We start from the raw sequence: 115343 nt of genomic DNA, 5'->3' as shown, positions 1-115343 counted from the left end.
AACATTCACGGAATCTCCGTCCAGTCCGTGTATCTTCATTGCGGAATCAAAATGGGCTGTCTTGATAAAGTTCGCCTTATGTGTTTCCGGATTGTATTCCCACACAAGAATATGAGCCTTTTCCAGAACCCTTTCCAAAACCCTCCGCTCAGCCTTCTGCTTGCGCTCCATTTCCTTTTCTTCCGTAACATCAGTGTAGCTTACATAATAGCGCACTCCTGCCGCATAAATCACGCGGCGGACGATAACATAAAAGGAGCCAAAGCCTGTCCCTGATTTTTTGCGGATATGCAGGATTCCATCAGTTTCATCACGCTTGCTCTTATCCATCTCAACAAGAGTTTTTCTGAGCCACTCCCTGTCCTCCGGCTCAAGAAAAAGATGTATTGCATCTACAGGCTCTCCGCCCAGTGCTTCCATCGGTATTCCTGTCATTGTCGTAAAATAGCGGTTTACAAAAACGCATACGAACTCGCCCGAAAAAAGCTGATACATACACAGACCTGCGGGCACATTTTCCAAAATATGCGTAAGTCTTCCGTTTTCATTCTGCTGCCGCCGCTCCTGTGTAACATCCTCAAAGGAGCCAACAAGACCTACGATTTTTCCGTCCTCGTAAAGAGGTGCCTTGCTGGCTACAATATCGCGCACCTCTCCCTTGCGTATACAATGCCCGAACTCTCTGTATGTAGAAACACCCTCCAAAACCTTTTTCTCATCATCGCGGAATTTATCAACTTCAATATTCCAGCCCAGATCCTCATCAGTTTTCCCGAGAATCGACTGTACAGACGGAAATCCATAGTAATCAAGAAAAGCTCTGTTTGCGCCAATGAAACGCCTGTCTGCATCCTTCCAGAATATTGCGGCCTCCGTCGTGCTCAGTACCTTTTCGAGAAGCAGATCCGAACGCTCCCTTGCACGGCTTTGAGCGCGGTGCATGTCCTCCTCAGCCGACACGTCCACACAGGACACATACACAAGACGGACCCCATTTTGCGGTTCACGCGGCTTTCCTGTAAAACGCAGATGCAGACATCTATTGTCTGCTCCGCGGACACGCAAACGAACCGGATACACTGCATCCGGGTGAAGTTCCACATATGAAAGCATGTTTTCAAGTGTCGCCATGTCCTCTTCGTAGACCATAAGATCCATGCCAGACTCCGTGACACGCATGCTCTTTCGCGGCAGCTTAAGCAGCTGGCAATATCCGTCACTCACCAAAAGTACATGATATTTCCATCCCACGCGCTGGAACACGCACATAGCTACCGGGAGTTCTTCTAACAGCTTCCGTTCTGTCTCAGAGAATTCAAAAGATTTCATAGGCGCAAACAGCTCCTTGTCCTGCCGTCTCCACTGTAATACTTAAAGGGTTCCAATCATTCGTATTATTTTTTCCATACGGTCTACAACAACATCTGCCTTCGATAAATCCTGGGCTCCGGAATTTGGATTGCGGTATCCGATACAACGCATACCCGCACGCTTCGCAGCCTCAACACCCAGATGCGCATCCTCCAAAACTATGCACTCAGACGGTTCAACCCCTAGTGTCTGTGCCGCCAAAAGATATATTGCAGGATTTGGCTTTGATTCCGGAAGCTCCTGTCCGCTTATGAAAGCATCAAAATACTGCCGTATTCCTGTACGGTCAACAACGAGAGAAATAAAATCCCTGCTGCTGGATGAGGCGATTGCGGTAAGCACGCCATCCCTTTTCAGCTGCTCCAGGAGCTCAGGTATCCCCTGAATCGGCTTGAGGTCTGTTTTTTCTATCATCGCATCGAACAATCTGTCCTTTGCATCGCACATTTCCTCAATTGGCAGAGATACCCCTCGTTCCTCAGCAGCCTTTAGAAAAGCCGTCCCCCGTTTTGTTCCGGCAAAGGACGCCAGTTCCTCCATGGAAATCTCAATGCCGTATTCTTCAAATATTTTTTTCAACGCAAGTGTATGGATTTGCTGGGTATCAACCAACACTCCGTCCATATCAAACAAAAAAGCCTTCACTGTTAAATCTCCGTTCTGGCGGCAGAACGATTCCCTGATTCAAACGCAAGAACAGCTTCAAGCACTGCGCCTGAGATGCATCTCGCCTTCTCCGAAATAGAAAAGCATATTCCGGGGTCATTTCTCGAATCGACCTCTGCCACTATAATATCCTTAGACAGGCAGCGATACCCGTCATGAATCAGTCCACGCAGTATCCCCGGATAAGGAGCAGAAATCTCCACATTTCTGCCGTTTTCCTCATCATACAGCTCTGCGATGACATCACCTGTCCGAAGCACATTTGAAATAGTACGCGGACTCCTGATTACTCCAACCGCGCCTGCGGTAAAAAGAGCACCCGTCTCGCTCTCAAGATCCTTTATATTGCGTGTCTTCAAAGCATGTCCTTCATATATCAGACGGCCCAAATTGTGCCCGCGCCGTGTCTCAATGACACAGTCAACATCACGATGAGCACAGAAGCCTGAGCCGAGTCCGATTACATAGTCGGCAGGGTACTGAATTCTGTTTCCTTCAATATCTCCGTTCAGAGTATTTACCAGAATATGTGGACGAAACTTTTTTATATATCTACCGTAAGCGTCCACAAGCATTGTTATTTTTTTGCTCCTGAGAAGAGCTTCTGCTGCCTTCACATTTTCCGCGCAGTAGCACGTCAGACGCTCTACAGTCTTTTCTCCGTCATAGACGGCATCTGCGAACGAAACCTCGCGGCGGATTGCTGATGGTCTTGCTTTTTCAAGAAGCAGTACATCATATCCCGCATTATGCATACGGCAGGCAATCGCCGTAGCAATCTCTCCGCCTCCGCGAATAATAATCAAATGCTTCATAAGCTGCGTCTTTCCCTTCATATCCAATTCCAACTCTAAAAGGCGTTGTTTTTTATTTATTATTTCTATCGGACGATCAACAACGCTTTCATAATATTATTCTACAAAGAAGACTTCATTCCTGCAAGCAAATGACACATATTCTTTCGAACATAACACATACTGTTCTCGTTTCGCCATATATCCCATAAAAAAAGAAGCCTCCGAATAACGCATACGGAGACTTCTCATTTATTTAACTATCCTCATACGGGCGCACACGAAGCCTTAGCCCGCGTTCATCACATATTTTTTTGCAGAGAGCGATTTCACCGTCATCCTCCACATGATCCACAACCGTCAAAACAACCTCCGGGACATACTCCTTGACATGCTGCGCAAATGAAAGCATCGCATCAAAGGAATCTATTCCGAACTCGCTCCGCGTAAGCTCAAGATAACGCTCCGCATTGGACGCGTTGAGACTTATGGAAACAGTGTCCAAAATGCCTCCGCCAAAATCCGGCGCTGTGTCCCTTTTGAAATACAAATCTGAAAGGCCGTTCGTGTTCACCCGTGTCTTTACCTGCGGCTGCACACTTTTGATATAACGAAGAAGCTCCTTGAGGACTTCCAGTCTCATCGTAGGTTCACCGAAGCCGCAGAAAACAACCTCTTCCACGTATTCCCATGGTACTCTGCCAAGCTCACTCTTAACAAGCTCTGCCGACGGCTCCTCTTTAAGCCAGAGTGAATGCTCCTCTGCCATTTTTTTCATTGTACGGAGGCAGAATGTGCATGCACAGGTGCATCTGTTTGTAAGATTTACATAAATGCTGCGTTTCCCTTCGGGATGACGCCGCAAGCTCTCCTCAACGGTAATATATTCTCCGCCTTTGTCAACGGCATAGACAATCATATCTCATTCTTCTTTCCGAATAAACTTATTTGATTCGTTTCAGTCTTGGTCTTCCAAAAACATCAACATTTTTCGGCGGTGCCGAAGTAACAAGTGTTTTAGGCGGCGCACTCTTATGCCCGATGTTAAACAGAATGCCAACTGCACCCAGGCTGACCGCAAGCGATGAGCCTCCGTAGCTTATAAACGGAAGCGGAACACCAACAACAGGGAACCATCCTCCTACCATAAGCATGTTTGCTACAGCCTGTCCGACAATCAGACAGACAATTCCTGCCGCCAGAATCTGTCCGTAGGCATCCTTCGCCGTAGCTGCAATACGCGCTCCATAATACGTAAATGCCCCAAAAAGCAGAATAACCGCGAAGGCACCCAAAAAACCGTTTTCCTGACAAAGGATTGCGAAAGCAAAATCAGTGTGAGCCTCCGGCAGATAGTGATATTTGCTTATCCCCTGTCCGAGTCCCATTCCCCAGAAGCCTCCGGAGCCGATAGCCTGCAGCGACTGGACAATCTGATAGCCGCTGTCCGTTGCATCCTGCCAGGGATTCAGCATCGTAAGCACACGATTAAGACGATAGGGCTGAAGAATACAGATTACACCGCCTGCCAGTACAATCATGCCAATAAGAGTAAGCTTCATCTGCCTCGCCATGTTTGACATGAGCAGCATACACATAGGAACACCCAGCACCAGTGCTGCTGTCGCGCCGTCAGGCTCACGCTCAATCAGTATAAAAAGCAGCAGCAGGACGCCAAGCTGGGCATGCAACATCTGGCATTTTCCTCCGATTGACACGCGCGAGGAAATATAGGCTGCCTCGATGAATATAGCCAGCATCTTGGCAAATTCAGCAGGCTGCACAGTAATACCGAGCTGAAGCCACCGCTTTGCTCCGTTAACCTCTACTCCTACAACGAGCACAGCTATCAGCATGATGACAACAATCGCAAAAATACCGACAATCCATGAGCGCCATCTATGATAGTCAACAAGTGCGCCCACAAAAAAGCAGACACACCCCACAAATACATTGATACCGTGCCTTGACAAAAAGAAGTACGGAGTATCGTAATAGGTCTCCGAAAGCACAAAGCTGGAGCTGAATACATTTATTGTTCCGATAATAAGAAGCAGGACGACAATACCAAGGATTGCCTCCCTGTCATTCATCCAGAATTTCCAGGAGTGTTTCTCCTTAAAATCCCGGAGCTTCTCCCCATTCATGGGAAGATCACCTCACAACGGTTGATTTTCTGTCCAAGAAGGCTGAACTTATGCTCATATTCCGTTTCGATGTTATCAGGTCTGTTTTCGGCATGCAGGTCATAGGTAACATCCTGTACCTCAAGCCCGACCGCGGCAAACTCCTCAAGGGAATAATCAAACAACGGCCGATTATCTGTTTTGAAACAGATACGGCCTCCCGGCACCAGAAGTCTGCGGTATTTTTCAAGAAACGTCCGGCAGGTCAGCCTGCGCTTTGCATGACGCGCCTTAGGCCACGGGTCGCAGAAATTGATATAAAATCCCGCAACCTCGCCGGGAGCAAAAATTGTCTCGATTTCATTTATATCAAAAACCAGCAGGCGTACATTTGACAGTCCCTTATCGCGAACCTTTACCGCAGCCTGATAAAGCACATCCTGCTGTGCCTCAATACCGATAAAATTATTCTCCTGCTCACGTTCCGCAAGCTGACTTATAAAATCACCCTTGCCCGTTCCAAGCTCAACATAAAGAGGCTTTTCGCTGCCAAACAGGGAATGCCATTCTCCCTTCTGCGCCTCTGAAGCCGGGCGGTCCTTCGGGAATACAAAATCGTCAAAATCGTGGATAGCCTGGTCAATCCAAGGCTTTCTCCTCAAACGCAAATGAAACTCTCCTTCTCTTATGACTTTTCAAGTCCATATTTCTTAAGATATCTGTACAATGTAACGCGGCTGACGCTCAAAAGATTTGCGAGGCGGCTTACATTTCCTCCCGCAGCCTTCCAAGCCTTAACGAAGACCTCACGGTCTTCCTTCCATTTATTATCAGGTTTTATATCACCCATCAGGCTGATATCATCAGGCCCGATAGTATCGCCCTTCGTGTTGAAAAACGCGTATTCCAGAACGCTCTGCAGCTGCTTGATGTTACCCGGCCAATCGTAGTCGTGCAGAACCTTGACCGTCTCCGGCAGAATTTTTTTCGGCTGCATCTGATGCTGGGCTGCAAGCTCTTTTACAATATGTCCGACCAGAGTTGGAATATCCTCGCGGCGGCTTCTGAGAGACGGCACACGGATAACGCTCTTCGATACAATCTCATAGAGAGTTTTATCAAAAAGACCGCGCTCCGTGAGACGCTTCAAGTCACTGTCGCACGCGGCGACAATGCGCACATCAATTGAACGCTCTACGCGTTCACCTATGCGGCAGGAAGTACCGCTCTGAAGATTTTTTGCAAGCTGCGCCGCAATATTTTTCGGCATTTTTTCTACCTCATCAAGGAACAGAGTGCCTCCCGATGCAAGCTCAAGTCTTCCCGGATGGCTTCCTTCGGAATCAAGTACAATTCCGAAAAGCTCCTGCTCCAAAAGCTCCGGAGTAGCATCCCCGCAGCGGAGTGTGATAAGTGGGCCGGCTGCCCTCGGGCTGGCCTGATGAATACCGTGAGCAAGACGCTGTTTTCCTGTCCCTGACTCGCCCTGAATCAGCACATGATGCTTATTCTTTGCTACTCGTGCTGCCTTATCCTTCATAGCAGCAAAGGTTGTTCCCTCTCCCACCATAGAGCTAAGGCTGTATTTTGCGGTATAGCCTGCCGCATGAGCCACAAGGGTGCGGAGATCTTCAATAGGCATGGAAACAACGACAACGCTGGACACTGCCTGGTCAATATCCCGGCCCAAAGGAACTACCGTTGTGATGTCCTCGTAGGTTTTTGCCTGAGTTATCCATGTAACCTCTTTATTATGGGACGGCACACCTCGGAAGCCGTTGTAAATCGGCGTATGACGATAATTCATTACGACATCGCTGAGATTCGGCATCTCTCTTTCATTCTTCTGCGCGCCAATCCCTGCCAGTCTTGTGAGACCGAGCTTGTTTGCATATGCGACGTCTCCTCCGGGCATGACATGATACACAGCGAAAGGCGTCGCGTCGAGTATAGTTTCCTGTGCCTGAAGCCGCTGCATCTGGGAAAGATAGAATTCAAGGGATTTCCCCAAAGTCAGCAGCATCGCGATGACAGCATCCTGCGGCATTTCGGACTGCTTTACTGCAACAAGCGTCAGCATATAGCTGAGCTCTCCGTTCATATAGACAGGTGCCGAGCAGGCATCTCCACCCTGGCAATCCTTCACCCACATCTCAGGTCCGAAAAGCCAGAAGGGAGTTTCATGCTCACGTGCAATGGAGATGCTGGAGGTGCCGACCTCCTCGATGCCTACACGAACGCCCTCAATTTCTCCCGCGGTCATCTGAAAATACGGAAGCGCGTAACTCTTCAGAACAACACAGTCAGAGTCCAAAAGAAGAAGACAAAGATTATACTTCTGGAAGAATTCACGGATATTATCAACCATGATCTCCAGATAATCCACAGCCTCCTTATGCTGTGCCTGCAAAAGCCGAAAATCCTCCGTGCTGAGCTTACGTCCGGTGAACATGGTATCCGACTGAACATTGAGCTTTTTGCTCTTCATCCATGACTCCGCAACCCATGGATGGACATTCGGATCAATGACACCTTCGTTTATGTACTTATCATAGTACGTCAGCAATTTCTCACGGCTTCTGTGTTCTCGTATCATATTTGTTCCTCACTTTCCATGTGATATTTTCTGTCATTTCTCTTATTTAGAGGTATGATGTCTCATACTTATTAAAATCTATATTTCCTTTTATTGTACCAGTCTATACGGCTAACTGCAATTCTGTAAAAGTAAAAAGATTTACAAAAATGGGAATTTTTTCTGTTTTTTCAGCTGATATTGTAAAATTTCCTTTGACATGCAATTACTGCTCACCTATCACAGGTTCCCACTCCCATGAAAATCGAAAGTATGATATAATGTTACACTAGTTGATAACAAACGAAAGATTGGTGATCTAATTCATGGCAAAACAATCAAAACGTATCCTCAAAAATATTCATGCGGCACAGGAGCTCGCAGAAGAAGAAAAGCTCCCAGAGGCGCCGAAGCCGCGTCCTTGGGAGAACATCATACTCGTTGTCGTCATCTGTCTCACGCTGTTTCTTCTTGCATCAGGATGGGATTTGATGGACGCCTGGAACCGCGGAATGTACGCCTCCCTCGCTGCAGCACTCATTTTAATGTATGTGCAGCGCAAGCATGCGGCAAAAATTTCCGCTTCTGTCGCCCCCTGGATCAACCGCGGTATTTTCCTTTTCATATCCCTGTCGCTCTGTCTTTTTGGCATTGTTATCTATCTACAGCACTTTTCCGCATAACAGAGCATCTTCGGCAAAACAAAAACGCTGGCAAGGCATCCGCCTTCGCCAGCGTTTTTTTCATCAGCCAGCCAAAAATTTTTCCCAGATAATGATAATAAGGACTCCCGGTATACCGCATATACCGGCAAAGAGAGCCTTTAAAATCGTTATCTCAATACCAAGACCGAAGAAGTCAGCAACGAACAGCATAAACGCACCCACAACACTGTTCGAAACAAGCTTCATCATCAGCTCGATAGGAAGCTTAATCAGCTTCGTTATGACGCAAATGGCCAGAATGCCGACCGCACAGGCGACGACAAGTGATGAATCCGGCCCGCCCATAACAGCAGCTGCATCCATAAATATTCCTCCTTAAACGCGGAGTCAGAGCTCCACGCGGTTTTCCATGGCTTTGGCGAGAGTTACCTCGTCCGCGTACTCAAGGTCCCCGCCGACCGGCAGACCGTGCGCGATACGTGTCACCCGAAGCCCCATTGGCTTTAAGAGGCGTGCAATATACATTGCCGTTGCCTCTCCCTCCACATTGGGATTCGTAGCCATGATAATTTCCTTCACGTCACTCGACTGAAGGCGAACTAAAAGCTCGCGGATTCTGAGCTTTTCAGGACCTATTCCCTCAAGGGGCGACAGAGCGCCGTGCAGCACATGATACACTCCGTGATAGTCATGCATGCGCTCCATAGCAGCCACATCCTGGGGCTGCTCAACCACACATATAGTAGTGTGGTCTCTCTTTTCACTTGCACATATTTCGCAGGGGTTTCGGTCACTTAAATTAAAGCACGTGGTGCAAAAGCCTATCTTTTCCTTTGCCTCCATAATGGCTCCGGCAAGTGCCTTTGCCTTTTCGGCATCCATATCAAGTACATGATACGCCAGCCGCACTGCTGACTTTGGACCAATACCCGGAAGCGCCCGAAAATGCTCAATAAGCTTCGCCAGAGGCGCTATGTACTGCATCAGATTATTCCCGGCGGAAGTCCAAGGCCGCTGGTGAGTTTGCTCATTTCAGAGGTCATCATTTCATCGACCTTCTTCATGCACTCGTTAACTGCCGCAGAAATAAGATCCTGAAGCATCTCTACATCCTCCGGATCAACTGCCTCCTTTGCGATTGTAAGAGACTGCACGACCTTGTCACCGTTCATTACAACCTTTACAACTCCGCCGCCTGCGGAAACCTCAACCGTCCTTTTTTTAAGTTCCTCCTGCATCAGTTTCATCTGAGACTGGAGCTTCTGTACTTTTTTCATCATGGCGCCCATGTTGCCCATGCCGCCGCCCATTCCACCGTACATATATCGTATTCTCCCTTCCTGCATACCCTTTCGGATAGTAAACATACATATCTTAGAATATCAAAGTCTGCTTTCTCAGTCAATCCCACACTCATTCCTCCGGAGGAAGCGGCGGAAGCTCGTCCTCATTAGGAAGAGGCGCGTCATCATCTGTCGGAAGAGGAATATCGTCATCAGGAGGCAAAGGAGCTTCTTTTTCAGGTTCAACCGTCCCCGTTCCTCCATTTTCCCCCTCCGGCAGAGGCACAAAATTACTCCCGAAAACAGCCATGGCAGTATCCATCTGCTTTCGCTCGTCAGGAGTCATGGCCTCCATATCCTTCTGCACCTTTACCTGAATAGGAGATTTTTCTTCCTTCTTCTTTTTGGGCATAGGACGCGGTGCCTGCGGTGTCAGATCCGCCGCTGTTTCACATACGAGGCGCATAGGCCGCCCTGCAAGAAGCGCGAGTCTTGATTCCACAAGCTGCTTATAGTCATCACTTTCAAGACGTCTGACCAGAAACGGACTTCGCATAAACACCCTGAACGCTCCCTGAGTAATTCCCCCAAATTGTCCACGTGCCAGGAAATCGCCTATAAGCTTGTATTTTTCTTCTGCCATAAGATTAGCAAGCAATGCCTGCCACAAGGTTTTCCCGTCATCCGTCATCTTAAAGGCTCCACCCGGGACAGGGGCCGACGGCTGAGCGGCAGCCGCCCCCGTTCCGGCAGCAGGCATATTACCTGCAGGAATGACCGGAGTAATGACAGGCACCTGCTGCGAACGTGTGGCAAGAGCGGATGAAAGTGCCTGCAGCTTTGCCTCAAGCTGCGCAATCCTTACAGAATCCGTCCCCTGCTGCACAGGTACAGTTCCCGCAGGAGAAGCAGTCATCATGGCAGCCCGTGGTCTGCAAAGTGCCAGCAGTGCAGTTTCCACTGCAATACGCGGCTCTGATGTCCACCTGAGCTCCGTAAGGGCCTCATGCAAACGGTCCAGCATAGGCGCAAAGTCATCGGGGGAGAAAAATGACGCTCCCTCCTTCAAAGTCTCTTCAGAGGTCTCATAAAGCTCTACTCCCTCCGTACTTCCGACTGCCTGAAACACCATAAGGGAACGAAGCTCCGCTATCATCTCACCCACCAGCTGTCTGAGATCCTTTCCCTCCTGCATAAGCTCACCCAGCGCCTTTAGAGCTTCTGCCGCATCCTTTCGTGAAACAGCCTTTAGTATCCGCACAACCCAGTCGTGTCCCACAAGGCCCAGAACCTCCTGAACAACCTTCACGCTGACCTTTTCCTCCGCAAGAGAAGCACACTGATCAAGCGTAGAAAGAGCATCTCGCATACCGCCAGCCGATTCACGGGCGATAAGCGAAAGTGCCTCATCATCCGCTGATATTTCAGAATGGTCGGCAACGTAGCGTAGGCGCTCAGCGATATTCTTCACTGAAATACGCTTGAAATCATACCGCTGACACCTCGACTGTATCGTAGCAGGTACCTTATGCACCTCTGTCGTGGCAAGAATGAAAACGACACGTTCAGGCGGTTCTTCAAGGGTTTTCAAAAGCGCGTTGAAAGCCTCCGAGGTCAGCATATGCACCTCGTCAATTATATATACCTTATATTTCCCGTTCGCCGGAGCAAACTTTACCGTCTCACGAAGGTCGCGAATTTCATCAATACCGCGGTTTGATGCGGCATCAATTTCAAAAACGTCCATTGAGGTTCCGTCATTTACGCGGCGGCAGCTCTCACATTCGTTGCACGGCTCAGTAGACGGACCTTTTTCACAGTTAAGTGCCTTCGCCAGAATCTTCGCGGTACTTGTTTTACCTGTGCCCCGCGGCCCGGAAAAGAGATATGCGTGACCTACGCGTCCTGTCTCAACTGCCTGTGAAAGAGTACGGCTCACATGCTCCTGTCCCACGAGGTCAGGAAAAGTTTTCGGTCTCCATTTTCTGTACAGCGCAACATACGCCATATTCTCCGCTCCTTTCCGCATCATAAAGATATTATAACTTAAAGGATAATGTTTGCCAAAAAATTATCTTTTAAGTTTCGTCGAGCTTGCCTCGACATAATGCATTAGTTCAAGTTTTGCCAAAAGCAAAACTTCCTATGTCAGCGTTTCAACGAGGTTTTTACCGAGTTCTAACTTAAATGGGCTGTGAAAAAAGCAACAATAATGCCTTCTCCTTTAGGAGAAGGTGGGCCCGCAGGGCTCGGATGAGGTGCTCCCCAAAGTGCCTACTATGTACATAAATAGCGGCTCTCCTTGGTGTACCTCATCCACCACTACGTGGTCCCCCTTCCCCAATGGGGAAGGCAAGAAATGCCTTTTTCACAGCCCCTTTGCGTTTATTTTTACATGTTGCGGTCAGCAAAACGGAAAACTGTCGGAAAATATTCCTTATCCTGATAAGCGGCCGCATGAGGATATCCCTTTGCGGTGTACTGCTGCTTTCCCGGCGCCTTGCATGCCGTATAAAGCTCCTGCATCATATTATAGGGCACAAGCTTATCCTCATCACCGTGTATAAAAAGCACAGGAATCTTTACATCGGCAACGACATGCTCGGGAGATGCCTCGGCAAAGCTGAAGCCGGCACGGTTCTCACAGCACAAATCCGCAATATCCAAAAGCGGAAATGCAGGAATACCCAGAATTTTATCAATTTCCTCAGCAAAAAGCTGTTTTAATCCCGAATAACCACTGTCCTCCACAACGGCATCAACACCTGGCGCGGGCTGTGCGGCAGAAAGCATTACCGTTGCCGCACCCATTGAAACACCATGCAGCAGAATTTCCGCCTTCGAATCACGTTTTCGTATTTCCCTTGCCCAGTCGTTCACATCACGGCTCTCAAGAGCTCCCATTGTAAGATACATTCCCTCGCTGCTGCCGGAGGAACGCATATCAGGCGTTACCGCGTGATATCCCGCTTTCAGATACTCTTCCGCGTAGTCCCATATATATTCCTGTCCCAGACCGTAGCCGTGAACAATTATAACCCAGCGGTGGGATTCCGCTGCCGGGCTGAAATGTGTCGCCTTCAGTGCCAGTCCGTCGAAGGACTGCATTGTCCATTTTGCCCCTTTAAAATCCGGCCGTTCAGCTTTCTTTATTGCTTTTCCGTTGCCTTCAATAGCACTTCTGAAAACAGCCGGAGGTGCCTTGGGGTCTCCGAGTGTTCCTCTCTTCAGCGCCATATCTATAAAAAGGCTTCCCGCAATATAAACTGCTGCGGTAATAAAAAAAGCCATCGTAAGCACAAAGGTTACAGAGGCTGTCAGAATAATCTTTTTCAAAATTAAACCACCTGTCCTGCCATCTATCTGTAAACAAAATAACAGCCCAGAATGAAATCTCAATGAAATCATTCCGGGCTTCGTTAATTGTTAAATTCCTTTCGAAGTGTCTGACGGATATCTGCTTAATCACCTGTCGCAGTGTAAAAACTCCGAACATCACTCCGCTTTTTTCGCCGTGAAGCTGCCGTCTTCGACATCCACAATAACAGTATCGCCTTCCTGTACATCGCCCCTTATTATCTTCTCCGAAAGAAGCGTTTCAATTGCGTGGCTCAAAAGTCTGCGGAGAGGACGTGCGCCGAAGTTCGGATCAAATCCCTGATTTGCAAGCTCATCTATGGCCTTATCCGTCCATTCAAGATGCAGCTTGACCTGCTTTTCAAGACGTTTTCCGAGGCTTGCCATAAGATGCGCGGCAATCTCTCTTACCTGAGCCTTTTCAAGTGCCTTAAAGACGATGATATCGTCCACACGGTTCAGGAACTCCGGTCTGAAATACTCCTTCAGAAGGTCCTTTACGGCACTCTTTGCTTCTTCAAAATCCTTGTTCAGGATTTCGTGTGAGCCGAGGTTAGATGTCATGATGATGACAGTGTTTTTGAAATTCACAACACGTCCCTTTCCGTCCGTAAGACGTCCGTCGTCAAGAATCTGCAAAAGGACATTGAATACATCACGGTGGGCCTTTTCAATTTCGTCCAGCAGAATAACACTGTAAGGACGGCGGCGGACCGCTTCCGTAAGCTGACCTCCTTCATCATAGCCAACATATCCCGGAGGCGCCCCGATGAGACGCGCAACAGAATGCTTCTCCATGTACTCTGACATATCAATGCGGATCATGCTGCGTTCGTCGTCAAACAATGCCTCCGCAAGAGTTTTTCCAAGCTCGGTCTTTCCTACACCTGTGGGTCCAAGGAATATAAACGAACCGATAGGACGGTTTGGATCCTTGATACCGGCACGGGCTCTGAGTATTGCCTGGCTTACGACCTTAACAGCTTCATCCTGTCCCACAACACGCTCGTGGAGAACATCCTCAAGGTGAATGAGCTTTTCACGCTCTCCGGTGAGCATCTTAGTAACAGGAATTCCTGTCCAGCGGCTGACGACCTGAGCAATATCCTCTTCACTGACCTCCTCCTTCAAAAGGCGGCTGTCGGTCTTTTCTCCTGCCCGCTTTTCTTCCTCTTTAAGCTGACGCTCCAGCTCAGGCAGTCTGCTGTACTTAATCTCAGAGGCCTTCATAAGGTCTCCGCTGCGCTCTGCCTGCTCCATGCTGTTTCTGGCATCATCCATTTCCTTTTTGATAGCACGGACACGCAGAATGCCTTGTTTTTCAGCCTCCCAGCGTGCACGAAGCTCGGCTTCCTTCTTTTTAAGCTCCTCTTTTTCATTCTGAATGGAATTGAGGCGTGCCTTTGAGCCTTCATCGGTTTCCTTGTTAAGTGCCTGTTCCTCTATCTCAAGCTGCATTATTTTACGCTGTACCTCGTCAATAGGCGCGGGTACAGACTCAATTTCTGTTCTCAGCTTTGCTGCAGCTTCATCCACAAGGTCAATTGCCTTATCCGGAAGGAATCGGTCGGAAATATATCTGTCAGAGAGAGTCGCCGCCGCTACAAGTGCCGCGTCGCGTATGCGGACACCGTGATGTACCTCGTAGCGTTCCTTCAGCCCGCGCAGAATTGATATTGTATCCTCAAGTGTCGGCTGTCCCACCATGACAGGCTGGAATCTTCTCTCGAGCGCCGTATCCTTTTCTATATATTTGCGATATTCATTGAGCGTTGTTGCGCCTATGCAGCGAAGCTCGCCGCGTGCCAGCATCGGTTTCAGAAGGTTTCCTGCATCCATCGCGCCTTCGGCAGCTCCCGCGCCAACGACAGTATGTACCTCATCGATGAAAAGAAGAATCTGCCCGTCAGATTTCACAATCTCATTGAGCACCGCCTTCAGACGTTCCTCAAATTCACCGCGGAATTTTGCTCCTGCAACAAGAGAACCCATATCCAGCGAATAAAGTGTCTTGTTCTTGAGCGATTCCGGCACATCTCCGGCGATTATACGGCGTGCAAGTCCCTCGACAATCGCGGTCTTGCCTACACCAGGCTCACCTATGAGTACAGGATTGTTCTTCGTGCGGCGTGAAAGTATTTCAATCGTGCGTCGGATTTCTTCGTCCCGGCCTATTACAGGATCAAGCTTTCCTGCACGTGCCGCCGCGGTAAGGTCACGGCCGTACTTCTCAAGAGACTTGTAGCCATCCTCAGGATGGTCGCTGGTGACATTCTGCTTGCGGTTTTTCTTGATTGATGCCTCAATCTTTGATTTTGTCAGTCCAAAATCCTTACAGATTCTCTGTATATCCTCGCTTCCGTCTGTCACAATCGCAAGAAGCAGATGCTCCGTGCTTATGAACTCATCCTTCATATTGGAAGCTGTTGCCTCCGCCTTTGCAAGCACCCGGGAAAGGTCAATTCCCATTGTGAGCCTGTCCTGACCCTTTACGCTTGGAATTTTTGACAGCTCCTGCTCAAGACGTGCCTTAAGCATCGGAAGGTCCGTATTGGCTTCATCAAAAATTGTCTGCAAAAGCCCCTCAGGCTCCTTTGCCAATGCCAGCAAAAGATGTGCGCTCGTTATTTCCTGATGATAATGAAGCGCAGCAGTCTGCTGGGCAGACTGGAGTGCCGTCAATGTTTTCTGTGTGTATTTTTCTTCTCCCATAATCGTTCCCTCCCAAATGCAAGAACGCAAATATTCTAATCAAACCGGGCGACGTCATCCCGGTTTCTGATTTTATTATAAAGCAAAAAGACAAAAAGTCAAATATATTTTTGACTTTTTGTCTTTTATTTTTTCCGAGTTATTGCGGAACAAATTCCGCATTGGATATTTTCCAGCTTGAAATATTGCAGGCGTTTGGAGCACGGCACAAAAAACCTGCCAGAAGGCTGAAGGAGCTGCGGTCTGAAACACGGTTCACGCACATAGACATCAGCTGCATATCTATATATGCTTTTTCCTTTTTGTGCCCCTCGACGATAACCAGTCTGTCCTTCAATCCGCTTAATCCAAGCGCATCTGCATTTTCCCTGCACCACGGTATATCATCGGAAAAAAGAAAATACCGCTGTGGCGCTCTGTGCTCCTCCATCCATTTTATACGCTCCGCGAATTTCTCCGCAGGAGCTGACCAGCCGAACTGCGCCATATCTCCACGGCGGACGTGGATAGCAGTAGACTGCCTGCTGAGCTTTATTATTTCAGCAAGCTCCCTGTCCTCCGATTCCAGGGGTGGAAACTCAAAAACCTCACGAAGCTCTCTTTCGTAGAATCTGAAGAAGCCGTCACTGAGCCAGTAGCCATGAAAGTAAGCATCACGTGATGGAATAGGGATTTCGCTTTCTGACTTTGTCTCCAACACTTCCCCGTCATAATTAAGATTTTTTACCATGCGCTCGCGGACAACAGTAAGAGAGAGCCCTACATCCTTCATCATCTGTGGCAGACTTTTTCCTTCCTCATCTCTTGCCCTTACCATCATATCCCAGGTTTCCCTGTCGAAACGCTCACTCATGCGGGGTGCATGAATGCCGAATATACGCTCCAGCTCGTATCCGTTATGCGGAACCTTACTACCGAAAAAAGCCAGATCATCCAGCACACATTCATCCTTCACCTGATGCTGCAACCAGTAAAAAAACATATACTGAAACATCTGATTGCCAAGACCGCCGTTAATATATACCAGCTTAATAGGGCATCATTCCTTTCCCCGGCGAAGGGTAACAGTAAACGTCGTACCTTTTCCCTGCTCGCTCTTCAAATCAATAATACCGTTATGAAGGCGTACTATCTCCTGTGCTATGGCAAGCCCCAATCCGTTGCCGCCCATTTCACGGGAGCGTGCCTTATCAACACGATAAAATCTGTCAAAAACCTTCTGCTGGTCCTCAGGTGAAATACCGATACCCGTGTCCTGCACGTCAAATGATACCCGTGTAGGCGACGGAGTACTGAGTCTCACTGACACCGAGCCGCCGTCAGGCGTGTATTTCAGCGCGTTATCAACGAAAATCAGCACAAGCTGCTTCAGCTTCTGTTCATCGGCGCGGATGAATACTTCCTTTTCACCCTCCCGCTTCAGGGTTATATTTTTCTTTTCCGCCAGAGGCTGCATCTTGCGCATTGTCTGGTCAATGACTTCACCCAGGTCAAATCTCGTAAGCTTGAGCTTCAGTGCCTGATTATCACTTCTCGCAACTACAAGAAGGTCACTGACAAGCTTTGTCATCTTTTTGACCTCATCCCGTACATCGCCTATGACCTGCTTAAGAAAGGGTGATTTAATTGAAGGGTCATTGTCAAGAAGCTCTGCAGAAGCCAGCACTACGGAAAGGGGTGTTCTGAGCTCATGGGACGCGTCAGCCGCGAACTGCCGCTGCTTCTCATAAGCCTCCTTCAAAGGAATAATTGCCCTTCCTGCCATGTTGTAGCCTACGCCCGTCGTTATTATGAGAGCCAGAACAGCGATGCCTGCCAGTGTCCACGTAGCCTTACGAAGTCCCAGATACACAGCTGAAATTTCTTTTCCTACGAAAACAACGCCGAGAATCTCCCCGTTCAGTTCTACCGGGTGAGATGTCATCATCACGCGGACCTGTCTCTTCTTGATTTCCCGTGTGAATACCATAACCTCCCCGATTATCAGCTCATCATCCTTCCAGTCCTCGATGATATCAAGAACAAAAGGCTCGATGAGGATTGACGAACGGGAAAAATTAAGCATCCTGCCGTTATTGTCAAACACATAGAAAAAAAGCCTGTCCTGACTGCCCTTCAGCTCCGAGCGGTCATCAAGAACAAGCTCCGGATGCTCCAGAAGAAGCTTCTGTCCGTAAGCAATATTCTGCGCCGTCTCCGTAAGCTCACGCGCCTGCTCCGAGGTAACAGCCCATTTCATGCAAAAGTGCATGAGAAAAACAAGCACAATCAAAAATACCGCCATGATGACAGAATAATAAAATGTCAGCTGCTTTCGGCTCTGCCGAAAAACATTATCAGACACTGCCATTCAGCTTCACTCCGCTTCCAACTTGTACCCCACGCCGCGAATCGTATGAATCATCATCTTTCCATCCCCAAGGTCGAGCTTTTTGCGGATAAGCTTTACATACGAATCAATATTATTCGAGCTGACCTCTGATTCAAGCCCCCAGATACGGTCCAAAATAATCTCACGTGGAACAACTATGCCGATGTTCTGCGCCAAAAGGTCAAAAATCTGAAATTCCCTCGGTGAAAGCTGGATTACAGCCTCACCCTTCTTAAGCACCTTTGCCGTACGGTTCAGCGTAAACTCACCAATCTGCACCACATCCTGCTGAATCTTCTGGCTGCTGCGGCGCCCGAGAGCGCGAAGGCGTGCAAGAAGCTCCGCAAACTCAAATGGCTTTACCAGATAGTCATCTGCCCCCGCATCAAGTCCCGAAACACGGTCCTCAAGAGTATCCCGCGCCGTCAGTATAAGAATTGCTCTCTCATATCCGTGCTCGCGGAGTCTCTTGCAGGCCGCAACACCGCTTTCTCCAGGCATCATCCAGTCAAGCACAAGAACATCGTATTCCTCATAGGTAGCATAATCAAAAATTTCATCTCCGCGTTTTACCCACTCCACGGAAATTTCATTCTGCTCCAGCATATACTGTATCAGCTTTCCAAGCTTCGGATCGTCCTCTGCCAGCAATACACGCATAGTATCATCCCTTCTGAATAAGTTACCTGTATTTTGCACGATTCATCTGAAAAAGCAATGAACCCTCATTTTCTGCACAATGCTATTACTGCTTCTTCCAAAAGCTCTTCTCCGCCCTGCCCTGTTTTTAGTTTATAATCCGCGTCACACAGGAAAAGGAACACCCTTCTGAGCAGCTTCGCATCAAAGCCCTGTGCCGCCCTTCCTATTTTTTCCGCAATAACAGGATTAAGGTTCAGAGGCTGCCCCAGAGCCCTTCCCCTGACACCGCGTGCCATAAGCTCCTTTGCCTGCCAAAGCTGACGTACATGGCGTGAAAGGCCGGCAAGAATAAGCGGCAGATACGTTCCCTCAGAAAGCTGCCGCTCAAGAATCACTATCGCCTTTTTCACATCCCTTGCACTTACGGCATCCAGCATTGCAAACCCCGAAACCTCAGGTACACTTGCAAATACCCTTGATATATCTTTTTTTGTAAATCTTCTGTTCTCTGTCGAAAGAGCAAGCTTATTAAGCTCCTCATCCAGAAACTCAAGCTCGATGGACTGCATCATTGATACCGCGTTCATGAAATAAGCCATCGCCTCACGGTCAAGCTCGCGGTTAAGCTCAGAAAGCTTTCCCCGAAGCCACTCGTCAATAGTCCACGGGCGCTCGCGCTCCGCTTCAAGGACCGCTCCCACGGATTCCACAAGCTTATATATTTTCCGTCTTTTATCCGCCTTTGCGGATGTCTCAAATATCACATAGCTTGTGTCAGGCATATCTGAAAGACGGTCCATGAGCCGTTCCATCGGGTCTCCCTTCTTACGGCTCTTTGCTTTCTTTTCTTCCTTGTCTCCATCCTTGTCGCCCTTCTTTTCCCTGAACAAATTTGAATTTCGTACAAGAAGAACAGTTTTTTCAGCAAAAAAAGGAACTGTATCAATCAAACCGGTAAGCTCATCCGCGGAAACATCTCCGTCGAAGCTCTGAACACACTCGGAGCGGGCAGCTTCCTCCGGAACAAGCGCCTTCAAAACTGCCTGCTCCGCTTTTCCTATATAATATGTCTCCTCTCCTGCGAGAAGGTACACATGCTTTGCACCGTTCCTGCGCAGTGCCGCCAGAAATTGTCCGTACTTCATGCCGCCACTCCCTTCAACTCTTAAATATATAATAATATATAAATTATTTTTTATCCATCTTCCATCATAAATCAAAATTCAGTATAATATAGTCAGGTACAATATTTATAATTTATAATTTTTGGGGGAGGTATCTCGATGAAAGACTATACGTTCCACTACGGCCGCGGTGAAAAAACATTCTCTATTGATGAATCCCGTGTGCTTAAAGAAATCCGCATGCCGGAGAAATCACCGCTGACGGATATCCCGTCTGCCGTTCTCGAAGCCATCCGCAACCCGATTGGCTGCCCATCCCTTGACGAAATAGTAAAACCCGGCGACACCGTTACATTCATCTGCAACGACCCGACGCGGGTAGCAAACAGCTTCGATTTCATGCCGGTACTTCTCAACGAACTGAACCGGCTCGGTGTACCCGATGCAAACGTCCAGATTGTATTTTCCCTCGGCTCCCACCGTCTCATGACAGAGGAGGAAATGGCAGAGGGCGTAAGCCCCGAGGTGGCAGGCCGCGTAAAAATGTTCAACAGCGACTGCAACATTCCCGAGGACTTTGAATACTTTGGAACAACGAGCCGCTTCACGCCTGTTCTCATCAACAAACACATATGCCACAGCGACCATGTAATCCTGACGGGTACCATTGTCCACCATTATTTCAGCGGATACGGCGGAGGGCGCAAGGCAGTTCTTCCGGGCTGCGCCGCTATGGAGACAATCCGCCACAACCACAGCTTCATGATGGACCCCCATGCAGGTCTCGGCGCGACGACAGGAAACCCTGTTTACGAGGATCAGATGGAGGGCGTCAAGCTCTGGGCCGATGCCATGAAAAAACGAGGCACCAATGTCTTCCTCTTTAATGCTATTCTCGACGCTGAGCATCGCTTCCTCAAAATGTTCGCAGGTGATTATATTGCGGCTCACCTTGAAGCCTGCAAATTCGTTGACGAGGTTTACGGCGTTCCCATTGATAAGAAAGCCGATGTCGTTATCGTCAGCTGCGGCGGCTATCCGAAAGACATCAATGTATATCAGATGCAGAAAACAATGGACAACTCCGTACTTGCAGTGCGCGAAGGCGGCGTTGTAGTGCTTCTTGCAGACTGCGAAGAAGGCAGCGGCAGCAAGGTTCTTGAAGAAACCTTCCGCCGTCTGAAAACCCCTGAAGCAATCGAAGGAGAGCTTGCAGGACACTTTGTCATCGGCGCAAACAAGGCATACGCTGTCAGCCGTCTGATGACGAAAGCCCATTTCATTCTCGTAACAAGCCTTGACCGCCAGCTGGCAAAGGATATGCTCTTTACAGGCGCCGTCAATGAAGTTGATGAAGCCCTGAAGCTCGCCGAGGAATATGTCGGCAAAGACTACAGCATCATTCTCATGCCGACGGGAAGTCTCACCGTCCCACTTTACAAAGGCTGATTTCTCTTCCAAACATCATAGAAAAAGCACAGCCATTGCAGCGGCTGTGCTTTTTCCATGCTTAAAATGCTGTTCATTGCAGCACATATAACTCTTCCAATTTTGTTATAATGTTATTTAGCGCGATTTCTCCTTTGGAGAAAATTGGATTTGCGTCATTTTGAAACAGGACAGGAGCGATGAGATATGAAAAGAATGGCGACACTTGCTGCTTTTGTGGCGGCGTTTTCTTTTTTTGGCGGAGTGACGGCGGAAATGGGCGTCATGGATGCGCGGGCGGAGGCCCGACAAACAGTGCAGCATTCTGAGACGCGCTCCCGTGGCAGCGCGCTTCGTCCCGGAGACTGCATAGGCATCGTCGCGCCCGCTTCCTGGCTGGAACGTGAAAAATGGGAAAAGGGCGTACGGCTTTTGAAAAAGCACGGCTACCGTGTGAAGCTCGCGCCGTCCTGCACGACTGCCAACGGCTTTTTCGCAGGAACGGATTCGGCAAGGGCATCGGATCTCAACCACTTTTTCGCTGATGACGAGGTGAAGGCGATTATTTGTCTGCGAGGCGGTTACGGTTCAGTGCGCGTTCTGAACAAGCTCAATTACACGGAGATTGCCCGCCATCCGAAGCTTTTGATTGGGTTTAGCGATATCACAGCGCTGCATACCGCCCTGGGTGAAAAAAGTGGGATTGTCACCGTGCACGGGCCTATGCTCGGCTCACTGGCCGGCGACCATCTGACAGCGTATACGGAGCAGGAATTTTTCCGGGGTATTGAGTCCTACGAACCGCTGGGTGCGCTTCCGACGCCGAAAGGCGCACCGATGAAGGCCGTCATCCCCGGTGAGGCGGAGGGTGTCCTGATGGGGGGCAATCTCAGCATAGTGCTTTCATTGGTCGGGACGCCGTATGAACTGAAGGGCGACGGCGCGCTGCTCTTTTTGGAGGACGTGGGCGTGTCGTCTTACCAGATTGATCGGGCACTTTATCAGCTTTGGCAGAACGGACTGCTCCATCGGGTGAACGGTATTTTGTTCGGGGCGTTCACGGGGGGCGACGACGATCTGGACCCCGGTGATCCTACGACAGCGGAGGTTATCGACTATTACGCGCGGCTCGTGGGAAAACCCGTCATCAAAGACGTGCCCGCAGGCCATGTTTCGAACAACGCGTTCCTCCCCTTCGGCGTCCGGGCGACGATGAAGGCAAACGATGACGGCACTGCAAGCCTTGTCTTCGACGAAGCTGCGGCACTGCCGCCAAAAAACGCAAAATAATTATTCATATTCAGGAAGGAGAATCTCTTTTGAAAACAAAGTCAATGATTGCTTCCGTTGCGGTGAGTGTTCTTTGTTTCGCTGCATCCTCCGCAGAGGCCTGCACCACGGCGATTGTGACGCGCGGAGCTTCTGCCGACGGCAGCGCCTATGTCACACACTCCAACGACACCTTTTCCAGCGATCCGAATATCGTATATGTCCCGGCGAAGGACCATGCACCCAGAAGTATGCGGAAGGTCTATCCCTCCGCAATCGCATGGGACGACCTGCCGGAATACGCATGCTTCTCGAACCCGCGCCTCGTCGCGCCGGAGCGCGCCGACGCCTATGCCTGGCCCGGCAAGGAGAGGACGAAACCTCTCGGGGAAATCCCGGAAGTGCCCCACACTTACGCTTATATTGACAGCGACTATGGCGTAATGAACGAACACGGACTGATGCTCGGCGAATGCACGAACGGTTCCCAGCGTCTGGAATATCTGGAGCCGAAACCCGGCCACGGCATTTTTTACGCGTCGGAACTTGGGCGCGTGGCGCTCGAGCGCTGCCGCACCGCGCAGGAAGCAGTTCGCCTGATTGGCGGCCTGATAGACGAATATGGCCTTTGGGGTACGGGCGAGACGCTTCTCATCGCTGACAAGGACGAAGGATGGGCGCTGGAAATGCAGCCGACACCTTCGGGAAAGGGCGGATTTTGGATTGCCCAGCGAGTTCCCGACGGAGAATTTTTCGTCGCGGCGAATCAATTCCGTATTCGGGCGATAAAAGAGAACAGCCCGGATCAGATATTCAATCCGAAACTGCCCAAAATGCTGAACGAAATCGGTTGGGCTTCCTATGACAAGAAAGGCAATCTCGACTGGGTCCTTTCAATGAAAGCCGCAGAAGATTACCATCCGTATTATTCCCTGCGCCGCGTATGGCGTGCCCTGAGTCTAGTCGCGCCCTCGACGAAGCTTCCTGCAAAGGTGCGGAACTGGGACACGGACGCGTATCCGTTTTCGATTCGTCCCGACCATCTGCTGACGCTGCCGGAAATCATGGAACTTCACCGCGATGCCTGTGAGGGGACGGAATTTGACCGCACGAAGGACAACGGCGCGGGGCTTTTCGCATCGCCGTACCGATACGGAGACAGCAAATGGGAGCGTACCATCACGGCGCGTCATATCGCATATACCTGGATTACGCAGACGAATGAAAAAAATCCTGCACCATTGATGTGGCTTTCGATGAACGCACCGGCGGAAAGTGTCTATATCCCGCTGGCCGTCGCACCGCTTCCGGACGCTTACACACAGACCGACAGGACGAAATACGACGCCGAAAAGGCATGGTGGATTTCCCAGCAGGTGACGATACTGACGCGCGGTTATTACAGCGCGCTCCACCCCGAAGTGGCAGAAGCTGCCCATCAGGCAGAAAAACGTTCGATGGCGCTGGTATCGGATGCAGCCGGGCAATCGCCCGAAGACTTCGCTGAAACGCTTCGCAAAAACGCGGAGCGCACCCTCGCGGATTGGAAATCGCTCTACGGCAATCTCCTCGCCACCCATGACGGCGACCACCATATCGACTACGACAAATCCCACCGCCCGAAAGCGGACAATGTGGAAAAATATTGAGAATTGCACATAATTTACCGATATGAAATACAAAACGAGGCTGAGACAAAATGAATTCCATTTTATCTCAGCCTCGTTTTTATTTTTCTGTTATTTTTTAATCGGCGTTTACAATCTCCGAGAATACGCAGCACTGTCCATCACCGAGGCTGCGTGTAAAGTAAAGCGCCAGGTCGCACTGACGAATCAGGGCGTCTATCGGCTGCGAAGCATCTCCTGTCGTTGTAATACCCATATTGGCGGACAAGAGAATCGGATTTTTATCCTTTTCGCAGTATTCACTGATTTTATCGAGTACTTTCTTGAACTTCTGTTTTAGCCCGTCAAGAGGACATGCTCCTATGTAAGCCAGCAGGAACTCACCGCCACCGAAGCGGCATACCATAGCCTCCGAGAAAACCTCACGAAGGAAGCCCGCGACGGCGATAAGGGCGTTATCACCGCACTGAGCGCCATAGGTATCATTGAGCTGTTTGAAGTAGGAAAGGTCAATCCGCGCAATCGTAAGTGTCTGGTCAGCACGGTTCTGTTCTATGTACTCGTAGAAATAACGGCGGTTTGCAAGACCTGTCAGCTCGTCCGAGCGAGCTGCCGCCAAAAGCTCAGCTTCGTAGCTTCTAAGCTTAGTAACATCCCGGGCGATACCTACCGTTCCCATAATCGTACCGTCAATATCCCAAAGAGGAGTCTTATATGTCTGCAAAAGGCGTATACTGTCTGCATCCATTACGTGCTCGTCGAACACGCAGGTAACACCCTTTCTCATTACCTCTTCCTCTGTCTCAAGGCAGACAAACTCTCCCTTGTCGTACTGCTCCTTTGTAAGGCCCCAGATGTAGTAATGACCGCGGCCCTCAATATCCTCACGGGGTTTCCCGACAACATGACAGAACGCGTCATTGACCTTGAGGTGCGCACCCTTCTTGTCCTTGAACCAAATCATATCAGGAGAAGTATTGATTGTCGTATCAAGATACTGCTTTGTGAGCCATGCATCCATATCTTCCTTAATATCGTGATATAGACGCTCCACATAATATTGTGCCAATGCCTCATTCGGCTCAAGCGGCCAGATGTCATCCAGCACATCGAGAGATTCCTCTGACAGCTTTTCAGGGGAATCGGTACATATAATAATCCTTGTAGTCGGAGCAAAGCCCTCGCATATTTTCTCCGGTCTGCAGTTTTCGTCAGCCCGCAGTATAACCGCCGTCGTATCCTTAGGCGGATTCATCGGAATAGTGTCCGTCGTCTGAATCTCATGTGTGAACCGCTCCAACGGCTCAACTGCCTTCATAACCTTTTCCCAAACCGGTGAAAGGTCAGCCAATATAAAACGGGATGTAACGTGGTACATAGTCTGCCTCCTATGGGACTAATTGTGCAAATTCATGCTCATATAAATCATATCTTAATGATACACATATGTCTAGAAGTTTACAGCAAAATATCATATGAAATTTTCATATAGACAGCCGTTAATCCAGTTATGATTAAAGCCATGAATCCACGCGCATTACATCACCGTCTGTTCTGAATGTTACCGCGCCGTTTTGGTCAGTCCTGTACACCTTTATTCCATGATTTTCCAATGCCTGCAAAGTCTCCCGGTTCGGATGTCCGAAACTATTACCGTCCCCGACGGATATGACTGCCCACTTAGGCTGAACCGCAGAAAGAAACGGCTCTGAAGAAGATGTTTTTGAGCCGTGATGACCGACCTTAAGAACGCTGCTTCTCACATCATGCTTTCGAATCAGCTCCTTCTCCTTTTCCTTTACAAGGTCTCCCGTAAAAAGGAAGGACGCGTTCCCATATGTCACCCGGTACACATTTGAAAGCTCGTTTTCCGATGTCCTGCTGCCGGCAGCCTCCGGAGCAAAAAGCACTTCTATTTTTACACCGTCAATAATAATCTCAGTCCCCTCGGGAGGTGCAGTAAAAACAGTCTTTGCCATGTCACGGGAAGAAAGCCTCATGGCTGCCTGATACACCTCTTTACCCTCGTGGGCAGTAAAAACTGTGCCTGCCGGCAGCTTCCGTAATATTCCTCCTGCCCCTGCGGAGTGATCCTCATGGGCGTGTGTAAGGAAAACCGCATCCAGAGCGCGCACTCCATGCTGCAAAAGATAAGGAACGTCCACACGGGTACCTATATCAAAGCCGGCATCCCGCGTTCCCCCCGTATCCATCATAAAGGCCCGTCCGTGAGGCGTTATGATAAGCGCGGAGTCTCCCTGTCCTACATCAATAAAATGCACGCTCATCTCCGGTGCACGAAAAAAAGAACTCAATCCGACGAAAAAAATTCCTGCAAATACAGCAAGAGCTGCGGCCCGTCCTCTTGTTCCCCGAATAATATTAACAAGATATTCCTTGCGTTCCCTGTCCTGAAGCCAGAATACAATAACACTGTAATATAAAAGAGCAAATCCCGCGCCCATAGGAGGCAGATACACCTGACTCATGGGAAGCTCCGCCAAAAGCTTTGACAGCTCCGAGGCTCCGCCAAAAAGCAGACTGTCTCCCGCGAGTATAAATCTCGCCGCCATTGGTAAAAATGCTGCTGCCATCCCTGAAAAGAGTGCCGCAATCATTATGAGCTCCAAAACAGGTACGACGAGAATATTCGCCAAAAGAGAGCTTAACGATACTACATGAAAATACCATGCCAAAAGAGGAAGCACCGTTGCCTGTGCCGCAATGGTAATCGAAAGGCTTCCCGAAATCCATTCAGGAGCGTTTTCAAGCACCCTCAACTCACGAAGCCTTGGTGCAATATAAAGAAGTCCTGCCGTCGCCGCAAACGAAAGCTCAAAGCTTATATCAAACAAGAGCCAGGGCGACCATAGCAGCATCAAAAGACCTGTAACCGACAAAATCTGACGGGCATCCCTCTCCCGTTCCAGTACAAGTGCCAGCGCCGCGACGATGCCCATTATTCCCGACCTGACAGCAGGAGCGACTGCCGACGCCAAAAGCACATAAACGGAAATTGCCGACACAATAACAACTGCCGTTATACCCCTGCGCAGTCTCAGTGCCCTTCCAAGCCATGCGAACACAGCCGCAAGCAAAGTGATATGGGAGCCTGATACTGACAAAATATGCACAATTCCTGTTGCGGTAAAGGACTCCAGAACCTCTGCCCTGATTCCCTCATATCCGCCGAAAAGCATGGCAAAAATCGCCGCAGCATCCTCCTCAGACATTGCCTCTGAAAGTGCGCTGCGGTAATGTCTCCTGACCTCTGTCAAATATCCGCTCAAAGCCGAAGCATCTCTGCCAATAACTTCTACAGCACCTTTTTCCGCCGAAAGTCTTGCCGTTATTCCCTGACTCCGGGCCTGTCTTTCAATATCCAACTGTCCGGGATTTTTATAGCCGCGGATTCTTTTTATTCTTCCCCGTGCACGGAGAATATCTCCCTCCTGTATCTTCGGGATATCTTCCTTTCGAATAGCGTTTCCCGCCACATACAGCCTTCCTTCGGCTTTATTCCTTTCAACATCCGTCTTAATTGTCTGCGCCTCAACAAGGCAGCGGAATCTCCAGCCCCTTCCGTCCGAAGACGGCTGTATTGATAAATCTCCATGCACTGTCCCTGTTATTTCCGCATTTTTTCCTGCGGCGTAAAAAACATCCTCACGCGAAAGCTCAGCCACCGTCCAGAAGCGCACAGCACCAAGCACACAAAAAAGCAGTGCACAAAGGGCAACCGTCCCTACACTGCTCTTTTTTCTGAACAATATTATGAGCGGAAGCAGCACTGCTCCCACGCATAATAAAAGCATAAAAACTTCCGAAGAAATTCCGCCGCCCTCCAGTGCCGTCCACATTAACCGGATGCCGGCACAAAATGAAGCCAGAAGAAGGTTCAAAAAGCTGAGTGGTGCCTGTCCCTCTCTCATATAGCTATCCGATCCTTCATCTTTTCGTATTTTGAAGGGCCTATGCCCCTAACCTTCTGAATGTCCTCAGGCGCCTCAAACGGGCCATGCTCATTGCGGTAATCAACGATGCGCTTTGCCATCGCCGGTCCTATCCCCGGCAGCTTATCAAGGCCTGCGGCATCTGCAGTATTTATGTTAACCTTCCCCTCCGCCGTTTCCGACTTCGCCATCCCCGGCTGCGCTCCTCCGGATTTTACATTCTCAGGAACGCGAATCTGCATTCCGTCGGTCAGCTGCTTCGCGAGATTTACTCCCTCCATATCTGCTGTCGGCAATGCCCCTCCACAGGCTTCGATTGCCTGTCCTATCCGGTCATTCGCCGAAAGCTCGACAACACCGGGGCGCTTTACCGCCCCTGTCACATACACAGTCACCCTGGCAGGCTTTTCAGGCGCCTCTGCCCTGTCCAGCCTTACAGCCTCCTGCGGCTCAGCTGAAAGAAGCCATCCTGTAAACCCCAGCGCCCCTGCCGCAATCAGCAAAAATATGAATAACGTTTTCTTAAACACCGGCACAAGCTGCACCCCCATTCAGCCGACGCTCAGTTCTCAATTCCCTTTCGTGCTTCAATACCCTTTTGATAATAGTGCTTTATTTCCTTCATTTCTGTTACGAGATCAGCCCTTTCCGTTAGCCAGTCCGGTGCGTTTCTTCCCGTGAAAATAAGCTCTGTCCCCTCGGGAACATTGTCCAAAAATTTTTCTACCCTTTCCCTTCCGATCAGGCCGAAAAAAAGCGCGACATTGATTTCATCCAAAACCACAAGACCGTACTTGCCGGAGCATGCTTCCTCCGCTGCCTCGTCAAAGCCGTCCTCAATCATTTTTACATAATCAGCCGGCGGCTTCCCGGGAGGAAAAACAACAACGTCGTTCCCCCATGCCTCTCGTTCTTCCGGCGTAAGCATCCCCTCAGCGGCAATAAAAAAAGGCTTGCCTGTAGTCTTCAGCACGAGCCTCGGGAAAAAATCCCGAAGCACATGCTGCTCACTGTAAGCAAGCCCTTTCATAAATTGCATTATATATACGCGCATTCCTGCGCCTATCGCCCGCATGGAGATTCCTATCGCCGCAGTAGTCTTTCCCTTACCGGTTCCCGTGTACACCTGCAGCATAATTTTCTCCCCCGACTGCTCCGCCTGTCTGCAAAATAGGCGGGCATCATTTTTCAAATCATTTAATAATATTGACGATATTATCCTCCATCGAAAGCACACTCGTCGCTACGACAGTCTTTTTATAACCAAAAGCACCGACACAGAGAGGCGAATATCCACGCGGAACACTCATCTGGTCCAAAACACTCTTTCCTGCCTCAGTTTCAAACAGCTTCGGCATTGCCGCGAGCCAGCAGGAACCGATTCCATATTTATCGGCAACCAGCATCATGCTCCCGAACACCATGTTCGCCGCATCCTCGACAAACTTATTATCCTTGCGTCCCGATATAATAAGAAGCAGCGGCGCTTCAATCGGCAGAAAATCCTTTATATCCGGAATCGCAGAGGACTGCTCAGTATGCACATCGTAAAGCTGCTTTATGAGCTTGCGGTTCTGCAGGATGGTAAAATGCCATTCCTGATTGTTTACAGCATTCGAAAGCGCCTTTCCTTCCTCAAGAATCTCCATAAGGTCTTCATCCCGAATCGGCCGTTCCTCAAACTGCGAAACACTACGGCGCATCAAAACATTTCTCAAAATATTATTCATCCTGCTCACCCCTGCTTCAACGATTGTCTACTTTATCCAGACACTCAATATCATGGCGGCTGAACCGCATTTCCGCAAGTTTTTCATACTTTGTTCCCGGGCGTCCGTAATTTGCATACGGATCTATCGAAATTCCGCCGCGTGGCAGGAACTTCCCCCAGACCTCGATATAACGAGGATCTAGCAGCTTTATAAGGTCCTTCATGATTATGTTCACCACATCCTCATGAAAATCCCCGTGATTCCTGAAGCTGAAAAGATACAGCTTCAAAGACTTGCTTTCTACCATTTTCACATCAGGCACATAAGATATATAAAGGGTTGCAAAATCCGGCTGTCCCGTAATCGGGCAGAGAGTTGTAAACTCCGGGCAGTTGAACTTTACCCAGTAATCATTTTCCTGATGCTTGTTCACGAAGGTCTCAAGCATTTCCGGGGCATAATCCTGCGGATACTTCGTCCCGTTGCTTCCGAGCTTCGTCAAATTTTCTTCATCTTTCATTCTTGACATCGCGGTACTCCAAAATCTCCTTCGTCAGATACTGCTCTTCAAAGTCTGATTCACTGAAAGGCCGTCCGAACAGATATCCCTGAATACAATCTGCGCCGCAGTCCTTTGTGACAATATCATATACCTCTTTTTCCTCCACGCCTTCAATGCAGACATGCATTCCCAGTCCGTGGCAGAGCGTGACAGTATACTGTACCAGCTCACGGTCAAAATCACTTTCGGTAATATGCTTCACAAATTCGCGGTCAACCTTGACGATATCGCAGGAAAGATTCTTCAGATAAGCAAGGGAAGAATAGCCCGTGCCGAAGTCATCCATCGCTATATGGATGCCCTCCTGCCTGAACTCGTCAAACTGCTCATTTAAGAATGACCAGTCAGCAACGATGGTGCTCTCTGTAAGCTCCAAGGTCAAAGCCTCAGGCGGCAGATTGTACTCCTTGATGACGTCTCTCACAAAGCTGAAGAAAGTAATATCCTTAATCTGAGCATACGAAACATTGATGCTCATGGTGAAATCTGGCACAACCTTACGCCATTTCACACAGGTTTTCAGCGCCTCGCGGACAATCCATTTCCCAAGGGGAAGAATCATCTTCGTCTCCTCAAGAATAGGCACAAACTCCATAGGTGCTACCATGCGCCCCTTTGGATTTTTCCAGCGAAGCAGAGCCTCCGCGCCGATAAGTCTTCTAGTCGAGGCATCCACCTGCGGCTGATAAAAGAGGGAAAATCCCTCACAATCATTCTCGACACTTGTCTTGATGGTATCACGCATGGTCAGAGAACGCATCCATCGGTTATACTGCTCACGAGTGAAAATCACATTCTGATTCTTGCCGTCGCGCTTTGCGAGGTCAAGAGCCGCCTCGGCGTGCTTATAGAGCGCCTGATATTCCTTTCCGCCCTGTGGATACGCTACCGTCCCCCCTGAGACAGTACAGAAATACATCTTGCCGTCGATAAACTGCTGACGGCTCATACATTTTTGAACGGCTTTGAAAAACTTGGTAACCTGTCCTTCCCCTGCACCCGGCATAATAACACCGAATACGTCGCCGTCAAGCTTATAAAGATGCGTATCCTCCGGCAGGATATTTTGAATCTGTCCTGCCGTTATCCTAAGCACCTCATCGCCGAAGGCACGGTTAAAGGTTTCATTGATAATTTTGAAATTATCAAGTCCAAGGAGCAGGATTTCGCCGCCCATCCCCGTTCGCCGAAATTCCTCAAGAGCCTCACGAATTGCCTGTCCGAACTGCTCCTTGTTTAAAAGGCCTGTGACCTTGTCTGCCTCATTGAGCTGATCGAGCCGGGTAAGCACTCCTGCAAAAATCGGAGGAAATCCCCTGTTGCTCTCCAGCAGCTCTCCGCGGCAGCGCAGCCATACATAATTGCCATCACGGTCCTTTGCCCTGTAGTCAATATTGATCTTCTTTTCCTGTTTGTGACGGAAAATCTCATCCTTCTTCTTTTTCAGGTTATCCACATCATCAGGATGCAGATGCGGCATCCACACAGCATCTATATCGTTGATGACGCTTCTTCCCATTCCGAAATCCCTCATCCAGTTTTCGGAAAACATCGTCAGCCCGGTTTCCACATCGGTAATATAGTAATACACATCACTCGTACGTGAAAGTACATCAAAATAAGGCTTTAAACGCATCAAAGAGGCCGGAATAGTATATCTCGGCTTGTTTTTCATGCAATATGCCTCCACTTTCTTTTTCATCCATTGATGAACTTTTTATATTCATAATAATACGACATAATCGGACAAATTGCAAAGCAATCTATATACAAAAAAGGCACTGGAAACCAATGCCTTTTTTAAACATCATATTAAGTTAAACCGCAGCCTCAGCGTTCTTTCTTCTCTTCTGAAAAACTATGCAGGCCACAAGGATGGCAAGTCCGGCAGCATCCGTTACTCCGCCCGGAATAATCATCATAATTCCTGCGGCAAATAAAATCAGCCGTTCAACCATGCGCATATCGTTCGCAAGGAATCCAATCAGCGATGAGCTTACGGCAATCATTCCGATTACAGCTGTAACAAGCGTCTGGACAAGTGCCAAAGGAGTCGCGTCCACCATCAGAACCACAGGGTTCAATACAAACACGTATGGAATAATGAAGGCCGCAATCGCCAGCTTCGATGCATTGACACCCGTCATAAGCGGATTGCCTCCGCTGATGGCAGAGCCTGCGTAGGCAGCCAGCGCCACAGGAGGAGTAACATCCGCTATGATACCGAAATAGAACACAAACATGTGGGCAGCCAAAACAGGAATACCCATCTGCACAAGAGCCGGTGCAGCGATAGTGGACGTTATGACATAGTTAGCGGTTGTCGGAACGCCCATTCCAAGAAGAAGTGCTGTAATCATCGTAAAGAACATCGTCGGAAGAAGCATACCTCCTGAAAGCTCCAAAAGCGCGGAAGCAAGCTTCAGTCCAACACCCGTCTTTGTAACAACACCTATGATAATACCTGCGGAAGCACATGCAACAAGAACACCCAAAATATTGCGCGCGCCGTTTTCAAGCCCCTTAACAACCTCCATAGGCTTCATGCGCGTTGATGCGCGGAGAGACGATGCCGCAATGGAAAGGACGATTGCAAAAAGCGCCGCACGCATCGGTGTATAACCACTGACAAGCAGATAAATTATTACAACGAGAGGAATTGCAAGATGACCCCGCTCCTTCAAAATCACGCTTGCCTTCGGCAGCTCCTCTCTGGGGACGCCTTTAAGATTTTTGCGCTTTGCCTCAAAGTGAACGCCAAGCCATACTCCTGCGAAATACAAAACAGCCGGAATGATGGCAGCCTTTACGACGTCAATATAAGGAACACCCACGAACTCAGCCATAAGAAACGCCGCGGCCCCCATAACAGGCGGCATCAGCTGTCCGCCTGTAGATGCGGCCGCCTCTACGGCACCGGCAAATTCTTTATCATAGCCAAGCTTTTTCATCATAGGTATAGTAAAGCTTCCTGTGCCAACGACGTTTGCAACGGAGCTTCCGGATACTGTACCCATGAGTCCCGAGGAAAGAACAGCCACCTTTGCAGGACCGCCGCTTGCCCAGCCCGCAATAGCGTTTGCCAGATCAATGAAAAATCGTCCAAGCCCTGTTGATTCAAGATATGCGCCAAACAGAATGAACAGGAAAATAAACGTTGACGATACGCCAAGAGGAATACCGAAAATACCCTCTGTCGTGAAGAACAGATGCCCTATGAGCTGCTGCGGAGTAAGTCCGCGGTGCGCAAGCATGCCCGGCATATAAGGACCTGCGAAGGCATAGGCAAGAAACGCCGTCACCACCACAAGCATCGGGATTCCTACCACACGGCGCGTTGCCTCAATAACAAGCAGAAGTCCCACAGCCCCGACAGCAAAATCCATCGTTGTCACTGTGCCTGCGCGCAGTACAAGCTGCTGATATTCAATGAAAATATACGCCGGTGCAGCCGCTCCCAAAAACGCAAGAATATAATCCTCAATATGAAGCTCAGGCCCATGCTTTCTCCTTGTAGGAAAAAGAAGGAATACCAGTGCGAGACCGAATCCCAGATGTACCGCACGCTGCAGCTGCGCGTCAAGAACCCCGAAAACAGCCGTGTACAGCTGAAATACTGAAAATGCTATAGCAAGCGCGGACACAAACTTTGCCAGGAGACCTTTATGTGCTGCCGCGTTCGATTCCTTATCATATTTTTTCAGCACATCCTTGGCAAGCTTTTCGTTTTTTTCATCTGCCATGAATCCATCAACCTTTCCATGAGCTCAGCCGTCGAGCCCGGACCATATTTTATACCTTGGGACGACCTGAACAGTAATCGGTGTCCCCAGGGGAACCATTTCATATAAAGGGAAAATCTTATCTTTAATTCTCAGTGTAAGCTCTGTACCAACACCGGGACGAAGGACAACCGAAGAAAGCTTTCTCTCCATGCCCTCCATTACGAACCAGTCTCCATCACGCCTGAAATTACCGTCCGTTGAAAGAAACGGCAGACCGACGCCAAAGGACTGATATCTCGTCGAGTGAAGCACAACTCCGTCTATTCTCTCGTTTACCGTGAAGTACTCTTCTACAGGTGTCTTTTGCACGGAATGGATAAACCGCGTTGAAAAGGCAAGTCCCTTCTCCGCCGGAACGGAAAACAAAATCTTTTCATCCGAAGACACCACAAGACGCGGGCAAAAAATATAGCATCCGACTCCAACAAACACCAAAGCCAAAAGCAATACTGTCATTCTTCGTTTCATAATCCCGTACGCCTTTCACAGAGAAAACGGGCGCAGCCGCGCCCGTTCAAATTTTAGCCGAATCTTTTCAAGTTATTCCTTGAAGAATTTCTCAGCGCCTGCATTCATCTTAATCGGCATGCCCTTCATAGCGCCTTCCTTTGTGATGAGCTTGCCTACCGAATGAGCCGACTGAATGCGGTCGAGTGTTGTGAAGAGCGCCTTCGTAACCTCGTATCCCAGCGAATCGTTCAGCTTATCCGTAGCAACAAGCATTGCCATAACGGAGACAGCCTCGACCTCTTCATTGAAGCCTGCGTAAGTGCCTGCCGGAATTTTTGTCTTTGTATAGAACGGATATTTTGCGATGAGCTTGTCAGCAGCTGCAGCATCTACCGCCAGCAGACGAACCGGATGCTGGGATGCAATATCCTGAATAGCCGCCGTTGGATAGCCTGCCGTAACGAATGCGGCATCAACATTGCCGTCCTTCAGAGCATTGGATGCCTCACCGAAGGAGAGGTACTGCACCTGGATATCATCATAGGTGATTCCATACACAGCCAGAATCTGACGTGCATTAGCCTCAGCACCGCTTCCGCTGGCACCTACCGCAACGCGTTTGCCCTTGAGGTCTGCGATTGATTTGATACCGTTTTTCTCAAGCGTAACAATCTGGCACGTCTCAGGATAGAGAGTTGCGATACCGCGAAGGTTTTCTACCTTCTTATCCTTAAACATTTCCGTGCCGTTCATAGCATAGTACGTAATATCATTCTGAACGATTGCCAAATCCACTGAGCCGTCCTTCAGCATATTGATATTAGCAACGGAAGCTCCTGTACTCTGAGCGCTTGCGTTCATACCCGGAATCTTCTTGTTCAGAATTTCAGCCATAGCGCCGCCAATCGGATAATACGTTCCTGCCGTACCGCCCGTGGCAATATTCAGGAACTTCTTCTCGGCACTCTTGCCGTCTCCTCCGCCGCATCCTGCAAAAATCACGGCAGCAAACGCAAGCAGCACTCCGAGCACTGCAAATCTGCTCCATTTCCCCAACCTCATAGTGATTCCCCCTTTTGAAATCTCAAATATGTATATCATTATAGCATACAAGGTATGCAATTTCTATACATAGAACAAAAAATACAAAAAACATTTTCCGCTTACAGCAAAACATCAGCCGTCAGCCCATATGCGCAAAAGCCCCGGGGCAGCAGATTAACCCCGGGGCTGTACATACATTCACCTTTATTCTTCTTTTTCAGAACGCAAAAAAAGTCTCTCGAGCTCTGCCTTCGGTTCTTTATGGCAGCATACTATTTCATATACCGAACGGCTTATGGGAAGCTCCACATTATACTCCTTCGAGAGTGCCATGAGAGCCTCAGCGGTGTAAACACCCTCCGCCAGCTTCGTCGAAGGCTTGCCCAGCATGAGATTTTCTCCATAACGGCGGTTGTTGCTGTGCGGCGAAAAAAGCGTTGCTTCATAATCACCAAGATGCGACAGCCCGTAGACAGTCATAGCATCACCGCCCATGGCATCAATCAGGCGTGAAAGCTCCTTTGTTCCCCGTGCCATAAGCGCTCCCTTGAGGCTTCCGTAATGCACTCCGTCAAGCATTCCCGCAGCCAGTCCTACTACATTTTTCGCAGCTGCACCAATCTCAGTACCAAGCAAATCCTTTCCATAATAAAAACGGATAAGAGGCCCGTGAAAAATCGGAACAAGCCTTGCTGTTACCTCATCGGAATCAGAAGCAAGAATCATGCAGTTTGGAATCCCCTTAAGAAAATCCTGCACATGTCCCGGGCCAACCCATACCGCTATATCAGGCTCAGGGCCGACCTCCTCGCGCATCACAACAGAAAGCCTCTTTCCCGTGCCGATTTCAAGTCCTTTCATGCAAAGCACAAAGGTTTTATTCTTAATCGGGAGCTCAGCCAGCTGTCCCGCGAAGGACCGAAGCTGCTGCGCGCCGATTGAAATTATGATAATATCCGCACGCTCCACCGCATAGGAAAGATCGTCAGAAAGCTCAACAGACTCAGGCATCTGAAGATATTCGTTCGCATGCCTGTCACGAAGCTCCGCAAGATTCTTTGAACCCGGGCGGCCCCAGAGAACAACGTCATGACCGATTTTATCCGCATACCACGCGTGAAAAGAACCCCAGCGGCCGCAGCCCAAAACAGAAATATTCATACCCCGACCTCCCGACGGACACCTGCTGTCAAATCCTTCACAACCTCACCGGCAATTATAAGCCCCGCCACTGACGGCACAAAAGAAACACTTCCCGGAACAGCCCTGCGGACATCACAGTTCCTTGCGCTCCCCGGCGGACATATACAATTCGCTCCGCATCCCGAAACGGCAGGCTTTATCGGCTGTTCCTCGGAATAAACTACCTTGAGTTTTTTTATGCCGCGCGCCCGCAGCTCCTTCCTCATCACCTTGGCAAGAGGACATACCCTGGTTTCATATATATCTGCCACACGAAAAGCCGATGGATCAAGCTTGTTTCCTGCTCCCATACTGCTCATGACAGGAATGCCTCTCTTTTCGCCCTCCATCACGAGCCCAATCTTTGCCGTAACCGTATCCACGGCATCGACAATATAATACAGCGGTTTATCAAAGAATTTGTCCGCCGTCTCCGGCAGGAAAAATTCGTCCACAGTTTCAATCTCTGCCTCAGGATTTATTGAGAGCATTCTTTCCTTCATTACTTCCGTCTTGGATTTGCCAACAGTCTTCATTGTCGCGTGAATCTGCCTGTTAAGATTCGTGAGACACACCAAATCATTATCAACTAGAAGAAAATGTCCCACTCCTGCCCGTACAAGTCCTTCCGCAACAAAAGAGCCGACACCGCCAACGCCGAAAATTGCAACTCTGCTGTCTGCCAGCTTTTTCATGGCCGCTTCTCCCAGCAAAAGCTCTGTACGTGAAAATCTTCCTAACATAATGTCAGTCTCCTTTAATCAGCAAACTTCATCGCCTCGGCCTTTGCAAGCCTGTCGCACCGTTCATTATCCTCATTTCCTGCATGGCCCTTTACCCAGTGGAAATGCACCTCATGGCATGATACCTCCGCATCCAGTGCCATCCACAAGTCCTGATTTTTAACAGGAGTTCCCGTTGATGTAATCCAGCCGCGCCGTTTCCACGACACCAGCCATCTTTTAACAAATGCATTCTGCAGGTACTGGCTGTCAGCGAAAAAGGCTGTAGAAGCTCCCTCCGGCAAAGCCCTGAGAGCCATGATTCCGGCCGTAAGCTCCATGCGGTTATTTGTAGTCGAAGCTTCTCCTCCGCTTATTTCCTGCTTTTCCCCTGTAGCGGTCTTTGTTATAACAGCCGCCCAGCCTCCGGGGCCATCAGGATTCCTGAGACAGGAACCGTCTGTATAAATAACATAATCCTCATTAATCGGAGCATCCTTCTCTTCTCCGAAAAGCGATGTCTGCTCGCCTGTTCTTACAGGCGTACCCTTCACAGCAACCGAAGCCGCCGTGCTTCCCGAAAGCCATGCATTGGCCTCGTCTATATCCATAAAGCCCTTGTAAACAGCCCCCTGAAACCCTGCAACCTGCGCCTTGCATTCGTCCCATGTATTAAACAGCCCTGTTTTTCTTCCACGCTTTACCGCGTATATTTTTTTTGCCATAAACTCACCCCGAAAAGCGCAATACACAAAAATCTATACAAAAAAAGCAGCCCTTACGGCTGCATATATGATGATCCTTTTCAACGTCGGGCCACAGCCCTCAGGCACCCTCGCGGCACATGTGACTGACCACTTACCGCTGCTTCCTTCCGGACCTGACGGGATTCATGGGGCCCCATTGCGCGAGACCAAAGCGCTGCGGTCCGACCTGGAAAAGGAATGATAAGTAAAATGGCGGAGAGTGAGAGATTCGAACTCTCGATACAGCGTTCACCGTATACACGCTTTCCAGGCGTGCTCCTTCAACCACTCGGACAACTCTCCAAATGCTCTACCAATAAATGATATTAAATTGTATCGTCTCATTCACGACGATATATAGGATAACACATCAATCTCTGCCTGTCAATCAAATCGCCAATATTTTCCATATTTTTTTGCACCTGTTGGCATAGAATAATTTTCCATATAAAAAATCGGCAGAGGATTTCTCCCCTGCCGACGCAGATGTTCCATATTATTTCTGAGGATGGCACGAACTGCATCCGCCGCACGAATCTCCGCAGGAGCATCCACTCGTCCCGCAGCAGTCAGATTCACCCTTTATAAAGTTACGGTATATATGCCGCAGCGCAAAGAACAACGCAGCCGCTACCAGCACAGCACATACAAACGTAGCCATAATATTTCCTCCTTAGAAGCCCATCAGCTTACCGCCCTGGTAAACGATGAGCGAAACAACCCATGCAATAGCAAACATGTATACTGCCGAGAAGCCCATCCATTTCCAGGAATTTGTTTCCTTCTTGATTGTACCGAGTGCGGTCACACACGGAGTATACAGCTGAGAGAATACCATAAACGCAAAGGCCGAAAGCGTTGTAAAGCTTGTAGCCATTCCCGTACCCAGCATTGTCTTGGCAGCCTCCAGAGCCTCATCAGCTTCCGTAGAAACATCAGCAGCTCCGTAAAGAACGCCCATCGTAGCAACAACCGTTTCTTTAGCCATGATACCCGAAAGAAGAGCAGCACCTGCTTCCCATGTTGCGAAGCCATGGAAAACAAAGAGCGTGGACATCCAGCTGCCGAGAGTAGCCAAAATCGACTCGTCAATCTCGCACGGGCCGCTGAAATTATAGTTGGACATAACCCAGAGAAGCACCGACGCAGCAAAGATAATCGTTCCGGCTTTAATAAGGTAGCCTTTACCTTTATCCCATGTCTCGAGAAGAACAGTCTTCATATCCGGCATGCGGTACGGCGGAAGCTCCAAAAGGAACGTAGAACCCTCGCCCTTAAAGGTAGTAGCACCGAGAATCTTTGCGGCAATAATAGCCATAACAACACCGATAATATACATGCCGAAAACAACATCACCGGCATTATCCGGGAAGAACATCGCAGCAAAAAGCGCCATAATAGGAAGCTTTGCGCCGCATGTCAAAAACGGTGTAACAAGAATCGAAACGAGACGGTCCTTTTCAGAATCAAGAGCACGCGCGCCCATGACAGCAGGGACAGCGCAGCCATGCGCCATCATAAGAGGCATGATACCCTTACCGGTGAGACCGCAGCGGCGCATAATCGGATCCGTAATGAAAGCAATACGCGCCATGTAACCTGTACCATCCAGGAAGGACAGGCAGAAGAACAATACGAAAATCAGCGGAACAAAGGTAAGCACCGCACCAACACCGGCGATTATACCGTCAGTCACAAGTGATACCATCCAGTCAGCAACGCCCATTCCCTCAAGGGCTTCCTTGGCGAACTCAATGAAATCTTCATTGATAAGTCCATCAAGAGCATCAGCCAAGGGCTGACCAATCCACTCAAATGTAATCTGGAATACCCCATACATAATCGCAAGGAAAATCGGGAGCGCAAGGACGCCGTTTGCCAAAACCTTATCAATCTTTTCGGATTTTGTAAGACCGGCATTATCCATCGTAACAGCCTCGGACATAATGCGGTCGATGAAAGCATAACGCGCCTCAATGACGGCCTCCTCAGCCGCATCAGCAGATGCCGCGTTCTGACGGATTTCCTTTATCTTTGCAATATGCTCCTCAAGAATCTCGCTTGGATGATACTGGGACATAACGGTCGATGTAAATACATCAAGAAGCTTCTTCGTGCTCTTGCTTGAACGACCAACCGTCTCAACAACCGGCATACCGAGAAGCTCCTCCAGCTTTTTCATATCCACATGAATACCATGCGCAGAAGCCTCGTCCTGCATGTTGAGATCAATAAGAAGCGGAACACCCTGCTCCAGAAGCTGAACCGTAAGGAAAAGATTTCTCTCAAGATTTGATGAATCGACGACATCCATGACAAGATCCAGCTTGTTGTTCATGAGATAATCGATAACGATTTTCTCCTCCGGGGAACGTGCGCTGATGCTGTAGGTTCCCGGCAAATCCACGATAGAAATAGCACGGTCATTATGGTTTACATAGCCGACCTTCTTGTCTACCGTAACGCCCGGCCAGTTTCCGATCTTTTGACGGGCGCCTGTAAGCTCGTTAAAAATTGTAGATTTTCCTGTATTAGGATTACCCGTTAATGCTACTGCTAATGTTGACATATTCTTCTCCTTCCTTTACACTGCCTCGACCGTAATTTTTCCCGCATCTTCACGGCGCAGTGCGAGGTTGTAAGAACGAATACGAAGTGCCATCGGGTCACCAAAGGGTGCAGAACGCAGCACGGTCACTTTAGTTCCCGGAATAAGCCCCATCGTCATCAAACGGGTTTTCAGCGGCGAATCCTCAAGAGACACAATCCTGAGATTCATGCCGGTCTTTCCTTCCTTCAAAGTCATGCTTTTCCCTCCATCATAAATTTTTCTGCGTATAACGTAGCCTTAAATGCGCTTTAATGATAGCAGTAATGATTCTCACTGTCAAGGGTAATGATAGTACATATCATTCTTATTATTATTTTCACTTACCTGACTGAATGTCAAAAGAGCACTCCGCAGATGAGTGCTCTTTTGAGGTAGGAGTATTATGTTGTGGAAAAAGCTATATTTCAACACCGCTGCGGCCAAACAACGATGCGGAAATCAAAATCAAATCTGTGCCGCGAAATCCTTGCCAAGCTTCCTGCACTCTGCAAGCGCATCATTATCAGGCGTATTCTCTACAGCAAGTCCGTTTCCGAAAAGCTTTGCGCCGTCATTTCTGGTGCGCTCTGCCCAGTCATTCATCCAGGCGCCTCCGCCCCATCCATAGGAACCGAAAAGCGCTACCGGTTTATTTTCAAGGAAAGCCTCTGCCTCAGTGAAGAACGGTTCAAAAACACTTTCTTCAAGAACCTCTGCACCCATTGCAGGACATCCGAACATTACTCCATCATAATTTGCAGTGTCGGCTGCCGTGAAGCTGCTCACCTCAGCGAGAGTTACCTCGCTTCCGCTTTCCTTGACTCCCTCGGCACATGCCTCAGCCATCATCTCGGTATTTCCTGTACCTGACCAATATACAACAGCAATCTTACTCATGATAATATCCTCCTTTTTCAAACCGCACGCACGAGCTCAGCAAACTCTTTTCCGCATTCAAGCTCACGGCAAAAATGTCTTGAACAGCTGTCATAGATTCCAAACAGCCTGCGCGCGTCGCTTTCATTCTCATATACCTTCCAGTATCCACAGCAGCAGTAGTCCCTTCCCTTGTGACGTATAAACCCTTCAACGTCACCGGGAGGATAGCCCAGAAAAAGTCCTATTTCGTGTGGAAAAGTCTTCTCGCTCTCTACTCTTTCCCTGAGGTGCTCCAGCATCTCAAAAATGCTTCCGTTCATGGGATAACCACACCGTCTCAAAATTTCCCGGGCCTCTTTGCGGTTCAAATCACGTTCCATCGCATCCACACGGTAAAACATAATGACAACAAGACCATTCTTTTCGGAAACTCTGAAAACCGAAATTCCTTTGCAGTTAAAACATGGCGTATAAGATTCAAGCATTCCGTCGAAGTCGGCGAACCTGCTTTTCCTGAAGGTGATAAGATTGGCTGTTTTAAACCCCAGCAGCATCGGTGCGGCGTGATAGCCCAGCACATACTCGAAATCATCCTTTGCCAACCGCATCACTTCCTCAATGAGAATCTCTATCAATTACGATAGGCTTATTATATAGCGAATGATTCTCAATTGCAAGTAAATTTTGTAAAAAAAATAAATTACTGCCGTACTTTTTTTCGCACGGCAGTAATTCTGTACCAATTCTTAATATGAAATTATCCCCGGAGCTCCAGGTTGACAAGGAATGCAAGCGCGATTATCCACATAATCGGGCTGATTTCCTTTATCTTTCCAGCACCTACTTTCATGACAACATAGCTGACAAAACCGAAAGCAAAGCCGTTGGCAATGCTGGAGGTCAGAGGCATCATGATGATTGTAAGAAAAGCCGGAAGCGCATCATCGAACGCGCCAAAGCTCACATTTCGAACCTCAGATATCATCAGAGCACCGACAATGATAAGTGCAGGGCTGGTGGCAAATGCCGGAACCAGTCCGATAAGCGGTGCAAACACAAGCGAAACAACAAAGAGCACAGCAACCGTCACGGCGGTAAGGCCTGTCTTACCACCCTCGGCGATACCTGCAGCACTTTCCAGATAAGATGTAACAGTTGAAGTACCGAAAAGCGCACTGAGCATTGTACCTATAGCGTCAGTTGTCAGAGCGCGGTCAAGATTTTCGATTTCCCCGTCTTCCTTTACAAGGTTCGCTTTTGTTGTAAGACCTATGAGTGTACCCATATTGTCAAAGAGTTCAACAACCGTGAACGTGAAAATGATGGAGAAAATACCGAACTCCCACGCGCCGCGGATATCAAACTGACCAAATGTCGCTTCCATCGAAGGAATATCAAAGCTCATGATATCCCCAATACCGTGCGGCACAGGAGAAAGTCCCATGAACATGCTTGCGAGTGTAATCACAGCAATACCAATCAAAATCGAACCTTTGACTCCGCGCACAATGAGAACACCCGTCAACAGGAGCCCTACAAGTGCGAGAAGCGTCGTCGGTTCAGCAACATGACCGAGAGTTATATACGTTGCCTTATCTGCCACAATAAGACCTGTCCCGCGAAAGCCGATAAACGCAATAAACATACCGATACCGACGGTAATCGCGTGCTTCAGATTCTCAGGCACGGCTCTTATAATCGCCTGCCTGACTCCTCCGACAGTAAGGATGAAGAAAAACACGCCTGAGAAAAAAACAGCTCCCAGTGCTACCTGCCAGGGAAGGTGCAGTGTCCCAACAACATAGTACGTGAAGAACGCGTTAAGTCCCATTCCCGGGGCCAGTGCCACAGGATAATTCGCATAGAGGCCCATGAATGTCGTTGTGAGTGCCGCCACCCAGATTGTCGCCGCGATAGCAGCTTCCTTCGGTATTCCTGCATCCGCAAGGATATTAGGGTTAACAAACAAAATGTACGCTACTGAAATAAATGTCGTAAAGCCGGCGATCATTTCTGTCTGAACATTGGTCTTCTTTTCATTAAGATGAAAAAGACGGTTCAGCATACCGCCCTGTGATTGGGTTGCCATGAAAAACTTTTCCTCCTGCCCTTACGCGGGCTCAATGATATATTTTTGTATCATCCTTACAGGACGATACGATTCCTTTGCTGTTCTGAGACCTTCGAGTCCCATATCCTCCTGACGGTTCACATAAGGAAACTCAGACCACTCATGCTCCAAAAAAGACTGGTTGATTACAGTGTACGCGCCACGGATATCCGGAGCACCCTTTTCGATATGAACGACAACAGTATCCTTATTAAGCTGTTCCCCAAGAGTAAAAGCAACAATACGCTTTCCGATGCGGATAGCAGCACCCTTGAGCTTGAAATACTCCAAATCACTCAAAATTTCCATGACGGACTCACGCTCAGTTGCAATATAAGGATCATCAGGAGTCTCCTGCTGAAGCTCCTTGTACCAGCCGTTCATGTTCAGCTTGCACTCTGGAACTATATCCTCTGTAATAGGAAGATATTCTGCCTCAGGGTACTGACGCCAAAAAGCATTCAGGTGATTCTTCTTCGAATGATACTTGCGTCCCGAAAGCTTAATAAGATCCTGCGTATTGTACAAATAATCCGCCTCATCGCGGTTTGCACGGGCCGTGAGCTTTATCCCCGATGCAGCCTCATATACAGGCACCATCTTTTCCTCTATGCCATAGGCATAGAACGGAACATCATTGGACTTTGCCCACTCAATCTGCTTTTGCACAGCCTCTGCCATCTTATCCGCGGGGCCGAAAGGATTTAGCAGCATCTTTTTCCCCTGCCACTCCGCTTTCATGAAAAGCACCCCGTCTTCGATGGCCCACTGCATGTGAAACGGATTTCGCCAGATATAAACCGTCGTGAAATTATAATGAGAGTTCTCATAGTATTGTGCCCGGAAGAACGGGTCGAGAACTGCCTTGTCTTCCTTACGCACAGGTTGAAATTCTATAATAAATTACCTCCCTTTTACCTATTGAAATAATATATATTATAACGCCTTCGTTCCAGTTTTGCCACAGGCAAAATCTTCTTTGCAGCAAACCCTCAATCCCTTATTTTCAGCTAAATTTCATCCAATTTGTCAGTTTCTTTTCATAAACCTCCTGTATATTATGTATCAAGCAAGGGGGACACGAACCCCGAGCAAAAAGAATATAATCCGCTGGTTTCTTAAAACCCCTCTCCGAGAAATCGGTGAATTATATACAACACATTTTCATTTTCATTCTCTATCTCCCTGAAAGGCCGGCAGCCTCCCCTAAATCTGCCGGCCTTTCACTTTGTAAAAAAGGGCTTCAGCGCTGACAATTAAGCGCTGAAGCCCTTTTTCATCCGATATGCATTATTGAAGAAGGCTCAATATTGCAGAACCATTCTGATTGGCCTGCGCCAACATGGACTGCGATGCCTGTGAAAGCACGCTCGCTTTCGTATACTCCGCCATTTCTTTCGCCATATCCGCATCGCGGATTGTTGACTCGGATGCAGTAGTATTCTCCTGCTGAACTACTATATTTGACTCTGTCATACCGAGACGCATGTTCTGCGCACCAATAAGAGTATTTGCGTTTGTAAGATAATCAATCGCCGTGTCAAGAAGTCCCTTTTCGTCCTTCGGGATAATTCTTCCGCTGCGGGATTTGCCTGCCTTATTGCCTAAAAGCTCCTCGCGGCTTTTTGCAGTAAGCACATTAAACTCCGACAAATCCCTTGTACCTGCCTGATATCCGAAAAGATGGTCCATTGTGGTCTGAGGAATCCTCAGGCGGATATTCATGCTGGCATGGTCAGTGTCCTGAATTATGAGGTCACGGACATACACATCGCGCTCACCTATGGAAACATTATCCCAAACGCCGTCAGCTATTTTTGCGCCGCCAACATTTTCCGCATCGTCCCACTGGTATTCATAAAGGTAATTACCTTTTTTGTCCTTAGCATTCCTTAGATACGAATCAGTAAGTCTACGTTCATCATAGATAATCAACTTATCTCCATCCGCAACCAAACGCATAAAGTGATTCAAATCCGGATCCGAACCGGTAAGTTGAGGCATAGCCTGATCATAAATTGCCTTTACCAAAGATTCCGCATCCGTCACGCCTGACACATCGACATAAAGGTGTTTGATATCCTCAGCACCGGGATCCGAATTTTGTGGCCTGCCACCCGGCAATTCTTCTGTAATGAAATGAATATTAAACCATTGATTATCACAGCTGGCACAGTAAAAACGAAATCCTTTGTTATTAAGAAAATCAGGAATAGTCTTGTCAGGGTTTTCATTAAACCACTTACCATAATCCAAAGTGTAGGAGCGCAACTGATTTTGTGTCAAAAAAAGTTTCTCTTTGTTGCCGGCAGTCCCAACTCCGAAATTTCCGGCTCTAATTTTCAGGCCAATAACCTGACCTCCATCACTTGTAGCTTCTTCAATTCTACCCTGAACTTCTCTGGCAGTCGAACTCTTGCAGCAATCATAAAAAGCTTCTGCGATTGTCTTTCCGCCCGCAACAGCAGAGCGCAGAGCATCCAAATCCACCACTCCATCGCCAAATATACTATGTGGAAACTTATACATTCCATCCACAGGATTACTTGAGCCAGTATCAATAAACTCAACATAAAAGTATGGCGCATCTGAGTTAGAATACTCGTTTCGGGTAGAAAAATCGTATGGATATCCATTTTCATAATAGCTATCTTGTGCGTACCCATTTGAATAACTAAATGTAATAGCTTTTCCTTTTAAATCATCAATTAACGTTTCCACATCATCATATGCCGACACATCTACAGTTCCATATGCCCAAGGTTGGTCATTTGTGCCACTCAATGATTTTGTCGCCAAAAACTCATATTTTTCCTTTTCAATTCCGTCTTTCACATAGTAAGAAGTATTTCCGTATATACCCTCTCTCAAAGCCGTAATTTCCAATGTCCCATTTTTTAATTCCCCTGTACAATCACCAAATAAAATAGTTCCTTCATAATCTATTCCAACAGTCTGCATTCCGTTATATGGGTTATACGGAGACGGAGCTCCATTCCCATCAACAAACTTCAGACCAGCTATAGATTTACCATAATCCTGGTATATCGTGATACCAGTGTTTGCTTGCATATCAGAAAGGCTCCACGTTGCCTTTTTGCCCGGATTCGGCTCTACTGAATCTGGATCATCATCGATAGCACCTGAAGCTTCTTCTCCCCCCGAAAAATACGACGGCCCATTAAAAAGACCAGTCTTACCAACCTCTTCCATTTGGGCTGAAGAGTATCTGTACATTCTTCCACCAAGCGTTCTGACAGTTTTTAAATAATAGGCGCCATTTTCGTCCACACCATATCCTTTAACTATATTCGGCAATTTGGCCTGAATGACTTCCATAACCTCTTCTACCGAACTACAACCACTAATATCAACTTCTTTGACATTATTATTAAGCCTTACGTTACAGTAATTGACATAACCACCATATTTATTTTCTGCATTAGAACCTTTTTTCAATACGATTGCCGTATCTGAATACGATTCCGCCAGAGCCGCCCCGTCGAAATCATCCACTGTTTTGAAAGAACTGTCAAATGTATATATATTATCATCGCCGCCTTCAAGCTGAATTGTTGGCGAGAATCCCAGTTTATCCAAGGTTGCGCTCTCAATCTTCGACTTTTTAAACAAATCAAAAGGACCGACGATGCCGTTTAGGCTTTCGTATTTATCGTCAATCATATTCATGTCAATCATACGCATCTCATCGCTGCCTGGGAGCAGGCTGGATTTATCATCAACCACCCAGCTGTACACCTTTTCACCCACTTTGTCCCCAACAAGCAGGCGTTTTCCGTTGTAGGTGGTTTCCCGGGCAATATTTTCAATCTGACGGAAGCCATGATCTATTTCCTTTTGTATTGTCGCACGATCAATGTCAGTATTCGTATCGTTATCTGCGTCAATGACCTTTTCCTTGATAGTTCTCATAATATCAAGTTGAGACTGCACGCCGCCCTCGGCAACACGAAGAAGAGCCGAACCGTTTTGCACGTTCCGCTCATTCTGTCCAAGCGCACGTATACGTACCCGCATCTTCTCCGAAATGCTGTAGCCCGAAGCATCATCCCCGGCACCAACAATACGCTGTCCGGACGAGAGCTTTTTAAGCTGCTTGCCGATCTGAGAAATATTTTTATTGAGTTCGCCCAGCGTCATTGCCGCCGCAGCGTTGTTCATAATCATCATTGCCATTTGAGATATCAGTCCTTTAAGCAAATTATCCGCAATAAAATCATCATCGAATAAACTCTGTTATATATATTATCGTTCTTTTCCTCCCCAAACTTAACAGCACACAAAAAGGGACTATGAAAAAGATTTTCCATAGTCCCTCTGATATTTTCTTTTATGACTGTGCCCAGAGTCTTTGATATTTTTCAAGCTGTGAGACAGCGTAGGTAATGATTTTTTTATAAAGACTTGGATGCTGGGTAAGGATGTTTTCCATAGCTTCCTTCGATACGACCAAAATCTCAGCGCGCTCGGAAAGAACCTCAACTGAGAGTGTGGCTTTGCGTTCTTCAAGCGTGACAGTCTCGTTAATCCATGCGCCATCCTTTACGATATCCAGCGTGCAGTACCAGCCTTCGCCGTCCTCGATACTGCGTGCCAGTTTTCCTTCTGCAACGAAAAGGAAGTCTCTGTCCGTGCCTTCTATGCGGTCTCCCTCGAAGTACGTGCGAAGCGTTCCTGCCTGTACAAAATGCTGCGTTGTTCCGGAGCTTGCGCCCTGCAGAATCTGCACTGTGGATACAGCGTGCTGCAGGCGTGCCTTTTCTTCCTCCTTGTAAACGGCCTGCATCGATTTTTCGGAATGAAGACGTGCAAGAAGATTCTCCTGAATCACATCAACAGGCTTATGAATATCCGTGAGCATCTGCTGCAGCAGCAAGGTGTAGGTTTTCGCTATGCGGTCTCCAATCCCCGGTGGAAATGAAGCTTCGTCGTAAAGCATTATGATGGAAGCTTTCGTTTTTGTGTACTGGAAATAGAGACTCAGCTTCGTACTTCTGGAATCCCATGAACGCCTTGAAACCACGCCGCCATTTGCTTCCGCAGACTGCTGGGAATATGGCTTTTCTTCCGAAAGAAAGTCATAAAAATCAAGAAAATGATTGAAGGGCTTCTTTCCCTTTCCAAGGAAGGTTTCAAAGCTTTCCCAGTCAAGGCATGCATAAGGTCTTGATACAAGCATCTGCTGGAACTGCCGCTTCAGCAGGCTGTCTATTGTATCATCCTTTGCCAGTGTCTGCCGTACAGGCACCATGCTGAACGGGCGCCATGCTTCCTCCTTCTGCATGTTCTGATTCGGAACGAGCAGGCAGATGCACAAATCCTTTAAACGTCCCTCTGTCTGCAGAAGAAGTCCCCATGTGGAGGCCAGTATTGCCATCATCATCATGCGGTTGCCCTTAGATTCCTCCACCAGGCTTGAAAAGAGCTCGCCGGAGAGAACGATGTTTCGCGCTCTCTGCTTGTACGAATGCTGCGGCGCGTTCTCAAGCTCCCATGGCAGGGCATTGGACTGCGGCGGAGCGGCCAAAAGCTTCTTCCAATATTCGTGCATCTTGGATTCCATGTGCCCGCTCTGTAAAACAGGCTTCACTTCGGAATATTCGACCTCAGGCAAATTCAGCAGCTGGCTGAAAATCTTTCTGATGTCGAAGCGGTCAAGAATAATCTGCGCGGCTGTAACAAGTACGGCATATTCATCAGGCCCTGTGTGAAAAACAAAAATTCTGTGCAGTCCACCCTTTTCTACATCAAAGGGATAACGAATCTCCGCTGCCGAAAACTTGGAAAGCATTTCATCTATTTCTTCCGGCTCGCGTCCCTGCAGATTGTTGTAAATAACAGGCTCTGTATTTTTGCGTTCCTTTGTCACCACAGCCAGCACACGGTCGCCAATATCGCAGTAATTCGTCCGAAGCACATCCTCCTGCGCCTCATAATCTCTGAGGATACGGTTGAATAAAAGCGGGGAAAGTGTTCCCTTCAGCTTGTAGAGTGTCTGTGTCAAAAAGCTGGGGGACAAAAAGTTCCCACGGCCGAAAAACCATGCTTCATAAGGAGTCAGTTCACGGACGTATTCTATCCTGTACGCCGTATATCCGTTTTTCGGCTGCGACCCGTAAACTGCGCAAAGCCGCACCTGATCTTTTTTCGGAAGATCTTCAAAGCTAATTCTGTTTTCCTGCATAGCTATTCTCCTATACTCATCCGGCAGACATCAAAACGATTGTAGTTTTTCGTTTTAGTTTTCTATCTGAAGCAGTGAATCAAATCCGGTCATTGAGAAAACCTCCATGACACTCTCCTGCACATGACGCACGACGAGCTTCCCCTGCGCATTCATGCGCTTCTGTGCTCTCAGGAACATGCGAAGTCCTGAGGATGCAACGTAAGAGAGCTCAGCGCAGTCAACGATAAGAAGCGTCACATCCTTCGATACCGCATCCAGTGCCTTTTCAAAGTCAACGGCCGCGACTGTATCCAGACGCCCTGAAAGAAACATCGTAAGCTCTGTACCGTTTGTCTCCTGTTTTATGTCCATATTGAAACCCCTCTCGGATTTTTTGTTTGATATAAATATTATAATACTAGAAATATGCAAAAGTAAAAAGAGACGTGAAAAATATAAAAAATTTTCACGTCTCTTTTCTTAATACATTATTTTTCATTCAGTGCAGTTACTGCATCTGCCAAGGCGGCGAACTCACGAAGTGTAAGGGTTTCTCCGCGGCGTGTGCCGTCTACGCCCGCAGTGTTCAATACATTCTTTACATCGTCCTTGGATATTCCCACTCCTGTAAGCGCATTGCTAAGAGTTTTCCTGCGCTGCCCAAAGGATGCTTTAACAACGCGGAAGAACATTTTTTCATCCTTAACGTCCACAGGTGCTTCCTTCCTCACAACACAGTCCATAACAGCTGATTCAACGGCAGGAGCCGGCATGAAGCAGCGCGGCGGCACGTTAAGCGCAAATTCCGGCTGTGTATAATACTGAACGGCAACAGAAAGAGCACCGTAATCTTTTCCGCCCGGCTCGGCAATCATGCGCTCCGCCACTTCCTTCTGCACCATTGTAACGATTCTCGTTATTGGAAGCTTCTGTTCAAGCAGCGCCATGATAATCGGCGTCGTTATGTAGTAAGGAAGATTTGCGACCACCTTAAATGGCTCCTCTCCCATAAGTGCCGATATGTCTGTTTTCAGGATGTCTCCCGGAACTATGCGCACGTTGTCGTATTCTTTGAGTGTTTCAGCCAGGACAGCAGGCAGTTTTTTATCCAGCTCTACTGCTGTCACATCAGCACCTGCCTCTGCAAGTGCCTGGGTAAGTGTACCGATACCCGGGCCGATTTCCAATACACGGTCACCCGGTCCAATTTCGGCCGTTGCCACAATTCCATTGACTACTCCCGCATCAATAAGAAAATTCTGTCCAAGACGTTTGCTGGCGTGCAGGTTAAACGCCTTCAGTATGTGATTTGTAACTCCACGGTCTGCAATTCTTGGCATTTTCACTCCACATCGCCCCCTTTGTCCAGCGCGGCAACTGCCGCTTCGAATTCCTCACGTGTTACACCGTAGTGGTTGAGACGCTTCAAAAAGGTTTTTGCATTTGCCCAGCCAATCCCCAGTGCCGCTCCCAGCTTTGCCCTGCGGTCTGATGCTTCCGCTCCTCCGCTTAGGCGGTTGACTATCAGCTCAGTCATCGTGAAAATCTCTGTCGGATTCCACTGAAGTGTATGCACCTTTTCCAGTGCCTTTCGGATAGATTCCGGGGACGCCTGCTCCACACCCACATCATCATGGGCTGTTGCTTCTTCTCTTGGAATAAAAGCATGCTTGGCCTCCGGAAATCTTTTTGAAAGAAATCTGCGTATCCTTTCTCCGGCTCCGTCCGGATCAGTCAGAATTATTATGCCGCGCTTTTTATACGCCTCGGCAATATCATTGAGGGAGCGCTTACTAAGCGTAAAGCCTCCCGTTGTTATGCAGTCTGCCTCGACAGCCTTGTCAATGGCGACAACGTCCATTTTCCCTTCAACTACAAGAACTTCTTTTATCATACAAACTCCTTAAATATAATCGCGTACAGCGTTCCACACGTCTTCTGCAATCTCCTTGGGCGGACGGGGATTTACACCATCGCTGCATACAACATGCTTCCATCCGAATTTTTCTGCCGCGGCGCAGTAGGCTTCGTAGCAGCGGTGAAGATATGCCTTGTCTTTTTCGTGAATATCCTCGCTGACTCCTGTTTCCTTGGCCCGTGCCGCCAAAAGCTTGTCGCTCACGGCAGGTGCCATATCCAGAAAAACCACGCAGTCAGGGCGCGGCAGTCCAAGCTTTTCGTACTCAAGGTCCTGCAGCCACTCCGTGTACTTTTCACGCTCCGTTTCATCCTTCAGCTTGATTGCCTGATGAATGAGATTTGATGTCGTATATCTGTCAGACAGGATAATCGTGCCTGCCTCGTAATCCTTTTTCCATTTCATCCGATAGGACGCGTAACGGTCAACGGCGAAAAATGTAGATGCGGCATATGCGTCAACATCCTCTGCCTGCTTTCCGAATTTCCCGGAAAGATACATGCGGACAAGCACCGAGGACTCCGCTTCGTAATCAGGGAACTCTACACGTTTTACGTTTTTCCCCTCTGCATTCAGTTTTTCATAAAGAAGACGCGTCTGCGTTTCTTTTCCCGAGGCGTCTCCTGCCTCGATTATTATAAGCTTTCCTTTTTTATCTCCCATTCCTCTGCCTCCGTCAGCGAAGTACACGCAGTGTCTTGAGACTTGTATCCTGCGGTCCTGTAACACGCAGTCCAAGCGCTGCCGTTTCCTTTATGTAGTCAATCAATTCTCTTGTAATGCGTTCCCCCGGCAGAATAACCGGAATCCCGGGCGGGTAAAACGCGATTTCCTCAGCGCTAATCCGTCCCTCTGCCGCCTCGAATACAATACGCTCAGATTCACGGAACATTGCCTCGCGGGGTGTATATACCACGGCAGGAAGCGTTGTTGCCTGGAGAGGCACAGCCGGAGCCGCGTCTCCTTTTTTCTCTGTGCGCGAAAAATCCCTAAGCGCTTCAGTAAGCCTGTCAGCTGTTTCCTCCGTATCTGCCATGGACAGGATGAAAAGTACGTTTTTGGTATCTGCGAGCTCGCATTGAAGCTTATATTTCCATCGGAGAATCTGCTCCGCTTCGGCTCCTGTCATACCAAGCCCTGCCACCTGTACAGTCAGCTTCGCGGTATCCAGCGCCTCGGCTCCCGGTGCTCCCATGTATTCCTTCCCGAAGCACCACAGACCGTCCATGCGGTTGACCTCCGAGCGGACAATAGATGAGAGCCATACGGCACGTCCGACACGCTCCCGTCCCTCTGCCGCCATCTGATATCTCGCAATATCCAGCGATGCCATCAAAAGATAGTTCGGACTGGTTGAGGTCAAAAGGGACATCGTGCGGCGAACACGCTCAGGTTCAATCCTGCCGCCCTTCAAAAACAGCATTGAGGTCTGAGTCATCGAGCCAAGTGTCTTATGAGTGCTCTGCGCAACTAAATCCGCTCCGCAGGAAACAGCGTCCGGCGGAAGCGCCTCCGAAAAATGCAGATGCGCTCCATGAGCCTCATCAACAAGAACCGTCATTCCATGAGCATGCGCTGTTCTCACGATTGAAGAAAGGTCACACGCAACTCCGTAATATGTAGGATAAACGACTACAACAGCCTTTGCGGTTGGATGTCTGCGGATAGTTTCCTCCACACACTCTGTCGTGAGCCCCATGGCTATTCCAAGACGTTCATCAACTGTTGGCTGCATATAGACAGGACAGGCACCGGAAAGAACGATGCCTCCCATTATTGAGCGGTGCGCGTTTCTAGGTACCAGCACCTCATCCCCCGGAGAAAGCGCCGCCATAATCATGGTATGAATAGCGCCTGTTGTTCCGTTTACCATGAAGAATGCCGAATCAGCATCCCAAAGCTCAGCAGCAAGCTCCTCAGCCTCACGGATACAGCCCTCCGGATGATTCAGGTCATCAAGCTCGGCCATCAGTGAGACCTCCTGCTTCAGGCCTTCCTCAGTTATTAATTTTTTTAACAGCGGATCTGCCCCCAGCCCCTGTTTATGTCCCGGTGTATGAAAAGCAAGAGCGCCGCCGGCGGCATATGCTTCCATTGCAGCCGCCAGCGGCGCCCGCCGCTGTTCTTTTTTCATGCCTGCTTCCCCTGTTCATCCTTTAGTGCCTGCTGATTTTCCACCTTTAACGGGAAACGGATATGAACCCGCGTACCTTCTCCAGGCTTCGAGGTGACACTGAACTGAGCGCCTATTATAGTCGCACGCTCCTTCATTCCGAGAATACCGAAATGCTTCTTTTCAGCATCATCGCTCTTGTTCTGCTCCTCAAAGGCATCTACGTCAAAGCCCTTACCCTTATCCTCAATGAGGATGGAAACTGCGGCATCCGTATACAGCATGCGCAGCACGGCTTCCTTGACTCCGGAATGATGCAGCACGTTGTTCAGTGATTCCTGTACTATACGGAAAAGACCTGTCTTTACGTGTTCTTCAAGCTGAACCTCATCTCCGTCCACGGAGAAATGCACCACCAGCATATCTCTTTCACGAAATTTGCGGGAAACTGCCTGAAGTGCAGCCACAAGTCCAAGATCATCAAGAGACATTGGACGCATGTCGAAAATAATCTGACGGATATCCTTGAGACACTCCCGAAGATGCTTTCTCAGCTCCTTAAGGCTCATCTTTGCTTCGTCCTTGTCAATGTCCACAAGGCGTTCCACTATTGATGCTTCCAGCATGATATTCGCGACATCCTGAGCCGGTCCGTCATGAATCTCTCTTGAGACGCGCAGCCGCTCGTCCTCCTGGGCGCGGATTATTGCCGCACTCAGGTATTTATTTTTTGATGCCGCTTCAAGCTGCAGCACTACGTCGCTTATCTGCACACTAAGGTAGCTGAGCATTGAGCTTATTCTCATCGCCAGACGCTGTGCGGCTCCCACTGTTTTCTGCAGACGGGCAAGTCTGCGCTCCAGCTGATTGCGCTGATTCCTGAGCTGCTGCTCCTTTTCCCGTGCAATGCCAAGCTGAACCTGTACGTTCTTTACAGCCTCATAAGCCTCCTGTATCTTTTCCTCAGAATAATCGGAAAAGCTGGAGCTTACACGCACGAGCTTTTGTTTTTCCCGCTGCTCAAGCTGTACAAGTGCATCAACCTCATCAATGATTTCCCTCGTCTGCCGTTTTGCCGACTCAAGATTTTTCTTGCTCTGCTCCACTTCGGAATGCGCGGCTTCATAAACATCATAAAGCTGTGACTTGCTAACCTCTATTGATTTGACCATCGTATCCAGGATTCGTCGAAGAGACGGGTCTCCAAGCTCATCGAAGAGCTCCTCCTCCGGCAAATTCTCAAGCTCGGCCATTTAATACACTCCCTCAAAACAACATGCAAATATATGCATACTGCTGCAAGTTCTTTTACAACAGTCAGTCTGTCAAATGTAAAAGATAAAAAATAATTATGTAGATATTCTACATTATATAAAGCGGGAAAGCAAACTCTCCCGCTTTTCTACAGATAAAACGAAACGTATTCAGGACTTTGTAATGCCTCAAATTAATTCATCAACAGATTCCTTTGCCTTCAAAAGCACATCCATCCCGCTGTCCTCAAGCACAGCCTTGGGCATGCCATTAGCTCCGACCACCGTAAACTCCTTTGAGCTTTTACGTGCCAGCTTGTTCAGGCGGAGCATAGCACGGATTCCGGCGCTGGAAAGATATTCTACTCCCGACATGTCGAGGGCAGTCTTATCCGACTTCGCTATTATTTCCTCTCCGCGCTTATATACCTCATCAGCTGTCTTCAAATCAATACGGCTTCTGACCATCCAGACAGTCCAGCCGTTCTCCAGTTTTCTTTCTTCCTGTATCAGTTCTCCGGCCATCCTAAATTCCTCTCTTTCACACCGCTATTTGCAGTTGCAGAACAATTTTTGTTGGAGGCTCAAATATTTTTGCAACTATCATCACGCTCCAAGATATCTTATACCAAGCATCGTCACATCGTCCGAAGACTCCGCCTCACCTACGTGTTCGGCTACATCCGCACGGACTTCGGCAAGAATTGTCTCCGCATTTTTATCCGGTGTCGCCACGCGCCCAAGTGTTGCTTCAAGGCGCTCGTCTGTGTACAATTCTCCGTTTTCATTCATTGCCTCGGTTACGCCGTCTGTATATACGAAAAGCATGTCTCCAGGCTTCAGCGTGATTTTCCTTTCGTCGTAAACAGCATTTTCAACTGCGCCCACCATGTAATTTTTCTTTTCATCACTAAGTGAGCTCCATTCTGTGTGTCCGTCTTCGGTACGGCCTATATATGGTGCATTATGTCCGGCATTTACATAGGAAAATTCCCCTGTTTTTACGTCCAGAACCCCGAAAAACACCGTGACAAACATCATTTCTTCATTATTTTCGCAGAGTTGACGGTTCGATATTTCCATCATGTGTCCCAGGTCAGCTGCCTGCCCCATGGAAAGGGCCGCGTTTTTCAGAATAGTTTTCGAGATAACCATGAATAGCGACGCAGGAACACCTTTGCCTGAAACATCGGCAATAGTCAAAGCCAGATGATCGTCATCAAGGCTGTAGAAATCATAGAAATCTCCGCCCACCTCACGTGCGGGCTCCATGCTGGCAAAGAGGTCAAAATGAGGGTTGTTTGAAAACTTCGGGAAAATCTGAGGCAGCATACCCTCCTGTATTCCCTGTGCCAGTGAAAGCTCCGTAGCAATACGTTCCTTATCCGCAGTTGCCGTCGCAAGATTATCCATGTATTTTTTCAGGTCATCGGTCATTTCATTGACGCTGTCGGCGAGACCTTCTATCTCATCCCCTGTTTTTATATCCAGCTTCCTGTCTAGATTACCCTTTGCGATGTCCTTTACCCCGGCAGAAAGTGCAAGAACCGGCTCAACAAAACGCCGCGCAGCCCTGCGGCTGACGTAGACAAGCACTGCCAGAATGAAAAGCATCAGCACAGCCATGCGGATAAAATTCCCAAAGAAAAAATCATCCAGAACGGCAGCGAATTTTTTCGCCTCGCTCATGACAGTGTGTCTTATCTCCTTTGCAGGGCCGACCACTGCGTCACGTTTGACCAGTGTGCCGAAGCTCCATCCTATGGAAGGCATTGGAGCGTATGCGAGATAATATTCTTCCCCGTCAACAGTAACCAGAGCAACATCCCGTTTGCCTGCGGCCATAGAAGCAGCCTCCATGGCCAGACTCTGCTCACCCGAAAGGCGCAGATCCGTGTCTGCAGATACCGCCAGCGTTCCCGTTTTCTGCGTAGATAATACTACACAGCCCTTCCGGTTCAGAGCGAAATTGATGCTGTCCTTTCCCATGTTTTTTTCCTGAACCAGTGCATAAAGAGAATCAAGCGGCGTGCTTATTCCTGCAACTCCGGCAAATTCACCGCCATCATAATACGGTGCGGCGCATGTAACCTCAAGGTCACCCTCTACCGACACATAAACATCTGTGACGACAGGTTTTCCTTTTTCTTTTGCGGCAATATACCACGGGCGTACCAACGCATTAAATTCACGTTTCAGATAAACATCGGGCAAATCCGCATGAGTATCTCCCTTCGAAAGGCCGTCCGCCCAAATCATATAGCCGTTCTCTGACGCAACGTAGCAGGAGGTATCTGTCTGATATTCCCGGGATATAAATTCCAGTATTTCAGCTATATTAGCTGCTGTACCAAGTTCCTTCTGAAGCAGCGGATCATAAGGAAATCTCTCAGCAAATCCCGTCGTCTTATAAACATAAGCAATATTTCCGGGGATTTTTTCTTCCGTCGGGGTCGTGAGCACCCGCGCCGGATAGGTTTCCTTATCCGACATAATCCCGGTCATGGACCGTGCAAGATTGTCCGCATCCTGCAAGATGCTCTTTACTATATGCTCAACGGTTTCGGCTTTATCCTCCGCCTCATCCGAGAGACGTTTTTTTGCCTGCCTTGCGGCAAAATCCTCTGTAAAGGACGCAACGGTCTCTCCCATGTTTCTTCCTGTTTCCAGTGAATCGGAACGGCTTTGGTAAAGGCTCACCAAGGAGACAGCGGAAATAACCAAAAAGGTTGCCAGTCCCGTTGCCAGCAGTAAAAATAAAATTCGTTTTTGGATTCCCATCTTTTTAATATTCATACAGAGAGCTCCATTGTCAGGTGATTTGACATCTTACCGAACATTTCCTCGTGCGTGTAGCTCACCGAGGCGAAAAACTGCTTCACGAGAAAAATGCCGTAGCCGCCCTCCTCCTGCTCCACCGACGGAACACCGTCAGTGGGACGCATATCCTCAGCAAGAGGATTAAAGGGTTTGCCGTGGTCGACAAATTCCAGCTTAAAGAAGCCGTCCTCCTTGGATGTCCGCACCCAAAGAGAGCCACCGTTTTCATATGCGTAGGAAATAATATTGACAGCAATCTCCTCTACTCCAAGCTCAAGAGTGTTCAAACGTTTTGCGCTCAGCCCCGCTTTTTCAGCATCCTTCAGAACATCATCGCGAAGCTCTTCATAAGCACTCATATCCGCGTTATACTGACGCCATCCTTCGATACAATTTTTGTCCGCCATATCAATTCCCCCAGCTAATCAGCTCCTGCCTTGAATAATACTCAGGCATAAGCCAGATGCTTTCGTACAGGCTCCATTCCTATTGCAAATATTTCCGGCTCATCCTCACGGTACACAGTCTGTGCAAAGGCAAAGCCGTTGAATGTAGTCGCGCTTGCCGTGGTATACGAGCCGCAGTTCGGGATAAGCATAAGGTCTCCGATGGAATGCCTTGGAAGCATCACATCGCGTTTTACAAAATCAATGGAATCACAGCTCGGCCCTAAGAGAGTTGTTTTTTGTGCTTCACCTTTATTAAAGGAGCATATCTCAAATTTCCAGTGGTCGTACATTGCTCCGGAAAAAGTTCCGTAAAGTCCTTCGTCAAGAACATACCACTGCTGCCCGTTCCGCACCTTTTCTCCGATAACCGACGTAACAAGATTCACCGCCGTACCGCAGATAAAGCGTCCCGGCTCGGACCATATGGAAACCCCGGAGAACAGCCGCTCAAGCTGCCGTGCCACCGCGTCCATTATATCCCCGGCATGAGGATCTGTTCCGTCCTCTCCCGGGATTGGAAAACCCCCGCCGATGTCCAGCATCGTGAGGTGCATCCCTGCCTTCTCCGCTTCATCAAAAAGACGGCGCGTAAGAAGCAATGCCTCAATATACGCCTCCGAGGAAAGTGACTGACTTCCTACATGAAAGGCAATTCCCACAGGACTGAGTCCTGCTTTTTTTGCCATGCTTAAAAGCTCTACAGCCTCAGAAGGGTCAGCCCCGAATTTCGCGTTCAAATCAACAAGTGCCTTTGCATTCTTTACACGGATACGCACCAAAACCTCTGCCCCCGGTACATGCTCTGCCATCTTTGCTATTTCACTCGCGTCATCAAAGATAAATTTCCGTACTCCGCACTGTGAGGCAGTTTTAAGTCCCCCGATTGTTTTCACCGGGTTTGCATAAATCATACGCTCTCCCGGCACGCCCATTTGGTGCAGAGTCTCAATCTCCCCTGCGGAGGCTGTATCAAAGGATGCCCCAAGCTCAACCATTGTATCAAGAATTTTTTGGGACGGATTTGCTTTCATGGCGTAAAAAACATTTACCATCGGCATGTGCTCCCGCATAAAGCGGTAATTATAAGCAACCTGTTCCAGCGACACCACAACGAAGGGCGTCGGATATTTTTTTGCGAGGCTGACCATTTCTTTTTCAGTGAGACGAAAGCTTTTCATAACACTCTCCCATTCCGCAGGACTCCCCGGCACTGCTTTTTGACGATGGACATCATGCCGGTTTGTCTTTATTTTGCGTTCATTGTACCCCCTGTGTTTCCTTTTGGCAATAGTATTTAAGCTATTTTAAAATCTCTCTGAAAATTTCATTTTGTTGTATTTCAAAGGACCGCAAGCACTGCTACAGGCTCATCCTTTTCCCTGCCGTCCATCTCCATATCAAGCACCTCATCTACCTGCTCACGTGTCGCAAGTCCCGAAAGGTCAAGCTGCTTTTCTCCATAATAGGCAAAGAGTGACGGCAGCTGACTGCCGACGGTGCCGTATTCCGTCGTTTCTTCAAGAAGGATATCAAGGCTTTCCTGCAATTTTTCCTTTGTTGAAAGAACCGCGCCTATTCCCTCGCGCTGCAGGCGCACAACGCCGTCTCTGTCAATAACACGCACGGCATGATGATATTTTTCAAAGCCGAAGGTCTTCGTGCTCCTGATTCCGTCAAAAATATGCCAGCGCCCGAGAGCTGCGATTTCCTGTACCTGTTCCGACGGAACACCTATTGATTTGGCTGCTGTCTCCAAAAGCTCCGCCTTACTTGGAAGAGTCCCGTTTTCCTTTCCCTGACGAAGCTCCGCTGCGCCTGTTGCAACAGCACGGAGGATATTTGCCTTCTGGTCTACCTCTACGGAGACCTCGACAGTTTCCTCCTTTGCTCCCGACTTCATAACTCGCTCTATTGCTTCACGCCGAATGGATTTTACATCCTCGCCCTTAGGCTGCACGACAGTACGCTCTACAGATTCCGTAACCATAGCCATCGCAACGCCTATAGTTGAAATAATGGGGGCATTTTTCACCTCCCGCCACGGCACACCCATGACCTTTCCCAGGTAAGGCACTATTACGCCGGCACTTCCTCCGCCTCCCGCAAGCATCACCGCATCCTTCGGTATTTCATAATCCTGCACGAGGGCATCCACTATAGCACGCACCTTTGATGCTGCAATATCCATCGCCTGTTTTGCAGCTTCCTCCGCGGATATTCCCAGCGCATCTCCAAGCACCCTCCACGCCGCCAGTGCGGCTTCTCTGTCTCCACTTGCGTAGTCTCCGTCAGGCACGCTGCCCAGAAGATTCGCTGCTCCCGCGAGAGTCAGTGACACGCGCCGTCCATCTGCGCCTTCTGCCGCCGCGAAAACCGGCTCATCATCCCCACATGGTGATATCAGGACAAGTCTCGGATTTTTCAGCTTAGGAGAAAAAACCTCGTAAGGAAGGCCTGCGATATGAGCGCTTCTCGGACCTGCATCGGTAATTTTCCCGTTTTCCACTCGTATCATACTTCCGCCGGCAACTCCCAGAGTTCTTACATCCAGAGAGCGAAGATACATCTTATGCCCGCCAAGCTCTCCCGACCTTACCATAACACGCCCGTCACGTACGGCAGAAATATCCGTAGATGTCCCCCCCGCCTCGAGAAAAATTCCGTTGGACAGTTTTTCATACATAAGAGCGCCTGCAACGCCTGCCGCAAGACCGGAAAGCATAGTAAGAATAGGGCGTCTTCTCACCTCATCGGCTGTCATTACCCCGCCGTCACAGCGCATTATCATAAGCGGTGCTCCGATATTTATGCGCTTGACACATTCCTCGGTCATGTCCGCCGTCTCCATCATACGTGGGATAAGACTTCCGTTTATTACAGCTGTGCGCGTTCTGACCTTGAGCCCGTATAGATGGGATACCTCGTGGCCGCCTGTCGACGGCAGTCCCTTCTCTCCTGCAAGCTCCATTACCAGCCTTTCCGACTCCGGATGGTCAACGCCAAAGGCCTCGCTGGCAACTATAACCGCAGCCCCTTTTTCAGCCAGCTCATCAATACGCCTTGAAATTTCCGCACGCATAGGCTCCGCCTCATCCGTCTCGATGAAAGCATGTGCCGTCCGCAAATACTTTCCCGGGGCAAGTGTAATGTCTCCCACATCCGTATCGGAGGCGGCACGTCCTGCGAAGAAACCGCTTCCCATGCCTATGACACCGACCTTCGCCACGTCGCCCTCCAAAAGAGCATTCGTTGCCTGAGTGGTGCCGTGGGCGATAAACACAACCTCCTCGGGAGCAATATTATTCTCCGTCAGAATATCTCTCAGGATTTCTATGATTCCTTCCGCGACGCCTTCCTTAGCGTCATGGGTTGTGGGGCGCTTCGCCTTTGCGATTATTTCCTGCGTTGCATCATCTATTGCCACGGCATCGGTAAAGGTACCGCCAACATCAATTCCGATTCTTACACGTCTCATGCTGCAGCCCTCCTCACCATTGTGTAAGTGTCACATAAAGAAGCATGACGCAGCACTCCAGCCACACGAAGGGCAGCATTCTTTTCAGCACATCATTGACATCGACATTTGCAAAACCGCTAAGCCACACATTCTGCGAGTTCGTCGGGTCAGCTCCCTGAATTGCTCCTACCGAAAGGAAAATACCGCAGAGCACTACTCCCGGAATCGTGCCAAGAGACACAAAAAGCACCGCGATTCCTGCCCCCATTCCGAACATGTTAAGCGGGCCGCGATAAAGTGCCGCAGGTGCAAGCACCGCAAAAAAGAAAAACAGTGCCCAGTGTGACTCAGGTACGACTGATTTCAGAAGAGGATTAAGTACCGCAGCAACCTGCGGATGCATAACAGACGCCACCAGCATGCCGATTCCCATGAACAGAAAAACAACTCCCGCCACATCCTTTATACCGTCAACCAGCGCTCCTGTAAAAACCTGTACCAGCTGCTCCGGCCTAACCACAACAGCCGCGTACAGAGACGCACAAATAAAACCGAAAACTGCCGCGGCAACGGGGTCCACCATTCCGTCCTCAGCCTTGCCGAAGCCGAATACAGCTTTTGAGCCGAACACAATAACAACCGGAATAAGCGGAGCAAGAAAAGCCGCTCCCGGAACAGATCTTTTTTCTTTGAGCAGCGAAGAAGGCTTCCGTCTGAGCGCACGTACAACAGCTCCGTACAAGCTGCACGGCAGAGAAATAATTCCCTTCAAAACTCCGATAATGAAATTCCCGAAGGAGCCGCTCCCCGGCTTACGCACATAAATAAACAGGTACGAAAGAAGCAGAAGAATCGACGCCGTGAACATCGGCAAATAGTATGACGGTATCACAGCTCCGCCAAAAATTCCAATCCAGATTCCATAGCTGGCAGTATTCGCCGCCAACCCTACCCCCATAGCCAAAAGCTGAAGAACTACCGCATCCACAGGTTTTATTCCTGCTCCCGTCATAATCGGTATAGCAATCGAACCCACCATTATCACCGCGCCAAGACCGCTTACTCCCAGGAACACGAATACCGTTGCAAGGGACATAACAAGCGCAATGGTCACAGGATGATCTCCTGCAAGCTCGGCAGCGGTCTTTATAAGTGCATCGGCAATTCCTGTCTTCATAATGACACGGGCGAACATCGCGCCGAAAATGACAACAGCCATGGCACTTCCCAGTTTCATTGCTCCGCCAAGCAGCACATTATTGAGATACACCGGCAGTGAAAGTCCCGACACAGCAGATACCCACGCCGCCATCAGTGGAAGCGCCAAAAGAGTCTGCAGCTTCTTGGTTGCCATAAGCGCCGCAAAAACAACAAATCCTAAAATTATCAACACACCTGTCGTCATATCAATACTCTCCTAATCACATTGTCTGACAATATATATTCGCACAAAAATCCCAAAATCCTTCCCCATTAAAAATCCTTGCTTTTCTTTCCTATTACAAGTAAAATTTACGTATATGCAAATTTTTTATAAGGGTGATATCCAATGAGTTTTTTATCGAATCTGATTCCGGAGCGCTTCCGCAAAAAGGAAAAGGACCCGGTCGAGGATCTGAAGCAAAATCTTCCGAAGGAAAAGGCTAACATAAAGCAGTCCTTCGCAACCTACTGCAACTCCAACCACGGCACAAAGGACGGCAAGCTCTGCCCGAAATGCAACGCTCTGCTCTCCATAATCTTCCCGAAGATGAACCGCTGCCGCTACGGTGTAACGAAGCCTGTCTGCGACAAATGCGACATGATGTGCTTCGGCGAAGGCCATAATGAAGCCTTCATGGAAATCATGGAAGGCTCCCGCAAAGGAATGCTTGTCCGCCATCCTGTAATGACGGTACGCCATAAGATTATGAAAATGGGCGTTGATTACGCTAAGCAGAAGCAGAACGAAGCCGCTGCCGAGAAGCTGGCAAGCAAGCGCAAGGCAAAAAAAGAAAAAAAAGCACGCAGAGAGAATGCCGACAAATAACGCGGCTGCACTCTTAAAGGCTGCCGGCCTCCTTCACACAGAGGGAGGCCTTTCGTATGTCCACCCAAAGAAGACAAATTCTATAGATAAAGGAGAGTTCCGGTGAAAAAAGACAATCATATCTATCAAACATATCTATCAATTCTTTCCAGGGAGCTTATTCCTGCAATGGGATGCACTGAACCGATTGCGATAGCATATGCCGCAGCAAAGGCGCGCTCAGTACTTGGCTGTATGCCGGATAAGCTGCATGTCGCGGCCAGCGGAAATATCATAAAAAATGTAAAGAGCGTCATCGTTCCCAACACCGAGGGAAGACGCGGTATAGAAGCAGCCTGTGCCGCAGGTGCCTTCATGGGTGACGAGGATGCCGCCCTTGAGGTTATAGCCCATACCACACAGGAGCAGCGTGCAGGTCTCGGCAGGTACATGGAGAAAACGGAAATTACCGTCAGCGCGGCTGAGACTAATCACGTCCTTGATATAATCGTCACTGCCTCTAAAGGAAATGATTCCGCTACTATACGCGTTGCAAACGAACACACCAACATCGTCCAAATCGAAAAGAACGGAGAAATTCTCCTTCACAAGGAAGCCGAAGAAAAAGCAGACCCGGGCAAGCCTGATTACGAATGCATGACCATTGAGGACATCTACGATTTTGCCACCACCGCAGACCTTAATGACGTGAAGGAGCTTCTCGACCGTCAGATTGAATACAATACAGCAATAGCAGACGAGGGGCTTCGCAAAAGCTATGGCGCAAATATAGGAAAGGTTCTCCTTAAAGCATACGGCAATGACGTACGCATACGAGCCCGTGCCCGCGCTGCCGCAGGCTCTGACGCCAGAATGAACGGCTGCGACATGCCTGTCGTAATCAATTCCGGCAGCGGCAATCAGGGAATGACAGTATCACTTCCAGTTATCGAATATGCAAAGGAACTGGGGTCAAGCAGGGAACAGCTTTACCGCGCGCTTTTGATATCTAATCTCGTTACACTCCACGAGAAGGAGGGCATAGGACGTCTTTCCGCCTACTGCGGAGCAGTCAGCGCAGGCGCTGGCGCTGGCGCCGGAATTGCCTACCTTGTAACAGACGGCGACTACAAATCAATCATACATACCATAGTAAACGCCCTCGCTATCACCTCAGGCATTGTCTGCGACGGTGCAAAGGCATCCTGTGCAGCAAAAATTTCTGCTGCCGTTGACGCCGGAATAATGGGATTTGAAATGTACCGAAATGGACAGCAGTTCTACGGTGGCGACGGACTCGTACTGAAGGGTGTAGAGAACACCATAAGAAACATCAGCCGCCTTGGCCGTATCGGCATGGCTGAAACAGACAAGGAAATCATCAAAATGATGGTCGGCGAGTAAATCGGACCCTTTGCAATTAAATCTGCAGACAAAAAAGACAGACACTAAAAAGTGTCTGTCTTTCTGTTTATGCTTTACGGCTCTGAAAGAATCAAACGGTATGGAAGGTTGCTGGCGCCCGGAGGACTCATTTCAACATGAATCGTATCACCCTTGAAGGCTCCCAAGCTGAAAATCTCCGTACCCTTCGGAAGGAACAGACTTCCATCCTTAGAAGGAAGCGTTATGATGGCTTTTGCATTATCGCCAAAGAAGGGAGCACCCTCAGGAATCATTCTCATCCATGCTCCGGCAGGTCCGTCGGTATTCACGCGGACAGCTCCGGTAAAGACTCCTCCCATCGGGTTTGCAAAAAGCTCAACCTTTTTGCGCCTTCTTACAGGTATCTCAATGTGATACAACACGCCGTAATTACCATTGTTTTCCGCAAGGCTTCCGTCAGTAGCATCGATTCCTTTTTTATACAAGTCCTCTTTATCATTGCAGAAGGTAATGTAGGCTGCACCGTCAGATGGATTATATTCCTCCCGTGCCTTCATTATGCGGTCCATGCCTGTGAAGGTTCCCCGCAGACGTGCCTTATCCTTTGGAAGGACAGGTGCAGATTTTACAAATTCCAGAGGCTTTGCCGAAGACGGATACATTATAACGGTAACCCTGATGGGAACATTGGAGCTGAAATCATATACTCCGTAGACAAGCTGCTCTGTCAGCATCAGCGTTTCGTCCATGCTTTCAAGCATGACACGGCTCTGATGCCCTTCAAGATATATTGAGCTTTGAAGCTGCTTCTCCGAGAAATACTGGCGCTGCGTCTCACGCCCCACCTTCAGATAATCGGCGTCAGGGGCGCTTCGTCCTCCGCGCGTTATATGGACAACCGCATACTGGTCGCTTGTATTCTCAAGAACCACTGCAACCTTTGCAGGCACAGGCATCTTATTCACGTGGTAGTAAAGAATACGCGCATCGCCCTTTATCACATCAGAATAAAGTATGCCCGGCTGACTTACGTATTCGGGACTGTCGGAGAAAAGCAGCGTACCGCCCACATCAAGGGTATCAACCTCAAGTCTTTGAAGCTCCATTTCCTTCGTGGAAAGATAGCTTACAGGCTTTTTCTGCTCCGGGGCTGCCGTTTTTCCATCGGCAGGCTTGTCAGCATGTCTGCGGAGATATCTGCCCAGAACGCTTTCCCCGTCATCCTGCTTTGCGGATTCCGTTTTGTTTCCGGGAACATCCATGCTCACATGGGTTTCAGTGTTTGCAGTGCTTTTATTTTCTTCCTTGGCCTGCTGAGTATGCTCCTTTTCCCGTTCTGCAGCCAACTGCGCCGCAGCCTCAGCTTCCCTCGCCTCACGTTCCTCAGCCTCAGCTTCTGCTCTTGCCCGTTCTTCTTCGGCGCGGATTCTTTCTTCCTCAGCCTTTGCCTCAGCCTCAGCGCGCTTTCTTTCCGCTTCTATGCGAGCAGCCTCCGCCGCCTGCTTTTCAGCCAGCTCTTCCTGCTTTCTCCTTGCCTCCTGCTCCGCGGCTCTTGCTGCCTGCTCTCTTTCCATACGTTCAGCACGTTCCAGACGGCGCCGTTCTCCGTATTCCTCTGCGGCGTGACGCGCCATGACATCTGCTCCCGTACCGAAAAGAAGCATTCCTGTCAGAAGACAGGCTGTCAAAATCTTTCCTTTCATTCACTTTCCCCCGTTGAGTGATTAGCTCTCATTTATCCCTTATTCTGAAACAACCCTAATCTGGCAAAAATTTTCGCCTTCCATATACGAAGTCTGAATTCTTCGATTCCAAAGTGAGGACGTGGAATATTAATACGATGCAGGAGATACGGATTTGTTTCGAAGGTGTTAAGTCCTGCATCCCCCGTTACAGCCGCCAGATATTCAGATTCCTTCAGCATCTGCGGCATGAAGTCCTTATATTTCCCGTTTGGATAGGATAATCCGAATATCGTTTTGATTCCGTTCCATTCCAGCAGTGTCTTTGAAAGCTGCACTTCCTCACGGGCATCCGCCGGCGACATTTCTGTCAGCGGAAGGTGATTAGCCGTGTGGCTTCCTATTTCGATGCCACGGTTCTGCATATCACGCAGCATATCCCATGTAAGGTATCCGGGGAGTCCTATGTCATTTGTGACCATAAATACCGTAGCCTTCATGCCGCGGCTCTCCATGATTGGCAGCATATCCGTATAATTGTCCTTGTACCCGTCATCAAGGGTAACTATGACTGCTTTTTCCGGCAGTGTCTGCTTTCCCTTTTTTGCACGCAGAAAATCCAAAATAGATATTGTTTCATAGCCCTGGGCGCGAAGCTCATCCATCTGTGCGGCAAAATCCTCAGGCTTCACAGTATAGGAGTCTTCACTCCAGTCGTTTACCTTGTGGTATTCAAGAATCAAAACTCCCTCAGGCGGAAAAGCAGCCGTGACCCCGAAGACCGCAGCTGCAAGGATTACTAATACGGCAGCAGCTCCAAAAATACGTCCCAGCCAGTTACTGCTTTTTCGTTTAGGTCTGTCGTAACGCGATATGTACATGCTCAGTGTTCTTCCTCTCCCATCTCTGCAAGCTGTATAAGCTTTCTCATTCTATGGTTCACTCCTGACTTACCGACACCAAGAAGCTCAGCAAGCTCAGCAAGAGCGGCATCAGGATGCTCAAGCCTTGCCTCTGCTGTTTTCCTGAGCTGAAGCGGCAAATCCTTTAATACACCTTTTTCTTCAAGCCGTTGTATAGCGGCAGTCTGCCTGGCGGCTGCGTCCGCGGTTTTATTAAGATTTGCCGTCTCGCAGTTTACTATGCGGTTTACCTGATTCCTTACTTCCTTAACATTACGGGATATTTCGAAGGCCTCCACAGCCTCCTCGGCTTCCATGTATGCCAGAAGGTCTACAATGGCATCGCTTTCCTTCAGGTAAACAATGTACGCGTCTTTTCTGTCAGTAATACCTGCAGGCATGTCCATCCTTCTCATGAGGGACAGCAGAAGGTCAGCAAACTGATAGTTCGCCGTGACAAATTCCAGATGATAGGAAGCCTCAGGCCGGTTCACGCTGCCGCCTGCCTGAAACGCGCCGCGAAGGTAGGCAATTCTGCAGCAGGGGCGTCTTAGAAGTGTGCCGCCGTTTGATGCGGTGGGCATAGTACCCGGAAGAAGTCCTATTTCAGAAAGAAATGTCTCTCCGCCGCTTTCAGGGAGCACGCGCACTGTGTAGGAATTATGCTGCTTGAGCCTTCTGAACCGGCGGACGGTAATTTCTGTGTTTACCTTTCCTGCCTCCTTCAAAAGCACAAGCACCTTTCTCGCGACAGCGGCATTTTCTGTTGTAAATGTCAAGCCTACTGTATGCCGCATACCAAGCGTCATAACGGCACCCATGCGCAGAAGCCCTGAAAGCTCCGCACGCCTGTCGCAGTCTTTTTTATAGTTAAGACGGGCCAGCTCATTTTTTACATCGCCTGCAAATGAAGGCATCAAGCTTCCCTCCTATTTTGTCTTTTTCTTATCACCATGGCGGATTTCACCGGACGAAAGACCGTAAATCATCTTCATGATATTTTTTGTAAGCTTCGCAGGATCATGATGTCCTGCGTCAGTCTCACTGGTAATATCTGCCTGCACAAAGCCTACTCCCAGACGATTAAGCTCATCTCTGTCAACGTGGACAGGCTTTGAGCCCTGGGCACTGTATACCTGGATCTGTTCATCAGCGAGCTTCGCGGAATTTACCAGCACATAGTCCACTGCACCCTTTCCGGCGTGGGAAAGAATTGCCTTGACATGCATTGATGCCGTATAATCATCAGTCTCTCCCGGCTGAGTCATGACATTGCAGATATAAATTTTAAGTGCCCGGCTTTTCCGAAGGGCATCAGCAATTCCGTCAACCAGGAGATTCGGCATTACACTTGTATAAAGGCTTCCAGGCCCAAGAATTACCGCATCGGCATTTTCAATCGCCTCAAGAGCCGAGTCAACGGCCTCAACATGCTCCGGGTAAAGCTGTACATGTTCAATTCTCTTATGTGCCTCAGGGATGTGGGATTCTCCCTCCACCACTGTCCCATCATCCATATAGGCATCAAGGCGGACACGGGCGTTGCTGGCAGGAAGGACACGGCCTTTTACCGCAAGAACCTTTGAGGACTCGCGAAGCGCGGTCTCCATATCTCCCGTTACCTCATTCATTGCAGCGATAAACAGATTTCCGAAGCTGTGTCCGGCAAGCTCACTGGTTCCGCTGAAGCGGTACTGGAAAAGCTTTTCCATCAGAGGCTCTGTATCAGCTAAAGCAACGAGACAGTTTCTGAGATCTCCCGGGGGAATAATCCCCAGCTCCTCGCGAAGTCTTCCCGACGAGCCGCCATCATCCGCTACAGTCACCACCGCAGTGACATTGCTGGTGGCCTGCTTAAGACCGCGCAAAAGCACAGAAAGTCCATGTCCGCCGCCTATGACAACGATATTGGGGCCGCTTTCAAGCTTTCGCTTCTCATAGATTAAATCCACAAGACGTCCGGAATCCTCAGGAAGAAGAACCGTAATTAGTGAACGAATAACACGCCTCGTCGCGAAAAGCATAATCCCGACTCCAAGAAGCACAATAAGTGTCCCTGCCAGCGCAGTTGCCGTATAGTCATAGGAGCCGCGCCAGTTGTAAACAAATCGGAAGATTGCTTCCTCTATGTAATCAAGATATTCATAGTTAAAAATAAGTGCCAGCCCAAGGCTTACAAGCATAACGCCTGCCGCAAAAAGCAGCAGCCAGCGCTTGAATTTCATGCCCGGGTACAACCATTTCAGAAGATGCATGAGATACCCTCTTAAACCTCTTCACGTACATGCTCACGCACGTCGTTTTTCATAAGGTCGCGATGCTCCAGTGTTGTCTGGAAGCCTCTCGCGCCCAAAAAATCATAAATATGCTTAGCCACAAATACAGAGCGGTGCATTCCACCCGTACAGCCGCAGGCAATAACGAACTGATTTTTGCCTTCCTTGATATACTGCGGCATAAGAAAGGTCAGCATATCATCCAGCTTCGTCAAAAATTCCTGAGTAACCGGCCATTTTGAAATATACTCGGAAACATCGGGAACAGCGCCGCTTTTGTGGCGCAACGAATCAATATAGAATGGATTCGGCAGGAAACGTACATCCAGAACCATGTCCGCATCCATCGGTACTCCGAACTTGAAGCCGAAGGAGAGAACATTTATATTCATCTTCACTCCGTCGGGATTCCCGAAGAGCTGAATTATTTTTGTCTTCAGCTCAGCCTTTCTCAGCTCTGAGGTGTCAACGATATAAGTCGCCTTCTGCCGTACAGGCGCAAGCTGCGCACGTTCCTTTGCAATGCCTTCGGAAAGCCTTGAGCTGGGGGCCATGGGATGACGGCGGCGCGTCTCCTTGTAGCGGCGTATAATGGCAGCATCCGTGGCATCCATGAATAAAAGCTCGTATTTCTGTCCGTCGCGGTCCATATCCTCAAGCACATGAACAAATGTGTCAAAAAATTCACGGCTTCTGGTATCAACGACAAGCACGACATTTGCGATATGCCCCGCTGAATGAGCGCAAAGCTCCGCAAATTTCGGTATAAAGACCGGTGGCAGATTATCCACACAGAAATAGCCTAAATCCTCCAGGAAGCGGCATGCCTGTGTCTTGCCGCCGCCGGACATACCCGTGACTATTACAAGGCGGTAAGGATGCGGAGCTCCCTTTTCTGCCGCGCCATGTGGCATTGTATCGTTCCGTTCTTCCTCCAGTGCCTTTCTGTCATTTTCTCTTTCCATACTCGTTTCCTCCCTCCGGGAAACATCCATTTCATCAATATGTTTATTATAACGCCTTTGTTACAGTTTTGCCAAAGGCAAAACTTCATATGTAAGCGTTTCAACGAGGCATATTGCCGAGTTATAATGCCTTCAATCAAAGTTTGCCACAGGCAAAACTTGAACAGAAATCCTTCATGCCTCCAGCACGTATCTGCGTATGGCCTCGGCAACTCCGCCATTCTCACAGCTGCCCGTTACCGCATCAGCCTCGGCTTTTACATTTTCAGAAGCGTTACCCATTGCTATCCCCAGACCGCATGCCTTGAGCATTGATACATCATTCCCTGAATCCCCCAAAGCCATAATCTCGTCCGCTTCTATTCCCCTGCTTTTTGCAAGGGACAGCACAGCCTTTGCTTTTGAAACACCAGGGCTTACAACCTCAATGTACGTATCGGTGGATTTCATCACCATTATTTCATCAGGAAATGCTTCCGCAAGAAGTCTGAGTGCCTCATCTCCTGAAGGGCCGTCCTTTGTCACGACCAGAAGCTTCGGTACCTCATCGGCACGCTCCAAAAGGCCTTCCTTTCCAACAGCCTCTCCTGGCACGCCTGATGCCTTTTCATAAGCCCGTGCCGTCTCCTTCACCACTTCGTAATATAAATTTCCGTCTCTGTACAGCTGCACGTACCAGCCATTTGAAAAAACAAATTTCAAAACCTTACGTACTACATCAGGAGGAAGGAAAGAGGTTTCTATTCTTTCTCCTCCGACCGTCTTTACAATTGCTCCGTTATACGCGATAAGAGGAACATCAATCCCGAGTTCCTTGGCGTACGGAAGCGCGGAGCGGTACATACGTCCCGTAGCGATGGTTACAAGCACGCCCTTTCCCGCTGCTTCCTTCACTGCCTCGATATTTTCCTCAGGTATCTGAAACGCGGCATTCAGCATCGTCCCGTCAAGGTCTGATACAATCATACGGATTTTTTTATGCATATAAAAAGCTCCTTTTCTATCTGTTACTAATATTGTAACACAGATAGAAAAGGAGCTATGTATCTGTTCAGGGTTATACTGAAATATTCTTTCAGACTGCGGCCATATCCCGGCTTGCTACGATATCAATACCAAGTCCGAGAATATCTGCAGCCACAACGTCGCCGGCCTTTACAGGAGCCTTTACGGTTACCTTTTTAAGCTCCTTGGCACAGTCGAGGATTTTCCCCTTTGGAAGGACGCTCTTTGATACTACAGGCAGCAGCGCAAGCTGTCCGCCTTCAACTTTTACTGTAGTGGTAAGCATACGCGTCGGTGACATTATTTCATCATGTCCGTATTTTGCTCCGCGCGGGCATGTATTGCCCGTGACCTCCGTAACAGCTCCGTCCTCTATTGTCACAGTGAGCTCGCAGCCCATCGGACACATGATGCAGTTAAGCATTTTTTTCTCTGTTGCCATGCTTATGCCTCCTCAATCGAAACCGTGATATCATCCGACAGCGCGGCAGTTTTTTCCGCAGGAATTTCTACGGAAATCATTTCACTCGGCTTAACAACGGGAAGAATTTTTTTCATTACTTCCTGGCCGCCGCTCATAATAGAGAGCTTCACCTTGCGCTTAGGCTGTGCAGCACGCATAAAAAGACGGACGGCTTCGCTCTCACTGCTCAGGCGGAGATGCTGCGGAACACAGGTATTGACGCCCGCACCCGGCGTAACAGCCAGATCACGGTCAGAAGCCGCATTTTTGCCAAGTGCCGTAAGTGCCGCGTATTTTCCCGCAATCTCAGCTTCATCGGAAACAAAATCCACAAGGTCGTGTACGTGAACAACATTGCCTGCAGCAAAAATTCCCGTCATGCTGGTTTCACGGTGCTGGTCAACAACAGGGCCATTCGTCCGCGGATGCAGTTCAATGCCAAGCTCTCTGGAAATCTCATTCTCAGGGATAAGTCCGACGGACAGAAGCACCGTATCGCATTCGATATCAAATTCCGTTCCCGGAATCGGACGCATTTTGTCGTCCACCTTGGAAACCGTAATTCCCTCTACGCGGTCCTTTCCTTTGATGCCTGTAATCGTATGAGAAAGGTAAAGAGGAATATCGTAATCGTTCAGGCACTGAACAATATTTCTCGTAAGACCGTTGGAGAACGGGCAGATTTCAAGAACTGCCTGTACCTTGCAGCCCTCAAGGGACATACGGCGTGCCATGATAAGTCCGATATCACCTGAGCCAAGAATGACAATCTTGTGTCCCGGAATATAGCCTTCCATGTTGACCATACGCTGTGCCGCGCCTGCGGTATAAACACCCGCCGGACGATAGCCCGGGATACGGATTGCACCGCGGGTACGCTCACGGCAGCCCATGGTGAGGATGACTGTCTTTGCCTGAAGCTTCATAAGGCCGCGCTCAGGATTCACGGCAATGACCTCTTTGTTGTCATGCACCTCAAGAACCATTGTATCAACGAGAACCTCAACCTCAGGGCAGTCCTTGATGAGGTCGTAGCAGCGCTGCGCATAGCCCGGGCCCGTAAGCTCCTCCTTGAAGTGATGAAGGCCGAAGCCGTTATGGACACACTGCTGCAGGATTCCACCTGCCTCACGGTCACGCTCAAGCACAATAATTTTTTTCGCGCCGTTCTTTACAGCGCTGTGAGCGGCAGAAAGCCCTGCAGGGCCGCCTCCGACTATTATAATGTCATACATTTCGCTCATTCTGCCGCACCTTCCTTCTCATAGTACATATATGATTTCACGCCGTCCTTCCGCACCTCAGGCACAGAAATACCGAGCTCGCGTGAAAGAATTTCAATTACGCGCGGTCCGCAGAAGCCACCCTGGCAGCGGCCCATACCTGCGCGTGTGCGGCGTTTTACTCCGTCTACCGTACGCGCGCCGCAGGGGCGGTTGATTGCGTCTACAATCTCTCCCTCAGTGATTGTCTCACAGCGGCAGATGATACGTCCGTAGTGGGAATCCTTCTTAATGAGCGCAGCCTTTGCCTCATCATCCAGTTCACGGAATACAGGCTCCTCAGGACGGCCTTTTTTGTAATCACCGCGCTTTTCAGCGCCTGTCTCTCCGACAATGATTTCAGCAATATACTGAGCGATTGCGGGAGCAGAGGTGAGCCCCGGTGACTGTATTCCTGCTGCCTGCAGCAGTCCCTCTACCTTTGACTTGCCAAGCACAAAATCCCCTGTCGATGATGCGGCACGAAGTCCTGCAAATTCTGTGATAGCCGCACCGCCCGGAATCTCAGGGCAAAGCTTTCTCGCGCCTGCAAAAATCTCATCCATACCTGCGCTTGTAACAGACAAATCCTCTTTATCATCAAGCTCCTGTGCGTTAGGTCCGATAAAGACATTGCCATGCGTCGTCGCGCAGACGAGAATACCTTTGGAGGTTTTCGTCGGAACAGGGAAAACTATTCCGCTTACCATTGATTTCTGCGCAGTTTTGTCGAAGAGCACGTATTCGCCCTTGCGCGGTTTGACGGTAAAGCTGTTATCGCCTGCCATCGCAGAAATTTTATCAGCATAAACGCCTGCGGCGTTAACAACATACTTTGCTTTGATTGGTCCCTCGGAGGTCTCAACAGCCTCCACACGACCGTCCTTAACAGTAATCCCTGTAACCTCACAGTCGCGGAGCACCTCTGCCCCGTTAATAACAGCATTCTCGGCAAAAGCCTGTGCCGCACCGAAGGGCCAGCAGATTCCTGCAGTCGGTGCCCAAAGAGCTGCCTTGATATCCTTGCTGAGATTCGGCTCCTTTTCGCGCACCTTGGCACCGTCCCAGATTTCAAGCCCCGGAACGCCGTTCGCCTCGCCGCGCGTCTTGAGCTCCTTCAGCGTTTCGACTCCGTCATCATCAAATGCAACGACAAAGGAACCCGTCCATTTAATATCAAGGTTAAGCTCCTTTTCCAGCTCATGATAAAGAGCATTGCCCTTCACATTCATTTTCGCCTTGAAGCTTCCCGTAGGTGCATCAAATCCTGCATGCAGAATTGCACTGTTCGCCTTCGTCGTGCCTGCCGCAATATCCGGCTCCTTTTCCACCAGAACGCAGCGCAGATTATAACGCGCAAGCTCTGAAAGAATTGCTGTTCCGGTAATGCCGCCGCCGATGACGACAACATCTGCCTGTCTTTCCATGCTGTAAATCCCCTTCATTTGTAATTTTTCCACAAAACCATAACTATCTATGCTCCGCTTAACACGGGGCGTCTTGCTCCGAAATATATTGTAACGAGTCAAATGTTGTTTTTCAAGAGACACGAGGCAGGGACAAAAGGACTCAAGTCACATACAAAAACACCGCACATTTCCATTTTAATGAAATCATGCGGTGTATTTTGTATACTTATTCCTTCTTTTGAAAAATATCCCTGCGTCAAGCGTCAGCTGACAAAGCATGACGGAAAAAGGCTCGGCATATCATCCTTTAGGCTCGAATTTTACCACCACAACACTCCCCCGCGGGACAACCGTATTCGGTTCTACGTCCTGTCCAACGGCTATTCCGTGACCGTCCGCGCGCATTTTAAGCCCTGCCGCCTCGAGCTGCAACGACGCTTCCGCGGCATCAAGCCCCGAAACCTCAGGTACGACTACGCGCTGCATTTCAGCTGACTGACTTCCGTCAGATTTTACATTGTCCTTTTCGCTGCCCTGGAACGGGTCGCTGGATGGTTCAATCTGCAGATGCCGCAGAAGCTGTGAGAAAATACGGCTTGCCACAGGCGCTGCAATCTGTCCGCCGTAATAGATACCAAGCGGATCATCAATAACTACCAGAAGACATATCTCAGGATCCTCTACAGGCGCAAAGCCGCAGAAGGATGCGATGTAGTGACCGTCCATATAGCCCGCGCCGTCATGACGTGCTTTCTCGGCAGTACCTGTCTTGCCTGCAATACGGTAGCCCTTTACCTGTGCTTTTGCACCGCCTCCTGTTGCGACAACCTGCTCCAAGAGTCCCACCAGTGTCTTATCGGTAACAGACTCTATGGCGCGGCGTACCTGCTGCGGCTTCGTCTCTGAATAAACAGAGCCATCCGCGTTGTACACGCTTTTCACTATATGGGGCTTCATGAGAATACCGTCATTTGCTATGGCAGACATTGCTGTTACAAGCTGCAGCGGCGTAACAGCTATTGACTGCCCAATTGCCATCGTTGCCATATCCGAATCACGCATATCATCGGGGTCAAAAAGAATACCGCTTTCCTCACCGGGAAGCTCTATTCCCGTCGGCTCACCGAATCCGAAAAGCTTCGCATATTCCGTGAGCTTGTTGCTTCCGAGGTCAAGACCGACCTGTGCAAAGCCCGTATTAAGCGAATGCTTGACTATGTCCGTAAACGTAACCATGCCGAAGCTTTCACCGTTCCAGTTTTGGATACGGCGCTCAGACACCATTACATATCCCGGGTCATGAAATACCTGATTAGGTGTGACAATTTTTTCCTGCAGCGCTGCAGCCGCAACTATCGACTTGAATGTTGAACCCGGCTCATAAATCACTGACACCGCATGATTTTTCCAGACCTCCGCAGGATACTCATCGAATTTGTTCGGATCATAGGATGGTCTTGACGCCATGGCGAGAATCTCTCCAGTCTTCGGCCTCATGACGATTGCGGTAACACTTTCCGGACTGGTTTCCAGCATTGCCTCATCAAGTGCCTGCTCCACAATGAACTGCGCGGTACTGTCAATTGTAAGCTGAATTGTCTTGCACTGATCCCCCTCGTATCTTCTCTTGGAGAAAATAGAGCTGAGTATTGGGAAACCGTGATAGTTGTCCGTCTGAACAAAGGTCTCCTCACGGCTTCCCTTTATGAGCTTATCAAAAGCCTGCTCGATACCATCGAGTCCAACATCATCGGTTCCCACAAATCCCAGAACATTTGCGGCCAGAAGATTGTTCGGATATGACCGCTTCAGCTCATCGTTGAACCCAAGGCAGTTGTATCCCTCATCACGTATTAACTTTTTAACCGCCTGTACCTCGTCGGTCGAAAGATAATGCTTTACCCAGACAAAGCCGCCGCCCTGTGCTACGGCATCAAGAATCTTCTGCTCGGGAAGATTTATCAGTGGTGCCAGCTTTGACGCCAGCTCCTGTGGGTTCTGTACATTGTTCGGGTCTACAAAGAGTGATTTCAGCATCAGGGATACAGCCAGCTCGCGGCCGTTTCTGTCAAGAATCGGGCCCCTCGGCGTAGGATTGACCAGCTCCTCGCCTGACTCCATCCTTATTCTTGTCTCCATGGCATCGCCCTGCACCAGCTGCAGCCATCCGTAGCGCACCGTAATAACAAACAAGCCCAACCAGAGAATAAAGGCCCCTATACCGATGTGCGCGCTGACCTTTTTTTGCTCCGCTTTTCCAAGCTCTCTGCGGCGCTCCATATCCATTAGTATTGCTCTCCTTCATCAAAAACGGTTTTGGATTTGCCCGCGGCATTTTGCCGCAGTAAAGAGTCTGCCTATGGCAAACTCTGATTGAAGGCATTATAATTACATATGATATAAGTATATCATCAATGAAGGGCGGCGTAAAACATGGACGACATTGATAAAAAAATACTCAAACTGCTTTCCGCAAATGCACGGGCTACCCTTTCCGAGCTTGCCGGAGAAATTGCCCTGTCGCTTCCGGCAATCAGCGAACGTCTGAAAAAGCTGGAGGCCTCGGGAGTAATCAGGCAGTATACAACAATACTTGATCCCGCAAAGCTCAACAAGCACCTCATGGCACTCATGTTCCTCCGCTTCGACAATCCGAAGCACGGAGACCGTTTCGCGGAGCTTTCAAAGGCAGAGCCTGAGATAAAGGAATGCTACTACATAACAGGAGATTTCGATTACTCACTGAAAATCCTGACAGAAAACACCGGAACACTGGAAAAGCTTCTGACAAGGATAAAAAATGCTCCCGGCGTCGTAAAAACGCAGACCATTGTTATTCTATCGACAATAACGGACAGCCCGTCCGTACAGCCTGATTAAAAAAGAAAGCCCCGCTCATGCAGGGCTTTCTTTTTACTTATTCGGATAAAAGCCTGACGGCTTCTCCGATAAATTTATCATTATATTCTTCATCTGTGTGTAGTGGTCCAGCATAACCTTGTGAGTTTCACGGCCGATACCGCTCTGCTTGTAGCCGCCGAATGGCGCGCCTTCGGGAATCTGATTGTAGGTATTTACCCACATACGTCCTGTTTCTATGCTGCGTGCCACACGGATGGCGCGGTTTATATCCTTAGTCCACACTGCACCGCCAAGGCCGTACACGCTGTCGTTTGCCATTGCGATGACCTCGTCCTCGCTGTGGAATTTAATTACACATGCCACAGGTCCGAAAATTTCCTCCTGAGCCACACGCATATTATTTGTCACATTCGTCAAAAGCGTCGGACGCATGAAGCAGCCCTTGGAAAGCGGACCATCTGCGAAGCGTTCTCCTCCGCATGCAACCTCTGCGCCTTCTTCCTTTGCCAGCTCGATATAACCAAGAATCTTTTTAAGCTGAACCTCACTTATCTGCGCTCCCATCTGAGTACCGTCCTCCCAGGGGAGTCCGACCTGTACCTTGTTGAAGGCATCAACGAGAGCAGGAACAAACTTATCGTACAGCGTATCCTGCACGAAAATACGGCTACCTGCACAGCAAACCTGTCCCTGATTGAAAAGAATACCAAGCTGCGCGCCGTCAACTGCCTGCTCAAAATTGCAGTCATCGAAGAAAATATTAGCACTCTTTCCGCCAAGCTCCAGCGTTGCAGGAATAATCCGCTCCGCCGCAGCCAGTCCGATGCTTCTTCCTACCTCTGTGGAGCCTGTAAATGCCAGCTTGCTGAAGCCGGGATTCTCAAGCATATACTGTCCTGCCCGTGAGCCTGCGCCGGTGATAACATTAAATACTCCCGGCGGAAGAACGTCCTTGATAAGGCGCGCAAATTCCAGCACCGAAAGACTTGTCTCCTTAGACGGCTTCAGTACCGTGCAGTCACCTGCAGCCAATACAGGAGCAAGCTTCCATGCCGCCATAAGGAACGGGAAATTCCACGGAACAATCTGTCCAACGACTCCAATCGGCTCGCGGAGAATAATAGAAAGGAACTGCTCATTGAGTACAGATGCCTTATCCTCGTCGGATACCACACATGCGGCAAAATATCTGAAATGCGCGGATGCCATAGGAACATCAACATTCATCGTCTCACGGATTGGCTTGCCGTTATCCAGCGTCTCAACCATTGCAAGATGCTCTGCGTTATCGTCAATGATATCAGCAATCTTATTCAAAAGTGCCGCACGCTCCGCAGGAGTGGTATGCTTCCACGTCTTAAAGGCCTTCCACGCACTCTTTACAGCCGCCTCCACATCATCCTTTGTTGCTTCCGCACACTGCGCCAGCTTTGAGCCGTCTGCAGGATTTATTGAATCAAATACCGCGCCGTTCGACGCATCATGCCAGCCTCCATCATAAAAAAGACCGTATCTTTCCTGAATTTCTGTTTTTGCCATCATTATTCCTCCTCTTGTTTGCTTACGGCATTTATTTTATAATGATTCTGGTTCTCTCAAAAGAACCAATAAATATTATTTTCATAGCACCAAAAGGAGTCGCACATGCTTACCTATGACCTTTCAAAGCGTGGCAAAGCACCGCTTTATGATTATTTATACCAGTGCATCAGGGAAGACATCATCACCGGGGCAATACGCTCGGGAGAACGTCTTCCATCCAAGCGTACACTGGCCCGCCATCTTAATATAGGTGTCATAACCGTGACCAATGCGTACGCCCAGCTCCTCACAGAGGGCTACATAACCTCCGTGGAAAAGAAGGGTTATTTCGCCGCGGATGTCAGCAGCTACCGCATACCAAAAAGCTCCGCACCTGCTCCCGCAAAGGATAAAACAGAACCAGATTACTTCGCGGACTTTAAGGCCAACCGCATCAGTCTCAAGAGCTTTCCTATGACGGCGTGGACACGGCTGATGAGAGAAACTCTTTCCATATCCAAAAGGGAGCTTTGGCAGACAATACCATGGAATGGTCTCTTTATTCTCCGCCGGGCAATCGCGGACTATCTTCGCACAAACCGCGCCATGAACGTAGATCCTGAGCAGATTATCATAGGCGCAGGAACAGAATATCTCTACAGCCGTCTTTTACAGCTTTTCGGACCTGCGACAACCTTCGCAATTGAAGACCCCGGATATAAAAAATTCGGAGAGATTTCCCAGAGCTTCGGCAACCCGTGGAAGTATGTTCCCATTGACGATGCAGGACTCTGCATTGATGCCCTGGAGGAAAGCGGAGCCGATGTGGTTCATGTCTCCCCGGCCAATCACTTCCCCACGGGTATCGTCATGCCTGTAGGGCGGCGCATAGAGCTTTTCAGATGGGTTAACCGCATAAGCAAACGCTACATTATCGAAGACGATTACGACAGCGAGTTCCGCTACACAGGAAAATTTATTCTTCCTCTGTACGCTCAGGACACACAAAACCGGGTAATATACCTTAACACCTTTTCCAAGACGCTTGTGCCGTCGCTTCGGATCAGCTACATGGTGCTTCCCAAAAAGCTTTTGGAAAGATACAAAAAAACTCAAAGCTTTTATTCCTGCACAGTTTCCAGCTTTGAGCAGTACACTCTGGCGCTGTTTTTGAAACGGGGATATTTCGAAAGACACATAAACCGCATGAAAAAATACTACCGGATGCAGCGGACGGCAATCCTCGATGCCATCAGACGGTCTCCGCTTAATGATTTTTCCCTGGTTACAGAGCGCAAGGCAGGAACTCATTTCCTTCTCACGGTTAACACCGCGCTTTCAAAGGAATGCATAAAAAAACGTGCTAAAAAAACAGGGCTGCATCTGTCCTTCTTTGACGATTACCGTCACGCGCCCTGCTGTGAAAAAAATGTTCAGCTTGTCATAAACTACGCCGGTATTCCAAAGGAAAAAATTGACGGAGCAGTCTCGCGTCTTGCGGAAATATTCCGCTGAGCCTTCGGGGTTCTTGCACTTTCATACCGTTTTTATTAAAATGATAGGAAATCCCTAAAGAAAATGGTGAATTTCCATGAAGACACCTCTTCAGTATCAAATATCCGAATACGACTGCGGGCCCACAACCCTTGACAATGCGATACGCTTTCTTTTTGAGCGTGAAGACATACCTCCTGAAATCATAAGAAACATCACTCTTTATTGTCTCGACTGCTACGGAGACGGCGGAGTCCCGGGGAAACGCGGAACATCCCGCTCGGCCATGATGTTTCTTGCCAACTGGCTTGACGGCTACGGACGGGTCGGTTCAATCCCCGTATCAAGCCGTTACCTTTCGGGCTCGTCGGTAAACGTAAAAAACGGCGGACTTATAATTGATGCCCTGCACCGGGGCGGTGCCGTGGTTGTAAGGCTGTGGTTCGAGGTAGAGCACTACGCGCTTCTCACGGGAATCACCTCCGATGGCATCATGATGTTCGACCCCTATTACGAAACAGTGCCGGACATAGGAGATGCCACCGATATAAAAATCGTGAATGACGCGCCATTCACCCACAACCGCATCGTGCCGCTTCATTATTTTGAAAGTGAAACCGACAGTCTGTATGCTTTCGGCCCCGAAGCAGACCGCGAGGCAATGCTCCTGTTCAACAACAATACAAAGCTAACAGAAGACAAGACAATAGAATACTTCATATAAGAGAATCCCGTCGTGCAGTTTGCAGGCGGGATTCTTTTTAGAAAACGGTCTGCCCCGGAGGAAATTTAGCAATGGCAATCTTTGATTAAAGGCATTATACTTAATATAAGTGAAGTTACACTTCCACAGGAGGAGGAATATACATGAAGGGAACGAAAGGAAAACTCGCATCAATTTTACTTGCAGGCAGCATTCTTTTTTCGCCGGTATACGGTCATGCAGAGGAAAGTCTGCCATCAGCAGCGGTTGAAACCGAAGCCTCGGAATCCGCCTATGACCATGAAATCGGGAAAATGACAGTACCTATTTATTACGGCAATGCGCAGGAAGGCAGCAAGGACAAAATCGACCTTTATTTTATCGACGGTGTAAATGATGTTCCGTATATTTCTGTTACTGCTGCAAAGGATATACTTATCCGTATGGTAAGAGCGATGGATGCCCCGAAGTACAACCTGACGATGCAGTCAAAGGGTGAACGGGTTATGCTCAGCAGAGAGACACACTATCCTGTAATCTTCGACTGCGGCGAGGATACTATCTCCTTCTGGGATTATGATGCTTTTATGGTCAGGCTTCCTGACGCAACTCTTATGGATCTTGTTGCGGTTTCCGGCTATAACGACCAGGGAGAAGCAGAGCTTTTCCAGAGAAGCAATACTTCCTTCGAGCGCTACGGTGAATCAATTACCTTCCACCCCGGAGATTATGGAATCGACCTTATCTGTCAGGACGGTGAATATTACGTACCTCTCCAGCTTTTCAGTGACATCCTGCTGTCACAGAACGGGATGAACTCTCTGTATAACGGGGCAAGTGTCTTCATTCTGCAGAGCGGAAATCTCCAGCCATTCGAAGACCTTTATTACAATGTCCCACACCCGGCAAAAAGAAGTGACGCACTGGCAAAATTCAACTACAACGAACTTTGTTTTGCCCTTGACTCTCTTTACGGGTTAAAGGAACAGCATAACATAAAAAATTTTGATACGATGTTCCTTCAGGCCGGGCTCAAGGAGCAACTCCTCAGTCCTGACCCACAGACAGCAGGACAGGCACTCTGTGATTTAACATTCATTCATCTTGACGACCTGCACAGTTCCTTTGCCAAACGTTCCTACATGATGAAGGAGGCTCCCGAGCGCAGGTACGGAACCTCCTGCAGACAAAGTATCGCTGACATGAAGCGGTATGCAGAAGCCCGTAATAAACGCTATCCAAACGGTGTGCCCCAATATGAAGAGGTAGGAAACACCGCGTATATTACCTTTGACAAATTTGACGTCACCGTTGATGACTATTACAAGGAAACGGTAGCGGAGCATCTTGATGACACTATCTGTCTGATGAGCTACTCCTTCTCCAGAATCACGAGAAAAGACAGTCCGATAAAAAATGTCGTGCTTGACCTTTCAAACAACGGCGGCGGTGCGGCGCCCACCGCGGCATACACTATCAGTATGTTTTTGGGTGAAGGCTCCATAAGTGTAACAAATCCTTTAACAGGTGCTCTCGTTACTCAGAATTTCAAGGCTGATATGAATATGGACAGAAAGTTTGACGACAAAGACAATCTCCTTAATTACAATCTTTTCTGTCTGACCTCACCAAACAGCTTCTCCTGCGGCAATCTTGTTCCAAGCGCGCTGAAGAACTCCAACCGTGTCACAATACTCGGTCAGACCTCCGGCGGCGGTGCCTGTGTTGTGCAGAATATGACAACAGCTGACGGGTGTGTGTTCAATATATCCGGGCCTTATCGTCTCGCCTATACAAAAAACGGTTCATTCTATGACATAGACAAGGGCGTAACGCCTGATTTTGTTCTGCCGACCCCGGATCAGTTCTATGACAGAAAGGCTCTGACCAAATACATCAACAAAATTCTCGGTAAATAACGGCAAAAAAATTCGCAGCAGGGTTAACCCTGCTGCGTTTTTATTTTACCAGTGATATTTCTCTCCGCGGTTAATCTTGAATGCACGGTATATCTGCTCTACAAGAAGAAGACGCACCATCTGATGTGTAAATGTCATCCGCGAGAAGGATAAAAGCTCGTCTGCCGCCGCGCGGACTTCCTTTGAGAGTCCGAAGGCTCCTCCGATAAGAAATGTAATGCTGCTTTTCCCCTGAAGCCCCAGCTCATTTATACGCTCCGCAAGCTCCTCGGAGGATTTTTGCTTTCCGTATACGTCCAGCACGAAAAGATAGCTTCCCTCGGGCACCTGTTTCAAAAGACGCTCTCCTTCTTTTGTCAGAACCCTTTCGCGGTCTGCGTCAGAGGGCTCGTCCGGCATGTGCTCCTCGTTTATTTCCCGTATTTCTACACGGGCAAAGGGAGTAAGTCTTTTCATAAACTCCGCGATGCCCTGTGTAAGATATTTTTCCTTCAGCTTGCCTGCCGCAACTATCGTAATCTTCACGTTACCGCTCCGGGGCCGCGTCCAGTGTGACGTCTACAGTGTAGGTTTCGTCGCCTCTGATATATTTCACCGGGACAGTATCTCCGACGCTATGGGCGGTAACAGCGGCACGAAGCTCTCCGACAGTATTCGTCTTTTCCCCGCCAACCTCAAGAATGATGTCGCCGCGCTGGAGTCCTGCACGCCCTGCAGGCCCCTGCAGTGTTACATTCTGCACATACACACCTGCGTCTACATTGAGCTGATAGCCTGCACGGGCAGCCGTTTCTTTATCAAATACTCCGACGCCGAGGTACGGACGGATTACACGTCCGTGCTCCATAAGCTGGGATACAACTTCACGGACGGTATTGATAGGAATGGAAAAGCCCATGCCCTCGACGCCGTTAGCCGCTATTTTTGCGCTGTTGATTCCGATTACAAGTCCGTCAGCATTGGCAAGTGCTCCACCGGAGTTGCCCGGGCTGATTGCCGCGTCTGTCTGAATGAGCTTGAGCTGACGTTCGCCACCCATGGAAAGGGTACGGTTCATCGCGCTAATAACGCCGACGGTTACACTTCCCTGGAATTCAAGTCCCATCGGATTTCCGATGGCTATGGCAGGCTCTCCTACAACGATCTCGTCAGAGTTTCCGAAGGATGCTGTGGGAAGGTCTGTTTCATCAATTTTTACAACCGCGATATCCGTAAGCTCATCAGCCCCGATAAGCTTGCCCTTTACACTGCGGCCGTCGGAAAGTGATACAAGAATTTCGCGGGCGCCCTCTATTACATGGTTATTCGTGACGATATATCCGTCGCTTCTGAAAATAACTCCCGAGCCTACTCCCTGCTCTACCTGTACCTGATTGTTAAACCAGTCTCTTGCGACGGCTTTGTTTGTGATACCTACTACTGCAGGCCCCACCGCCTTCGCTACTCGAACCGTAGGAGTGTTGCGGGCATCTGAAAGATTCCCTGTCCCGGTTGATACAGCAGGCCGTGATGTCTCGGGAATGCCCGCATCAGATGACGCGACCGCGCCCAGGCCTGAGCAGCCGCTGAAAAGCACCGCGCCTGTCACAACCATTCCCATGAGCGCGCCTGTCGTATATTTTTTCCAGTCCTTCACAACGAGTTTCATATCTATCCCTCCTGTTGTCATTCACACCAAAAGTCCATGTCATTCTGACGTGCAACGGTTATTTCCATGGTCGGGGATGCTGCCCCCTGTTCCCTTAAAACCCGTTCCACTGTTTCCTTCGCCAGCTCAGGTCGGTTGTTTTCCTCGCTGAGATGTGCAAGAAAGAGCTTTTTCGGGCGTTTTTTCATGTGTACAAGCGCCCATGCAGCCTCCTCGTTTGCAAGGTGCCCCCGATTGCTCAAAATCCGCTGCTTAAGCGGCCAGGGATACGACCCTCTTTTCAGCATTGCGGGGTCGTGGTTTGTTTCCAGCACCAGCACATCAGAACCGTCTATTGCCGACTGAACTGAGGAAGTAATGAATCCTAAATCAGTTGCAAGAGTGCATTTGGAATTTGCTCCATAGAAGCTGTATCCCACAGGGTCAGCCGCATCATGAAGCGTCGAAAAGGCCTTTACTGTAAGAGGCCCCAGTTTCATTTCATCATGAATTACTTCAAGACGTTCCTCCGGCAGCTCTTTTCTTTTGGGAAGCGCTTCAAGCGTTCCCGGTCTTGTATAAACCGTTGCCTCCGTGGCACGAAGAAGCGGCCCAAGACCTTTTACATGGTCTGTATGCTCGTGGGTCAGAAAAACCGCTGAAAGCATATCAGGTGTTACCCCGATTTCCTTCAGGCCCTTCATGACACGACGTACACCGATTCCCGCGTCAACGAGAATATGCATTCCTTCCATTTCTATATAGACTGAGTTTCCTTTACTGCCGCTTCCAAGTACAGCCGTATGCATAGCCTGCGGTTACCTCCAAAAGACTTTTTGCCTTCCATCATGATAGAAAAGCAAAATGTAAATATTATGAAACTTATCTGCGGTGTTTTCTTGCGCCTGCATCACTGCCGATGAATCTGCCGATGGCATTTATCCTTGTCTCCATACATGTACGGCAGTATGCAGGTGTATCTGACACACATGCCTTGCCTGGATAGAGTGCATACTTTTCCCTTGCCTCTCCCTCTGTCACATTAGGCATTACTACATTTGCCCCGGATTTCAGAATTATCTCCCGGCCTTTATGCGGGATAAGTGTCTCCATTGCCGTCGTCGCGGGAATATTCGCCTCCGGAAGAAGGAGTCGGATAAGGGATACCATGCGCCGTGTAATCCCCATGTCACCTGTCGGCTCATCGCCAAGGGGTGTATCGGGATTAGGAATCAAAGGCCCGATTCCCACCATGTCAGCGTCGATTTCCTGAAAGAAAAGAATATCTTCAGCAAGGGCTTCTACAGTTTGTCCCGGAAGTCCGATGAGGCAGCCTGTTCCCACTTCATATCCAAGCTCCTTCAGGTCATGAAGGCATCGGCAGCGTTCGTCATAGGACATTCCCGGATCAAGCTTTTCATAAAGAGCGCGGTCAGTAGTTTCTATGCGCAGCAGGAATCTGTCTGCTCCTGCTTTTTTCAGCTCCGCATATTCTTCTCTCGTACGCTCCCCAATTGAAAGAGTAACGGCTGCCCCAAGATTTTTTATGAATCGTATAATCGGTACAAGACGCTCCGTTGTATACCACATATCCTCTCCCGACTGAAGAACGACTGTATGATATCCGTAGCCCACTGCTTTTTCCGCAAGGGCTTTTATCTCATCAGGTGAAAGACGGTATCTGCCTGCTTTTTCATTATCACGCCGCAGGCCGCAGTACATGCAGTTTCTTCTGCAATAGCTGGAAAATTCAATAAGACCGCGAAGATGCACTGCGTCCCCGACGTATTTCTTCCGAACGCGGTCGGCAGCTGCGGCAAGATGTTCTTCTGCCTCAGATGAAGAAAGAAGGAGCGTAAGCTCCTCCTTCGTTAATTTATGTGTCGTTTCCGCTTTTTCGATAAGCTTTTGAAGCTCCATAATTTCTCCTTTACCACTGCATAGCGCGGAACATGTTTCCTCCGCTTCTTTTCACCTCGTACAGTGCTTCGTCGGCGCGCTCCATCAGCGCGTTGATTTCACGCGGAATATTCCGCCGCTCGGATGCTATACCGATACTCACGGTAAGATGATCCGCCACAGGAGACGTCTCGTGCGGTATATGCGCCTCTGCCAGCTCATCCATAATAAGGCGTGCCGTTTCCTCTCCATCCTTTTCGGTAAAGTTCTCAAGGAAAATAGCAAATTCTTCTCCGCCGTACCGCATGACGTAAGCACCAAACAAATCCGCGGCATTCGTCAGAATTTCCGCAACCCTTCTCAGACACTTGTCGCCGTCGGTGTGCCCGTAGTAATCATTATACTCCTTAAAATGGTCAATATCGACCATAAGAACCGTCAGCTGATGAATATCTTTTCTGTCTCCTTCGTGTATGCGGCGAAGATAGCGCAGATAATACTTTTTATTGTAGACCTGCGTAAGAGCATCCATATCAATGTTCTTTTTCAGTGTCTGATTTTCTTTTTTCAGACCCGTAATCTCACGTGAACGCATGGTATCGAAGAATTTTCCGCAAAGCTGCTCGAACCTCAGGGCCAGATTTCCTGCCTCTATGGCATCTATCGCTTCGTCTTCCATGTGGGCGTAGTGGCATGCCGCCTCATAATCGCCTCTCAGCTCAGCTATCATGGACAGCCGCGCGTAGGCATCACGCCTGCAGCGTGCGCCGTAATGATCTGCTGTTTCGGCCAGCTTTTTGCATGCGCGCTCCGCACCGCCAAGCCGCCCCTGCCTGAGAAGCATTGAGGCCTGGAGGGAATAAAGCATGTAGTCAAACTCCGGAACAGGGAAATCATATCTGCCGTATTTTTCAAAAATTGCCAGCGCCTTTTTCAAAAACTCCTCAGCTTCTTCAAAGGTATCATCGCGTATCAGAGCAAGCCTTGCCTTGAGGTAGCATGCGACAGCGGTAAACTGCTTTCTTTCCTTTTCCCAAAGCCTCGGCAAAAATTCTTCAAGCTCAGTGATTCTCTTCTCCGCCGAAATCAGACGTCCAAGCTGGAAATCACAAAAAACAAGGCTTACCCTTACGGATGTGCATACCGAATCAGGAAGGCGCTTTCTTTCATCACCTATAATACGGCAGTACACATCTGCAGCATCGGAATATCTCTCCATCATCAGATATGTATCAGCAAGGCGTTTCATTCCCAGCTTTTCCATAAGAACCATACCGTTCATGCGGCATATCTCTATGCCACGGGTCAGATATTTTGTCCCTTTGATGTTGTCATAAAGAATATTGTTATATATCTGTGCTATTCCGAAGAGCACACACACGCTTTTCGAAGTTGTATGCCCATGACTGAAATACTCCGCGCGGCGCAGGTACTCCAGCACCTCATCCTTTTCATTTGCCAGGCGTCCCAGCTGTATGATGTGAATGTAGTGCAGCGACAGCTCATCAAAAAGCCGCAGACGTCCAAACTCGCGAAGCGCTGTTTCAGAGTGTCTGCCGGCTTTCTTTATATCACCTGTCAGGGTATAGCATACAGAAAGAATGCAATGCATTTTAGCGGCGTACACCAAAAGGCCGAGGCTTTCAGCCCCCCGAAGTGCCTTCTCCAATACGGTTATTGCACGGTCATATTCTCCAAGTCTGTAACGTGCAAGTCCGGCCGTATACATGAGCAGTACTCTGTCATTTGCGCTTTTTGAGGCCGCGCTGGCATTTTCAAGCTTTCGGAGCCAGCCCAGCACCATGTCCAGATTCATGCATTCAGTATCAGTATCTTCAAGGTATGAAATAATACTTTCTATTTCCTTAGGGTTCATGCCCGTGCCTCCATTTCACTGAAGCACACGCAGCATGCACGTCCCCGTGCTTTCGCAGAATATAAAGCCTCATCCGCTTCACGTATGAGTCTTCGGATATCTTCGGACAAATGACACCGTGATGAAGCAACCCCCATGCTCATGGTAACATACTCATCTACAGTGCTCATCTTATGTGGGATAGCCCGATGGCGCAGTGATGAAAGTATATTCTCCGCGGCTTTTTTGGCGTCCGCTTCGTCTGCGTCCCTGCGGAGCAGCAAAAATTCTTCTCCTCCGTAACGGAATACCTGCCAGCCCTTCTTTCTGAAATCCCTCAGAACCTGTCCTACGCTGGACAATATTGAGTCACCCTGCAAATGTCCGTAATGGTCGTTGTATGCCTTGAAAAAGTCAAGATCCGCCATGATGCACGCAAGGGAAACAGGGCCTTCGGCAGTCTTTCCAAGCATCTGAAAGCTCGTTCGCATAAGCGCCTTGCGGTTTCCAAGACCTGTAAGAGCGTCCACGTTCGCCTGTTCGCTCAGTCGGCGGTTTTTCATGCGGAGCTTCAGTATATTTCTCTCCTGCTCCTTTACATCGTAAAGGTCCTGAAGGAAGGCGGTATACGCCCTCTCACGTTCCCTGGAAAGATGCGCGTAAAGCGCGGTATAGTCCTTGTGAGCCTGCAGCGCTGCATAAAGCTTATTCTGCTTCTCCAGAAGTGTCATCTTTCTTCTATATAAAAGCAAACGAAGGCGCGGAGGATAGTTCCGGCTTCCGGCAACAGTATTCAGCAAAAACAGAGCGGCATCAAGTGAAGCCTCCGCCTCCTGATACATTTCTTTTTCAATATAAAGACGCATTTCCAGCAGTCTGAACAATACATCGGCATGAAGAACACCAAGGTTTACTCGTGATGAGCATTCCTTCCTGATATCCTCCAGCAGAAGCTCGGCCTCCCTGCCATGCTCTCCACAGGAGAGCATAAAAAGAAACCTTATGACTTCAATAAGGGCGGAAAATTCACCTGCAGGCCCTTTTTTCCTGCGCCCGTCGGGAACCATTTTCTCCAGCTGCCTTAAACAGCTTTTCTGCCATTCAGGCTCGCTGCCGAGATAACGGTTAACAGCGCTGATCCCCGCGAACATTACCGCAACATCCCAGTCAACGTTTTCATCCCATGCACCGGCAATTTTCCTGTAAAACTGCGCTGCAAGTTCATTTACCTGACGCACATCGCCCTGAACGAGATAAATCCGCGCAAGCTCACAAACCATGCGGCGGTATTTCATGGAAACTGTTTCCCCTGCTTCCCGCCTCATGGCATCCTGCATACGATACGTCCTGCGAAACCATTCATAATAACGCTGCTGCACTTCTCCGCCTCCTTTCTTTTTGCTCATTAGAGATAATTATACCCCAAAACTCCCTTACATATCAAACTTTTTTCCCATATATACAAAATGCAAAATTCTTAAGGGCATAAAAAAAGAGTGATGGCGCCCCATCACCCCTCTGAATTTCTTTATGGCTGCGGATAATAAATATAATCGACGATGCACTCCATAGGCGAACCGGCAGCATATCCTGTCACCTGCAGCGGCACCATCGAGCCTCCCGTTTTTTCTTTTGTATCGTACTGCCCGTTAAGCGAATCAATAATCTGATACGTCCGTTTCTCACGATTAAAATGAATGCTGTAAACGAAGAAGCGGTTTTCAGCTGCTTTCACGATTTCAACCCGGGCATCAACTTCGTTATTCCCGATAAAATTCACGCTGTTCATATCAACATAATAGCCTGTGGTGTTCCTGGCATCCACAAAAACAAAATCCGCGTCGGGAAACTCCAGCTTCTCGGCAAAGCAGACAGCGCTTAAAAAGAGCATGAATACAAACGCCATCGGCACCGTATAAAATATTTTTTTCATTCTCATTCTCTCCTGCTTACCGATATCATCAGATACCGTGAATCTTAATCATTATAACTCTAATATGAATGTTTTTCCATAGTCAGTTTTGTTATGTTTCAGAATAAAAACTTTGAAAGCAGAATCTCAAGTCCGATAGCTATCAGGAGCGCTCCCCCAAAAATCTGCGCTCTTCCTGCCAGCAGGATTCCGAAACGCCGTCCCAAAATAAGTCCAGCCACACATATAACAAAGGTTACCGCGGCGATTATGAGCGAGCAGATAAATGCCTCAGCCGCAGCATATCCGGCTATCGTAAATCCGACAGAGAGCGCGTCAATGGATGTTGCTACCCCCTGCATCATGAGAATGCCCAGACTCAGCGTCTTCACATTGCTCTCTTCTCCCTCGCCGTACACACCGTCCTTTATCATATTGATTCCGATGAGCAGCAGAAGAAAAAATGCAATCCACGGAATGTACGTCTCACAGGCTTCGAACACCTTTACAATAGAATGAACGCAAATCCATCCCAGCATCGGCATGAGAAACTGAAAACCGGCAAAGGTACCTGCGATAAGACTCATGCGTCCCTTATTCATCCCCGGGTCATTAAGTCCGTTCGCCAGTGAAACAGAAAAGGCATCCATGGCGAGGCCCACACCAAGCAGTATGCTGTTGACAACAAAAAACAAATTCATTTCAGCAATCCTTCCATATACAAATAATATCATACTACATTTATTAATAAATGTTGTCAAGGAAGAAAAAAGAGAAGGCATCACGCCTTCTCTCTGAAAATAACCGAATCAGTTTTACGCCATTGCCTGTTCAACACTGACTGCAACCGCAACTGTAGCACCTACCATCGGATTGTTGCCCATGCCGATGAGTCCCATCATGTCAACATGCGCCGGTACTGATGAGGATCCTGCGAACTGCGCGTCACCGTGCATGCGTCCCATAGTATCAGTCATGCCGTAAGAAGCAGGACCTGCCGCCATGTTGTCGGGATGAAGTGTACGGCCTGTGCCGCCGCCTGATGCGACAGAGAAATATTTTTTCCCGCGCTCAAAGCATTCCTTTTTGTAGCAGCCCGCAACAGGATGCTGGAAACGTGTCGGATTTGTGGAGTTGCCTGTGATGGAAATGTCCACGTCCTCATGCTCCATTACAGCGACACCCTCCTGCACGCTGTCAGCACCGTAGCAGCGGATAGCGCTGCGCTCACCGTCGGAGTATTTGATTTCATCCGTTATATTGAGCTTGCCTGTCTTGTAATCGTACTCGGTACGTACATAGGTGAAGCCATTCACGCGTGAGATAATCTGCGCCGCGTCCTTGCCAAGACCATTCAGAATAACCTTAAGCGGTGTCTTTCTGACCTTGTTGGCTTTTTTTGCAATACCGATAGCTCCCTCTGCTGCCGCAAAGGATTCGTGTCCTGCAAGAAACGCAAAGCATTTCGCGTCTTCTCTTAAAAGCATTGCTCCGAGATTTCCGTGTCCAAGGCCTACCTTTCTGTGGTCGGCAACAGAACCCGGCACGCAGAATGCCTGAAGTCCTTCGCCGATTGCCTCAGCTGCATCTGCAGCCTTTGTGCAGCCCTTCTTGATTGCAATAGCCGCGCCAAGGGTATATGCCCAGCATGCGTTCTCAAAGCATATCGGCTGGATTCCGCGGACGATACCTGCAACATCGAGGCCCTTGCTCTCGCATATTGCCTTCGCATCCTCTACCTTTTCCATACCGTATTTTTTCAGTGTTTCGTTGATATGGTCAATGCGGCGTTCGTATCCTTCAAACAGTGCCATTATTCTTCCCCCTCACTCTTTCCGCGGATCTACATAACGCGCCGCTTCGTCAAACCGTCCGTAATTTCCCGTCGCCTTTTCAAGAGCCTCCTGCGCCGGTGTGCCGTCCTTTATCATTTCCATCATCTTGCCAAGGCTCACGAACTCATAGCCGATGATACGGTCCTCCTTATCAAGAGCAACACGTGTTACGTAGCCTTCTGTAAGCTCCAGATAACGGGGGCCTTTTTCGAGAGTGCTGTACATTGTGCCTATCTGGCTGCGGAGTCCCTTGCCGAGGTCATCAAGACCTGCGCCAACAGGAAGTCCGTCATCGGAAAAGGCTGTCTGAGTTCGTCCGTAAACAATCTGTAGGAAAAGCTCACGCATTGCCGTGTTGATTGCATCACAAACGAGGTCTGTGTTGAGGGCTTCAAGAATTGTCTTGCCCGTGAGAATTTCTGCTGCCATGGCTGCGGAATGTGTCATTCCCGAGCATCCGATTGTCTCGATAAGTGCTTCCTGAATCACGCCGTTCTTGACGTTAAGACTCAGCTTGCAGGCGCCCTGCTGCGGAGCGCACCAGCCGACACCATGTGTGAGGCCGCTGATATCGGAGACGTCCTTCGCCTTGACCCACTGTCCCTCTTCCGGAATCGGGGCAGGACCGTGGTTCACTTCCTTCGCAATGCAGGTCATTTCCTGCACCTTCTGTGAATAGTTCATTTTACTCCCTCTCTTTTTCCATAAAATTATCCTACTCTTCAGCCGTCAATGAGGCTTTCGCCTGTCATTTCCTCCGGTATCGGAAGTCCTGCAAGAGTCAGCATCGTCGGTGCTATATCGCAAAGTCTTCCCTCATGAAGAGAGATATTTTGCGGTCCGACAAGAATGAACGGCACGGGATTTGTCGTGTGCTGGGTGAAGGGTTCACCGCTTTTACGGTCTACCATTTCCTCTGCATTTCCATGGTCGGCGGTGATACACAGGATGCCTCCAACTTTTCTTATGGCCTCCTCAACCCGTCCGACACAGGTATCTACTGTTTCAACAGCCTTGACTGCCGCTTCAAAAACTCCGGTATGGCCAACCATATCACCGTTGGCGTAGTTCAGTATTATGAAATCATATTTCCCTGAGCCTATTGCCTCCACAACCTTGTTGGTAACCTCTATGGCACTCATTTCAGGCTTCAAATCATACGTGGCAACGTCAGGCGACGGCACCAGAATCCTGTCCTCTCCTTTAAACAGCTCCTCCACGCCGCCGTTAAAGAAGAATGTGACATGCGCGTATTTCTCTGTTTCCGCGATACGAAGCTGTGTCATGCCGTTGGCTTCAATGACCTCGCCCATTGTCTTCGTCAGCTTCTGGGGAGGATAAGCTATGCGGACATTAAGCCCTGCCTCGTACTGAGTCATTGTCACGTAGGACGGCTTAAGAGCCTCGTCGCGTTCAAAGCCGTCAAAGCTCTCATCAGTAAATGCATGAGTCAGCTCTCTGGCTCTGTCAGGACGGAAGTTAAAGAAAATAACGCCGTCCTCAGCCTTCATTCCGCTGTAATCTCCGATAACCGCAGGGATAACGAACTCGTCCGTCACCCCGTCGTCGTATGATGCCTTTACAGCCGCGCCTGCGTTTTCAGCGTGGACTCCTTCCGCATGGGCTATGGCGTCATAGGCTTTTTTCACGCGCTCCCAGCGCTTATCACGGTCCATTGCGTAATAGCGTCCCGATACAGTCGCGATTTTTCCTGTGCCGATTTCTTTTATTTTTTCTTCAAGTTCAGCAATAAATTCCGCGGCACTTGATGGCGCGACATCCCTTCCGTCAAGAAAGGCATGAACAAAAACCTTTTTCATTCCCCTGCGCTTCGCAAGCTCCAAAAGCGCGTACAGATGGCTGCTGTGACTGTGTACTCCGCCGGGGGAGACGAGTCCGAAAAGGTGCAGAGCACCGTCATTCTTCTTAGTTTCATCAATAACGGCATTAAACGCCTCATTTTTGAAAAATTCACCCTCACGGATTGCCTTCGTGATACGTGTCAGCTCCTGATAAACGACACGGCCTGCTCCGATATTCGTGTGACCGACCTCGGAGTTTCCCATCTGTCCATCAGGAAGGCCTACCGCCTCTCCCGAACAGAAAAGTCTGGTGACGGGACATTCCTTCATGAGCCTGTCAATGACCGGGGTATTCCCCTGAACCACAGCATTGTTTTTGTCCTGCGGTTCACCGTTGCCCCAGCCGTCCATGATGACAAGCATCACGGGTGCATTTTTGAGTTTTGCCATAGATATCCTCCGATCAGCGGTTAAATTTCACAATCTCGCTGAAATCCTTTGCTTTGAGTGCGGCTCCTCCCACCAGCGCGCCATCCACGTCAGGTTTTTCCATGAGACCTTTGATTGTTTCAGGCTTCACGCTGCCTCCGTATAAAATACGCACGGAATCAGCCGTCTTTTTATCATACAGCTTTGCAATAGTCTTACGGATATGCTCACAGACCTCCTGTGCCTGCTCGAAGGTTGCTGTCTTGCCTGTTCCTATTGCCCAAATCGGTTCATAGGCAATGACAAATTTCGCAACACACTGCGGCTTCCTGTCAGCAAGGGCAAGCCTGACCTGACGGGAAACGTAGCGCTTATATGTCCCCTTTTCACGGGTTTCCAGCGGCTCACCAACGCAGATAATCGGAGTGATGCCTGCACGGTGTGCGGCACGGGCACGTTTATTGACCGTTTCATCAGTCTCACCGAAGTACTGTCTCCGTTCCGAATGTCCGATGATGGCATATTTTACACCAAGCTCCGCCAGCATGGCCGGGGCAATTTCACCGGTGTAGGCTCCGCTTTCCTCCCAGTGCACGTTCTGTGCACCCACAGCGATATTTTTCCCGTGAAGTGCCGTCGTCACTACTGCAAGCGCCGTAGCAGGCGGGCAGATAACAATCTCTGTGTCCTTGATACCCTTCACAAGAGAGGTCAGCCCGTTAACAAGCTTCATGCCCTCTGCGATGGTATTATTCATCTTCCAGTTGCCGGCAATGATTGGTTTACGCATGATGCATCCTCCTCATTTATCCGCAATAGCAGCTATACCCGGCAGCTCCTTACCCTCGAGATATTCAAGCGTTGCGCCGCCGCCCGTGGAAATATGGCTGATTTTATCCGAAAGCCCTGTCTTTTTGAGAGCGGCAATGGAGTCACCGCCTCCGACGATGCTTACAGCACCCTTTTCAGTCGCCTCAGCTACAGCCTCTGCAACGGCCTCGGTACCCTTAGCGAAAGCATCAAATTCGAACACGCCCATAGGCCCGTTCCAGACGATAGTCTTTGCTCCCTTGAGGGCTTCCTTATAAAGCCTCATTGTCTCAGGACCTGCGTCAAGTGCCTGCCAACCATCTTCTATGCCATCTGCGGAAACTACCTTCTTTGCAGCATCAGCCTTGAAATCATCCGCAACAACAACATCTACAGGCAGAACCATCTTTACATTCTTTGCCTTTGCTTTCGCAAGAAGCTCTTTTGCGAGGTCATATTTGTCAGGCTCGGTAAGGGATTTTCCTACTGCCTTGCCCTCAGCAGCCAGGAAGGTATTTGCCATACCGCCGCCGATTATGATGGAGTCAACCTTTTCAATCATGTTGGAGATAACATTGATTTTGTCCGAGACCTTCGCACCGCCAAGAATCGCAACGAACGGACGCTCAGGTGCTTCAAGAGCTTTTCCTATGAACTGCAGCTCTTTTCCGATAAGGAATCCAGCTACAGTTTCCTTGTATTTCGTAATTCCCTGATTGGAAGCATGTCCGCGGTGAGCACATCCGAAGGCATCATCGACTACAATATCCGCAAGCTTCGCAAGCTGCTTCGCGAATTCAGGGTCGTTCTTTTCTTCTTCAGCATGGAAGCGGAGATTTTCAAGAAGGAGCACATCTCCCGGCTGCAGCTTTTCCGCAGCCGCCTCCGCAGGTGCCCCCACACAATCCTCAGCAAAGGCCACAGGGCGCTTCAACAGCTCTGAAAGACGTGCCGCAACCGGCTTTGTGGAAAGCTCCGGCTTAACCTGTCCTTTAGGACGTCCGAGATGGCTGGCAAGAATAACCGCCGCGCCATGCTCAAGAAGATATTCGATAGTCGGAAGCGTTGCACGGATACGTTTGTCGTTGGTGATATTTTGATTTTCATCAAGGGGTACGTTAAAATCCGCACGGACAAAGACTTTCTTTCCCTTTACATCAATGTCTTCCAGTGTTTTTTTCATGAAATCTGCCTCCTTATGTGTGTAACGCAAAAAAGAAAAGAGGCCCGGCCCTCGCTATGGCCGGACCTCGCAGGATCTTAGCTCAAAAATTTTAATTACTTCAGGCTTTCGAAGTATTTGATGGTGCGAACCATCTGATTCGTGTAGCCTGCTTCGTTATCATACCATGCAACGACCTGAACCTGTGTCAGCTCGTCGTTAATCGGTGTTACCATTGTCTGTGTAGCATCGAAGAGGGAGCCGTACGTGCTTCCGATGATGTCGGAGGATACGATCAGCTCTTCGTTGTAGCCGAAGGACTCGTTGGAAGCTGCCTTCATTGCTGCATTGATTTCCTCGACAGTGACCTTGCCCTTTACAACTGCCATGAGCATAGTGGAGGAACCCGTCGGCGTCGGAACACGCTGTGCAGCGCCGATGAGCTTGCCCTGAAGCTCAGGAACAACAAGACCGATTGCCTTTGCTGCGCCGGAGGAAGTCGGAACAATGTTAAGAGCTGCAGCACGGGAGCGGCGGAAATCGCCTTTGCGCTGTGAAGCATCCAGAGTAACCTGGTCACCCGTGTAAGCATGAATCGTCGTCATGATACCGCTCTGAATCGGAGCCAGCTTGTGAAGAGCCTTAGCCATCGGAGCAAGGCAGTTCGTTGTGCAGGAAGCCGCGGAAATAATCGTATCGCTTGCCTTCAGGATCTCATGGTTGACGTTGTAAACAACCGTCGGAAGGTCCTTGCCTGCAGGAGCAGAGATAACAACCTTCTTCGCGCCGGCATCAATATGCTTCTGAGCCTTTTCCTTGGAGGTGTAGAAGCCCGTGCACTCGAGAACGACATCTACATCATGCTTTCCCCAGGGAATATTAGCTGCATCGCGCTCACCATAGCGTGCAATCTTCTTTCCGTTTACGATGAGATGGTCTTCGTCAGCGCTTGTCTCATACTTGTACATGCCCTGCGTGGAATCATATTTCAGAAGATGCGCAAGAAGCTTCGGTTCTGCCGGGTCATTAACGGCAACAACCTCATACCCCGGTTCATCAAACATGTGACGGAACGCCAAGCGTCCGATGCGTCCGAATCCGTTGATTGCTACTTTTACTGCCATAATAAGTATCCTCCTAGACAACGTTAGATTTAAGTATTGTTTTCTTATTTATCCGAAAATAATCTCTTTCCCTATAATATAATAGAAAAGCGCCTATTGTCAAATTCTTTTGGCCCAAAAACAGCGCAAAAAAACAGGCAAAAGCTTTCGCTATAAGCCTGTTTTCAAAGCATCGGGAGATTTTTAATCCGAATCCCGGGAATTCCGTTTTAACCTTCGTTGTTTTCTTTTTCAAGCTTCAAAAGTGCCTGTACAAGAATCGCACATTCGAGGCGTTTTTTCTGAATCTCGCAGCCCACCTCATACGGCTGACGGATATCGCCGTGGAACAAATCCGCATTCGCGTGACAGCCGCCGCTGCAGTAAAATCTTGCCCAGCAGTCGCGGCATTTCGGTTTGTTCAGCACGTGGCTTTCGCGGAAATACTGTGGAAGGTCTTTGCTTGTGACTCCTTCATCAAGAGAGCCGAGACGGTATTTCTCCCTTCCTACAAACTGATGGCACGGATAGAGGTCTCCGTTTTCTGCCACTGCAAAATACTCGTGGCCTGCTCCGCAGCCCGAAAGACGCTTCGCAACACAAGGCCCGTTGGAAAGATCCATGTTGAAATGGAAGAAGAAAAAGCCCTTTCCCTCGCGGTGACGCTTCATGTATGCCTCTGTAAGGCGGTCATATTCCTCATTGATTCGCGGAAGGTCTTCCTCCGTGAAACCAAGAGGACTGTCCTTTAACACTACAGGCTCCATGGAGAGAATGTCAAAGCCCGCGTCATTCATGGAAAGCACATCCTCCGTAAAGTCCATGCTGTTCTTAGTGTACGTTCCGCGCAGGAATGTGTAAACGCCGCGGTAATCATAATTTCCGCCCTTGCGGCTGTCGAGACATTTTTTGAAATTCTTCACAACACGGTCGTAGGTTCCGTTTCCGCCCACATCAGGACGCATTGCGTCATGAACCTCCTTGCGGCCGTCAAGGGACAGCACCAGGGAGAAATCGTTTTCGTTCAGCCACTTGATATTGTCGTCATTAAGCAGCATTCCGTTTGTCGTAAGGGTGAGCTTTATCTTCTTGCCAGTTTCCTTTTCGCGCTGGTGTACATACTCCGTAACCGCCTTAACCGTTTTCATGTTCATGAGAGGCTCACCGCCGAAGAAATCCATCTCGCAGTGCTTTCTCGGACCGCTCTTTTCAATGAGAAAATCAACAGCCTTTTTACCCGTTTCCGGCGACATAACAGCGCGCTCCTGTCCGTAGCTGCCGCCGTCGCCGAAGCAGTACTTGCAGCGGAGGTTGCAGTCCTGCGCAATCATAAGGCAGAGGGATTTTACAATACCCGTCTGCGCAAAGGTTGGCGGAATATCTATATCCGGAGCGAAAAGCTGCTGCATTTTCATCAGCTCATGAAGCTCCTCCAACGCCTCCGTCAGGTCTTCCTTCGGGTACTTGCCGTCGAGCGCCTTCAAAACCTCATTATCATTCGTGCCGTCAAAGGTATCCATCATATCGTAAATCATCTTGTCGATGACATGCACCGCGCCGCTGTTTATATCAAGCAGAATGTACGTCCCATTCTGTTCGAACTTGTGAATCCTGTCCTTCATCATAATCTCCTAACGAAAAAATTACTAACACAAAAAAGGAGCACCGCCGAAAAGCAGCACTCCTTTTCCCGACCTGTCTTACTTCTCGCAAACCTGATTTCCTACCGTGCAGGAAGTCTTGCATGCCGACTGGCAGGATGCCTGGCACTCGCCGCAGCCGCCTTTACCAACCGAAGCCTGAAGCGTCGGTTTGTTGACCGTCTTAATGTGTTTCATGTTCTTACCTCCTTCTTCTGAGATGAAGTAAACATCTGGTAGAATCTACTCTATTTTACCTTTTTTCGGCAGCATGCGCAAGTTCGCCCGCCTGCCTGTTTTCTTCAGCTCAGTTGTAGTGATTACGGCAGGCAAAAATGATGATTATATCATCTTCTGCCGCATAAACGATTCTGTTCGTGTCATCAATCCTACGGCTCCAAAATCCTGTCAGATTTCCCCGCAATGGTTCCGGCTTTCCTATCCCCTCAAAAGGATGCCGAAGTATGTCCTTTATCAAAGTATTAATCCGCTTGAGAGTCTTTTTATCCTGCGTTTGCCAATACAAATAATCATCCCACGCATCAACGTCCCATTCCAAATGTTTTATCTGCACGGTCATTCCTCTATCAGTTCATGCTCAGCAACCATCAAACTTCCTGCTTTGTAATCTCTCATCTTTTTCTCTAAGTAACGAATATTAGCTTCGGAATAAAAGGGATCAGCAGACACTACGAAGGGAATTCTTCTTTCCCTGCCCACCGTTTTGGCAAAAATAGTAAAAGCGGCGCTCATTGACAGTCCCATCTCCGCACACACTTCTTCCATACGTTTTTTTACATCCGAATCAAGTTTAAAATTTACACTTACTGCCTGTGCCATATAGACCACCTCTTTCTCTGTCTATATTCTATCATATATAAAGATAAACTCAATATATTTACTTTATATATTCAAGCATTTTATTATCTCACTCTCCACTGATTGCTTCCAGGGATTTCTGGCGGCTTTCGATACCGAGTCCAAGAACTACGGCGGAGACTATGACGAATACTGAAGCGAATACAACAAACACAGGACCCATTCCCACGCCTGCCGCAAGCATTGATCCCACAAAGGCAGGCGCAATCATACCGCCAATACGACCAAAGCCTGCTGCCCAGCCGCTTCCGAGAGCGCGGATTTTTGTCGGGTACTGCTCAGGCGTATACGTATAAATAACTCCCCATGCGCCAAGGTTAAAGAAGGACATCAGCGCGCCCCATATAAGAAGCGTCTGCGCCGAGCCTGCGTGTCCGAAAAAGAAGCTGCACACGCCTGACATCAAAAGAAACAGCGAAAGAGTATATCTGCGTCCGATAATATCCACAAGCCATGCCGCGGCATAATATCCCGGAAGCTGCGCAATTGTCATGATAAGAACATACTCGAAGGATTTTACTACCGCAAAGCCCTGCTGAAAAACAAGACTCGGCAGCCACATAAATATTCCGTAATAGCTGAACACAATACCGAACCACGCGAGCCAGAGCATCACTGTGCGGACACGGTATGGTTCGCTCCAGAGTGCCGAGAACGACGGCTTTTCTGCGGTTTCAGTGCCAAGCTCAACCGCGGTGAGTTTTCCTTCGAAGGGTTTGACTTCAACTCCAAGCTTTTTTTCAAGAGAAACAACTATTTCCTTCGCTTCTTCAATACGTCCCTTTGTTATAAGATAACGAACCGATTCGGGCATATGGAGACGGATGAGGAAAACATAAAGCGCAGGAATTGTTCCAATCCAGAAGGCAATCTTCCAACCAAATTGTGGAATCAAAAGAAATGCGATGCATGCAGCGCACAGCCAGCCGACACCCCAGAAGCTTTCGAGAAGAACAATAAATCGTCCGCGAAGCTTTGATGGCGCATACTCGGACATGAGCGTCACCGCAACAGGAAGCTCTCCGCCGAGCCCAAAGCCTACAATGAATCTGAAAAACAGAAGTGATTCATAATTCCATGCCAGCGCGCACATTCCAGTGGCAATACTGTACATCAGCACCGTTATGGTAAATACCTTCCTGCGGCCGATACGGTCCGCGAGCGTTCCTGCGAGAATAGCACCCAGCGCCATTCCTATGAGTCCGATGCTTCCAATCCACCCCATCTGTCCCGGCGTAAGATTCCACTCCTTCGCCAGCATAGGAAGAACAAACGCGATGAGTCCCGTATCCATGGAATCAAAAAGCCATCCAAGTCCCGTCACTGCCAAAAGCTTGTAATGAAACCGTCCTGTCGGAAGGTTTTCCAGTCGTTCCAAAATCATAAAATCTTCTCCTTTTGTTTTTACTGTCTTGACAGTTGTATATTGTACTGCAAAAACTGTGTAAATGCAAAAAAATAACTGCGAAAAGGCAAATTACCCTTTCGCAGTTCCTCAACAAAGATTTTATTTTAAGGTAAGTGTCATGACTTCCTCGGAATTTACAAGATTTTTTTCTGCGCTTTCAACCGCATCATCCTGATTTGTGACTACCAGCATGGTGATGGAGCTTTTGCCTGCCTCAGCAATTTTATTACTGTCAAACTTTAGAAGCGGCTGCCCGGCATCTACTTTATCACCGGCCTTGACTAATGCTTCAAACCCCTTTCCACGCATTGAAACGGTGTCAATTCCGACATGGAGAAGAAGCTCAACGCCATTCTTTTCCAATGCGACGGCATGCATTGTATCAGGAACAAGCATTACCTTCGCATCGCAGGGAGCACAGACTGTATTTACGCCCTCCGCCGGTTCTACCGCAAAGCCGTCACCCATCATTTTTCCTGCGAAAACAGGATCCTCAACCTCTGTGATATCCACGATTTTCCCCTCGACAGGTGCCGAGAGCACAAGCTTTTTACTGCCAAAACCAAACATCAATGTTCTCCTTTTCCGTCTGCCGAGTAGACGAGTTTTCCTCCGACGATGGTAGCCTGTACACGCACTGCTCCATCAAATACTGTAATATCCGCGCGTTTTCCGGGTGTAAGTGAACCCATCTGGTCATAAACCCCCAGTCCCTGAGCAGGAACCTTTGTTGCGTATGAAACAGTCATTGCGATACCCGCGCCTGTATTCGCGGCAAAATTCGCAACAGCGCGATCAAGTGTAAGAACACTTCCAGCGATTGTTCCGTCAGCAAGCGTTGCCACCTGCCCCGAAACACGGACTACCTGTCCGCCAAGCTCCGATTCTCCGTCGCCAAGCCCGCAGGCACGCATGGAATCTGTGATAAGTATTATGTGATGTCCCTGCTTCATACGCCACACCAGCCGCTGCGTCATGGGATGAAGATGAATGTTATCCGCGATTATCTCACAGTCAACAGGTGTATCAAGGGCCGCGCCCACAAGTCCCGGCGTCCTGTGATGGAACGGTACCATTCCGTTGAAAAGATGTGTGACATGGTCTATGCCGTACTGCAGTATCGCACGCCTTGCCGTATTGTAATCAGCGGAGCTGTGACCGAGAGAAATTACTATTCCGTATTTCTGACATTCCTCCACAAATCCATAGTCGCCTTTTAGCTCCTCGGGAGCGATTGTGATAATACGTATGACGTCCTTGTACTCCTCAATCAGCGAAAAATCCGCAGGTGCGATATGCTCAGGTGCCTGAGCCCCCCGACGTTCCATGCTGATAAAAGGCCCCTCCATATGGGCACCCAGCACGCGGGCACCATCCTCTGCAGACTCTCCCATGACCTCCCGAATATGATTAAAGGCACGGTATATCCGTGGGAAATCATAGGTCATTGTTGTGGGAAGCATTGCCGTAACACCTGTTGATGCCTGATATTTTGCAATGGCGCGAAGCGAATCCACCGTTTCGTCCATTGTATCGCAGCCTACACAGCCGTGCAGATGCACGTTTATGAATCCCGGAGAAACATATCCGCCACGGGCATCAATTACAGATTCAAGGTTGTCCCTTTCTTCCCCACGAAGGCCCATTTCAGGTACGATACGCGCAATATACTGGTCGTAGAGCAGCGCCTGATGGTCAACAATCTGAAATTCTCCGTGCTCATCCGGCAGTATAAGCCGCCCGTTGATGATTGCTTTCATTGTATCCTCCCGTCATTCGTCTTCTTTATCTCCGAGACGCGCCGCCGCCGCATGGTCAGCAAGAAGCAGCACATTGCGGTGAAGTCTCAGGATAGATGCAGGTGCCTCAGGCGTTATATCTCCGCGCACAGCCTGCCAAAGTGCCTGCGTTTTACCTGCTCCGCTGGCAAGAAGCAGGATATTCTGTGAAAACATTATCTCGCGTACTCCCACGCTTATAGCCCAGTGGGGAGGTTCCTCAGGTTTCGTAAAGAATCGGGCATTCGCCTGTCGTGTTGCTTCGCTCAGCTCTACCACGTGAGTATCCGGAACAAAGCAGTTGCCCGGCTCATTGAAGCCTATATGAGCATTGGGACCGATTCCGAGAATCATCAGGTCAATTCCGCCTACCGCCTCTATAGCCGCGCGGTAGCGCCCGCATTCCAGCGCTATATCGTCTGCCATTCCGTCAGGCGACATGATATTTTCATCACGTATATTGATATGGTCAAAAAGATTTTTCTGCATGAAATAGCGATAGCTCTGCGGATGGTCCGTCGGAAGCCCGATATATTCATCAAGATTGAATGTCCGCACGCGGGAAAAATCAACCCGTCCCTCTTTGCAGGCATCCCCAAGGAGTTTGTAAAGAAGAAGCGGAGTACCGCCTGCGGCCAGACCGAGAACACTGTTCGGCTTGTACGCGATATGGTTGATCACGAATTCGGCAGCCGCTTCACTCAGTTCTTCGTATGAGTCATTGATCCTTACCTTCATTCTTCTTCCTCCTAAAGAAAGATTTTTCTTTCGTTTTTTATATTATACACTCTCATTATTTAATATACAACGGAGCGCCCCCAACATTCCTGCATTATTGCCTAATTCAGCAAATGAAACCCTTGTGTTTTCGAACACATGCGGCAGCATAATTCCTGAAAGCTTTTCTCTAAGCCTCGGCTCCAGAAAATCCTTCTGCGCGGAAATTCCTCCGCCTATGACAAAAGCTTCGGGATTCACAACGCAGGCAGTCATCCATACACCCTGCGCCAGTGCGTCCAGCATTTCATCAATGGCTTCAAGACACACCCTGTCACCATTCTGTGCCCATTCAAAAACCTTTTTACCGTCGATGTCCTGCACGTTCAGCCCTTTTCCGTCAGAAACACGGCGTACAAGTGCCGACGTTGATGCAAGCTCCTCCAGTGTTCCTCCGGGCATAGGAAGATACCCCACCTCGCCTGCGAAATTTGACGCGCCGTGCAAAAGCTTTCCATTTGCGATAACACATCCTCCGACACCTGTGCCGAGAGTCATGCACACGAGAGGCGATGCCCCCCGTCCTGCTCCCAGCCACGCCTCGCCAAGTCCTGCGCAGTTTACGTCATTTTCAACCACACAGGGAATACCTGCAGCAGCCTCGAGAAAGCTTTTAGGCTTCGTGCCTGTGTATCCCGGTATATTATCCGACGCAAACAGGATTTCGCCTTTTTCAGCGTCAACGACTCCTGCCGTCGAAACTCCCGTACCGCATATATCAAATTCTGCCTTCATATCAAGAAGCAGCCGTTCGAGGACATCCAGCATTCCCCGAATACCTTTTTCTTTTGCGGGATTATTTACAGTGTCATTTTTTACAAAATGACCTTCCGCGTCGGACACTCCGTATTTTATTGCAGTTCCGCCAATATCAAAAAGCGCATACAGTGCCACACTCACGCCTCCCAGTTCGACGGAAGCTTATGTGGCGGAACAGGCGGCGGAAGATGTGTCGTATCCGCCTTCGGGTCTTCCTTTATCTGCTTTTCCTTCTCCTCAACCTTCGCGATATCATCCTTAAACTTTCCAAGAAGTCCGCCCACCGCGTCATCGAAATCCGAGCCGATACGAAGCCGTCCCGCTTTGTAATCCGGTTCTCCGGGGAGCTTGACCTCCTGAATTTTCTTGCGTTCGTTTGTTGCCGTGAGAAGAATTTCCTCCATCCGTTCCTTTTGTTCGTTCGGGTCCATTCTCTTTCTCCTCTGTATTTCACATACTTCATGTATCGCGATGCGTCAAAGCACACGCGCAAAATCCTTGGTAATAAGCTGAGGCCTTGTAATTGCAGAGCCTACAATCGCACTCCAGACTCCCAGCTCCATCATACGCTTCAAATCCTCAGGCGTATGTATCCGTCCCTCGCCGAAGGCCGGAACCAAAAGGTCTGACGAAAGCCGTGCCGCCAGCGCATAGTCAGGCCCCTCAATCTGAGGTGAATATGAAGTATAGCCGGAAAGCGTCGTTGAAACCGCATCCACGCCGAATTTCTCCGCAGCTTTTCCCTCTTCATATGTCGAAATATCCGCCAAAACGAGCCGACCTGCCTCATGGATTTTTTCAATGAGGGTTTCAACCTTTTCTCCATTGGGGCGCAGGCGGTCTGTCATATCGAGGGCTATCATCTCACATGGTGTTGAAAGAAGCTCCTCCACCTCACGCATTGTCGAAGTAATGTAAATCTCCGAATCCGCGTAATTTCTCTTTATAAGTCCTATAACGGGAAGCCCCGTCACCTTTTTTATTTCTTTTATATCATCTGTACCCTGTGCACGGATAGCCGCCGCGCCGCCCTCCTTTGCCGCAAGAGCCATACGCCCCATGATAAAGGCGCTGTGAAGCGGCTCATCAGCAAGAGCCTGGCAGGATACTATGAGCTTCCCTTTCACCTGTTCAAAAAAAGGATGCATTATTACACTCCCATTGTTTTAAAATACCAATAGTATATTACTTCTCCATACACGAAACATTTTCCTTCATATTTATAAAAATTTCATGAAAGTAATGCCTTTTCATAATAAACGCCTGCAGAGCCAACACTCCGCAGGCATTTGCTGTAATTTTTATCCCTTGTCTTTTCTGAGACGCTCAATGACATCTGTCACCATGCGCGGCGAGATTTTTTTCTGACACTCAAGCTCCCGTTCTTTATCGCCCTTATGCCTTGGGCAGATATCAAAAATAAATTCCGCAAAATCATCGTTTGCGCATCCGTTGCACGCAAGTCTGTTATAAACACGGTAGGGTGTATGAAACTCATACCAGTCCCTGGTAAAACCTGCAATCATAACAACAGGACAATCTGCAGAATGTGCAAGCCAGGCAAGTCCGCTGGAAAGCCCTACGAAAAAATCCGCGTGTGCCAAAAGCTCCGCACGCTGAACCAGCGGCAAATCCCCCGTAAAATCCTCCGCACCCTTCGGCATTTCCGTCACATAACCATCACGTTCCTGCCTTTTGTCACGGTCAATACAAAGCACTCTATATCCAAGCTTTTTAAGATAATCCACGAGTATATCCCAACCTTGGGGCCAAAGCCACCCTTTGTTGGGGGTTGAAGCCTGCACCGCGATACAGACATAAGGCTCCCGAATCGTTCTTTCTTCTGTCGGAGTATACCGCAAAAGCTCCGGCATGGAAAGCCCTGTCAGAAGCTGCCCGTACATCGTAAGGGAACGGCTGTCGGCAGGGATAGGCAGCGCACTTGGGAAATTAAAGCCCATATGCATATAATAGACTGCATACAGATTTTCATCCCATTTATCCGAAAGCTTCATACCTGTATCCAATTTAAGCGCAAGCTCACTAAGATATTTCGGCACGCTGCAGGTGACATCAGCATTATATTCCTCCCGATATTTCTTTATATACGGAAGAAACGCCAAAAAATCTCCCATCGCGGCATCGTTGCAGTCAAAATGCACACGTTGATTATGGGAATCAAATACATGCGCCAGCACAAGCTTTCCATCAAGAAATACCTCCACCGACCAGCGGATGTAATATTTCTCCCATGATATAAGGCAGACCTCTGATACATCCTGCTCAAAAAGAATTTCCTCAGAATCATAATCTCCAATGCGAACATGGAAATCCCCTTCAGGCACAATGAGCCTGAGCCCGCAGTTGAAATCAAGCCGAAGCCCATCAATACCTGTTTCTCCGGTCACCTCGCCGGTAAAGGAATCAAGCTCCTGCAGTGCCTTCAAAAGCCCCGGCACATTCTTTTCGTTCTCCGCAAACTCCTTGCAGACAAAATATTGTATTCTATACGGGTATTTACCCATGGTTCTACCTCCAAAGGAAGCTTCATCAAACAAGTCCTTTATCCCTTCGCAAACGCTCAATGGCATCTAGCACCATGCGCGGCGAGATTTTTTTCGAACACTCGAAAATCTTATCTGTACCCGCCTGCTGCTTCGGGCACATATTCCCCTGCCAGTTAACACGAACGTCATTGTAACAGGCATTGCAGACAAGCCTGTTATATACTCTGTAAGGATTCGGAAACTCGGTCCAATACGCAGAAAAACCTCCAATCATAACCACCGGGCAGTCCGCTGTATACGCCAGCCATGAAAGACCGCTTGCCAGCCCTATGAAGAAATCTGCATATGTCAGCATATCCAAACGTTCAATTAACGGCAAATCCCCTGTATAATCCTCTGCTCCCTCCGGCATCTCAAGCCTATACCCGCGGTCATCCATCACTTTTTCCTTATCAATGCACAGCACACGATATCCCAGCGATTTCAAATACTCCGTAACCTCGTCCCATCCGTGCGGATACAGCCAGCCCTTCCCGACAGAAGAAGCCTGTACCCCGATACACACATAGGGCTCCTTGATTTTGCGCTCTCCCTTAGGCCACGGAAGCTTCGGTGCTTCAGACGGCAGATTCATAATAATCTGGCCCGTCTGTGTCATTGGAACCTGTCTGCCGTCAATCGGCATCAGACAGGGGATATCCAAGCCAGCATTAAAATAAAATGTCGCATAGGTATCCTCATCAAAATCCTCACGCAGAGGAACATCCTTCAGAATATGCTGTGCTGCTTCCTTCATCGAATCAGGAATCCAATAATAAACATCTGCTCCATAATAATCACGGACGTAGGGCACATACGAAAGAAATGACTGCATATCCCCTAAAAGCCAGCTCTGAAAAATAAGCCGCACCTTCTGATCACGCATATCAAATACATGCTCAAAAACGAGATTTCCCTCGTAGGATATGCGGATATGCCAATGTATATAATACTTTTCCATGGAGACAATCAGCTTCTCAGACACATCAGCATCATAGAATACCATACCTGAATCATAATCACCGATAGTCACATGCCACGGTCCCTCAGTCACCTCTACACGGACACCATTGTTAAAATCCAGCCGGACACCATCAATCCCTGTCTCACCCCGTACAGGCCCTGAAAGCTTACGCCCCCAGTCTGCCATGCACATCAACATCTGCTGAATGTCCTCAGGTTTTTTATCAAAATCCTTGCAGCTGAAATACTCCACAGGATAACGAAAACCGCCCATTATTGCACCCCATATATTTATATGCTGTCAAAAAGGTCTCCGCCCCACAGCTTCCTTCCGCCTTCCTGTTCCTTCATCAGCTGAAAGCCGTCGACATAATCCCGCATTTCTTCAAAATCTGCCTTCTGAAAATGCTCTTTTAGGCTGTCATATACATCTATAAAAAAAACAAACAATGCTCCACGGTTTTCTTTCATCATATTCAGAAGCGGCAAAACAGCTAAATTCCCTTCTTCATCAATGATAACCTTATATTCCTCTCCACCATTAGGGGAAAAACATCTCATAACCTGTTCCCGCGTTTCCTGACTTCCGCAAAATATTCTTCGTTTCCCTGCTGCAACAGAAAAATAATCCCTTGCACGAACGCGACTGTCATCAGATGCGTTATGCATTTCTTCAAACAGCTTCATCACAAAGTCAGGCGAACACCATGGACTTTTCGTGAAATATTCCGCGTACAGTCGATTGTGATTATCACTAATATCAAAAGGATCCATAGCATTTCCTGCATAATGATAAATTGCAGAACGAATCGCATTTCCAAGCCTTCTGTCGGTGCTCACAAACACGTCATAATATCCGGAAAGCTTTCTATACCCCTTTGCAAAAGCATAATTCAAAATATCCTGATCAAAACAGAAGCATTTCGGGTGCTCCGTAAGCATCTTGAGTCCATTCGTCAAAAACTCAGGATGCTCACGCCATTTATCCAAATCAATAAGCATTACACCGGAGTTAAAATATCTGTTCCTTGGAATCTCCCCTGCTTCGACCAATGGCTGAGGCGCAGGATTTCCCTGAGTTGCAGAAATCTCATCAATCGCCGCCAGCCCATTTTCTCCGACCTCTTCATTCCAAAGTCTTGCAATATCCATATGTACAATAGTATCCGCATCCAGATAAATCAGCTTATGGACGGATTGTGGAAGCACTATCCCTGCCAACAGACGATAAAGCGCTGCCTGACTGAACCTTGTCACAATAGCGTCAGGCAGAATTTCCAGTATACCACTCAGTACTTCACCGCAGAGTGTCTCCATATCATAAAATAAGATTTCCTGCCCATACTTGGCCGTCAAAGCCTCAAATTTTTCCCGATTATCCTCAGTCAATGTCGCATCATGAAGTAGGTGCAGCGTCACCGGCGAATCTGTATTCTCCAACAGAGAAGTCATGCTTGAGCCGGTATATTTGCTGAAGGTTCCTTTTTTATCATATATTGCATAGCAGACATGAATCCTGTCCATCGGTCTCTCCTTCTGTAAAATCACCCTCAGGTCCACTCAGCCTGATACTGCATAGCTTCCTGCTTCGTAATAATCTTACTGCCGTACATATCAGTGAGACGATACCGTCCCTCAGAATACGTCACATGATAAATATTATCCGGCGCATTTTTCTTGCAAAGCTCCTCAAAATCACACCGTATATCCTCCTGAAGTGGGATATACTCAAGCTTTGTATATCTGGTCGTCGGAATACCAATTCCATTTTTCACAGCCTCCGCCACCAGCACAGGCTCGCTGTCCCGTGTCTCAAGATGAGTATATTCATTATTCTCCAGACGAATTCTTTTCAAAATATCAGGAGCACCGCCAAAATCCAAAATCGCCGCGCCCTGGGGAAGCTTCAAATTAACCACATCATACACGCAGTTTCTGCGCGGAGGCTGATCATCAAAGGTAAAGCTCCCATCGTCTTCATGAATCCTGTATGCTTTCATATACGTAATATCCCCCGGTCTCTCTGCGGTTTCCTTCGCAGCAGCTTCCTGCCCGTCTTCCGCTACAGCTTCCTTCTCTTCCTCAGTTTTGCCGAATATCTTCCCGGCCTTTGAAAAAAGACTTCCAAGCATCGTCTCACATCCAATCTGTCTATGAAAATAAACTCATCTTTCATCCATCGTGAACATCACCTTGCAGTACGGTTCTGTCTTTTCATGCATAATCTGAAATGCTTTTTCATAATCTTTAAGACCAAACACATGCGTAATAAGTGCCTCAGGATCAATAACCCTGTCCTTCATCGCCTCGAGCACATCCTCCCAATCGTTCTGCTTCTCAGAAAAACTACTGTTCCACGTTCCTACGAGCTTTAGTTCCTTACGGAGAATTTTCCAATAGGCATCCTGAGAAAGCGTTATGTCGCCGACCGGGTTTCCCATAGTCACCACACGTCCGAAATTTCCGGTACATTTAAGGCACAGCTCCAACGCATCACTGCTTCCTGTCCCTTCTACACAAACATCGGCACCGGCACCTCCGGTAAGCTTGGACACATACTCCTCCACATCCGTTACGCTGCTGTCAACAACGTCAATAAATCCAAGCTTCCTTGCAAAATCTGCCCGTTCTTCGCTGCGTGCCACAAGCACAACATGCTTCGCATCCGCCTCTCGTACCCAGCTTGCAAAAAGAAGCCCTATAGGGCCAACGCCAAAAATGACTACAGTATCGTTTTCATACACATCCGCTTTTCTGAACGCGTGCAGGGAAACCGCCGCAGGCTCGCACATAGCCGCCGCCATATATGAAACACCCTCAGGGATAAGTACAAGATTTTCCTTTTTCACTGCAATGTACTGGCTCATAGCTCCATCACATCGGGAGCCGTAATAATCATAATTCGCGCACTGCGCATACTGCCCTTCATTGCACGCTGAGCACTCTCTGCATGGAATCAGGGGAAACACCGCAGCACCCTTTCCAATAAGCGACAAATCATCCGCGTCGATAACCTCACCTGCAAACTCATGCCCAATAATCGTAGGGAAATGATACGTTCCCTTCGTAAACACGCGTGGAATATCGCTGCCGCATACACCGCAGGCACGCACCCACAAAAGCACTTCATCCGACTGCCTTTTCGGCAATGGAACACTTTCATAACGTAAATCGCCTATTCCATTGAGCCTCAGCGCCTGCATCATTTCCCCTTGAGCCATCTCTGTTTCTCTGCCCTTCTTCATCAGAACCTCATGTTGCGAATATCTTCCATAATTTCTTTATATGACCTGTCTTTTCCAAATAGCAGTGTCGTCCCTAAAATAAAGCCACGAACGCCTTTGGGAGCAAACTCCTTTATTTTTTCTGCCCCACAGGCCCCGTCCCAATACACCTCAAAATCCATCTCATCCTTGAGCGCCAAAAGCTTCGTAACTTTCTTCCCAACATAAGGAAGATACATCTGACCTGCATTGCCGGGATTCACAGACATAATAAGCACTTTTTTCACTATTCTGAGCATCTCATAGACAAGCTCCACACTTGTCCCCGGATTTATGGCTATCCCCGGAATCATACCTGCATCAATTATTTTCTGCAGTGTCGTCGAAGGATGATACTCTGCCTCAGGATGAATATAAACAGTATCCCCCTTACGCATCCCTCTTAAGAACAAATCAACAGTATTGTTCGGATGTTCAACCATAAGGTGAACGTCCATAGGCTTCTTCGTAAGACGTCCGATACACTCGAGGTCATTAAGCGACATAGCAAAATTCGGAACAAAACGCCCATCCATAATATCAATATGAAAAGAATCTATATCCGCGGCTTCAAGCGCCATGACCTCATTTTTCAAACTGCCATAATCAGCACACATCATTGATGCATTATACTCTACATCCACTTGCTCCGCCTCCATTGACATATACGCTGTCACACAATATCTATCTCTTTACTATTCGACGGATACTGCTCCGAATCCTTCCTTTACGCTCTCTTTTGTGCTACAAGCCACATCTCAAAGAATTTCAAGTCCGTCGGACGCGTCATTTTAATATTTTGCTCTGAACCTTTTGCAAAATAGACCTTCCATCCGAGTGCAACTTGAAGCGCCGATATCGAATCATCATGAATTTTCTTTTTGTCCGCTGCCCTGTACATATCCCGCATCCGCTTTCCTGTAACAGCCTCCGGAGTCTGTCCACGCACCATCATGCTGCGTTCCAAGACCTGCGAGGTGCCACCATCCTCCCGGGCATACATCGTATCAACGCAGTCTATCACTGCCATAGAATTCCCATGCTCGCGGCACACGCAAATTACATCTGACAAAGACTCATCTGTAACCATTGGGCGGGCGGCATCATGCACGACAATAACATCATCATCATTTACATCAAGGGACTCCATCCCATGCCTGGTAGACTTATATCTGTTTTCTCCACCGGAAACTACATTAAATAGCTTACTTATTCCTGCTTTATCCGCATAACCGCGCAGTTTTTTCTCCCAGCCGTCAATACAAACTGCCACAATCTTATCTATATCCCGATTGTTCTCCAGCACACGCATCGTATGCACTATGACCGGCTCGCCGGCAACCTGCAGAAACTGCTTAGGAATCACACTACCCATACGCGAGCCGGCTCCTCCGGCCAAAAGCAATACTATATTCATAAATCAGCTTCACTCCAAACAAAACACCCCGGAGCAATCACTTCACTCCAAGGCAAGATTGCTGTTCCCCTTTATTCCTTAATCAGTCAAACATATCCTTCATGACAAAATCCCTCTTTGTAAAATCATCCGTCACCGTCTGCTCTGCCAAATGTCGTGTTTTTATACGCGTATTTTTTTTTCGCAACAGTCCGTACATTGACTCCGCAAATTGCGGGCGTATCTCAGCCTTTCCATCTCCCCATAGCATGCAAAATTCTTCAAAAGCCCTCAGAACACCGCTTTGGACCTTGCTCAGATACTCAAAATCCTTTTCAGTTCGCTTTTCTCCCGCAAACACTGCATGCCCCTCTTTGGAATACCCTTCCAGCGAAGGCTCCGTCGACATAACGATGGTCTCCAGCGGCTCATAATTCGACGACACATACGACTTAAGCTGCATTAAATAATCCTCTTCCATATAAGCTTCACAATGAAGCTCTTTCTTTCGCTCATAATCCTCCAAAATATGGGTCAAATACAGCCCGTCAATTTTTCTTTCGATAAATTTTTCTGCACACATGTGACAGGAGCCTGATGAAACCAAATCAAAAAAAACGATCCTTTGCTCTTCGGTTATCCGCAAAGAATTCCAATATTTTTTGAATCGTTCCCTCGCCAGCCGTGCTTTTTTCAGTATAAATGCTTCATGTCGCAAAACATATTCTTCTATAGTCTCGCCTTCTTTTCTCGGCAAAACTTCATCCCGGCTCAATCCGAAACGCAGCAGAAGCATCTCCTCCGGTGTCCCTGAAAAACCAATTCCTGCCATATAAATAATATCTTCCCGACATGTTGGATAGCCAGCCATTGCGGCCATGCGCGACGTATAAAAATAAATGGGTCTTGGCAGTTTTTTCTGTTGTATGTACTTTTGATAAATCCGATGCATGCGATAAAACAAATACCCGTCCCGAGCTCCCCAAAGGATTACATTATTTACTCCTGTGCATTTATCCATTACCCAAAAGAAGACGCCCATGAGAACAGGTGCAAAAATGATTCTTCCCAATTCAAATGCTTTCCTTATCTCGGCGCGTCCCTCCGACTGATACAACGCAAAAGGAGAATTGAACCCCTCCGCCAGTATTCCACCTAAGACCGTTCGTTCCGCAAGATTCAACTGCAGTCTCAGCAGATAATCCCACGTTGAGATTTCCACCATTTCCAACGCGCTCTTAATCATGACTACATCCAAACCTGCCGTCAAAGCGGCCACTTCATCTGCCTCAGGACTGTCTCCGATATGCAACCATGAATCCACGCCTGTCTCTTTCTGAATCATCCTATATAATCCCTGTGTCTTTCCTTCGCCGTAATCACAGGAAACAAATATCTTATGGAAACCGTCAATACCACAGTTTGACAAAAATTCCCTGAGCATATCCGCCGGATAATACATATCTGAAATCAGCCATACTGTTTTACCCTCATCAACAGCACGCTTCATCAAACCAACCATGTCCTTGCGGGGAATCAGCACTTTCTTTTCTGTTTCGATTTCCTGACGGTAAAGCTCGCCAACTTTCACCTCATCCAGTAAAAGCGCTTTTTGCACTTCCCGATAAATATCCTGGAGCGTGGGCTGCTCGCCCTCCCGGTACAATCTCCGCTCTGCCTCCTGTCGCGCCTTGGAAAAA

At 48.7% G+C, this 115343-nt stretch carries 105 protein-coding genes, 1 tRNA gene, 1 other RNA gene and 1 pseudogene (2 of these 108 only partly in view); 10 read left to right on the top strand and 98 right to left on the bottom strand.

Translation table 11 applies throughout. The annotated features are described in order from the left end of the window. The 7 genes from BUA83_RS01495 to BUA83_RS01465 all read right to left on the bottom strand — a co-directional run. Positions 1–1329, bottom strand: the start of a protein-coding gene (locus BUA83_RS01495) for an ATP-binding protein (protein ID WP_072934409.1). The gene continues 2205 nt to the left of window position 1, outside the view; only the first 1329 of its 3534 coding nucleotides appear in the window; the start codon lies at positions 1327–1329; its stop codon lies beyond the left edge, outside the window. A gap of 42 nt (positions 1330–1371) precedes the next feature. Beyond that, positions 1372–2016, bottom strand: a complete 645-nt coding sequence (locus BUA83_RS01490; RefSeq protein ID WP_072934408.1) for an HAD family hydrolase — start codon at positions 2014–2016, stop codon at positions 1372–1374. A 2-nt stretch (positions 2017–2018) separates the two neighbouring features. After that, positions 2019–2873, bottom strand: a complete 855-nt coding sequence (locus BUA83_RS01485; RefSeq protein WP_094756396.1) for a hypothetical protein — start codon at positions 2871–2873, stop codon at positions 2019–2021. A gap of 214 nt (positions 2874–3087) precedes the next feature. Then, positions 3088–3750, bottom strand: a complete 663-nt coding sequence (locus BUA83_RS01480) for a TatD family nuclease-associated radical SAM protein (protein WP_072934407.1) — start codon at positions 3748–3750, stop codon at positions 3088–3090. Between the two features lie 25 nt (positions 3751–3775). After that, positions 3776–4978 carry an FtsW/RodA/SpoVE family cell cycle protein gene (locus BUA83_RS01475; RefSeq protein WP_072934406.1) on the bottom strand — a complete coding sequence of 401 codons (1203 nt, stop codon included), beginning with the start codon at positions 4976–4978 and terminating at the stop codon, positions 3776–3778. Then, positions 4975–5625, bottom strand: a complete 651-nt coding sequence (trmB, locus tag BUA83_RS01470; protein WP_072934405.1) for a tRNA (guanosine(46)-N7)-methyltransferase TrmB — start codon at positions 5623–5625, stop codon at positions 4975–4977. The genes BUA83_RS01475 and trmB overlap by 4 nt, the downstream gene beginning before the upstream one ends. Before the next feature lie 17 nt (positions 5626–5642). Continuing rightward, positions 5643–7553 carry a sigma 54-interacting transcriptional regulator gene (locus BUA83_RS01465; protein WP_072934404.1) on the bottom strand — a complete coding sequence of 637 codons (1911 nt, stop codon included), beginning with the start codon at positions 7551–7553 and terminating at the stop codon, positions 5643–5645. A gap of 305 nt (positions 7554–7858) precedes the next feature. Here BUA83_RS01465 and BUA83_RS01460 point away from each other — a divergent pair, with 305 nt between their 5' ends. After that, positions 7859–8215 carry a hypothetical protein gene (locus BUA83_RS01460; protein ID WP_072934403.1) on the top strand — a complete coding sequence of 119 codons (357 nt, stop codon included), beginning with the start codon at positions 7859–7861 and terminating at the stop codon, positions 8213–8215. 63 nt (positions 8216–8278) lie between these two features. Here BUA83_RS01460 and BUA83_RS01455 read toward each other — a convergent pair whose 3' ends face one another. From BUA83_RS01455 to holA, 10 genes are all read right to left on the bottom strand, one after another. Then, positions 8279–8560: a pro-sigmaK processing inhibitor BofA family protein gene (locus tag BUA83_RS01455; protein WP_234988192.1), complete on the bottom strand. Its 282-nt coding sequence runs from the start codon at positions 8558–8560 to the stop codon at positions 8279–8281. Between the two features lie 24 nt (positions 8561–8584). After that, the gene (gene recR, locus BUA83_RS01450; protein ID WP_072934402.1) at positions 8585–9181 is read right to left on the bottom strand and encodes a recombination mediator RecR; all 597 of its coding nucleotides are present in this window, start codon (positions 9179–9181) and stop codon (positions 8585–8587) included. Continuing rightward, positions 9181–9507 carry a YbaB/EbfC family nucleoid-associated protein gene (locus tag BUA83_RS01445; RefSeq protein WP_072934684.1) on the bottom strand — a complete coding sequence of 109 codons (327 nt, stop codon included), beginning with the start codon at positions 9505–9507 and terminating at the stop codon, positions 9181–9183. Before BUA83_RS01445 ends, recR begins: the two co-directional genes overlap by 1 nt. Positions 9508–9610: 103 nt before the next feature. Next, positions 9611–11488, bottom strand: coding sequence for a DNA polymerase III subunit gamma/tau (dnaX, locus tag BUA83_RS01440; protein ID WP_072934401.1), 1878 nt, complete (start codon positions 11486–11488; stop codon positions 9611–9613). 383 nt (positions 11489–11871) lie between these two features. Further along, entirely contained in the window at positions 11872–12816 is a 945-nt protein-coding gene (locus tag BUA83_RS01435; RefSeq protein ID WP_159430460.1) for an alpha/beta hydrolase, read from the bottom strand. A 159-nt stretch (positions 12817–12975) separates the two neighbouring features. After that, on the bottom strand, positions 12976–15549 hold the full coding sequence (clpB, locus tag BUA83_RS01430; protein ID WP_072934400.1) for an ATP-dependent chaperone ClpB: 2574 nt from the start codon (positions 15547–15549) through the stop codon (positions 12976–12978). Positions 15550–15688: 139 nt separating this feature from the next. Then, positions 15689–16531, bottom strand: a complete 843-nt coding sequence (locus tag BUA83_RS01425; protein WP_159430459.1) for an alpha-1,2-fucosyltransferase — start codon at positions 16529–16531, stop codon at positions 15689–15691. A 57-nt stretch (positions 16532–16588) separates the two neighbouring features. Next, positions 16589–17899 carry a sensor histidine kinase gene (locus tag BUA83_RS01420; protein WP_072934398.1) on the bottom strand — a complete coding sequence of 437 codons (1311 nt, stop codon included), beginning with the start codon at positions 17897–17899 and terminating at the stop codon, positions 16589–16591. A 6-nt stretch (positions 17900–17905) separates the two neighbouring features. Next, positions 17906–18580: a response regulator transcription factor gene (locus BUA83_RS01415; RefSeq protein ID WP_072934397.1), complete on the bottom strand. Its 675-nt coding sequence runs from the start codon at positions 18578–18580 to the stop codon at positions 17906–17908. A gap of 65 nt (positions 18581–18645) precedes the next feature. After that, entirely contained in the window at positions 18646–19707 is a 1062-nt protein-coding gene (gene holA / locus BUA83_RS01410; RefSeq protein WP_072934396.1) for a DNA polymerase III subunit delta, read from the bottom strand. 138 nt (positions 19708–19845) lie between these two features. Between holA and BUA83_RS01405 the strand changes: the two genes are divergently transcribed. From BUA83_RS01405 to BUA83_RS01395, 3 genes are all read left to right on the top strand, one after another. Beyond that, positions 19846–21135: a nickel-dependent lactate racemase family protein gene (locus BUA83_RS01405; RefSeq protein WP_072934395.1), complete on the top strand. Its 1290-nt coding sequence runs from the start codon at positions 19846–19848 to the stop codon at positions 21133–21135. Positions 21136–21321: 186 nt separating this feature from the next. Beyond that, positions 21322–22404, top strand: a complete 1083-nt coding sequence (locus BUA83_RS01400; protein WP_234988190.1) for a S66 peptidase family protein — start codon at positions 21322–21324, stop codon at positions 22402–22404. 44 nt (positions 22405–22448) lie between these two features. Then, positions 22449–24032 carry a C69 family dipeptidase gene (locus BUA83_RS01395; protein WP_234988209.1) on the top strand — a complete coding sequence of 528 codons (1584 nt, stop codon included), beginning with the start codon at positions 22449–22451 and terminating at the stop codon, positions 24030–24032. Positions 24033–24129: 97 nt separating this feature from the next. Here BUA83_RS01395 and BUA83_RS01390 read toward each other — a convergent pair whose 3' ends face one another. The 37 genes and pseudogenes from BUA83_RS01390 to BUA83_RS01220 all read right to left on the bottom strand — a co-directional run bounded on the left by BUA83_RS01390 (position 24130) and on the right by BUA83_RS01220 (position 63348). Further along, positions 24130–25389 (bottom strand): sensor domain-containing diguanylate cyclase, encoded by a 1260-nt coding sequence (locus BUA83_RS01390; RefSeq protein ID WP_072934393.1) that lies wholly within the window; start codon positions 25387–25389, stop codon positions 24130–24132. 136 nt (positions 25390–25525) lie between these two features. Further along, entirely contained in the window at positions 25526–27943 is a 2418-nt protein-coding gene (locus tag BUA83_RS01385) for a DNA internalization-related competence protein ComEC/Rec2 (protein ID WP_072934392.1), read from the bottom strand. Then, positions 27940–28494 (bottom strand): ComEA family DNA-binding protein, encoded by a 555-nt coding sequence (locus BUA83_RS01380; protein ID WP_327287939.1) that lies wholly within the window; start codon positions 28492–28494, stop codon positions 27940–27942. The genes BUA83_RS01385 and BUA83_RS01380 overlap by 4 nt, the downstream gene beginning before the upstream one ends. Positions 28495–28526: 32 nt before the next feature. Continuing rightward, positions 28527–29099: a cob(I)yrinic acid a,c-diamide adenosyltransferase gene (locus BUA83_RS01375; protein WP_072934681.1), complete on the bottom strand. Its 573-nt coding sequence runs from the start codon at positions 29097–29099 to the stop codon at positions 28527–28529. Between the two features lie 58 nt (positions 29100–29157). Further along, the gene (locus tag BUA83_RS01370) at positions 29158–29694 is read right to left on the bottom strand and encodes a nitroreductase family protein (RefSeq protein ID WP_072934390.1); all 537 of its coding nucleotides are present in this window, start codon (positions 29692–29694) and stop codon (positions 29158–29160) included. A gap of 16 nt (positions 29695–29710) precedes the next feature. After that, positions 29711–30205 (bottom strand): preQ(1) synthase, encoded by a 495-nt coding sequence (gene queF / locus BUA83_RS01365; RefSeq protein ID WP_072934389.1) that lies wholly within the window; start codon positions 30203–30205, stop codon positions 29711–29713. Beyond that, the gene (locus BUA83_RS01360; protein ID WP_072934388.1) at positions 30186–31913 is read right to left on the bottom strand and encodes a bifunctional diguanylate cyclase/phosphodiesterase; all 1728 of its coding nucleotides are present in this window, start codon (positions 31911–31913) and stop codon (positions 30186–30188) included. Before BUA83_RS01360 ends, queF begins: the two co-directional genes overlap by 20 nt. A 142-nt stretch (positions 31914–32055) precedes the next feature. After that, positions 32056–33981 carry a TRAP transporter permease gene (locus BUA83_RS01355; RefSeq protein ID WP_072934387.1) on the bottom strand — a complete coding sequence of 642 codons (1926 nt, stop codon included), beginning with the start codon at positions 33979–33981 and terminating at the stop codon, positions 32056–32058. A gap of 24 nt (positions 33982–34005) precedes the next feature. After that, entirely contained in the window at positions 34006–34491 is a 486-nt protein-coding gene (locus BUA83_RS01350) for a DUF1850 domain-containing protein (protein WP_072934386.1), read from the bottom strand. A gap of 72 nt (positions 34492–34563) precedes the next feature. After that, positions 34564–35535, bottom strand: coding sequence for a TAXI family TRAP transporter solute-binding subunit (locus tag BUA83_RS01345; protein WP_072934385.1), 972 nt, complete (start codon positions 35533–35535; stop codon positions 34564–34566). Between the two features lie 186 nt (positions 35536–35721). After that, on the bottom strand, positions 35722–36678 hold the full coding sequence (locus tag BUA83_RS01340; RefSeq protein ID WP_072934384.1) for an NAD(P)H-dependent glycerol-3-phosphate dehydrogenase: 957 nt from the start codon (positions 36676–36678) through the stop codon (positions 35722–35724). Further along, the gene (locus BUA83_RS01335; protein WP_072934383.1) at positions 36675–37442 is read right to left on the bottom strand and encodes a tRNA threonylcarbamoyladenosine dehydratase; all 768 of its coding nucleotides are present in this window, start codon (positions 37440–37442) and stop codon (positions 36675–36677) included. Before BUA83_RS01335 ends, BUA83_RS01340 begins: the two co-directional genes overlap by 4 nt. A 14-nt stretch (positions 37443–37456) precedes the next feature. After that, the gene (gene rnhA, locus BUA83_RS01330) at positions 37457–38146 is read right to left on the bottom strand and encodes a ribonuclease HI (RefSeq protein WP_072934382.1); all 690 of its coding nucleotides are present in this window, start codon (positions 38144–38146) and stop codon (positions 37457–37459) included. Positions 38147–38241: 95 nt separating this feature from the next. After that, an RNA gene (gene ffs / locus BUA83_RS01325) (signal recognition particle sRNA small type) lies at positions 38242–38341 on the bottom strand. A gap of 37 nt (positions 38342–38378) precedes the next feature. Further along, positions 38379–38470 (bottom strand) — tRNA-Ser (locus tag BUA83_RS01320). Between the two features lie 193 nt (positions 38471–38663). After that, positions 38664–38828: a FeoB-associated Cys-rich membrane protein gene (locus BUA83_RS12535; RefSeq protein WP_144340487.1), complete on the bottom strand. Its 165-nt coding sequence runs from the start codon at positions 38826–38828 to the stop codon at positions 38664–38666. Positions 38829–38840: 12 nt separating this feature from the next. Next, a complete protein-coding gene (gene feoB / locus BUA83_RS01315) occupies positions 38841–40736 on the bottom strand; it encodes a ferrous iron transport protein B (protein ID WP_072934381.1) in 1896 nt (631 codons plus the stop codon). A gap of 15 nt (positions 40737–40751) precedes the next feature. Next, on the bottom strand, positions 40752–40973 hold the full coding sequence (locus BUA83_RS01310) for a FeoA family protein (RefSeq protein WP_072934380.1): 222 nt from the start codon (positions 40971–40973) through the stop codon (positions 40752–40754). 249 nt (positions 40974–41222) lie between these two features. After that, a complete protein-coding gene (locus BUA83_RS01305; RefSeq protein WP_072934379.1) occupies positions 41223–41654 on the bottom strand; it encodes a flavodoxin in 432 nt (143 codons plus the stop codon). 17 nt (positions 41655–41671) lie between these two features. After that, positions 41672–42244, bottom strand: coding sequence for a DUF3793 family protein (locus BUA83_RS01300; RefSeq protein ID WP_072934378.1), 573 nt, complete (start codon positions 42242–42244; stop codon positions 41672–41674). Between the two features lie 149 nt (positions 42245–42393). Then, complete coding sequence (locus BUA83_RS01295) at positions 42394–43725, bottom strand: NCS2 family permease (protein WP_072934377.1); 1332 nt, start codon at positions 43723–43725, stop codon at positions 42394–42396. Between the two features lie 21 nt (positions 43726–43746). Next, complete coding sequence (locus BUA83_RS01290; RefSeq protein WP_234988188.1) at positions 43747–44628, bottom strand: DUF2156 domain-containing protein; 882 nt, start codon at positions 44626–44628, stop codon at positions 43747–43749. Positions 44629–45036: 408 nt separating this feature from the next. Beyond that, a complete protein-coding gene (locus BUA83_RS12885; protein WP_268793921.1) occupies positions 45037–45438 on the bottom strand; it encodes a flagellin in 402 nt (133 codons plus the stop codon). A 2097-nt stretch (positions 45439–47535) separates the two neighbouring features. Next, positions 47536–47928: pseudogene (locus tag BUA83_RS12785) on the bottom strand (flagellin); the annotation flags it as partial. Positions 47929–48097: 169 nt separating this feature from the next. Then, the gene (locus tag BUA83_RS01280; protein WP_072934374.1) at positions 48098–49951 is read right to left on the bottom strand and encodes a condensation domain-containing protein; all 1854 of its coding nucleotides are present in this window, start codon (positions 49949–49951) and stop codon (positions 48098–48100) included. Between the two features lie 54 nt (positions 49952–50005). Next, positions 50006–50305, bottom strand: coding sequence for an STAS domain-containing protein (locus BUA83_RS01275; RefSeq protein WP_072934373.1), 300 nt, complete (start codon positions 50303–50305; stop codon positions 50006–50008). 116 nt (positions 50306–50421) lie between these two features. After that, positions 50422–51273 (bottom strand): 16S rRNA (adenine(1518)-N(6)/adenine(1519)-N(6))-dimethyltransferase RsmA, encoded by an 852-nt coding sequence (gene rsmA, locus BUA83_RS01270; RefSeq protein WP_072934680.1) that lies wholly within the window; start codon positions 51271–51273, stop codon positions 50422–50424. Between the two features lie 2 nt (positions 51274–51275). Next, positions 51276–51827: a ribonuclease M5 gene (gene rnmV, locus BUA83_RS01265; RefSeq protein WP_072934372.1), complete on the bottom strand. Its 552-nt coding sequence runs from the start codon at positions 51825–51827 to the stop codon at positions 51276–51278. A 9-nt stretch (positions 51828–51836) separates the two neighbouring features. Further along, positions 51837–52514 carry a dTMP kinase gene (locus BUA83_RS01260; RefSeq protein WP_072934371.1) on the bottom strand — a complete coding sequence of 226 codons (678 nt, stop codon included), beginning with the start codon at positions 52512–52514 and terminating at the stop codon, positions 51837–51839. Positions 52515–52527: 13 nt separating this feature from the next. Then, the gene (locus tag BUA83_RS01255) at positions 52528–53985 is read right to left on the bottom strand and encodes an aminotransferase class I/II-fold pyridoxal phosphate-dependent enzyme (RefSeq protein WP_072934370.1); all 1458 of its coding nucleotides are present in this window, start codon (positions 53983–53985) and stop codon (positions 52528–52530) included. Continuing rightward, entirely contained in the window at positions 53982–55217 is a 1236-nt protein-coding gene (locus BUA83_RS01250; RefSeq protein ID WP_072934369.1) for a sensor histidine kinase, read from the bottom strand. The genes BUA83_RS01255 and BUA83_RS01250 overlap by 4 nt, the downstream gene beginning before the upstream one ends. Before the next feature lie 189 nt (positions 55218–55406). Continuing rightward, the gene (locus BUA83_RS01245) at positions 55407–55742 is read right to left on the bottom strand and encodes an STAS domain-containing protein (protein ID WP_072934368.1); all 336 of its coding nucleotides are present in this window, start codon (positions 55740–55742) and stop codon (positions 55407–55409) included. A gap of 81 nt (positions 55743–55823) precedes the next feature. Then, positions 55824–58013 carry a SpoIIE family protein phosphatase gene (locus BUA83_RS01240; RefSeq protein WP_072934367.1) on the bottom strand — a complete coding sequence of 730 codons (2190 nt, stop codon included), beginning with the start codon at positions 58011–58013 and terminating at the stop codon, positions 55824–55826. Next, the gene (locus tag BUA83_RS01235) at positions 58010–58444 is read right to left on the bottom strand and encodes an ATP-binding protein (RefSeq protein WP_094756393.1); all 435 of its coding nucleotides are present in this window, start codon (positions 58442–58444) and stop codon (positions 58010–58012) included. Before BUA83_RS01235 ends, BUA83_RS01240 begins: the two co-directional genes overlap by 4 nt. A 41-nt stretch (positions 58445–58485) precedes the next feature. Continuing rightward, positions 58486–59664: a type III PLP-dependent enzyme gene (locus BUA83_RS01230; RefSeq protein ID WP_072934366.1), complete on the bottom strand. Its 1179-nt coding sequence runs from the start codon at positions 59662–59664 to the stop codon at positions 58486–58488. A gap of 161 nt (positions 59665–59825) precedes the next feature. Then, positions 59826–61961, bottom strand: coding sequence for a hydantoinase/oxoprolinase family protein (locus tag BUA83_RS01225; RefSeq protein ID WP_072934365.1), 2136 nt, complete (start codon positions 61959–61961; stop codon positions 59826–59828). Positions 61962–61974: 13 nt separating this feature from the next. Next, a complete protein-coding gene (locus BUA83_RS01220) occupies positions 61975–63348 on the bottom strand; it encodes a transporter (RefSeq protein ID WP_072934364.1) in 1374 nt (457 codons plus the stop codon). A gap of 144 nt (positions 63349–63492) precedes the next feature. Between BUA83_RS01220 and BUA83_RS01215 the strand changes: the two genes are divergently transcribed. Together BUA83_RS01215 and BUA83_RS01210 are read left to right on the top strand one after the other, a co-directional pair. Then, positions 63493–63972, top strand: a complete 480-nt coding sequence (locus tag BUA83_RS01215; protein WP_072934363.1) for a nitrous oxide-stimulated promoter family protein — start codon at positions 63493–63495, stop codon at positions 63970–63972. A gap of 102 nt (positions 63973–64074) precedes the next feature. After that, positions 64075–65355, top strand: a complete 1281-nt coding sequence (locus BUA83_RS01210) for an L-cysteine desulfidase family protein (protein WP_072934362.1) — start codon at positions 64075–64077, stop codon at positions 65353–65355. Between the two features lie 74 nt (positions 65356–65429). On the opposite strand, the gene BUA83_RS01205 is transcribed toward BUA83_RS01210, so the two are convergent. The 10 genes from BUA83_RS01205 to BUA83_RS01160 all read right to left on the bottom strand — a co-directional run bounded on the left by BUA83_RS01205 (position 65430) and on the right by BUA83_RS01160 (position 77587). Further along, entirely contained in the window at positions 65430–67040 is a 1611-nt protein-coding gene (locus BUA83_RS01205) for a hypothetical protein (RefSeq protein ID WP_072934361.1), read from the bottom strand. Positions 67041–67072: 32 nt separating this feature from the next. Continuing rightward, positions 67073–67900: a polysaccharide deacetylase family protein gene (locus tag BUA83_RS01200; protein ID WP_072934360.1), complete on the bottom strand. Its 828-nt coding sequence runs from the start codon at positions 67898–67900 to the stop codon at positions 67073–67075. A 2-nt stretch (positions 67901–67902) separates the two neighbouring features. After that, complete coding sequence (whiA, locus tag BUA83_RS01195; RefSeq protein WP_072934359.1) at positions 67903–68838, bottom strand: DNA-binding protein WhiA; 936 nt, start codon at positions 68836–68838, stop codon at positions 67903–67905. A gap of 12 nt (positions 68839–68850) precedes the next feature. Next, the gene (locus BUA83_RS01190; protein ID WP_072934358.1) at positions 68851–70176 is read right to left on the bottom strand and encodes a gluconeogenesis factor YvcK family protein; all 1326 of its coding nucleotides are present in this window, start codon (positions 70174–70176) and stop codon (positions 68851–68853) included. An 11-nt stretch (positions 70177–70187) separates the two neighbouring features. Continuing rightward, on the bottom strand, positions 70188–71111 hold the full coding sequence (rapZ, locus tag BUA83_RS01185; protein ID WP_072934678.1) for an RNase adapter RapZ: 924 nt from the start codon (positions 71109–71111) through the stop codon (positions 70188–70190). Positions 71112–71336: 225 nt separating this feature from the next. After that, positions 71337–72146: a Cof-type HAD-IIB family hydrolase gene (locus BUA83_RS01180; RefSeq protein ID WP_072934357.1), complete on the bottom strand. Its 810-nt coding sequence runs from the start codon at positions 72144–72146 to the stop codon at positions 71337–71339. 91 nt (positions 72147–72237) lie between these two features. Beyond that, positions 72238–72609 carry a DUF1667 domain-containing protein gene (locus BUA83_RS01175; RefSeq protein WP_072934356.1) on the bottom strand — a complete coding sequence of 124 codons (372 nt, stop codon included), beginning with the start codon at positions 72607–72609 and terminating at the stop codon, positions 72238–72240. Between the two features lie 2 nt (positions 72610–72611). After that, a complete protein-coding gene (locus BUA83_RS01170) occupies positions 72612–73874 on the bottom strand; it encodes an NAD(P)/FAD-dependent oxidoreductase (RefSeq protein ID WP_072934355.1) in 1263 nt (420 codons plus the stop codon). Beyond that, the gene (locus BUA83_RS01165) at positions 73871–75319 is read right to left on the bottom strand and encodes an NAD(P)/FAD-dependent oxidoreductase (protein ID WP_072934354.1); all 1449 of its coding nucleotides are present in this window, start codon (positions 75317–75319) and stop codon (positions 73871–73873) included. Before BUA83_RS01165 ends, BUA83_RS01170 begins: the two co-directional genes overlap by 4 nt. Positions 75320–75601: 282 nt before the next feature. Next, positions 75602–77587 carry a penicillin-binding transpeptidase domain-containing protein gene (locus tag BUA83_RS01160; RefSeq protein WP_094756392.1) on the bottom strand — a complete coding sequence of 662 codons (1986 nt, stop codon included), beginning with the start codon at positions 77585–77587 and terminating at the stop codon, positions 75602–75604. Between the two features lie 147 nt (positions 77588–77734). On the opposite strand from BUA83_RS01160, the gene BUA83_RS01155 reads away from it, so the two are divergent. After that, the gene (locus BUA83_RS01155) at positions 77735–78181 is read left to right on the top strand and encodes an Lrp/AsnC family transcriptional regulator (RefSeq protein WP_072934353.1); all 447 of its coding nucleotides are present in this window, start codon (positions 77735–77737) and stop codon (positions 78179–78181) included. 33 nt (positions 78182–78214) lie between these two features. Here the strand turns inward: BUA83_RS01155 and BUA83_RS01150 are convergent, their stop codons facing one another. Beyond that, entirely contained in the window at positions 78215–79702 is a 1488-nt protein-coding gene (locus BUA83_RS01150; protein ID WP_072934352.1) for an aldehyde dehydrogenase family protein, read from the bottom strand. Between the two features lie 105 nt (positions 79703–79807). Here BUA83_RS01150 and pdxR point away from each other — a divergent pair, with 105 nt between their 5' ends. The 3 genes from pdxR (at position 79808) to BUA83_RS01135 (ending at position 83800) form a co-directional block, all read left to right on the top strand. Then, complete coding sequence (gene pdxR / locus BUA83_RS01145; protein WP_072934351.1) at positions 79808–81199, top strand: MocR-like pyridoxine biosynthesis transcription factor PdxR; 1392 nt, start codon at positions 79808–79810, stop codon at positions 81197–81199. Between the two features lie 76 nt (positions 81200–81275). Next, positions 81276–81902 carry a cysteine peptidase family C39 domain-containing protein gene (locus BUA83_RS01140; RefSeq protein ID WP_072934350.1) on the top strand — a complete coding sequence of 209 codons (627 nt, stop codon included), beginning with the start codon at positions 81276–81278 and terminating at the stop codon, positions 81900–81902. A 143-nt stretch (positions 81903–82045) separates the two neighbouring features. Next, positions 82046–83800, top strand: a complete 1755-nt coding sequence (locus BUA83_RS01135) for a S41 family peptidase (RefSeq protein WP_072934349.1) — start codon at positions 82046–82048, stop codon at positions 83798–83800. A 45-nt stretch (positions 83801–83845) separates the two neighbouring features. Here BUA83_RS01135 and rlmH read toward each other — a convergent pair whose 3' ends face one another. The 33 genes from rlmH to BUA83_RS00970 all read right to left on the bottom strand — a co-directional run. Further along, on the bottom strand, positions 83846–84325 hold the full coding sequence (gene rlmH / locus BUA83_RS01130) for a 23S rRNA (pseudouridine(1915)-N(3))-methyltransferase RlmH (protein WP_072934348.1): 480 nt from the start codon (positions 84323–84325) through the stop codon (positions 83846–83848). 1 nt (position 84326) lies between these two features. Then, positions 84327–85448: a S1C family serine protease gene (locus BUA83_RS01125; RefSeq protein ID WP_072934347.1), complete on the bottom strand. Its 1122-nt coding sequence runs from the start codon at positions 85446–85448 to the stop codon at positions 84327–84329. A 17-nt stretch (positions 85449–85465) separates the two neighbouring features. Further along, the gene (locus BUA83_RS01120) at positions 85466–86236 is read right to left on the bottom strand and encodes an MBL fold metallo-hydrolase (protein WP_072934346.1); all 771 of its coding nucleotides are present in this window, start codon (positions 86234–86236) and stop codon (positions 85466–85468) included. Positions 86237–86309: 73 nt separating this feature from the next. Further along, positions 86310–87347, bottom strand: coding sequence for a [FeFe] hydrogenase H-cluster radical SAM maturase HydE (gene hydE, locus BUA83_RS01115; protein ID WP_072934345.1), 1038 nt, complete (start codon positions 87345–87347; stop codon positions 86310–86312). A gap of 10 nt (positions 87348–87357) precedes the next feature. After that, positions 87358–89202, bottom strand: a complete 1845-nt coding sequence (locus BUA83_RS01110; RefSeq protein WP_072934344.1) for a tetratricopeptide repeat-containing diguanylate cyclase — start codon at positions 89200–89202, stop codon at positions 87358–87360. After that, entirely contained in the window at positions 89199–90587 is a 1389-nt protein-coding gene (locus BUA83_RS01105; protein WP_072934343.1) for a GGDEF domain-containing protein, read from the bottom strand. Before BUA83_RS01105 ends, BUA83_RS01110 begins: the two co-directional genes overlap by 4 nt. Positions 90588–90709: 122 nt before the next feature. Next, positions 90710–91114 carry a hypothetical protein gene (locus BUA83_RS01100; protein WP_072934342.1) on the bottom strand — a complete coding sequence of 135 codons (405 nt, stop codon included), beginning with the start codon at positions 91112–91114 and terminating at the stop codon, positions 90710–90712. 98 nt (positions 91115–91212) lie between these two features. After that, on the bottom strand, positions 91213–91794 hold the full coding sequence (locus BUA83_RS01095) for a manganese efflux pump MntP (RefSeq protein WP_072934341.1): 582 nt from the start codon (positions 91792–91794) through the stop codon (positions 91213–91215). A 114-nt stretch (positions 91795–91908) separates the two neighbouring features. Continuing rightward, entirely contained in the window at positions 91909–92907 is a 999-nt protein-coding gene (locus BUA83_RS01090) for a GGGtGRT protein (protein ID WP_072934340.1), read from the bottom strand. Positions 92908–92919: 12 nt separating this feature from the next. Further along, complete coding sequence (locus tag BUA83_RS01085) at positions 92920–93612, bottom strand: iron-sulfur cluster assembly scaffold protein (RefSeq protein WP_072934339.1); 693 nt, start codon at positions 93610–93612, stop codon at positions 92920–92922. Positions 93613–93650: 38 nt separating this feature from the next. Then, positions 93651–95180 carry a 2,3-bisphosphoglycerate-independent phosphoglycerate mutase gene (gpmI, locus tag BUA83_RS01080; RefSeq protein WP_072934338.1) on the bottom strand — a complete coding sequence of 510 codons (1530 nt, stop codon included), beginning with the start codon at positions 95178–95180 and terminating at the stop codon, positions 93651–93653. Positions 95181–95193: 13 nt separating this feature from the next. After that, positions 95194–95952, bottom strand: a complete 759-nt coding sequence (gene tpiA / locus BUA83_RS01075) for a triose-phosphate isomerase (RefSeq protein WP_234988207.1) — start codon at positions 95950–95952, stop codon at positions 95194–95196. 9 nt (positions 95953–95961) lie between these two features. Further along, the gene (locus BUA83_RS01070; protein ID WP_072934336.1) at positions 95962–97152 is read right to left on the bottom strand and encodes a phosphoglycerate kinase; all 1191 of its coding nucleotides are present in this window, start codon (positions 97150–97152) and stop codon (positions 95962–95964) included. A 95-nt stretch (positions 97153–97247) separates the two neighbouring features. Then, positions 97248–98255 (bottom strand): type I glyceraldehyde-3-phosphate dehydrogenase, encoded by a 1008-nt coding sequence (gap, locus tag BUA83_RS01065; protein ID WP_072934335.1) that lies wholly within the window; start codon positions 98253–98255, stop codon positions 97248–97250. A 209-nt stretch (positions 98256–98464) separates the two neighbouring features. Continuing rightward, positions 98465–99856: a thioether cross-link-forming SCIFF peptide maturase gene (gene scfB / locus BUA83_RS01060; protein WP_072934334.1), complete on the bottom strand. Its 1392-nt coding sequence runs from the start codon at positions 99854–99856 to the stop codon at positions 98465–98467. A gap of 78 nt (positions 99857–99934) precedes the next feature. After that, on the bottom strand, positions 99935–100072 hold the full coding sequence (gene scfA, locus BUA83_RS01055; protein ID WP_072934333.1) for a six-cysteine ranthipeptide SCIFF: 138 nt from the start codon (positions 100070–100072) through the stop codon (positions 99935–99937). A gap of 109 nt (positions 100073–100181) precedes the next feature. Continuing rightward, the gene (locus tag BUA83_RS01050; protein ID WP_234988186.1) at positions 100182–100448 is read right to left on the bottom strand and encodes a Txe/YoeB family addiction module toxin; all 267 of its coding nucleotides are present in this window, start codon (positions 100446–100448) and stop codon (positions 100182–100184) included. A 2-nt stretch (positions 100449–100450) separates the two neighbouring features. Then, entirely contained in the window at positions 100451–100714 is a 264-nt protein-coding gene (locus tag BUA83_RS01045) for a type II toxin-antitoxin system RelB/DinJ family antitoxin (RefSeq protein ID WP_072934331.1), read from the bottom strand. 88 nt (positions 100715–100802) lie between these two features. Further along, positions 100803–102137 carry an MFS transporter gene (locus tag BUA83_RS01040; RefSeq protein ID WP_072934330.1) on the bottom strand — a complete coding sequence of 445 codons (1335 nt, stop codon included), beginning with the start codon at positions 102135–102137 and terminating at the stop codon, positions 100803–100805. Positions 102138–102260: 123 nt separating this feature from the next. Next, a complete protein-coding gene (locus BUA83_RS01035; protein ID WP_072934329.1) occupies positions 102261–102731 on the bottom strand; it encodes a PTS sugar transporter subunit IIA in 471 nt (156 codons plus the stop codon). Beyond that, positions 102731–103921: an N-acetylglucosamine-6-phosphate deacetylase gene (gene nagA / locus BUA83_RS01030; RefSeq protein WP_072934328.1), complete on the bottom strand. Its 1191-nt coding sequence runs from the start codon at positions 103919–103921 to the stop codon at positions 102731–102733. Before nagA ends, BUA83_RS01035 begins: the two co-directional genes overlap by 1 nt. A 12-nt stretch (positions 103922–103933) precedes the next feature. Continuing rightward, a complete protein-coding gene (nagB, locus tag BUA83_RS01025; RefSeq protein WP_072934327.1) occupies positions 103934–104677 on the bottom strand; it encodes a glucosamine-6-phosphate deaminase in 744 nt (247 codons plus the stop codon). Between the two features lie 42 nt (positions 104678–104719). Beyond that, positions 104720–105610, bottom strand: coding sequence for an ROK family protein (locus BUA83_RS01020; RefSeq protein ID WP_072934326.1), 891 nt, complete (start codon positions 105608–105610; stop codon positions 104720–104722). 2 nt (positions 105611–105612) lie between these two features. Continuing rightward, a complete protein-coding gene (locus BUA83_RS01015; protein ID WP_072934325.1) occupies positions 105613–105906 on the bottom strand; it encodes a hypothetical protein in 294 nt (97 codons plus the stop codon). 45 nt (positions 105907–105951) lie between these two features. Further along, the gene (locus BUA83_RS01010) at positions 105952–106623 is read right to left on the bottom strand and encodes an N-acetylmannosamine-6-phosphate 2-epimerase (protein ID WP_072934324.1); all 672 of its coding nucleotides are present in this window, start codon (positions 106621–106623) and stop codon (positions 105952–105954) included. A 153-nt stretch (positions 106624–106776) separates the two neighbouring features. Continuing rightward, positions 106777–108000 carry an autotransporter strand-loop-strand O-heptosyltransferase gene (locus BUA83_RS01005; RefSeq protein ID WP_072934323.1) on the bottom strand — a complete coding sequence of 408 codons (1224 nt, stop codon included), beginning with the start codon at positions 107998–108000 and terminating at the stop codon, positions 106777–106779. Between the two features lie 25 nt (positions 108001–108025). Further along, positions 108026–109258: an autotransporter strand-loop-strand O-heptosyltransferase gene (locus tag BUA83_RS01000; protein ID WP_072934322.1), complete on the bottom strand. Its 1233-nt coding sequence runs from the start codon at positions 109256–109258 to the stop codon at positions 108026–108028. A gap of 17 nt (positions 109259–109275) precedes the next feature. Continuing rightward, positions 109276–110508, bottom strand: coding sequence for a glycosyltransferase family 8 protein (locus BUA83_RS00995; protein WP_072934321.1), 1233 nt, complete (start codon positions 110506–110508; stop codon positions 109276–109278). Between the two features lie 26 nt (positions 110509–110534). Further along, entirely contained in the window at positions 110535–111116 is a 582-nt protein-coding gene (locus BUA83_RS00990) for a hypothetical protein (protein WP_072934320.1), read from the bottom strand. Between the two features lie 33 nt (positions 111117–111149). Next, positions 111150–112229: a galactitol-1-phosphate 5-dehydrogenase gene (locus BUA83_RS00985; RefSeq protein WP_234988183.1), complete on the bottom strand. Its 1080-nt coding sequence runs from the start codon at positions 112227–112229 to the stop codon at positions 111150–111152. Further along, positions 112229–112891: a ribulose-phosphate 3-epimerase gene (locus BUA83_RS00980; RefSeq protein WP_234988181.1), complete on the bottom strand. Its 663-nt coding sequence runs from the start codon at positions 112889–112891 to the stop codon at positions 112229–112231. Before BUA83_RS00980 ends, BUA83_RS00985 begins: the two co-directional genes overlap by 1 nt. An 83-nt stretch (positions 112892–112974) precedes the next feature. Further along, positions 112975–113664 carry an IspD/TarI family cytidylyltransferase gene (locus BUA83_RS00975; protein WP_072934319.1) on the bottom strand — a complete coding sequence of 230 codons (690 nt, stop codon included), beginning with the start codon at positions 113662–113664 and terminating at the stop codon, positions 112975–112977. 82 nt (positions 113665–113746) lie between these two features. Next, positions 113747–115343, bottom strand: the 3' portion of a protein-coding gene (locus BUA83_RS00970) for a hypothetical protein (protein WP_144340486.1). 449 nt of this gene lie beyond the right edge of the window; 1597 of the gene's 2046 nt are visible here — the last part of the coding sequence; its start codon lies off the right edge, out of view — the gene reads right to left on this strand; it ends in the stop codon at positions 113747–113749.

It is taken from the genome of Schwartzia succinivorans DSM 10502 (genome assembly GCF_900129225.1).
Lineage (GTDB): Bacteria > Bacillota > Negativicutes > Selenomonadales > Selenomonadaceae > Schwartzia > Schwartzia succinivorans.
This window is presented reverse-complemented; position numbering and strand designations above follow the sequence as displayed.

Coding starts and splice junctions, on each gene's coding strand:
- BUA83_RS01445 (WP_072934684.1), bottom strand. CDS start 9,507: ATGGGCGGCGGCATGGGCAACATGGGCGCCATGATGAAAAAAGTACAG.
- BUA83_RS01425 (WP_159430459.1), bottom strand. CDS start 16,531: ATGTTTTTTTACTGGTTGCAGCATCAGGTGAAGGATGAATGTGTGCTG.
- BUA83_RS01475 (WP_072934406.1), bottom strand. CDS start 4,978: ATGAATGGGGAGAAGCTCCGGGATTTTAAGGAGAAACACTCCTGGAAA.
- BUA83_RS01310 (WP_072934380.1), bottom strand. CDS start 40,973: ATGACTTTGAAGGAAGGAAAGACCGGCATGAATCTCAGGATTGTGTCT.
- BUA83_RS01225 (WP_072934365.1), bottom strand. CDS start 61,961: ATGAGACGTGTAAGAATCGGAATTGATGTTGGCGGTACCTTTACCGAT.
- BUA83_RS01070 (WP_072934336.1), bottom strand. CDS start 97,152: ATGAAAAAAACACTGGAAGACATTGATGTAAAGGGAAAGAAAGTCTTT.
- BUA83_RS01455 (WP_234988192.1), bottom strand. CDS start 8,560: ATGGATGCAGCTGCTGTTATGGGCGGGCCGGATTCATCACTTGTCGTC.
- clpB (WP_072934400.1), bottom strand. CDS start 15,549: ATGGGAGAAGAAAAATACACACAGAAAACATTGACGGCACTCCAGTCT.
- BUA83_RS01390 (WP_072934393.1), bottom strand. CDS start 25,389: ATGTACCACGTTACATCCCGTTTTATATTGGCTGACCTTTCACCGGTT.
- BUA83_RS01215 (WP_072934363.1), top strand. CDS start 63,493: ATGAGTTTTTTATCGAATCTGATTCCGGAGCGCTTCCGCAAAAAGGAA.
- queF (WP_072934389.1), bottom strand. CDS start 30,205: ATGTCAAGAATGAAAGATGAAGAAAATTTGACGAAGCTCGGAAGCAAC.
- BUA83_RS01165 (WP_072934354.1), bottom strand. CDS start 75,319: ATGGAAAGACAGGCAGATGTTGTCGTCATCGGCGGCGGCATTACCGGA.
- BUA83_RS12535 (WP_144340487.1), bottom strand. CDS start 38,828: ATGGCTACGTTTGTATGTGCTGTGCTGGTAGCGGCTGCGTTGTTCTTT.
- scfA (WP_072934333.1), bottom strand. CDS start 100,072: ATGAAACACATTAAGACGGTCAACAAACCGACGCTTCAGGCTTCGGTT.
- BUA83_RS01140 (WP_072934350.1), top strand. CDS start 81,276: ATGAAGACACCTCTTCAGTATCAAATATCCGAATACGACTGCGGGCCC.
- gap (WP_072934335.1), bottom strand. CDS start 98,255: ATGGCAGTAAAAGTAGCAATCAACGGATTCGGACGCATCGGACGCTTG.
- BUA83_RS01405 (WP_072934395.1), top strand. CDS start 19,846: ATGAAAGACTATACGTTCCACTACGGCCGCGGTGAAAAAACATTCTCT.
- BUA83_RS01005 (WP_072934323.1), bottom strand. CDS start 108,000: ATGGGTAAATACCCGTATAGAATACAATATTTTGTCTGCAAGGAGTTT.
- BUA83_RS01170 (WP_072934355.1), bottom strand. CDS start 73,874: ATGAGCGAAATGTATGACATTATAATAGTCGGAGGCGGCCCTGCAGGG.
- rsmA (WP_072934680.1), bottom strand. CDS start 51,273: ATGCCAAGAATTGCAGACCGTGGAGTTACAAATCACATACTGAAGGCG.
- BUA83_RS01480 (WP_072934407.1), bottom strand. CDS start 3,750: ATGATTGTCTATGCCGTTGACAAAGGCGGAGAATATATTACCGTTGAG.
- BUA83_RS01100 (WP_072934342.1), bottom strand. CDS start 91,114: ATGAAAAAAATATTTTATACGGTGCCGATGGCGTTTGTATTCATGCTC.
- feoB (WP_072934381.1), bottom strand. CDS start 40,736: ATGTCAACATTAGCAGTAGCATTAACGGGTAATCCTAATACAGGAAAA.
- BUA83_RS01260 (WP_072934371.1), bottom strand. CDS start 52,514: ATGGGAGATAAAAAAGGAAAGCTTATAATAATCGAGGCAGGAGACGCC.
- nagB (WP_072934327.1), bottom strand. CDS start 104,677: ATGAAGGTAAGGATCAATGACTCATACGAAGAACTGAGTGAAGCGGCT.
- BUA83_RS00990 (WP_072934320.1), bottom strand. CDS start 111,116: ATGCTTGGAAGTCTTTTTTCAAAGGCCGGGAAGATATTCGGCAAAACT.
- BUA83_RS01045 (WP_072934331.1), bottom strand. CDS start 100,714: ATGGCACAGGCAGTAAGTGTAAATTTTAAACTTGATTCGGATGTAAAA.
- BUA83_RS01095 (WP_072934341.1), bottom strand. CDS start 91,794: ATGAATTTGTTTTTTGTTGTCAACAGCATACTGCTTGGTGTGGGCCTC.
- holA (WP_072934396.1), bottom strand. CDS start 19,707: ATGAAGTACGGACAATTTCTGGCGGCACTGCGCAGGAACGGTGCAAAG.
- BUA83_RS01000 (WP_072934322.1), bottom strand. CDS start 109,258: ATGGGCGGTTTTCGTTATCCTGTGGAGTATTTCAGCTGCAAGGATTTT.
- BUA83_RS01240 (WP_072934367.1), bottom strand. CDS start 58,013: ATGAATATTAAAAAGATGGGAATCCAAAAACGAATTTTATTTTTACTG.
- BUA83_RS01035 (WP_072934329.1), bottom strand. CDS start 102,731: ATGTTTGGTTTTGGCAGTAAAAAGCTTGTGCTCTCGGCACCTGTCGAG.
- BUA83_RS01345 (WP_072934385.1), bottom strand. CDS start 35,535: ATGAGGTTGGGGAAATGGAGCAGATTTGCAGTGCTCGGAGTGCTGCTT.
- BUA83_RS01415 (WP_072934397.1), bottom strand. CDS start 18,580: ATGCGTGTATTGCTGGCAGAGGACGATCCGAAGCTTGGAAAGCTGATA.
- BUA83_RS01350 (WP_072934386.1), bottom strand. CDS start 34,491: ATGAAACGAAGAATGACAGTATTGCTTTTGGCTTTGGTGTTTGTTGGA.
- BUA83_RS01335 (WP_072934383.1), bottom strand. CDS start 37,442: ATGTTAGGAAGATTTTCACGTACAGAGCTTTTGCTGGGAGAAGCGGCC.
- BUA83_RS01370 (WP_072934390.1), bottom strand. CDS start 29,694: ATGAATAATATTTTGAGAAATGTTTTGATGCGCCGTAGTGTTTCGCAG.
- hydE (WP_072934345.1), bottom strand. CDS start 87,347: ATGGAGCTTCAAAAGCTTATCGAAAAAGCGGAAACGACACATAAATTA.
- BUA83_RS01465 (WP_072934404.1), bottom strand. CDS start 7,553: ATGATACGAGAACACAGAAGCCGTGAGAAATTGCTGACGTACTATGAT.
- BUA83_RS01090 (WP_072934340.1), bottom strand. CDS start 92,907: ATGGCACTGTTTGAAGGATACGAACGCCGCATTGACCATATCAACGAA.
- rnhA (WP_072934382.1), bottom strand. CDS start 38,146: ATGGCAAAAAAAATATACGCGGTAAAGCGTGGAAGAAAAACAGGGCTG.
- BUA83_RS01305 (WP_072934379.1), bottom strand. CDS start 41,654: ATGAGTAAGATTGCTGTTGTATATTGGTCAGGTACAGGAAATACCGAG.
- scfB (WP_072934334.1), bottom strand. CDS start 99,856: ATGAAGGACAGGATTCACAAGTTCGAACAGAATGGGACGTACATTCTG.
- BUA83_RS01250 (WP_072934369.1), bottom strand. CDS start 55,217: ATGGCCGAGCTTGAGAATTTGCCGGAGGAGGAGCTCTTCGATGAGCTT.
- BUA83_RS01230 (WP_072934366.1), bottom strand. CDS start 59,664: ATGAAAAGCTTTCGTCTCACTGAAAAAGAAATGGTCAGCCTCGCAAAA.
- BUA83_RS00995 (WP_072934321.1), bottom strand. CDS start 110,508: ATGGACAGGATTCATGTCTGCTATGCAATATATGATAAAAAAGGAACC.
- BUA83_RS01120 (WP_072934346.1), bottom strand. CDS start 86,236: ATGCATACGGCTGTACTTGGAAGCGGCAGTAAAGGAAACTCAGTCTAT.
- BUA83_RS01190 (WP_072934358.1), bottom strand. CDS start 70,176: ATGCATCTTCTGAAATGGTTGTACCCGGGCATGAAATTCAAGCGCTGG.
- BUA83_RS01280 (WP_072934374.1), bottom strand. CDS start 49,951: ATGCAGGAAAACAGAATTAGCTTTGAAGATCTTCCGAAAAAAGATCAG.
- BUA83_RS01220 (WP_072934364.1), bottom strand. CDS start 63,348: ATGACGACAGGTGTGTTGATAATTTTAGGATTTGTTGTTTTTGCGGCG.
- BUA83_RS01150 (WP_072934352.1), bottom strand. CDS start 79,702: ATGGCAAAAACAGAAATTCAGGAAAGATACGGTCTTTTTTATGATGGA.
- BUA83_RS00975 (WP_072934319.1), bottom strand. CDS start 113,664: ATGAATATAGTATTGCTTTTGGCCGGAGGAGCCGGCTCGCGTATGGGT.
- rnmV (WP_072934372.1), bottom strand. CDS start 51,827: ATGATAAAAGAAGTTCTTGTAGTTGAAGGGAAAATGGACGTTGTCGCC.
- BUA83_RS01040 (WP_072934330.1), bottom strand. CDS start 102,137: ATGATTTTGGAACGACTGGAAAACCTTCCGACAGGACGGTTTCATTAC.
- rapZ (WP_072934678.1), bottom strand. CDS start 71,111: ATGCCACATGGCGCGGCAGAAAAGGGAGCTCCGCATCCTTACCGCCTT.
- BUA83_RS01245 (WP_072934368.1), bottom strand. CDS start 55,742: ATGGCCGGAGAACTGATACAGGAAGAAAGAAAACTGGAGAACGGCTGG.
- BUA83_RS01010 (WP_072934324.1), bottom strand. CDS start 106,623: ATGCATCCTTTTTTTGAACAGGTGAAAGGGAAGCTCATAGTATCCTGC.
- BUA83_RS01110 (WP_072934344.1), bottom strand. CDS start 89,202: ATGAACCCTAAGGAAATAGAAAGTATTATTTCATACCTTGAAGATACT.
- BUA83_RS00985 (WP_234988183.1), bottom strand. CDS start 112,229: ATGAAGAAGGGCAGAGAAACAGAGATGGCTCAAGGGGAAATGATGCAG.
- BUA83_RS01275 (WP_072934373.1), bottom strand. CDS start 50,305: ATGGACATAAAACAGGAGACAAACGGTACAGAGCTTACGATGTTTCTT.
- BUA83_RS01295 (WP_072934377.1), bottom strand. CDS start 43,725: ATGGCAACCCAATCACAGGGCGGTATGCTGAACCGTCTTTTTCATCTT.
- BUA83_RS01200 (WP_072934360.1), bottom strand. CDS start 67,900: ATGTACATATCGCGTTACGACAGACCTAAACGAAAAAGCAGTAACTGG.
- BUA83_RS01340 (WP_072934384.1), bottom strand. CDS start 36,678: ATGAATATTTCTGTTTTGGGCTGCGGCCGCTGGGGTTCTTTTCACGCG.
- nagA (WP_072934328.1), bottom strand. CDS start 103,921: ATGAAAGCAATCATCAACGGGCGGCTTATACTGCCGGATGAGCACGGA.
- BUA83_RS01400 (WP_234988190.1), top strand. CDS start 21,322: ATGAAAAGAATGGCGACACTTGCTGCTTTTGTGGCGGCGTTTTCTTTT.
- BUA83_RS01460 (WP_072934403.1), top strand. CDS start 7,859: ATGGCAAAACAATCAAAACGTATCCTCAAAAATATTCATGCGGCACAG.
- BUA83_RS01125 (WP_072934347.1), bottom strand. CDS start 85,448: ATGAAACTCGTTGTGAAGGACTGGAAAAAATATACGACAGGCGCGCTC.
- BUA83_RS01360 (WP_072934388.1), bottom strand. CDS start 31,913: ATGAAAAACAAGCCGAGATATACTATTCCGGCCTCTTTGATGCGTTTA.
- BUA83_RS01235 (WP_094756393.1), bottom strand. CDS start 58,444: ATGGCGGACAAAAATTGTATCGAAGGATGGCGTCAGTATAACGCGGAT.
- dnaX (WP_072934401.1), bottom strand. CDS start 11,488: ATGGCGTATGTTGCGCTGTACAGAAAATGGAGACCGAAAACTTTTCCT.
- BUA83_RS01105 (WP_072934343.1), bottom strand. CDS start 90,587: ATGAGCAAAAAGAAAGGAGGCGGAGAAGTGCAGCAGCGTTATTATGAA.
- whiA (WP_072934359.1), bottom strand. CDS start 68,838: ATGCCTTCATTTGCAGGCGATGTAAAAAATGAGCTGGCCCGTCTTAAC.
- pdxR (WP_072934351.1), top strand. CDS start 79,808: ATGCTTACCTATGACCTTTCAAAGCGTGGCAAAGCACCGCTTTATGAT.
- BUA83_RS01205 (WP_072934361.1), bottom strand. CDS start 67,040: ATGAAAGGAAAGATTTTGACAGCCTGTCTTCTGACAGGAATGCTTCTT.
- BUA83_RS01385 (WP_072934392.1), bottom strand. CDS start 27,943: ATGAGAGAGGGACAGGCACCACTCAGCTTTTTGAACCTTCTTCTGGCT.
- BUA83_RS01085 (WP_072934339.1), bottom strand. CDS start 93,612: ATGAACTATTCACAGAAGGTGCAGGAAATGACCTGCATTGCGAAGGAA.
- BUA83_RS01015 (WP_072934325.1), bottom strand. CDS start 105,906: ATGGACCCGAACGAACAAAAGGAACGGATGGAGGAAATTCTTCTCACG.
- BUA83_RS01175 (WP_072934356.1), bottom strand. CDS start 72,609: ATGGCAACAGAGAAAAAAATGCTTAACTGCATCATGTGTCCGATGGGC.
- BUA83_RS01155 (WP_072934353.1), top strand. CDS start 77,735: ATGGACGACATTGATAAAAAAATACTCAAACTGCTTTCCGCAAATGCA.
- BUA83_RS01375 (WP_072934681.1), bottom strand. CDS start 29,099: ATGCTGCAGGTGTACACGGGAACCGGTAAGGGAAAGACTACTGCGGCG.
- BUA83_RS01485 (WP_094756396.1), bottom strand. CDS start 2,873: ATGAAGGGAAAGACGCAGCTTATGAAGCATTTGATTATTATTCGCGGA.
- BUA83_RS01135 (WP_072934349.1), top strand. CDS start 82,046: ATGAAGGGAACGAAAGGAAAACTCGCATCAATTTTACTTGCAGGCAGC.
- BUA83_RS01180 (WP_072934357.1), bottom strand. CDS start 72,146: ATGCATAAAAAAATCCGTATGATTGTATCAGACCTTGACGGGACGATG.
- BUA83_RS12885 (WP_268793921.1), bottom strand. CDS start 45,438: ATGGACCATCTTTTCGGATATCAGGCAGGTACAAGGGATTTGTCGGAG.
- BUA83_RS01355 (WP_072934387.1), bottom strand. CDS start 33,981: ATGGCAGATGAAAAAAACGAAAAGCTTGCCAAGGATGTGCTGAAAAAA.
- BUA83_RS01255 (WP_072934370.1), bottom strand. CDS start 53,985: ATGAAAAAAGAACAGCGGCGGGCGCCGCTGGCGGCTGCAATGGAAGCA.
- recR (WP_072934402.1), bottom strand. CDS start 9,181: ATGCAGTACATAGCGCCTCTGGCGAAGCTTATTGAGCATTTTCGGGCG.
- BUA83_RS01300 (WP_072934378.1), bottom strand. CDS start 42,244: ATGCGGTTGGCAAAGGATGATTTCGAGTATGTGCTGGGCTATCACGCC.
- BUA83_RS01420 (WP_072934398.1), bottom strand. CDS start 17,899: ATGGCAGTGTCTGATAATGTTTTTCGGCAGAGCCGAAAGCAGCTGACA.
- BUA83_RS01395 (WP_234988209.1), top strand. CDS start 22,449: ATGATTGCTTCCGTTGCGGTGAGTGTTCTTTGTTTCGCTGCATCCTCC.
- gpmI (WP_072934338.1), bottom strand. CDS start 95,180: ATGGCAAAACTCAAAAATGCACCCGTGATGCTTGTCATCATGGACGGC.
- BUA83_RS01160 (WP_094756392.1), bottom strand. CDS start 77,587: ATGGATATGGAGCGCCGCAGAGAGCTTGGAAAAGCGGAGCAAAAAAAG.